117 protein-coding genes and 2 tRNA genes (2 of these 119 only partly in view) are annotated in these 111000 nt (G+C 64.2%); 61 read left to right on the top strand and 58 right to left on the bottom strand.

The window, feature by feature from the left end:
* The 20 genes from AB4099_RS07630 to AB4099_RS07725 all read left to right on the top strand — a co-directional run.
* A protein-coding gene (locus AB4099_RS07630; protein WP_441477572.1) for an ABC transporter ATP-binding protein crosses the window boundary here: on the top strand, positions 1-1554 show its 3' portion. It extends 327 nt beyond the left edge of the window; the window shows 1554 of its 1881 coding nt (coding positions 328-1881); the start codon falls outside the window, past its left edge; it ends in the stop codon at positions 1552-1554.
* Positions 1554-3512 (top strand): ABC transporter substrate-binding protein, encoded by a 1959-nt coding sequence (locus AB4099_RS07635; protein WP_441477573.1) that lies wholly within the window; start codon positions 1554-1556, stop codon positions 3510-3512. The genes AB4099_RS07630 and AB4099_RS07635 overlap by 1 nt, the downstream gene beginning before the upstream one ends.
* Positions 3513-3518: 6 nt before the next feature.
* Entirely contained in the window at positions 3519-4517 is a 999-nt protein-coding gene (locus tag AB4099_RS07640) for an ABC transporter permease (protein WP_441477692.1), read from the top strand.
* Complete coding sequence (locus AB4099_RS07645) at positions 4514-5689, top strand: ABC transporter permease (RefSeq protein WP_441477574.1); 1176 nt, start codon at positions 4514-4516, stop codon at positions 5687-5689. Before AB4099_RS07640 ends, AB4099_RS07645 begins: the two co-directional genes overlap by 4 nt.
* A gap of 103 nt (positions 5690-5792) precedes the next feature.
* Positions 5793-6866 (top strand): glycosyltransferase family 4 protein, encoded by a 1074-nt coding sequence (locus AB4099_RS07650; RefSeq protein WP_441477575.1) that lies wholly within the window; start codon positions 5793-5795, stop codon positions 6864-6866.
* Complete coding sequence (locus tag AB4099_RS07655) at positions 6863-7636, top strand: polysaccharide deacetylase family protein (RefSeq protein ID WP_113516034.1); 774 nt, start codon at positions 6863-6865, stop codon at positions 7634-7636. Before AB4099_RS07650 ends, AB4099_RS07655 begins: the two co-directional genes overlap by 4 nt.
* 53 nt (positions 7637-7689) lie before the next feature.
* A complete protein-coding gene (locus AB4099_RS07660) occupies positions 7690-9075 on the top strand; it encodes a glycosyltransferase family protein (RefSeq protein WP_441477576.1) in 1386 nt (461 codons plus the stop codon).
* 148 nt (positions 9076-9223) lie between these two features.
* Positions 9224-10459: a metal-dependent hydrolase family protein gene (locus tag AB4099_RS07665; RefSeq protein WP_113516032.1), complete on the top strand. Its 1236-nt coding sequence runs from the start codon at positions 9224-9226 to the stop codon at positions 10457-10459.
* A gap of 184 nt (positions 10460-10643) precedes the next feature.
* Entirely contained in the window at positions 10644-11462 is an 819-nt protein-coding gene (locus tag AB4099_RS07670; protein ID WP_441477577.1) for an ABC transporter permease, read from the top strand.
* 3 nt (positions 11463-11465) lie between these two features.
* Positions 11466-12524 (top strand): ABC transporter ATP-binding protein, encoded by a 1059-nt coding sequence (locus tag AB4099_RS07675; RefSeq protein WP_441477578.1) that lies wholly within the window; start codon positions 11466-11468, stop codon positions 12522-12524.
* A gap of 95 nt (positions 12525-12619) precedes the next feature.
* Positions 12620-13666 carry an ABC transporter substrate-binding protein gene (locus AB4099_RS07680; RefSeq protein ID WP_441477579.1) on the top strand — a complete coding sequence of 349 codons (1047 nt, stop codon included), beginning with the start codon at positions 12620-12622 and terminating at the stop codon, positions 13664-13666.
* Between the two features lie 7 nt (positions 13667-13673).
* Positions 13674-14546: an ABC transporter permease gene (locus AB4099_RS07685; protein ID WP_441477580.1), complete on the top strand. Its 873-nt coding sequence runs from the start codon at positions 13674-13676 to the stop codon at positions 14544-14546.
* 88 nt (positions 14547-14634) lie between these two features.
* Positions 14635-14823, top strand: coding sequence for a twin transmembrane helix small protein (locus AB4099_RS07690; protein WP_043233987.1), 189 nt, complete (start codon positions 14635-14637; stop codon positions 14821-14823).
* Between the two features lie 174 nt (positions 14824-14997).
* Positions 14998-15588 carry an acyloxyacyl hydrolase gene (locus AB4099_RS07695; RefSeq protein WP_441477581.1) on the top strand — a complete coding sequence of 197 codons (591 nt, stop codon included), beginning with the start codon at positions 14998-15000 and terminating at the stop codon, positions 15586-15588.
* Between the two features lie 139 nt (positions 15589-15727).
* The gene (locus tag AB4099_RS07700) at positions 15728-16309 is read left to right on the top strand and encodes a cob(I)yrinic acid a,c-diamide adenosyltransferase (protein ID WP_441477582.1); all 582 of its coding nucleotides are present in this window, start codon (positions 15728-15730) and stop codon (positions 16307-16309) included.
* 8 nt (positions 16310-16317) lie between these two features.
* Positions 16318-17013, top strand: coding sequence for a rhomboid family intramembrane serine protease (locus AB4099_RS07705; protein WP_441477583.1), 696 nt, complete (start codon positions 16318-16320; stop codon positions 17011-17013).
* Between the two features lie 144 nt (positions 17014-17157).
* A complete protein-coding gene (locus tag AB4099_RS07710) occupies positions 17158-17907 on the top strand; it encodes an electron transfer flavoprotein subunit beta/FixA family protein (RefSeq protein WP_441477584.1) in 750 nt (249 codons plus the stop codon).
* 4 nt (positions 17908-17911) lie between these two features.
* The gene (locus AB4099_RS07715) at positions 17912-18859 is read left to right on the top strand and encodes an electron transfer flavoprotein subunit alpha/FixB family protein (protein WP_441477585.1); all 948 of its coding nucleotides are present in this window, start codon (positions 17912-17914) and stop codon (positions 18857-18859) included.
* A gap of 112 nt (positions 18860-18971) precedes the next feature.
* Entirely contained in the window at positions 18972-19856 is an 885-nt protein-coding gene (locus tag AB4099_RS07720) for a 3-hydroxybutyryl-CoA dehydrogenase (RefSeq protein WP_113518146.1), read from the top strand.
* Between the two features lie 208 nt (positions 19857-20064).
* Positions 20065-20622: an HNH endonuclease gene (locus tag AB4099_RS07725; RefSeq protein ID WP_113518131.1), complete on the top strand. Its 558-nt coding sequence runs from the start codon at positions 20065-20067 to the stop codon at positions 20620-20622.
* Between the two features lie 15 nt (positions 20623-20637).
* On the opposite strand, the gene AB4099_RS07730 is transcribed toward AB4099_RS07725, so the two are convergent.
* Both AB4099_RS07730 and AB4099_RS07735 read right to left on the bottom strand, forming a co-directional pair.
* The gene (locus AB4099_RS07730; RefSeq protein ID WP_113518130.1) at positions 20638-21162 is read right to left on the bottom strand and encodes a disulfide bond formation protein B; all 525 of its coding nucleotides are present in this window, start codon (positions 21160-21162) and stop codon (positions 20638-20640) included.
* A 13-nt stretch (positions 21163-21175) separates the two neighbouring features.
* Positions 21176-21757, bottom strand: coding sequence for a YqaA family protein (locus AB4099_RS07735; RefSeq protein WP_113518129.1), 582 nt, complete (start codon positions 21755-21757; stop codon positions 21176-21178).
* Between the two features lie 304 nt (positions 21758-22061).
* Here AB4099_RS07735 and AB4099_RS07740 point away from each other — a divergent pair.
* The 3 genes from AB4099_RS07740 to AB4099_RS07750 all read left to right on the top strand — a co-directional run bounded on the left by AB4099_RS07740 (position 22062) and on the right by AB4099_RS07750 (position 25585).
* Positions 22062-22146, top strand: a tRNA-Leu gene (locus AB4099_RS07740).
* A 309-nt stretch (positions 22147-22455) separates the two neighbouring features.
* Positions 22456-23475 (top strand): acyltransferase family protein, encoded by a 1020-nt coding sequence (locus AB4099_RS07745; protein ID WP_113518128.1) that lies wholly within the window; start codon positions 22456-22458, stop codon positions 23473-23475.
* 1366 nt (positions 23476-24841) lie between these two features.
* Positions 24842-25585: an aspartate/glutamate racemase family protein gene (locus tag AB4099_RS07750; protein ID WP_441477586.1), complete on the top strand. Its 744-nt coding sequence runs from the start codon at positions 24842-24844 to the stop codon at positions 25583-25585.
* A 41-nt stretch (positions 25586-25626) separates the two neighbouring features.
* On the opposite strand, the gene AB4099_RS07755 is transcribed toward AB4099_RS07750, so the two are convergent.
* Positions 25627-26106, bottom strand: a complete 480-nt coding sequence (locus AB4099_RS07755; RefSeq protein WP_113518145.1) for a DUF2938 domain-containing protein — start codon at positions 26104-26106, stop codon at positions 25627-25629.
* 222 nt (positions 26107-26328) lie between these two features.
* Here AB4099_RS07755 and AB4099_RS07760 point away from each other — a divergent pair, with 222 nt between their 5' ends.
* Positions 26329-27438, top strand: coding sequence for an ROK family protein (locus AB4099_RS07760; protein WP_441477587.1), 1110 nt, complete (start codon positions 26329-26331; stop codon positions 27436-27438).
* 4 nt (positions 27439-27442) lie between these two features.
* Here the strand turns inward: AB4099_RS07760 and AB4099_RS07765 are convergent, their stop codons facing one another.
* The 7 genes from AB4099_RS07765 to AB4099_RS07795 form a co-directional block, all read right to left on the bottom strand.
* Complete coding sequence (locus AB4099_RS07765; RefSeq protein WP_441477588.1) at positions 27443-28372, bottom strand: alpha/beta hydrolase; 930 nt, start codon at positions 28370-28372, stop codon at positions 27443-27445.
* 62 nt (positions 28373-28434) lie between these two features.
* A complete protein-coding gene (gene soxA / locus AB4099_RS07770; RefSeq protein ID WP_441477589.1) occupies positions 28435-29193 on the bottom strand; it encodes a sulfur oxidation c-type cytochrome SoxA in 759 nt (252 codons plus the stop codon).
* A gap of 10 nt (positions 29194-29203) precedes the next feature.
* Positions 29204-29527 (bottom strand): thiosulfate oxidation carrier complex protein SoxZ, encoded by a 324-nt coding sequence (locus tag AB4099_RS07775; RefSeq protein ID WP_441477590.1) that lies wholly within the window; start codon positions 29525-29527, stop codon positions 29204-29206.
* An 11-nt stretch (positions 29528-29538) separates the two neighbouring features.
* Entirely contained in the window at positions 29539-30033 is a 495-nt protein-coding gene (locus AB4099_RS07780) for a thiosulfate oxidation carrier protein SoxY (RefSeq protein ID WP_441477591.1), read from the bottom strand.
* Positions 29996-30445: a sulfur oxidation c-type cytochrome SoxX gene (gene soxX, locus AB4099_RS07785; RefSeq protein ID WP_441477592.1), complete on the bottom strand. Its 450-nt coding sequence runs from the start codon at positions 30443-30445 to the stop codon at positions 29996-29998. The genes AB4099_RS07780 and soxX overlap by 38 nt, the downstream gene beginning before the upstream one ends.
* Before the next feature lie 10 nt (positions 30446-30455).
* Positions 30456-32648, bottom strand: a complete 2193-nt coding sequence (locus AB4099_RS07790) for a xanthine dehydrogenase family protein molybdopterin-binding subunit (RefSeq protein ID WP_441477593.1) — start codon at positions 32646-32648, stop codon at positions 30456-30458.
* Positions 32649-32773: 125 nt separating this feature from the next.
* Entirely contained in the window at positions 32774-33241 is a 468-nt protein-coding gene (locus tag AB4099_RS07795) for a (2Fe-2S)-binding protein (protein ID WP_441477594.1), read from the bottom strand.
* Positions 33242-33708: 467 nt separating this feature from the next.
* Here AB4099_RS07795 and AB4099_RS07800 point away from each other — a divergent pair, with 467 nt between their 5' ends.
* Both AB4099_RS07800 and AB4099_RS07805 read left to right on the top strand, forming a co-directional pair.
* A complete protein-coding gene (locus AB4099_RS07800) occupies positions 33709-36324 on the top strand; it encodes a DUF3772 domain-containing protein (RefSeq protein ID WP_113518120.1) in 2616 nt (871 codons plus the stop codon).
* A 4-nt stretch (positions 36325-36328) separates the two neighbouring features.
* Complete coding sequence (locus AB4099_RS07805) at positions 36329-36856, top strand: CAP domain-containing protein (RefSeq protein WP_441477595.1); 528 nt, start codon at positions 36329-36331, stop codon at positions 36854-36856.
* Between the two features lie 31 nt (positions 36857-36887).
* Here the strand turns inward: AB4099_RS07805 and AB4099_RS07810 are convergent, their stop codons facing one another.
* Both AB4099_RS07810 and AB4099_RS07815 read right to left on the bottom strand, forming a co-directional pair.
* Entirely contained in the window at positions 36888-37712 is an 825-nt protein-coding gene (locus AB4099_RS07810) for an OmpA/MotB family protein (RefSeq protein WP_043241739.1), read from the bottom strand.
* 14 nt (positions 37713-37726) lie between these two features.
* Complete coding sequence (locus AB4099_RS07815; RefSeq protein WP_043241741.1) at positions 37727-38497, bottom strand: motility protein A; 771 nt, start codon at positions 38495-38497, stop codon at positions 37727-37729.
* A 141-nt stretch (positions 38498-38638) separates the two neighbouring features.
* Here AB4099_RS07815 and AB4099_RS07820 point away from each other — a divergent pair, with 141 nt between their 5' ends.
* Entirely contained in the window at positions 38639-40456 is a 1818-nt protein-coding gene (locus AB4099_RS07820; protein WP_113518119.1) for a glucan ABC transporter ATP-binding protein/ permease, read from the top strand.
* Positions 40457-40572: 116 nt separating this feature from the next.
* Here the strand turns inward: AB4099_RS07820 and AB4099_RS07825 are convergent, their stop codons facing one another.
* Complete coding sequence (locus tag AB4099_RS07825) at positions 40573-40968, bottom strand: hypothetical protein (protein WP_441477596.1); 396 nt, start codon at positions 40966-40968, stop codon at positions 40573-40575.
* A gap of 141 nt (positions 40969-41109) precedes the next feature.
* On the opposite strand from AB4099_RS07825, the gene AB4099_RS07830 reads away from it, so the two are divergent.
* Together AB4099_RS07830 and AB4099_RS07835 are read left to right on the top strand one after the other, a co-directional pair.
* Complete coding sequence (locus tag AB4099_RS07830) at positions 41110-41436, top strand: DUF1330 domain-containing protein (RefSeq protein ID WP_441477597.1); 327 nt, start codon at positions 41110-41112, stop codon at positions 41434-41436.
* Between the two features lie 141 nt (positions 41437-41577).
* Complete coding sequence (locus tag AB4099_RS07835; protein ID WP_113518143.1) at positions 41578-42681, top strand: calcium:cation antiporter; 1104 nt, start codon at positions 41578-41580, stop codon at positions 42679-42681.
* Here the strand turns inward: AB4099_RS07835 and AB4099_RS07840 are convergent.
* Genes AB4099_RS07840 through AB4099_RS07850 form a run of 3 tightly spaced genes read right to left on the bottom strand, consistent with a single transcriptional unit; the run spans position 42671 to position 45728 of the window.
* Positions 42671-43963, bottom strand: coding sequence for an HlyC/CorC family transporter (locus AB4099_RS07840; protein ID WP_441477598.1), 1293 nt, complete (start codon positions 43961-43963; stop codon positions 42671-42673). The two genes, AB4099_RS07835 and AB4099_RS07840, sit on opposite strands and share 11 nt — an antisense overlap.
* 13 nt (positions 43964-43976) lie before the next feature.
* On the bottom strand, positions 43977-45119 hold the full coding sequence (aroB, locus tag AB4099_RS07845; RefSeq protein WP_441477599.1) for a 3-dehydroquinate synthase: 1143 nt from the start codon (positions 45117-45119) through the stop codon (positions 43977-43979).
* 18 nt (positions 45120-45137) lie between these two features.
* Positions 45138-45728, bottom strand: a complete 591-nt coding sequence (locus AB4099_RS07850; RefSeq protein ID WP_113518114.1) for a shikimate kinase — start codon at positions 45726-45728, stop codon at positions 45138-45140.
* 156 nt (positions 45729-45884) lie between these two features.
* Here AB4099_RS07850 and AB4099_RS07855 point away from each other — a divergent pair, with 156 nt between their 5' ends.
* Together AB4099_RS07855 and xerD are read left to right on the top strand one after the other, a co-directional pair.
* Entirely contained in the window at positions 45885-46031 is a 147-nt protein-coding gene (locus AB4099_RS07855) for a hypothetical protein (protein ID WP_043241958.1), read from the top strand.
* Positions 46028-46957 carry a site-specific tyrosine recombinase XerD gene (gene xerD / locus AB4099_RS07860; RefSeq protein WP_441477600.1) on the top strand — a complete coding sequence of 310 codons (930 nt, stop codon included), beginning with the start codon at positions 46028-46030 and terminating at the stop codon, positions 46955-46957. The genes AB4099_RS07855 and xerD overlap by 4 nt, the downstream gene beginning before the upstream one ends.
* Positions 46958-46999: 42 nt before the next feature.
* Here xerD and AB4099_RS07865 read toward each other — a convergent pair whose 3' ends face one another.
* Positions 47000-47920: a LysR family transcriptional regulator gene (locus AB4099_RS07865; protein ID WP_441477601.1), complete on the bottom strand. Its 921-nt coding sequence runs from the start codon at positions 47918-47920 to the stop codon at positions 47000-47002.
* Positions 47921-47968: 48 nt separating this feature from the next.
* On the opposite strand from AB4099_RS07865, the gene AB4099_RS07870 reads away from it, so the two are divergent.
* From AB4099_RS07870 to AB4099_RS07920, 11 genes are all read left to right on the top strand, one after another.
* Entirely contained in the window at positions 47969-48949 is a 981-nt protein-coding gene (locus AB4099_RS07870; protein WP_441477602.1) for an alpha/beta hydrolase, read from the top strand.
* A 34-nt stretch (positions 48950-48983) separates the two neighbouring features.
* The gene (locus tag AB4099_RS07875; protein ID WP_441477603.1) at positions 48984-50306 is read left to right on the top strand and encodes an MFS transporter; all 1323 of its coding nucleotides are present in this window, start codon (positions 48984-48986) and stop codon (positions 50304-50306) included.
* A 46-nt stretch (positions 50307-50352) separates the two neighbouring features.
* Positions 50353-51087, top strand: coding sequence for an SDR family NAD(P)-dependent oxidoreductase (locus AB4099_RS07880; protein WP_113518109.1), 735 nt, complete (start codon positions 50353-50355; stop codon positions 51085-51087).
* Positions 51084-51896, top strand: coding sequence for an SDR family NAD(P)-dependent oxidoreductase (locus AB4099_RS07885; protein ID WP_113518108.1), 813 nt, complete (start codon positions 51084-51086; stop codon positions 51894-51896). The genes AB4099_RS07880 and AB4099_RS07885 overlap by 4 nt, the downstream gene beginning before the upstream one ends.
* Before the next feature lie 121 nt (positions 51897-52017).
* Positions 52018-53115 (top strand): LacI family DNA-binding transcriptional regulator, encoded by a 1098-nt coding sequence (locus tag AB4099_RS07890; protein WP_441477604.1) that lies wholly within the window; start codon positions 52018-52020, stop codon positions 53113-53115.
* Positions 53116-53182: 67 nt separating this feature from the next.
* Positions 53183-54058, top strand: coding sequence for a carbohydrate ABC transporter permease (locus AB4099_RS07895; RefSeq protein ID WP_113518106.1), 876 nt, complete (start codon positions 53183-53185; stop codon positions 54056-54058).
* On the top strand, positions 54048-54881 hold the full coding sequence (locus tag AB4099_RS07900; protein WP_113518105.1) for a carbohydrate ABC transporter permease: 834 nt from the start codon (positions 54048-54050) through the stop codon (positions 54879-54881). The genes AB4099_RS07895 and AB4099_RS07900 overlap by 11 nt, the downstream gene beginning before the upstream one ends.
* Before the next feature lie 23 nt (positions 54882-54904).
* Positions 54905-56200: an ABC transporter substrate-binding protein gene (locus AB4099_RS07905; RefSeq protein ID WP_113518104.1), complete on the top strand. Its 1296-nt coding sequence runs from the start codon at positions 54905-54907 to the stop codon at positions 56198-56200.
* 76 nt (positions 56201-56276) lie between these two features.
* A complete protein-coding gene (locus AB4099_RS07910) occupies positions 56277-57716 on the top strand; it encodes an FAD-dependent oxidoreductase (protein WP_113518142.1) in 1440 nt (479 codons plus the stop codon).
* A 52-nt stretch (positions 57717-57768) separates the two neighbouring features.
* The gene (locus tag AB4099_RS07915; protein WP_113518103.1) at positions 57769-59424 is read left to right on the top strand and encodes an FGGY-family carbohydrate kinase; all 1656 of its coding nucleotides are present in this window, start codon (positions 57769-57771) and stop codon (positions 59422-59424) included.
* On the top strand, positions 59421-60149 hold the full coding sequence (locus tag AB4099_RS07920; protein WP_113518102.1) for an SDR family oxidoreductase: 729 nt from the start codon (positions 59421-59423) through the stop codon (positions 60147-60149). The genes AB4099_RS07915 and AB4099_RS07920 overlap by 4 nt, the downstream gene beginning before the upstream one ends.
* A gap of 85 nt (positions 60150-60234) precedes the next feature.
* On the opposite strand, the gene AB4099_RS07925 is transcribed toward AB4099_RS07920, so the two are convergent.
* From AB4099_RS07925 to AB4099_RS07950, 6 genes are all read right to left on the bottom strand, one after another.
* Positions 60235-61296: an NAD/NADP octopine/nopaline dehydrogenase family protein gene (locus tag AB4099_RS07925; protein WP_441477605.1), complete on the bottom strand. Its 1062-nt coding sequence runs from the start codon at positions 61294-61296 to the stop codon at positions 60235-60237.
* Between the two features lie 21 nt (positions 61297-61317).
* Positions 61318-62439 (bottom strand): NAD(P)/FAD-dependent oxidoreductase, encoded by a 1122-nt coding sequence (locus AB4099_RS07930; RefSeq protein WP_441477606.1) that lies wholly within the window; start codon positions 62437-62439, stop codon positions 61318-61320.
* 76 nt (positions 62440-62515) lie between these two features.
* On the bottom strand, positions 62516-63310 hold the full coding sequence (locus AB4099_RS07935) for an ABC transporter permease (protein ID WP_113518099.1): 795 nt from the start codon (positions 63308-63310) through the stop codon (positions 62516-62518).
* Positions 63307-64170: an ABC transporter permease gene (locus AB4099_RS07940; RefSeq protein ID WP_113518098.1), complete on the bottom strand. Its 864-nt coding sequence runs from the start codon at positions 64168-64170 to the stop codon at positions 63307-63309. The genes AB4099_RS07935 and AB4099_RS07940 overlap by 4 nt, the downstream gene beginning before the upstream one ends.
* Entirely contained in the window at positions 64163-65236 is a 1074-nt protein-coding gene (locus tag AB4099_RS07945) for an ABC transporter ATP-binding protein (protein ID WP_441477607.1), read from the bottom strand. Before AB4099_RS07945 ends, AB4099_RS07940 begins: the two co-directional genes overlap by 8 nt.
* Positions 65237-65302: 66 nt before the next feature.
* Positions 65303-66352 (bottom strand): ABC transporter substrate-binding protein, encoded by a 1050-nt coding sequence (locus AB4099_RS07950; protein WP_441477608.1) that lies wholly within the window; start codon positions 66350-66352, stop codon positions 65303-65305.
* 196 nt (positions 66353-66548) lie between these two features.
* Here AB4099_RS07950 and AB4099_RS07955 point away from each other — a divergent pair, with 196 nt between their 5' ends.
* Positions 66549-67466 carry a LysR substrate-binding domain-containing protein gene (locus tag AB4099_RS07955; protein ID WP_441477609.1) on the top strand — a complete coding sequence of 306 codons (918 nt, stop codon included), beginning with the start codon at positions 66549-66551 and terminating at the stop codon, positions 67464-67466.
* A 151-nt stretch (positions 67467-67617) separates the two neighbouring features.
* On the opposite strand, the gene AB4099_RS07960 is transcribed toward AB4099_RS07955, so the two are convergent.
* The 5 genes from AB4099_RS07960 to AB4099_RS07980 all read right to left on the bottom strand — a co-directional run bounded on the left by AB4099_RS07960 (position 67618) and on the right by AB4099_RS07980 (position 72417).
* Positions 67618-69048 carry an FAD-binding oxidoreductase gene (locus AB4099_RS07960; RefSeq protein ID WP_441477610.1) on the bottom strand — a complete coding sequence of 477 codons (1431 nt, stop codon included), beginning with the start codon at positions 69046-69048 and terminating at the stop codon, positions 67618-67620.
* A gap of 223 nt (positions 69049-69271) precedes the next feature.
* Entirely contained in the window at positions 69272-70126 is an 855-nt protein-coding gene (locus AB4099_RS07965; RefSeq protein ID WP_113518093.1) for a transporter substrate-binding domain-containing protein, read from the bottom strand.
* A gap of 10 nt (positions 70127-70136) precedes the next feature.
* The gene (locus AB4099_RS07970; RefSeq protein ID WP_441477611.1) at positions 70137-70913 is read right to left on the bottom strand and encodes an ABC transporter ATP-binding protein; all 777 of its coding nucleotides are present in this window, start codon (positions 70911-70913) and stop codon (positions 70137-70139) included.
* A complete protein-coding gene (locus tag AB4099_RS07975) occupies positions 70910-71650 on the bottom strand; it encodes an ABC transporter permease (protein ID WP_441477612.1) in 741 nt (246 codons plus the stop codon). The genes AB4099_RS07970 and AB4099_RS07975 overlap by 4 nt, the downstream gene beginning before the upstream one ends.
* A gap of 56 nt (positions 71651-71706) precedes the next feature.
* Positions 71707-72417 carry an ABC transporter permease gene (locus tag AB4099_RS07980; protein WP_441477613.1) on the bottom strand — a complete coding sequence of 237 codons (711 nt, stop codon included), beginning with the start codon at positions 72415-72417 and terminating at the stop codon, positions 71707-71709.
* 526 nt (positions 72418-72943) lie between these two features.
* Between AB4099_RS07980 and AB4099_RS07985 the strand changes: the two genes are divergently transcribed.
* Both AB4099_RS07985 and AB4099_RS07990 read left to right on the top strand, forming a co-directional pair.
* Positions 72944-73639 (top strand): FadR/GntR family transcriptional regulator, encoded by a 696-nt coding sequence (locus tag AB4099_RS07985; RefSeq protein ID WP_441477614.1) that lies wholly within the window; start codon positions 72944-72946, stop codon positions 73637-73639.
* Between the two features lie 77 nt (positions 73640-73716).
* Positions 73717-74274 carry a gamma carbonic anhydrase family protein gene (locus AB4099_RS07990; RefSeq protein WP_113518089.1) on the top strand — a complete coding sequence of 186 codons (558 nt, stop codon included), beginning with the start codon at positions 73717-73719 and terminating at the stop codon, positions 74272-74274.
* Here AB4099_RS07990 and AB4099_RS07995 read toward each other — a convergent pair.
* The 11 genes from AB4099_RS07995 to gabT form a co-directional block, all read right to left on the bottom strand.
* The gene (locus AB4099_RS07995; protein ID WP_113518088.1) at positions 74219-74887 is read right to left on the bottom strand and encodes a TetR/AcrR family transcriptional regulator; all 669 of its coding nucleotides are present in this window, start codon (positions 74885-74887) and stop codon (positions 74219-74221) included. The genes AB4099_RS07990 and AB4099_RS07995 overlap by 56 nt on opposite strands.
* Positions 74888-74946: 59 nt before the next feature.
* The gene (locus tag AB4099_RS08000; RefSeq protein ID WP_441477693.1) at positions 74947-76293 is read right to left on the bottom strand and encodes an amidase; all 1347 of its coding nucleotides are present in this window, start codon (positions 76291-76293) and stop codon (positions 74947-74949) included.
* A gap of 16 nt (positions 76294-76309) precedes the next feature.
* Complete coding sequence (locus tag AB4099_RS08005) at positions 76310-77053, bottom strand: ABC transporter ATP-binding protein (protein ID WP_113518086.1); 744 nt, start codon at positions 77051-77053, stop codon at positions 76310-76312.
* Positions 77050-77811, bottom strand: a complete 762-nt coding sequence (locus tag AB4099_RS08010; protein WP_441477615.1) for an ABC transporter ATP-binding protein — start codon at positions 77809-77811, stop codon at positions 77050-77052. The genes AB4099_RS08005 and AB4099_RS08010 overlap by 4 nt, the downstream gene beginning before the upstream one ends.
* Positions 77811-78704 (bottom strand): branched-chain amino acid ABC transporter permease, encoded by an 894-nt coding sequence (locus AB4099_RS08015; RefSeq protein WP_441477616.1) that lies wholly within the window; start codon positions 78702-78704, stop codon positions 77811-77813. Before AB4099_RS08015 ends, AB4099_RS08010 begins: the two co-directional genes overlap by 1 nt.
* A gap of 4 nt (positions 78705-78708) precedes the next feature.
* A complete protein-coding gene (locus tag AB4099_RS08020) occupies positions 78709-79584 on the bottom strand; it encodes a branched-chain amino acid ABC transporter permease (protein WP_441477617.1) in 876 nt (291 codons plus the stop codon).
* Between the two features lie 13 nt (positions 79585-79597).
* On the bottom strand, positions 79598-80836 hold the full coding sequence (locus tag AB4099_RS08025; RefSeq protein ID WP_441477618.1) for an ABC transporter substrate-binding protein: 1239 nt from the start codon (positions 80834-80836) through the stop codon (positions 79598-79600).
* A gap of 73 nt (positions 80837-80909) precedes the next feature.
* Positions 80910-82109, bottom strand: coding sequence for a CaiB/BaiF CoA transferase family protein (locus AB4099_RS08030; protein WP_441477619.1), 1200 nt, complete (start codon positions 82107-82109; stop codon positions 80910-80912).
* Positions 82110-82134: 25 nt separating this feature from the next.
* Positions 82135-82908 carry an enoyl-CoA hydratase/isomerase family protein gene (locus AB4099_RS08035; protein WP_441477620.1) on the bottom strand — a complete coding sequence of 258 codons (774 nt, stop codon included), beginning with the start codon at positions 82906-82908 and terminating at the stop codon, positions 82135-82137.
* On the bottom strand, positions 82908-83885 hold the full coding sequence (locus tag AB4099_RS08040; RefSeq protein ID WP_441477621.1) for an aminopeptidase: 978 nt from the start codon (positions 83883-83885) through the stop codon (positions 82908-82910). The genes AB4099_RS08035 and AB4099_RS08040 overlap by 1 nt, the downstream gene beginning before the upstream one ends.
* A 7-nt stretch (positions 83886-83892) precedes the next feature.
* Entirely contained in the window at positions 83893-85248 is a 1356-nt protein-coding gene (gene gabT, locus AB4099_RS08045; RefSeq protein ID WP_441477622.1) for a 4-aminobutyrate--2-oxoglutarate transaminase, read from the bottom strand.
* Positions 85249-85409: 161 nt separating this feature from the next.
* On the opposite strand from gabT, the gene AB4099_RS08050 reads away from it, so the two are divergent.
* Positions 85410-86072 carry a GntR family transcriptional regulator gene (locus AB4099_RS08050; RefSeq protein ID WP_441477623.1) on the top strand — a complete coding sequence of 221 codons (663 nt, stop codon included), beginning with the start codon at positions 85410-85412 and terminating at the stop codon, positions 86070-86072.
* 30 nt (positions 86073-86102) lie between these two features.
* On the opposite strand, the gene AB4099_RS08055 is transcribed toward AB4099_RS08050, so the two are convergent.
* Together AB4099_RS08055 and AB4099_RS08060 are read right to left on the bottom strand one after the other, a co-directional pair.
* A complete protein-coding gene (locus AB4099_RS08055; RefSeq protein ID WP_441477624.1) occupies positions 86103-87275 on the bottom strand; it encodes an MFS transporter in 1173 nt (390 codons plus the stop codon).
* Positions 87272-87871: a GNAT family N-acetyltransferase gene (locus AB4099_RS08060; protein WP_441477625.1), complete on the bottom strand. Its 600-nt coding sequence runs from the start codon at positions 87869-87871 to the stop codon at positions 87272-87274. Before AB4099_RS08060 ends, AB4099_RS08055 begins: the two co-directional genes overlap by 4 nt.
* Positions 87872-87971: 100 nt before the next feature.
* On the opposite strand from AB4099_RS08060, the gene AB4099_RS08065 reads away from it, so the two are divergent.
* From AB4099_RS08065 to AB4099_RS08080, 4 genes are all read left to right on the top strand, one after another.
* Positions 87972-88856: a LysR family transcriptional regulator gene (locus AB4099_RS08065; protein ID WP_441477626.1), complete on the top strand. Its 885-nt coding sequence runs from the start codon at positions 87972-87974 to the stop codon at positions 88854-88856.
* A gap of 155 nt (positions 88857-89011) precedes the next feature.
* Entirely contained in the window at positions 89012-89380 is a 369-nt protein-coding gene (locus AB4099_RS08070) for a YciI family protein (protein ID WP_441477627.1), read from the top strand.
* Between the two features lies 1 nt (position 89381).
* Positions 89382-90662, top strand: a complete 1281-nt coding sequence (locus tag AB4099_RS08075) for an RNA polymerase sigma factor (protein ID WP_113518075.1) — start codon at positions 89382-89384, stop codon at positions 90660-90662.
* A gap of 53 nt (positions 90663-90715) precedes the next feature.
* Complete coding sequence (locus AB4099_RS08080; RefSeq protein ID WP_113518074.1) at positions 90716-91144, top strand: VOC family protein; 429 nt, start codon at positions 90716-90718, stop codon at positions 91142-91144.
* Positions 91145-91242: 98 nt separating this feature from the next.
* On the opposite strand, the gene AB4099_RS08085 is transcribed toward AB4099_RS08080, so the two are convergent.
* The 4 genes from AB4099_RS08085 to AB4099_RS08100 form a co-directional block, all read right to left on the bottom strand.
* Positions 91243-92172 carry a lipid kinase gene (locus AB4099_RS08085; protein ID WP_441477628.1) on the bottom strand — a complete coding sequence of 310 codons (930 nt, stop codon included), beginning with the start codon at positions 92170-92172 and terminating at the stop codon, positions 91243-91245.
* A gap of 262 nt (positions 92173-92434) precedes the next feature.
* Positions 92435-94168: a YbaL family putative K(+) efflux transporter gene (gene ybaL / locus AB4099_RS08090; RefSeq protein WP_113518072.1), complete on the bottom strand. Its 1734-nt coding sequence runs from the start codon at positions 94166-94168 to the stop codon at positions 92435-92437.
* Between the two features lie 215 nt (positions 94169-94383).
* Positions 94384-94704, bottom strand: a complete 321-nt coding sequence (locus tag AB4099_RS08095; RefSeq protein WP_441477629.1) for a polyhydroxyalkanoic acid system family protein — start codon at positions 94702-94704, stop codon at positions 94384-94386.
* A gap of 115 nt (positions 94705-94819) precedes the next feature.
* Positions 94820-95089, bottom strand: a complete 270-nt coding sequence (locus tag AB4099_RS08100; protein WP_441477630.1) for a hypothetical protein — start codon at positions 95087-95089, stop codon at positions 94820-94822.
* 192 nt (positions 95090-95281) lie between these two features.
* On the opposite strand from AB4099_RS08100, the gene AB4099_RS08105 reads away from it, so the two are divergent.
* Positions 95282-95884 carry a hypothetical protein gene (locus AB4099_RS08105; protein WP_441477631.1) on the top strand — a complete coding sequence of 201 codons (603 nt, stop codon included), beginning with the start codon at positions 95282-95284 and terminating at the stop codon, positions 95882-95884.
* Between the two features lie 189 nt (positions 95885-96073).
* On the opposite strand, the gene AB4099_RS08110 is transcribed toward AB4099_RS08105, so the two are convergent.
* Together AB4099_RS08110 and AB4099_RS08115 are read right to left on the bottom strand one after the other, a co-directional pair.
* Positions 96074-96379 (bottom strand): hypothetical protein, encoded by a 306-nt coding sequence (locus AB4099_RS08110; RefSeq protein ID WP_043241788.1) that lies wholly within the window; start codon positions 96377-96379, stop codon positions 96074-96076.
* A 120-nt stretch (positions 96380-96499) separates the two neighbouring features.
* On the bottom strand, positions 96500-96763 hold the full coding sequence (locus tag AB4099_RS08115; RefSeq protein ID WP_113518068.1) for a hypothetical protein: 264 nt from the start codon (positions 96761-96763) through the stop codon (positions 96500-96502).
* 215 nt (positions 96764-96978) lie between these two features.
* On the opposite strand from AB4099_RS08115, the gene AB4099_RS08120 reads away from it, so the two are divergent.
* Positions 96979-97284, top strand: a complete 306-nt coding sequence (locus tag AB4099_RS08120) for a hypothetical protein (protein WP_113518067.1) — start codon at positions 96979-96981, stop codon at positions 97282-97284.
* Positions 97285-97401: 117 nt separating this feature from the next.
* Here the strand turns inward: AB4099_RS08120 and AB4099_RS08125 are convergent, their stop codons facing one another.
* Positions 97402-97680 carry a hypothetical protein gene (locus AB4099_RS08125; protein ID WP_162768416.1) on the bottom strand — a complete coding sequence of 93 codons (279 nt, stop codon included), beginning with the start codon at positions 97678-97680 and terminating at the stop codon, positions 97402-97404.
* A 205-nt stretch (positions 97681-97885) separates the two neighbouring features.
* Here AB4099_RS08125 and AB4099_RS08130 point away from each other — a divergent pair, with 205 nt between their 5' ends.
* The 3 genes from AB4099_RS08130 to AB4099_RS08140 all read left to right on the top strand — a co-directional run bounded on the left by AB4099_RS08130 (position 97886) and on the right by AB4099_RS08140 (position 100116).
* Positions 97886-98890: a SphA family protein gene (locus tag AB4099_RS08130; RefSeq protein WP_441477632.1), complete on the top strand. Its 1005-nt coding sequence runs from the start codon at positions 97886-97888 to the stop codon at positions 98888-98890.
* 320 nt (positions 98891-99210) lie between these two features.
* On the top strand, positions 99211-99735 hold the full coding sequence (locus tag AB4099_RS08135) for an L-2-amino-thiazoline-4-carboxylic acid hydrolase (RefSeq protein WP_441477633.1): 525 nt from the start codon (positions 99211-99213) through the stop codon (positions 99733-99735).
* Positions 99736-99900: 165 nt separating this feature from the next.
* The gene (locus AB4099_RS08140; RefSeq protein ID WP_441477634.1) at positions 99901-100116 is read left to right on the top strand and encodes a DUF2934 domain-containing protein; all 216 of its coding nucleotides are present in this window, start codon (positions 99901-99903) and stop codon (positions 100114-100116) included.
* Here AB4099_RS08140 and AB4099_RS08145 read toward each other — a convergent pair.
* Complete coding sequence (locus AB4099_RS08145; RefSeq protein ID WP_441477635.1) at positions 100083-100301, bottom strand: DUF4167 domain-containing protein; 219 nt, start codon at positions 100299-100301, stop codon at positions 100083-100085. The two genes, AB4099_RS08140 and AB4099_RS08145, sit on opposite strands and share 34 nt — an antisense overlap.
* A gap of 572 nt (positions 100302-100873) precedes the next feature.
* On the opposite strand from AB4099_RS08145, the gene AB4099_RS08150 reads away from it, so the two are divergent.
* The gene (locus AB4099_RS08150; protein WP_162768414.1) at positions 100874-101035 is read left to right on the top strand and encodes a hypothetical protein; all 162 of its coding nucleotides are present in this window, start codon (positions 100874-100876) and stop codon (positions 101033-101035) included.
* Positions 101036-101694: 659 nt separating this feature from the next.
* Here the strand turns inward: AB4099_RS08150 and AB4099_RS08155 are convergent.
* Positions 101695-102090: a PRC-barrel domain-containing protein gene (locus tag AB4099_RS08155; RefSeq protein WP_113518064.1), complete on the bottom strand. Its 396-nt coding sequence runs from the start codon at positions 102088-102090 to the stop codon at positions 101695-101697.
* Positions 102091-102357: 267 nt separating this feature from the next.
* Between AB4099_RS08155 and AB4099_RS08160 the strand changes: the two genes are divergently transcribed.
* Both AB4099_RS08160 and AB4099_RS08165 read left to right on the top strand, forming a co-directional pair.
* Positions 102358-102879, top strand: a complete 522-nt coding sequence (locus tag AB4099_RS08160; protein ID WP_441477636.1) for a hypothetical protein — start codon at positions 102358-102360, stop codon at positions 102877-102879.
* 55 nt (positions 102880-102934) lie between these two features.
* Positions 102935-103225, top strand: coding sequence for an I78 family peptidase inhibitor (locus tag AB4099_RS08165; RefSeq protein ID WP_441477637.1), 291 nt, complete (start codon positions 102935-102937; stop codon positions 103223-103225).
* A gap of 64 nt (positions 103226-103289) precedes the next feature.
* On the opposite strand, the gene AB4099_RS08170 is transcribed toward AB4099_RS08165, so the two are convergent.
* Positions 103290-103379 (bottom strand) — tRNA-Ser (locus tag AB4099_RS08170).
* Positions 103380-103682: 303 nt separating this feature from the next.
* On the opposite strand from AB4099_RS08170, the gene rplU reads away from it, so the two are divergent.
* From rplU to AB4099_RS08185, 3 genes are all read left to right on the top strand, one after another.
* Positions 103683-104357, top strand: a complete 675-nt coding sequence (gene rplU / locus AB4099_RS08175; RefSeq protein ID WP_069878798.1) for a 50S ribosomal protein L21 — start codon at positions 103683-103685, stop codon at positions 104355-104357.
* Between the two features lie 99 nt (positions 104358-104456).
* Positions 104457-104723, top strand: a complete 267-nt coding sequence (rpmA, locus tag AB4099_RS08180; protein ID WP_043241804.1) for a 50S ribosomal protein L27 — start codon at positions 104457-104459, stop codon at positions 104721-104723.
* Between the two features lie 152 nt (positions 104724-104875).
* Positions 104876-105511 carry a GNAT family N-acetyltransferase gene (locus AB4099_RS08185; protein ID WP_069878797.1) on the top strand — a complete coding sequence of 212 codons (636 nt, stop codon included), beginning with the start codon at positions 104876-104878 and terminating at the stop codon, positions 105509-105511.
* A gap of 60 nt (positions 105512-105571) precedes the next feature.
* Here AB4099_RS08185 and denD (AB4099_RS08190) read toward each other — a convergent pair whose 3' ends face one another.
* The 7 genes from denD (AB4099_RS08190) to AB4099_RS08220 all read right to left on the bottom strand — a co-directional run.
* Positions 105572-106555, bottom strand: a complete 984-nt coding sequence (denD, locus tag AB4099_RS08190) for a D-erythronate dehydrogenase (RefSeq protein WP_441477638.1) — start codon at positions 106553-106555, stop codon at positions 105572-105574.
* 27 nt (positions 106556-106582) lie between these two features.
* Positions 106583-107578 carry a D-erythronate dehydrogenase gene (gene denD, locus AB4099_RS08195; protein WP_441477639.1) on the bottom strand — a complete coding sequence of 332 codons (996 nt, stop codon included), beginning with the start codon at positions 107576-107578 and terminating at the stop codon, positions 106583-106585.
* A 19-nt stretch (positions 107579-107597) separates the two neighbouring features.
* Positions 107598-108344 carry an SDR family oxidoreductase gene (locus AB4099_RS08200; RefSeq protein ID WP_441477640.1) on the bottom strand — a complete coding sequence of 249 codons (747 nt, stop codon included), beginning with the start codon at positions 108342-108344 and terminating at the stop codon, positions 107598-107600.
* Between the two features lie 32 nt (positions 108345-108376).
* Positions 108377-109501, bottom strand: coding sequence for a GNAT family N-acetyltransferase (locus tag AB4099_RS08205; protein WP_441477641.1), 1125 nt, complete (start codon positions 109499-109501; stop codon positions 108377-108379).
* Positions 109498-109824: a hypothetical protein gene (locus AB4099_RS08210; protein WP_441477642.1), complete on the bottom strand. Its 327-nt coding sequence runs from the start codon at positions 109822-109824 to the stop codon at positions 109498-109500. The genes AB4099_RS08205 and AB4099_RS08210 overlap by 4 nt, the downstream gene beginning before the upstream one ends.
* Positions 109821-110660: an isocitrate lyase/PEP mutase family protein gene (locus AB4099_RS08215; protein ID WP_441477643.1), complete on the bottom strand. Its 840-nt coding sequence runs from the start codon at positions 110658-110660 to the stop codon at positions 109821-109823. The genes AB4099_RS08210 and AB4099_RS08215 overlap by 4 nt, the downstream gene beginning before the upstream one ends.
* 125 nt (positions 110661-110785) lie before the next feature.
* On the bottom strand, positions 110786-111000 hold the 3' end of the coding sequence (locus AB4099_RS08220) for a hypothetical protein (RefSeq protein ID WP_441477644.1). It continues 442 nt past the right edge of the window; 215 of the gene's 657 nt are visible here — the last part of the coding sequence; the start codon falls outside the window, past its right edge — the gene reads right to left on this strand; the stop codon is at positions 110786-110788.

Raw genomic sequence — 111000 nt, forward strand, 5'->3', positions numbered from 1 at the left:
TCGCTCTCACCGGTGCACACCATCGGCAACCAGATCGAGGAAGCCCTGCAATTGCATCGCCCGACCGATGATGCTTCGGCACGCCGGCAGATCGAGACGATGCTTCGGCGCGTCGGCTTCAAGGACCCGGTGCGCGCCTACGGCTATTACCCGTTCGAGCTTTCCGGCGGCCTGCGTCAGCGCGCCATGCTCGCTATGGCCCTGATCTGCCAGCCTGCCCTGCTGATCGCGGACGAGCCGACCACTGCTCTCGACGTCACCATCCAGGCCCAGGTGCTCGACCTGATGCGAGATCTCCAGGCCGAGATGGGCATGGCGATCCTGCTCATCACCCATGATCTCGGCGTCGTTGCCAACATGGCCGACGAAGTCGTGGTGATCTATCACGGCGAGATCATGGAAAGCGGTCCTGTCGAGGATATCTTCCGACGTCCGCGACACCCGTATCTCAAAGCGCTGCTGAAAGCCTCGCCGCATTTCGACATGCAGGAGGGCGAGCGGCTGGTCGCATTGCGCGAGGCACGTGCCCAGCCTGCGGCAACGCCGCATGCCGCCCCGCCCATCTCCCGGCCTGCCAATGCGCCGCCCTTGCTGAGCGTGCGCCAGTTGCGCAAGACCTACACCACTGGCTCGCGCGGGTTCTTCAGCAAGGGCACCCAGGCGACGGTGCTTGCGGTCGACGATGTCGGGTTCGACATCGCACGCGGCGAATGTCTTGGCCTCGTCGGCGAGAGCGGCTGCGGCAAGACGACCGTCAGCAAGATCATCATGCGCGCGATCACGCCCGATGCCGGGGCGGTCACCTTCAATGACGGGTTCGGCCCGACAGACGTCCTCTCCCTGCAGGGCGAGGAGCTGCGGCGGTTTCGTCAGCGAGTCCAGATGATCTTCCAGGACCCGGTCTCGTCTCTGTCGCCGCGCATGACCGTCATGAACATCCTGCGCGAGCCGCTGGTGATTCACGAGCGCGGTGACGGCGCCGAGCAGACGGCCCGCGTGCGCAGCCTGATGGAGAGCGTCGGGCTCGATCCGCGCTTCCTCAGCCGCTACCCGCATTCCTTCTCCGGCGGCCAGCGCCAGCGCATCGGCATCGCGCGCGCGCTCGCGCTCGATCCGGACCTGATCGTTTGCGACGAGCCGGTATCTGCCCTCGATGTCTCGGTGCAGGCGCAGATCCTCAACCTGCTCAAGGACCTGCAGGCCGAGCGCGGCCTCACCTTCCTGTTCATTTCGCACAATCTCGCCGTGGTGAATTATATGGCAGACCGCATCGCGGTCATGGCCAATGGCCACATCGTCGAACTCGCGCCGCGTCACGCGCTCTTTGCCTCACCCGCGCACCCCTATACGAAAGCCCTGCTGCGCTCGGTCCCCTTCGCCGATCTCGACCGCAAGCTCGATTTCAAACTTGTCGCGCCCGGGGGTGCCTCCGATTACAGCCATTGGGCGCCGGCCTTCAGACCGGAACCCGGCGTCAGCCTCGAGCCGCTATCCCTGGGCGAAGGCCACTATGTCCTGGCCCGTCCGGAAGCGAACCACAGGGAGTTGGTCTGATGACATCCCGCCGGCAGCATCCCACACGCCGTACCGCTCTCCTGCTCGGTGCCGGCGCCCTTGCCGCTCAGGGTCTGCCGCGCGGAGCGCTCGCCCGCGAACCCAACCCGATGGATTTCATCGACAGCCCATACTGGGCGGAGAAGGTGGCGGCTGGCACCATGCCGGTGATCGCGCTTCGCCTGCCGGAAGACCCTCGCGTGATCGATGTGTCCGGCCCCGACCGGTTTCCCGGGCGGCATGGCGGCACGATGCGCATGCTGATGGGCGACCAGCGCGACATCAGGATGATGACGCTCTACGGCTATACCCGGCTCCTCGTCTATGACGATAATCTCGAGCTCGCCCCGGATGTCCTGGAGGCTGTCGAGGTCAAGGATGGACGCATCTTCACCCTCAGGCTGCGGCGGGGGCATCGCTGGTCTGACGGCAGCCCCTTCACCACCGAGGATTTCCGCTACTGGTGGGAAGACTTCGCCAATAACCGGCGGCTCTCTCCGGGCGGACCACCCCAGGCGATGCTCGCGGGCGGCGAGAAGCCCATCTTCGAAGTGCTGAGCGAGACCGAGGTCCGCTACAGCTGGAACAAGCCGAACCCGATCTTCCTGCCGTCGCTCGCCGACGCTCAACCGACCTATATCTTCATGCCTTCGGGCTATCTGAAGCAGTTCCACGAGCGCTATGCCGACAAGATCACGCTCTATGCCCGCGTCAAGGCGGCGCGCGTCAAGGACTGGGGCTCGCTGCACGAGCGGTTCTCACGCATGTACAGGCCCGAGAATCCCGATCTGCCGACGCTCGACCCCTGGCGCAATCTGACATCGCTGCCCGCCGAGCAGTTCGCTTTCCAGCGCAACCCCTATTTCCACCGCGTCGACCAGGCCGGGCGGCAGTTGCCCTATGTCGACGAAGTGACGATCACGATTGGCACGAATTCGCTGATCCCCGCCAAGACCGCAGCCGGCGAGAGCGACCTCCAGGCGCGCTATCTCCGTTTCGACAACTACACCTTCCTGAAAGACGCCTCGAAGCGGATGAATTTCGACGTCAGGCTCTGGAAGCGGGCCGAAGGCTCCTGGTTTGCGCTGATGCCGAACCTGAATGCCATCGATCCGATCTGGCGCGATCTCAATCGCGATGTCCGTTACCGCCGCGCCCTCTCCGTCGCGATCAATCGCAAGGACATCAACCAGGTGATCTTCTTTGGCCTTGCCAAGGAAAGCGGCAATACGGCACTGCCCGAGAGCCCACTTTATGACGCAACCAACGCCAATTTGTGGATGCAAGCTGACCGGGCGCTTGCCAACCGCCTGCTCGACGAGATCGGCCTGACCAAACGTGCCCCGGACGGCATACGGCTCCTTCCCAATGGCCAGCGCCTTGAATTTACCGTGGAAACCGCCGGCGAGAGCACCGAAGAGACGGACATCCTCGACCTGATCAAACAGGATCTGCAGGAGGTCGGGATCAAGATCTACCCTCGCTCGACCCAGCGCGACGTCTTTCGCCGCCGCATCCTGGCCGGCCAGACCGTGATGTCGGCCTGGGCGGGCATGGACAACGCGCTGGTCGCGGCCGAAATGGAGCCCGATGCGCTCGCCCCGACGTCGTCGATGCAGTTCAACTGGCCACGTTGGGGCCAGTTCCTGGAAAGCGGGGGCCGCGAAGGCGAAGAGCCTGACCTGCCCGCGGCGCAGGAGCTGGTCAGGCTCTACCAGGCCTGGCGCAGCAGCGTGACCCATGATGAGCGCAGAACGATCTGGCGCGCGATGCTGAGGATCAATGCCGAGCAGCTCTTCACGATCGGCGTGGTCAACGGCACGCTCCAGCCGGTCGTCGTCTCGCGCAATCTGCGCAACGTGCCCGAAAAGGGCCTGTACAGCTTCGAGCCAGGTGCCTTTTTTGGTCGCTATATGCCCGATACTTTCTGGTTCGACGATGCTCAGGTGAAGAGCTGACCGATGCTGCTGAAATATATCCTCAAGCGCATCCTGCTGATGGTGCCGACGCTGCTGGTGACCAGCGCGTTGATCTTCACCGTCATCAACCTGCCCGAGGGCGACTATTTCGAGACGCTTGCTGCCGAGATGCAGGCCCAGGGCGAGAAGGCCGATCTCAGCCGCATCGAGTTCCTGAAGACGGAATACGGTTTCGACAAGCCGCCGATCGAGCGCTATTTCCACTGGGTCACCGGGCTTATGCGCGGCGACATGGGTTATTCCTTCGAATATCAGCGCCCGGTGAGCGAGATCGTCGGGGACCGATTGCTGCTGACGATGATCGTTTCCTTCTTCACCATCATCTTCACCTGGGTCGTCGCCTTCCCGATCGGCATCTATTCCGCCACCCATCAGTACAGCTGGGGTGATTACGGCCTTACATTCCTCGGGTTGATCGGGCTTGCCGTGCCGCATTTCCTGCTGGCGCTGGTCTTCATGTATTTCGCCAATGTCTGGTTCGGCACCTCGATCGGAGGGCTCGTCGATCCACAATATCTCAACCAGCCGATGAGTTGGGCAAAGCTCCGCTCGGTGCTGGAGCATCTCTGGATCCCCGTCATCATCATCGGCGCCGGCGGCACCGCCGGCATGATCCGCGCCGTACGCGCCAACTTGCTCGACGAACTCCAGAAGCAGTACTACGTCACCGCCCGCGCCAAGGGGCTGCCGCCCGGCAAGGCGTTGCGCAAATATCCGCTGCGCATGTCGCTGAATTTCTTCATCTCCGATATCGGCGACATTCTGCCCTCGATCGTCTCCGGCGCGGAGATCGTCGCGATCGTGCTCTCGCTTCAGACGACCGGTCCGCTGCTGATCCGCGCCCTGCAGGCGCAGGACATGTACCTCGCTGGCTCCTTCCTGATGTTCCTCTCATTTCTCACCGTGATCGGGGTGCTGATCTCAGACATCGCGCTCGCGATCCTCGATCCGCGCATCCGCCTCCAGGGAGCGGCCACCAAGTGAAGCCCGCTCTCCCGCCAGACGGCGCGCCGCTGCTGCATACCGCCTCGACCGCGCCGTTCGAACCCTATGCCGTCGAACGCATGACGCCTGAGCAGGAGCGCGTCTACCTCGCGTCACAATGGCAGTTGATGTGGTGGAAATTCCGCAAGCATCGGCTGGCGGTGATCTCGGGCGTCTTCATCATCCTCATGTATCTGACGGTGATATTCGCCGAATTCCTGGCGCCCTATCATTACACCACCCGCAATACCGACTTCATCCGCGCCCCGCGGCAGGAGGTGCATCTCTTCCACGAAGGTCGCTTCCTCGGCCCCTTCGTCTATCCCTATACGCAGCGTCTCAACATGGAGAACCTGAAGCGCGAATACGATATCGACCGCAGCCGACCGCAGCCGATCCGCTTCTTCTGCCGGGGCGACGACTATGACTTCTGGCGCCTGGTACCTGGCAACCTCCACCTCGTCTGTCCCCCCAAGGACGGCACGCTGTTTCTCCTCGGCACCGATCGGCTCGGGCGCGACATGCTCTCGCGCATCATCTATGGCGGCCGAATCTCGCTCAGCATCGGCTTGCTTGGGGTCGGCGTCAGTTTCATCCTCGGCGTCATCATCGGCGGAATCGCCGGCTATTACGGCGGCAAGATCGATCTCTTCATCCAGCGCGTGATCGAAATCGTGCAGTCCCTGCCGCATATCCCGCTCTGGCTCGCGCTGGCCTCGATCATGCCGCCATCCTGGAGCCCGGTGCTGGTCTATTTCGGCATCACGATGATTCTCGGCCTGATGGACTGGACCGGTCTTGCCCGTGCGGTCCGCTCGAAGCTGCTCTCGCTACGCGAGGAAGACTATGTCGTGGCCGCCCAACTGATGGGCGCCAAGCCTGCGCGTATCATCGGCCTGCATCTCGTGCCGGGCTTCATGAGCCATCTCATCGCCTCGGCCACCATCACAGTGCCGAAAACGATCCTGGGCGAGACGGCGCTCAGCTTCCTCGGACTTGGGCTCAGGCCGCCGATCACCAGCTGGGGGGTGATGCTGAACGAGGCGCAGAACGTCAATGTGGTGGCGCTCTATCCCTGGTTGCTCTATCCGGTCGTTCCGGTGATCCTGATCATCCTGGCCTTCAACTTCCTTGGCGACGGCTTGCGCGATGCGGCCGATCCCTACCGCTGAGCGCGCCGCCACCTCCTGCTCGCGGACCTGACATCCTGTGCGGATCGCATTTCACACGCCGCTCAATGCGTATGAGGACGGCAGGATTTCCGGTGACCGGCGCATGGCGCACCAGCTCGTCGAGGCGATGACGCGGCTCGGCCATGCCGTTGTCCCGATCGCGAACGCGCGCTCCTATATGCGCAGCTCGGAGCCCGCGCTCCTGGATCAGCGCCTCGCCGAGGCGGCCGGGCGGCGCGAGGCCTTGCTGACCGCCTGGGAGACCGACGGCAGCCGGCCGGAGCTCTGGTTCACCTATCACAGCTATTACAAGGCCCCCGACATGCTCGGGCCGGAGATCACGAAACGGCTCGACATTCCCTATGTCGTCGCTGAGGCCAGCGATTCCGGCCGGCGCTCCGAGGGGGAATGGGCCCGGCATGTCGCACTCGCCCGGCGCGGCTTCCGCGCCGCCGACCTGCACTTCTGCTTCACCGAGCGTGATCGTGGCGGCGTCGAGTCCCGCTCCACGGACCGCACGCATTTCCTCGGGCTGCCCCCGTTCATCGCCCTGGAGCCCTCCACCCCCCAGCGCCGATCCGATGCCGCAGCCGCGCGGCTGATCACCGTTGCGATGATGCGTCCAGGCGTTAAGCTCGAAAGCTATCAAGCACTTGCCGCCAGCCTCTCCCGCCTGATCGATCGTCCCTGGACCCTCACCATCATTGGCGACGGACCCGTGCGCGATATGGTCGAAGCGGCCTTCGCGACCCTGCCGCGCGAGCGCATCGAATGGCGCGGGGCGCTGGATCGCCCTGCTGTCGGCGCAGCGCTGACGGAACATGACATCTTCGTGTGGCCCGGCATCGGCGAAGCCTATGGCCTGGTCTATCTCGAAGCCCAGGCCGCGGGTCTCCCGGTCGTCGCCTTCGACAGCGGCGGCGTCGCAGCCACCGTCCGGAATGGAGAAACCGCGCTCCTGGTACAGGATGGCGACCTCGCGGCTTTGGCAACGGCGTTGGCGCAGCTCGTCGAGAACAAGGACCGGCGCGAAGATATGGGGCGCGCCGCGCGAAACTTCGTGCTTCGGGAACGGACGCTCGACCGGACGAGCGAGATCATCTCGCACGGTCTCGCATTGGCACAGGCGGCCCGCGCCGCACATCAGGTCGCGCGCGCAGAATCGACGGGGTCATGAGCAACCCGATCTGGGCTCCCCTTCTCGCCGAACTCGACCGCTGGGGCACCGAGGGCCGGCGCCTGCGGCTCTGGCTTCGCGATGACGACGCGATCGCGCCCAGTCCGCAGCTCGACAGGCTGGCAGCCCTTGCCGAGCATTTCGATGCGCCCGTGCTGCTCGCGGTCATCCCCTTCCTGGCGCAACCCGCTCTCTGCGAGCGCTTGCGGAGCGCTCCGCTGCTGCAGCCCTGTCAGCATGGCGCCTGGCACCGCAATCACGCGCCCCAGGGCGAGAAGAAGTCCGAGTTCGGAAGCCACAGGCCACGCGAAATCGTCATCGCGGAGATCGCGGCAGCGCGACGTCGGCTTCTTGATCTCTTCGGCCCAGCCCTGCTGCCTGTCTTCGTCCCCCCGTGGAACCGGATCGAGAGGGATATCGCGTCAGAATTGCCGGAGCTCGGCTTCAGCGGTCTCTCGTGCTTCCGCCATTTCAGCTTCGCGGCGCCCCGCGGGTTTTGCGTCCTCAACACCCAGATCGACATCATTGACTGGCATGGCGGCCGAATCGGTCGACCGGCCCCCGCCATTGCCGAGGAGATCGTCACGGAACTCACACGAAGACGTGAGGCGGAAATAGGGGAAAGCCCACTTGGCCTGTTGCTGCATCACCGCGACCATGACGCAGGGGCCTGGGCCGTTCTCGACGCCTTGCTCGGCTCAATGGTCCATCACCCCGCCGTGGAGTTGGTCGGCCTTCGACAGTTGTTTTCGGGCTTGAACACTGCCTAGAGTGAAGCTGCGACGCCGGGTGAGCGTCCGCCACCTGGCGAAGCCGGACTTGGATGGACGCGCGTGTGGCGCTATATCCGAATCCGAACAGTTCTAGGTGCGTTCGCCCTCGCTCGAGGTCGTTTGGCCGTTTCGCGGAGGGCGAGCCGTCTATGCCGTATAACGTCATCGACATCGGCGGCGGCGGCGACCGCGCCCCGCGTAGCCCTCAGGCCCCGAGGGTGCTGATCTACAGCCACGACACCTTCGGTCTCGGCCATATCCGCCGGTGCCGCGCGATCGCCAATTCCCTGGTCGCCAGCTATTCTCATATATCAGTAATCATCGTCTCGGGCTCGTCGATGATTTCGAGCTTTCAGTTCGGCGACGGCGTCGACTATGTCCGCGTTCCCGGCGTCGAGAAACAGGATGACGGGGGTTATGCCCCACATCATCTCAATCTCGATCTCGGCGACACGCTGCGCCTGCGCGCCGACCTGATCAGACAGACCGTGCTGTCCTTCGATCCGGACGTCGTGATCGTCGACAAGGAGCCTGTAGGCTTGCGCGGCGAGCTGCTGTCGTCACTCGAGATCCTGCGCCGGCGCGGTGCCCGCATCGTGCTCGGGCTGCGCGACGTGCTCGACGAACCCAGCAAGGTCCTTGAGGAATGGCGGCACAGCGGCGCGCTCGATGCGCTGGGTTCGGTCTATGACGACATCTTCGTCTATGGGCTGGAAAGCGTCTATCAGCCGCTCCAGGGACTGCCGGACCAGCATCTCTTCGCCGACAAGATCCGCTATACCGGCTATCTCAAGCGCGCGGTCCCCAGCCCGATGCCGCCGACCCGGCACCCGAAGATCACCAAGGGTCCTTTCATCCTGGTCACCCCCGGCGGCGGCGGGGACGGCATGGGTCTGACCGACTGGGTGATTTCGGCCTATGAATCCGACCCGACGATCGAGCTGCCGGCGCTGATCGTGTTCGGCCCGTTCATGTCGCGCGAGAAGCGCAAGGATTTCGCCGAACGGATCGCTCGCATCCCGAAGCTCGAAAGCCTCGGTTTCGAGCCGCGCCTCGAACTTCTGATGAACCGCGCTCACTGTGTCGTCGCCATGGGCGGCTACAACACGTTTTGCGAGATCCTCTCCTTCGACAAGCCGGCGCTGATCGTGCCGCGTGTCCGGCCACGGCGGGAGCAGAGCATCCGCGCCGAACGCGCCGACAGCCTCAAGCTTGCCACCATGCTGCACGACCCGCTTCAGGATGGTCAGAGCACGCGCGATCCGGCGATCATGGCCGCTGCCCTCCATGCCCTGCCCAAGCGCATGCCGCCGTCTCAGGCCTTCGTGCCGAGCCTGCTCGACGGCCTGCCCGCCATCAACCGCGCACTTGCCGACGATCTCTCGATGCCGATCCGCGGCCGGGCGCTGGCTCAGAACAGCGCGGCGGTCAGCTAAGCCTCGCGCGCGCCGTGCTCCACGGCCGCGAAGAGCCCCCGCAATCGGTTGAGAAAATGGGCTGACAAGGCTGCGGAAACTTCGCAATATATCAGCCACGAAGAAAGACGGTGCCGCACCGGCACCTCTTCATCGGAGATGCTTCTCAATGGCGCAGCTGCTCTTCAAGAATTTCGCCATGCTCGAACCCGACCATGGCGAATTGCGCCGCGGCTACGAATTGCTGGTCGAAGGCGACACGATCCGCGAGGTCTCCGACAAGCACATCAAGACGGCCAAGGCCGATGTGATCGATTGCGGTGGGCATACCCTGATGCCCGGCCTGATCGACAGCCATGTCCATGTCTTCCTCTCGGAAGTCTATATCCGCGCCATGGAAAGCATGCCGCTGACGCTGATGACGGCGCGCTCCGTCAGGTTGATGAAGGGGATGATCGATCGCGGCTTCACCTCGGTGCGCGACACCGGCGGCGCCGATTGGGGCATCAAGGAAGCCGTCGAAAAGGGCGATATCTCGGCTCCGCGCCTGTTCATCGCCGGCCAGGCAATCGGCCCGACGGGCGGCCACAGCGACCCGCGACGGCGCACGGATTTCGGCGCCCGCTGCCATTGCTGCAACGCCATGGCCTATACGATGAACGTCTCCGACGGCGTTTCCGCGGTGAAGAAATCCGTACGCGAGCAGATGCGGCTGGGTGCGGACCACATCAAGATCATGATGTCGGGCGGCGTCGCCTCACCCTATGACCCGCTGGATTCGATGCAGTTCAGCGTCGACGAGGTGAAGGCGGCCGTCGAAGAGGCCAAGGCTTTTGGCCGCTATGTCTGCGCCCATGCCTACACGCCCGAGGCCATCACCCGTGCCGCGCAATGTGGCGTGCGTGCCATCGAGCACGGCAATCTGATCGACGAGGCCTCCGCCAGGCTGATGGCCGAGAACAATATGGTGCTCACTGCCAATCTCGTCGCCTATTATGCGATGAAGGAGCGTGCGGCCGAGTTCGGCATGACCGGGGATATGCTGGCCAAGAACGATCTGGTCATCGACGGCGGCCTGCGTTCGCTCGAAATCTGCAAGCGCGCCGGGGTCCCCGTCGCCTATGGCAGTGATCTGCTCGGTCAACTCCAGGTCGATCAATCCCGCGAATTCCTGCTGCGCAGCGAGGTTCTCTCCCCGATCGAGATCATTCGATCCGCGACGACCGTCGGCGCCCATCTGCTGCGGATGGAAGGCAAGCTTGGCACGCTGCGTGCAGGTGCCTTTGCCGACATCATCCTGGTCGATGGTGACCCGTTGAAGGATCTCGGCCTGTTCCAGAACCAGGGCGCGGCCCTGTCGGCGATCATGAAGGGCGGGGTCTTCCACAAGAACCGCCTGCAGTGAGAATCAGGCGGGGACAATGGGTCGACAAAAACCGGCTTGATTGTTTGTAAGTTGAACCGCAGCCTGCAGTCGAAGCGGATCGAAGGGCGGAGGGCATGGCAGTGACGAGCCGGCAGCGATCGCAGAGCGACCACCACACAGCATGCCCGTCGCGGCTGGCCGATGGCCGGGCTGGATTCGCCGCTTGAGCACCGCGCAGCGCCCAAGCTTCGGCCGAATCGCGCTGAACGGCGCAGCCGGCCTGTCATTGGGTTTCATCCTGCTGCCGCTGGTCTTCGTGATCTGGCTCGCCTTCTTCCGACAGGAAATTCCGTCCTTCCCGCCCGAAGGCTACTCCCTGAAATGGTTTGCGGCCGTTCCCGGCCAGAAGGCCTTTGTCGACGGCTTCATTCTCAGCCTGCAGGTCGGCGTGCTAGCGACCTTGATCGGACTGGCGCTCGGGGTGCCGGCGAGCCTGGCACTGGTTCGCCACCGCATCCCTCTCGGCCCGCTGGTGAATACCCTGTTGCTGCTGCCGCTGGTGATGCCCGGCATCGTGCTCGGCACTGCGCTCTATGTCTTCCAGATCGAAACCGAGATCGCGACCGGCTGGCCGGTTCTAGGCTCGGCTGGCGGCCTCATCGCGGCCCATACGCTCGTGGTCGTGCCCTGGGTCGTGAGGCTGGTCACGGCAAGCCTTGCCGGCTTCGACCGCACCATCGAGGAAGCTGCTCAGAATCTGGGCGCCGGTCCCTGGAAGACCTTCTGGCGCGTTACCTTGCCAAGCATCCGGCCGGGTATCGTGGCAGCCGGCCTGTTTGGCTTCGTCACCTCTTTCGGCAATCTCGAAATGAGCCTGTTCCTCGTCGGACCGGGCCGCACCACCCTTCCGATCGCGATCCTGCAATATCTCGAATGGAAGATCGATCCGACGGTTGCTGCCGCCTCCGTCATCCAGATCGTTTTGATCGGCACCGCGATGATCATCACCGACCGTTACGTCAAGCTGAGCCGGGTGGTCTGACCCATGGCGCGGCTCTCGCTCACCCATCTCCAGAAGGTCTATGGCGACTTCAACGCCGTCGACGACGTCACCATCGACATCTCCGATGGCGAGTTCCTCGTCCTGCTCGGTCCGTCCGGCTGCGGCAAGACCACAACCCTGCGCATGGTCGCCGGTTTCGTACCGCCGAGCGCCGGCAAGATCACCATCGGTGAGCGCGATGTCACCGTGCTGCCGCCCTGGAAGCGCAATTGCGGCCTGGTCTTCCAGAGCTATGCATTGTTCCCACATCTGACCGTCGCCGAGAACGTCGCTTTCAGCCTCGAGATGCGCAAGGTGCCTCACGCCGAGCGCGCGCCGCGCGTGGCCGAGGCGCTCCGTCTCGTGCAGCTCTCAGGCTTCGACGAGCGTTACCCGCGCCAGCTCTCGGGTGGCCAGCAGCAGCGCGTGGCACTCGCCCGCGCGCTTGCCATGCAACCCGACGTGCTGCTGCTCGACGAGCCCCTCTCCAATCTCGACGCGAAACTCCGGCAGGAGGTCCGGGTCGAGATCCGCGACCTGCAGCGCAAGCTCGGCCTCACCACGATCATGGTCACTCACGACCAGGAGGAAGCGCTCACCATGGCTGACCGGCTGGTGGTGATGGAGAAGGGCAAGGTCCGGCAGATCGGCAATCAACGCGAACTCTACGAGAGGCCAGCGGACCGCTTCGTGGCGGGCTTCATTGGCCGTAGTGCCTTCCTCGACGGGGAAACCACCACGCCTGGCCGCTTCCGCAGCCGTGGCGGCCTGGACATCAACGTCGGCGCGGCGGCCGGCACGGGAGCGGCGACGCTCGCGCTTCGGCCAGAGCGCATCTCGGTGGCAGCCGAAGCCGGAACCTGCGTCAATCGCTTCGAGGCCCGTGTCGAGCATGTCTCCTATCTCGGCGCGCTGCTCGATATCGACGTCCGGCTCTCCGAGCACGACCGGATGCTGCTGCAGCTCCCGAACCGCCAGGGCGGCATCGAGCCGAAGCCGGGCGATACCATCACGATAGGCTGGGCCGAAGACGCCGGGCTCGTCTATCCGCGCGAGCCGTAAGGCCATGATCAGGAAAGGCGCATTGCGGCTCTCCGTCCGAACATGGCTCGATCACGGTCTCTAGTTCGACAGGCGTCCAACAGGGGAGAACTCACATGAACGCGATCAACAGACGCCATGTCCTGCAAGGTCTTGCTGTGGGAGCGAGCGCCGCGGCGCTGGGAGGCACGGCCTTGGCCCAGTCAGGCGGCAAGGTCGTGGTCGGCACCTGGGGCGGCGACTATGCCCGCCTCCTCACCAAGAATATCGAGGATCCGATCCTCAAGCCCAAGGGCATCGAGGTCCTGCAGGATCAGGCCGGCGACGCCCCGCGCCGCGCCAAGATGGTCGCCGAGCGTCGCCTGCCGCGCGGCACGGTCGACATCCACGGGCTTTCGGCTGCCAATATGTACGAGATGAACGAGGCAGGCGTCGTGGAGCAACTCGACTTCTCCAAGATCCCGAACGCCAAGAACCTGCTGCCGACGATGAAGTATCCCTATGGCATCGGGCACATCTATTCCGGCAACGTCGTCATCTACAATCCCAAGCTGATCAGCCCGGCGCCGGCCGGATTCAAGGATTGGCTCGACCCCAAATGGGGCAACAAGATCGGCTTCATCGACATCCAGTATCAGTCGATCATGGTCGCCGCCTCGATGGCCGCAACGAACGGCGCCAGCATGAACGACCTCGACAAGGCCAAAGAGGTGCTGCTCGCGGTCAAGAAGGCAGGCGCGCGCGTCTACCCGACCAACGAGGCCTTCGCCCAGGCGATGAAAAACGAGGAGATCGGCATCAGCGCGATCTGGAAGGCGCGCGTCGTCCAATGGCAGGATGCCGGCATCCCCTGCGAGGCGGTCTCCCCGGTTGAAGGCATCCCGGCCTATGTCTCCGGGTTCGTGATCCCGAAGAATGCTCCGAACAAGGAGAATGCCTACGCCTACATGAACGCCATGCTCGAGAAGGCGCCTCAGGAGGCCTTCGCGGTCGACATGGGCTATAACGGCACCGTCACCGGCCTCAACGTTGCGCCCGCTCTGCAGAAGCGTATCGGCTTCACGCCCGAGGAGGAAAAGCGTCTCAAAGATCTCGACTACGGCTTCCTCGCCAAGAACGATTCGGCGATGAAGGAGTGGTGGGACAAGGTCTTCAAGGCGTGATGCGGCCATGAGCACGACTGCCCCAGAAGCTGTTGCGGGCGGCCGCACCGGACTGGCCGGGGCGCTCGTCGTGCCCGCGACCATCTTCGTCGCGATCGGGCTGGTCGGCCCGGTCGCGATCCTGTTCCGCTATTCGCTGAACCAGTTCATTCCCGGCCAGTTCATGGTCGACGGACTGACCATCGAGAACTACGTCAAGTTCTTCACCGACACCTATTATCTCAACGTGCTCATGCGCACCGTGCGCGTCGCGGTGATCTGCACCATCGCCTGCCTGATCATGGGCTTCCCCCTGGCCTATGTTCTGGCTCGCACGGAAAGCCGCTTCAAGAACCTGCTGATCATGGCCGTGGTGCTGCCCCTTTTCGTCGGCAACGCCGTTCGTGCCGCCGGCTGGATGACCGCTTTCGGCAACAGGGGCGCGCTCAACGCTTCCTTGATGGGGCTCGGCCTGATCAATCAGCCGATCGAGATCATGTTCACCGAAACGGCCGTGATCATCGGCATCGTTGCGGTCAACCTGCCCTTCATGGTGCTGACGCTGCAGAGCGTGATCGAGGGTATCAACCGCAATGTCGAGGAGGCGGCGTTCAGCCTGGGCGCCGGTCCGGTCACGATGTTCCGCCGCGTCCTCTGGCCCTTGGCACTCCCCGGGATTCTCGCCGGCACGATCCTGACCTTCATCCTGGCGATGAATGCCTATGCGACCCCCGTCCTGCTCGGGGGCCCGAAATTCCAGACGATGGGGCCACTCGTCTATGGTCAGTTCGCGCAACAGAACAACTGGCCCTTCGGCGGCGCGATTTCCTTCATTCTGATGACGGCGACACTCCTGTTGACTGTCGCAGCCCATCTCATCGTACAGCGGCGTTATCGCTGACGCCGCCGCCGGCCGAGGCGGCATGTTGTCGCCGGTCTCAGTGGCGCTTTCACTGGCCAAGCGCGCGGCGGCCCTCTAAATCTCGCGCATGACCATTTCCGGATCGCTCGTCCCCATCGCAGTCGGCGCCGTCGCCCTGGTGCTGTTGCTGGGCCTCGCCAACATGCTGCGCGGCGGTAGCGCGAACACGTCGCAGAACCTCATGCGACTGCGCGTGGTGCTGCAATTCGTCGCGATCCTCGTGATCATCGGCGTGCTCTGGTGGCGCGGGGGCTAGGCCCTCCTCACTTTTCAGCGGGTGCGCCAGCTCTGACTGACGGTGCGTAAGCTGTTGATAAATCAGATATTCTGAATAGCTCGCCAGGCGGCTTAGCCGCGCTTGCCGCATTCTGGACACGAGTCTATGCGTTTCACTAACGTCCGTTCAAACGATAAAAAGAACCTGTAGCCCATGCCGCGCGTCGCGTTGCTGATCCTTGCCGGCTTCCTGGCTGCCTCGCCTGCCCTGTCGCAGTCGCAGGCTTTGCCTTCCGGAGTTTCCAGCTACGCCCCCGCAACCGAAACGCCCATTCCGTCCTGGGAAGCGCGCCTCGGCATTGCTCCCGCGAATCCGGGCGGACGCGAAAGCGGATTGCTGAACTTCAACGGCGAGGTAGTGACCCCGCGCGTCATCCCGCTGAACGACCGCATCGCCTCGGCCTTCGTGCCGCGCTTCCATCTTGGCTCCAGCATCAATTTCAACGGCACGCGCTATGCTTATGCCGGCGCGACCTGGACCGTCGATCTCTCGAAGAATGTCTTCGTCGAAGCCAGCTTCGGCGCCGCCGTCAATGACGGCAAGACCGGCGCTGTCGTCCCGGAGAACCGGCTCGTCGTCGGCTGCGACACCGGCACGCGCGGCGCTGCGGCACTCGGCGTTCGCCTCAGCGATCGCTGGAGCCTGATTGCGACACTCGAGCAATTCGGCACGACCGGCTGCTCCGACAAGGACAAGCCCCGCGGCCCCGCCAATTTCGGCGCCAAGCTCGGCTACACCTTCTGATCTTTCGCCAGAGCATCGGCCCGAAAAGTGGTTTGCGGCTTTCGGGAAAGCCGATGCAAACACAGAAGAGTATATCGGCAAGGCGCAGGCTGCGGCCCTCCAAGCCTTCCGTTGCCGACGCGACGCGCTATAACGCGTCATGGTCAAGCTGAATCGCATCTATACGCGCACCGGGGATAATGGCACGACCGGGCTCGCGACCGGCCCGCGCCGGCCGAAATATGACCTGCGCGTCGCAGCCTATGGCACCGTCGACGAGACCAATGCCTGCATCGGTCTGGCACGGCTGCATGCCGCAACCGAGGAGGGCGAGGTCGATGCCATGCTCGGCCGGATCGCCAACGACCTCTTCGATCTGGGAGCCGATCTCTCGACGCCCGACACCGGAGAGCCGCTCGCGTATGAACCGCTGCGCATCGTCCAGGCTCAGGTCGACCGCCTCGAAGCGGAAATCGATCAGCTGAACGCAGCACTTGCACCGCTACGCTCCTTCGTCCTGCCCGGTGGAACACCGGCAGCCGCCCATCTTCACCTCGCCCGCACGGTCAGCCGGAGGGCCGAACGCCTGATGGTAGAACTGGCTCAGACCGGGGGCGAGCGTGTCTCCGCGCCGGCGCTGAAATACATCAACCGGCTTTCGGACTTCCTCTTCGTTGCCTCCCGTTTCCTCAATGCCAGGGCCGGGGGCGATGTGCTCTGGGTTCCCGGGCAAAACCGCTAGAGCCGGACATGTTCGTACCGCTGCATGATGGCGTTCCGCTGCGCTTCATGCGCGCGCCCTATGTGACCTACGCCCTGATCTCTGCCTGCATCGGTATCCATCTCGCGATCTGGATCCTGCATGAACCACCGGGCGAGATCGCCGTCATGGCCGGCTTCGGCCTGATCCCCTCCGTGTTCTTCGGCACCGCGCAACTGCCCATCGAGATCTTGCAGGCTCCGGCCTGGCTCACCCTGTTCAGCAATGTGCTGCTGCATGCGAGCTTCGCCCATCTCGTCGGCAACATGCTGTTCCTCTGGGTCTTCGGCGATAATGTCGAGGACGCGATGGGCCATTTCCGCTTTTTGGCCTTCTTCTTTCTTTGCGGCCTGGCCGGATCGCTGGCGCATGCCGTCATGAATCCTGAGTCGGAGCAGCCGCTGATCGGCGCATCCGGAGCGATCTCGGGCGTCATCGCCTCCTATCTGATGCTCTATCCGCAGGTGCGGATCTGGGGACTCGCCTTCAAATGGATTCCCCTGCACATCCCGGCGATGTATGCGCTCGGTGCCTGGATCCTGTTCCAGTTCATGTCAGCCTTCGTCGACCCGCAGGGCAATGTCGGCTGGTGGGCGCATCTGGGCGGGCTTGCCACCGGCGCGGCGCTGACCCCGATCTTCATCCATCGCGGCGTTGGGCTGTTCGGGCGCGCCGCAAGAGGGTGACGCCCGCGACTTTCGCGGCGTTGACAAGCCTAAACAGCCATCGCTACGGTCCCCCGGCATTCCAGCCGAGAGCCACGATGCCGTCATCCTGCCGCGTCGCGCGGCGCGGCCTCGATCGTATCTCTCCCGAACGGTGAAGCGACGATGAAGATCCTTGTGCCCGTAAAGCGGGTTGTCGACTACAATGTGAAGATCCGCGTGAAGGCGGACGGCTCGGGCGTCGAGCTCGCCAACGTCAAGATGTCGATGAATCCGTTCGACGAGATCGCCGTCGAGGAAGCGTTGCGCCTGAAGGAGGCCGGCAAGGCGACCGAGGTTATCGTCGTCTCGATCGGCCCGGCGCAGGCCGCGGAAACCATTCGCACGGGTCTAGCCATGGGCGCCGATCGCGGCATTCTGGTGAAGGCCGAGGGCACGGTCGAGCCGCTCGCCGTCGCCAAGCTCCTGAAGAAGATCGTCGAGCAGGAGAGCCCTCAGCTCGTCATTCTCGGCAAGCAGGCGATCGACGACGACTGCAACCAGACCGGCCAGATGCTGGCCGCCCTGCTCGGCTGGCCGCAGGGCACCTTCGCGTCCAAGGTGGTGGTCGGCGATGGCTCAGTCGATGTCACCCGCGAGGTTGACGGCGGCCTGCAGACCGTCGGCCTGAAGCTGCCGGCGATCGTCACCACCGATCTGCGCCTGAACGAGCCGCGCTACGCCTCGCTGCCCAACATCATGAAGGCCAAGAAAAAGCCGCTTGATGAGACCACCGCCGAAGCGCTCGGCGTCGACATCGCCCCGCGCCTCAAGGTCCTGAAGACCGCCGAACCGCCGAGCCGTTCGGCCGGCGTCAAGGTCGGCTCGGTCGCCGAGCTGGTTTCCAAGCTGAAGAACGAAGCAGGAGTTCTCTAAAATCATGACGACGCTGCTTCTCGCCAAGCACGACAACAAGAGCCTCAACGAGGCCACCCGCAAGGCCCTGACCGCCGCCAAGGCGCTCGGCGCGCCGGTGCATGTCCTGGTCGCCGGCACGGGCTGCAAGGCGGTTGCCGAGGCCGCCGCCAAACTCGACGGCGTCGAGAAGGTGCTGCTGGCCGACGATGCTGCTTACGAGCATCGGCTTGCCGAACCGCTCTCCGCCCTCATCGTCTCGTTGGCCGGCCCCTATGACGCGATCGTCGCGCCCGGCACCACCACCGGCAAGAACGTGATGCCGCGCGTCGCTGCCCTGCTCGACGTGATGCAGATCTCGGAAATCATCAAGGTCGTCTCGCCCGACACCTTCGAGCGTCCGATCTATGCCGGCAACGCGATCCAGACCGTGCAGAGCGGCGAGGCCAAGAAGGTCCTTACCGTGCGCGGCGCGTCCTTCGCGGCGACCGGCGACGGCAGCGCGACTGCGCCGATCGAAGCGGTTGCCGCCGCCGAGAATGCCGGCACTTCGAGCTTCAAGGGCGAGGAAGTCGCCAAGTCCGATCGTCCGGAGCTCGCTTCGGCCAAGATCATCATCTCGGGTGGCCGCGCGCTCGCCTCGGCCGAGAATTTCGGCAAGGTGATCGAACCCGTCGCCGACAAGCTCGGAGCCGCCATGGGCGCCTCGCGCGCCGCGGTGGATGCCGGCTATGCCCCGAACGACTGGCAGGTCGGCCAGACCGGCAAGGTCGTGGCGCCGGACCTCTATATCGCCGTCGGCATCTCGGGCGCGATCCAGCATCTCGCCGGCATGAAGGATTCGAAGGTCATCGTCGCCATCAATAAGGACGAGGAAGCGCCGATCTTCCAGATCGCCGATTATGGCCTCGTCGGCGACCTCTTCACCATCATGCCCGAGCTTGAGGCCGAGCTCGCCAAGATCGGGCGCTGACCGGATCGGCCGCTGACGCGAGCGGCACGAATGTGATATCCGGGCCGCTTGCTCTGCGGCGGCCCGCGTCGCTTTCACGATGAAGGCGATCAGACGAAAGATGGATCAGGACATGTCGGACCAGGCGATCAAGACGATCGGCATCATTGGCGCGGGGCAGATGGGCAACGGCATCGCACATGTCGCGGCCGTCGCTGGCTTCGACATCCGGCTGCACGACCTCGCCGAAGACCGTATCAAGGCCGCACTGGCGACGATAGACGGCAATATGGCGCGTCAGGTCGCCAAGGGCGCGATGGATGACTCGCTGCGGCGCGACGCCATGGCCAAGATCGTCGCGACGCCGACCCTGGAAGGGCTTGGCGACTGCGATCTGATCATCGAGGCCGCGACCGAAAGCGAGGAGGTCAAGCGCAAGATCTTCACCGCCGTCTGCCCGCATATCAAGCCGGAGACGATGCTCGCCTCCAACACCTCGTCGATCTCGATCACCCGGCTTGCCGCGGCGACCGACCGGCCGGAGCGCTTCATCGGCATCCATTTTATGAATCCCGTGCCGCTGATGCAGCTCGTCGAGCTGATTCGCGGCATCGCCACCGACGACCATACCTTCGAGGCGGCCCGCAGCTTCATCAGCAAGCTGCACAAGACAGTGACAGTCTCGGAGGATTTCCCGGCCTTCATCGTCAACCGCATCCTGCTGCCGATGATCAACGAGGCGGTCTATACGCTCTATGAGGGCGTCGGCTCGGTCGAGGCGATCGACACCGCGATGAAGCTCGGCGCCAATCATCCGATGGGCCCGCTTCAGCTTGCCGACTTTATCGGCCTCGATACCTGCCTTTCCGTGATGCAGGTGCTCCATGATGGCCTGGCGGATTCGAAATATCGCCCCTGCCCGCTGCTGGTAAAATATGTCGAGGCCGGCTGGCTGGGCCGCAAGACCAAGCGCGGTTTCTACGATTATCGTGGGGAAAAGCCGGTCCCGACCCGCTGACCGGTATTCCAACCCGGTATTAGGCCGGGTATCGCCCCAGAATTCGGAATGGATGGTGTCGGCCGGCTCGAGGCCGGCCACCATGACGCATATCAACTTCGCACTGCGGCATCTTCACATTCCTGTCGTCTCGCGCGTACATTGAGCTGCAAGCAGGATTCGTCCTGCTTCGATCAGCGGAGGTGCGACGGGTTTGACGGCGCATGTGATGCATCCGATGGCCTCTCCGGATGGCTGTCCGGCTCTGGTGCTCAATGCCGATTTTCGGCCGCTGAGCTATTACCCTCTCTCGCTCTGGAGCTGGCAGGACGCCATCAAGGCAGTCTTCATGGACCGGGTGAACATCGTCTCGGAATACGACACGATCGTGCACAGTCCGAGCTTCAACATGAAGCTCCCCTCGGTGGTCTCGCTGAAGACCTATATCAAGCCCTCCCGCACGCCCGCCTTCACCCGCTTCAACGTCTTCCTCCGCGACCGCTTCTCCTGCCAGTACTGCGGTACGCGCGACGAACTGACCTTCGACCATGTCGTGCCGCGCTCGAGAGGCGGACTGACGACCTGGGACAATGTCGTCGCGGCCTGCTCGCCCTGTAATCTGCGCAAGGGCGACAAGATGCCAACCGTCGTCGGCATGTTGCCGCTGCAGAAGCCCTTCGCACCGTCGGTCAACGACCTGCACCGCAACGGCAAGCTCTTCCCGCCGAACTATCTGCACGAGAGCTGGCTCGACTATCTCTACTGGGACTCCGAACTCGAACCCTGAGAGGGTTGGCGTGGATTATCCGGCTTGCTTCGAGGCCTTGATCAGGCCGAGCAGGGCCAGGGCGGCAAGCCCCAGCGAAGCCAGCGCATTCCAGCCTGCCAGCGACAATCCGAGGAAGCGCCACGCTGCTTCGCCGCAGGACACCACACGCGTGGTCTGAAGCTGCTTCATGAAATCCTGGACGCCTGCGGCAGCCGCGGGGGCACCGCCGCCGCAATCATTCGGGCCGAGGAACCAGCCCCATTCCACGCCGGAATGATAGGCGCCGAGCCCGGTGCTCCAGAGCATCAGCACGGCGAAGCCCGCAAGCACTGTCAATTGCAGGGCACGCGAGCGAGCGACCACCAGCGCCACCGCGGCAAGCGCCATGGCGGCGTAATGTGGAATGCGCTGCTCGAGGCAGAGCTTGCAGGGCACGAGATGCCAGACGAGTTGCGACCACCATGCTCCGGCGATCAGGGCCGTCGAGCCGAGACCGAGGAGCAGGATCAACCGCATCGGGCGCATCAGGGTATCGAGCCGGGAATCGCTGCCAGGCATTGGATCGTACCACTCAGAACAGGTGCTTGAAGGCGAAGAAGCCGCCCACGATTCCGACGACCAGGACGATCATCGCCGTGGTGAAATGCTCGTCGAGAATCCGCCGGATCGGCCCCCCGAATCGATTGAGCAACCCGGCCAGAAGATAGAACCGTGCGCCGCGCGTGATGATCGAGAGTACGACAAACCAGAGCAGATCGTATCCGGCAAAGCCCGAGGTGATCGTCACCAGCTTGTAGGGGATCGGCGTCAGTCCCTTCAGCAGGATGATCCAGGCACCATACTGCGCATAGGCTGCCCGAAAAGCCTCGACCCCATCGCCATGGCCGTAGAGCCTGATGATCCACTGACCGAGCGAATCATAGAGCAGCGCGCCGATAGCGTAGCCGAGCAGACCTCCGAGCACCGAGGTCACCGTACAGATCCCGGCATAGAACCAGGCCTTCTGGGGCCTGGCGAGCGCCATCGGCACCAGCATCACGTCGGGCGGAATCGGGAAGAAGGAACTTTCCGCGAAAGAGACCACACCCAGCGCATAGGGTGCGCGCGGGCTGGCCGCGAGCGCCATGGTCCATTCATAGAGGCGTCGAAACATGCTCATGCACCGGTGCGCGCCGCCCGATGAGGGCCGACATGCGGCTGTTCAGTCCTCAGGAGCGGGCAATAGCCGTTCCGCGCGCCTGAGCGCGCAAGGGCCATCTTCCGGCGAGCGCCGCCGGCCCACCGGGCTGGCCTCGCTATCGAGGCTGTCTAGCCTCGATAGCGTCAGGCTGTCCATCATTCACAGCTCTGCACAATGCCTGCTCACGATCCGTTGACCGCGCGCGCGCCATCGCTATAGTCCGCCGGCCCATTGAGGGCATGTACCGCGGTCGAAAGACCGGCGGCTTCATGCTTGGGCCCCTGTGGCGGAATTGGTAGACGCGCTCGACTCAAAATCGAGTTCCGCAAGGAGTGCTGGTTCGATCCCGGCCAGGGGCACCATTCCTAATTTGCGAATCGTTTTGGCCTGGGCCGCCCGTTCACGGCGGCCTCACGGTTGTCGTTCGATCCAATGATGCGGATTCGATCTCCATGACGTTACCCCCGTTTATATCCGGCGCTGGGTTCGTTTCCGGCGATTTTGGAGCCCATGTGAACTGGTGAAGCGTCGTGCTCGCGCGGCCCTGCGGAAGGATGCCGTCATCAAGCTCTCCCGGGGACAGATGATCCCGGTCGGCCGCGATGTCGCGATCCACATTCAGCCATGCATCTTGAAGGAAGATGCGATCCTGATAGACGGTCGAGGCTAAGATGCGGAACAATTTCGACGCGTCATTCGGTACACAGGGGGCCGCGCCGGGGATGATCTACAACCTGCAATTGCTCAGAGGGTTGGCGGCGCTTGGAGTGAGTTTCTACCACACCGATTTCCAGATCGTCCGCGGCATCTCAACTGAATTCTATGGCGTGTCCATCTTCTTCGCGATCAGCGGCTTCATCATCACCCATGTGACACGCCAGGATAGCACTGGATTCCTGCTCAAGCGCCTTGTCCGAGTGGTGCCTCTCTACTGGATCGCAACTGCGGTTTTCTTCGTTTTCACACCCGATACATGGTCGCACCTGCTCGGGAGCCTTCTGTTCGTTCCGGCCGACAAGCCGCCGGTGCTGCGCGTCGGTTGGACCCTCAACTATGAAATGTTTTTCTACGTCGTGTTTGGCGTCGGGCTCGCGATGAGCAAGAGGTGGGCGCCACTGATCGCATCGGTAGTCCTGCTGCTCCTGCAGGCGGTTCAGCATTTTGCCCCATGCGGGCCGGTCTGCTCGACCTATGGAGGGAGGGTGACCGGCTTCTTCGTGATCGGCATTGCTCTCTACTATGTTTGGCTTGCCGCCCGGCTCTGGATGCCTCCGTTGCGCAGGACAATGAAGGTCGTGTCCGCGATCGTTGCCGGCGGCGTCGTTACGATCTGCGTGGCGTGGCACGAGCCGCCAGCGGCTGTGGCGTTCATCATCGTCACCGCCGTTCTCTTGACCGCACTCTTGGCGGAAGCGTCCGGACTGGCCTGTCGGAATCGGGCCCTGCTTGCCCTCGGCGGCATGTCCTATTCGCTCTACCTGACCCATCTGATGGTGATCGAACCCATGCGGATCGTAGCCACCAGGCTGCCCTGGCTCGATCAGGCGCAGAGCGTTCCGGTCATGCTCGCGTCTGTCGGCATGAGCGTATTGCTCGCCTATCTCGTTTATCGCTTCATCGAAACGCCGATGCTCGCGGGCTTTCGCGCGATAATCCAGATGCGGCGTCGACCAGCCCCCATGGCGCCCTAACGGCTCCAGTTCGGCGGTCTTTCATCGAGAGCCCACCGCTTCACCGGCCCGAACGGGCTCTACAACCGCCCGAAACGAACTCACCGCTGAACAGAAACGAGGGCCAACGTCAGTTCGGCCCACCCAGGACAAAGGCTGCAAGCTCCAGTACGAGCCCTCCGAAGACCCGCGCGAAGCGCGGATGCCGCGACCGTCCACAAGCCCACCGGGATCGAAACGCACCGGACCCGCAAATTTGAGAGGATGTTGCGAAAGCCAGCGCGCCGCATCTTCTGGCGTATCACACTGCAAATCGATCGATCGCAAAATGCTCCGAACTGATTGGCAGACCATTCCAAGGCGGAGATCCCGGACACGCCTGATTCGGGCTTTTCGTCCCCCAAGGGCAGCGATGCTATCAACGCCTCGTGGACTTTGATAGCTCGCGATTTGCTCGAGCTCGCGCTACCTGTTCACCGCCTTCTATCAATCGACAGGACTACACTCCATGTGTACGCGCTGGCCGGGTTCGCTATGCGTGCGGCAAGAGACGAGGGCCGGCGTAGTCTTACTGGGTTCCTCCGGCATCGAAGCGGGCACAATTGGTTGAACGGGCCGAGCGACCGGCTTCGGGGCCCGTACAGCGGCCGCGGTCAGCTTGGACGCTGGCCTGGTCACCGTTACCGGCTCACGCACGATCGAATCTGGCTTATTCGCCTCCGGCACGGGATCAGAGAGATCGAGAGGTGCAGTCTGCGGCTTCTCCGCTTGAGCAGACTGCCAGGGTCGCCAACTCCCCAGCCGAGCAAAAGTCTCGACCGTCGGCTTTGTGATCGCTTCGACCGTTGGCATCGCTTGTGGCGAGCAACCGGCAACCAGGAAGCCGGCAAGGCCCAAGCGACAAACGAGGTTCACCATGCTGGCCCCTTGTCATACATGTGGCAAAGTTGCGGCATCATGAGCGCGGAATGTAGCCGTTTTGTGCCGCGCTAGGAGAAAGAACCGCCCATCACCCTCGCCTTCAGTCTACGCGCCTCTGAGCGCCACAAACCGGAAGCCGAACTTGATCCTTGCGGTATGGGACGTTCTCCCGCGATCAACCCACAAACGCCTCTCATCGCCCATTGGTAAGTGCTATTCGGGCTTAGATCGCACGCCCCACTTTGAGCACCTTGTCCAAGCGTCTCCTCCGCCCTCAGGCCCATCGAACGGCGCTCTCGGCCACGGCGGTCGCCCACCAAAGGCATCGGGGCTATCGCAGCGCCCGCACCGCGCCTCTGCGAAGCGCCCCGTATACATTCATGACTTGGACCTTGTCCGCGCTGGTCGCTTGGCCTGAGGCCTCGGGCTCGCTAAGCCTGAAACCTGCATCCTGCCCGAGGCTCTCTTGCGTATCCTGCTGATCAATCCCAACACGACCCAGGCGATGACGGATCTCGTCATGCAGGTGGTCGCGCCCCATGCTCCGCCCGATGTCGCACTGCATCCGGTGACTGGCCGCTTCGGCGCGCAGTATATCTCGAGTCGCAGCGCGGGGGTGATTGCGGCCCACGCCGCCCTCGAGGCCTATGCTGAGCATGGTGCCGACTGCGATGCGGTCTATCTCGCCTGCTTTGGCGACCCAGGGCTTCACGCCCTGAAGGAGGTCTCCCCCGTTCCGGTCGTCGGCATGGCAGAGGCGAGTTGCCTGGCGGCCGCGGCGATGGCGCAGCAGTTCTCGATCGTCACCGGTGGCGAGCGCTGGGGACCGATCCTGCATGAATTCGTCGCGATGATCGGCCTGGATGGCCGGCTTGCCTCGGTTGAAACAGTCACTCCGACGGGGGCCGATATCGCCCGTGATCCGGAGGGCTCGATCGCATTGCTCGCAGCAGCCTGCCGTAAGACGGCGGAGCGCGACGGCGCCGGAGCCGTCATTCTCGGCGGTGCCGGACTTGCCGGCCTCGCCGCGCGCGTCCAGCCACATCTCGATATTCCGGTGATCTGTTCGGTCCAGACCGGAATGAAGGCGGTCCTGGCTGCTCTCAACGGCGGTACGGCGAAACCGGCGAGCGGTGATCTCGCCTTTCCGGCTGCCGTCGGGAGCGTCGGCCTGTCGCCCGCGCTTGCGGCCCTTCTCGCTAGGTCCTGAACGGAGGAAGGGCCTGAACCGGGGAGCTGCCGCCGGCACGCTCAGCTCAGCAGGAGCGCCGAGCAATAGAGCCCAACGCCAAAGACGATATGTCCCGCGATATTCATGGCGCGGATTTGGCCGGCATTCGGCTTCTTCGACGCCGCGATGCCCGCGCCCATTCCCGGCTGCAGGATGAACCAGCCGCAGCCGACCGTGACGAGACCGACGATCAGAGCAGGTGCGAGGCTCGGATTGCGGGCCCAGTCGAGCCCCCAGATCGCCAGCAGGATCGCCGCGAACAGGATGCCGATCAGGTAATGCGCGACCCAGCCGAGCGCGCGTTCGTTCGCCACCGGCTCGGAGCGTCCAATATCCTCATGCGCCAGTCGACCTTGCGCCAGATGGCCGAACCAGCGCCCGGTCATGGCCCAGTTGGGAGCCGGCAGGCCGAAAGCGCGGTTCAAGAACTGGGCCCAGAGATCAAACAGGATTGTCGCGCCAACGCCGATCAGCACCGCGCGCACAAGAACCTCAAGCATCGCATATCCCCGGAAACCAGCCATGGCGCGTCGGCCGTCGCGCCTCGGCGGCAATGGAAGGGAAGAGGCCCCGCGAGGTCAATCGCAGGGCGCGTTTTTCCCGCGCCCGCTGTGCAAGGGAGCCATGCGCGGTGCAATCAATGAGCGATACCCCACCCTTGGCGGAACACAGGGAGCACCGAGGCCGTTCCCTTCAAGAGACCAAACGGGGGACAGCGGAACATGGCAGTAGAAACGACGGTGAAAGCACGCGCAGGCGGTCCTCATGGAGCCGACGAACTGCCCTCGGTTGTCGTCACCAGTTATAATCTGGAGGTTCGCGACGAGGACGGCTTCGTTGGCGACAAGGCCAAACGTGGCGCATTTCTCGACCATCTCGACGCCCTTCGCGAGCACCTGCGCCGGACCGGCGACGATCCCATCACGGTCGACTCCGACAAGATCGGCAAGAAGGAGCTCGATGCGCTGCTCGGCGAAGGCGAGCCGCGCGAGGCAGCTCTCATCCTCGGTGCCATCGAACGCTACGCCCAGTCGCTGGCCTTCGTCATTCGCCGCTTCGTCAGGCTGAAGCCCTGGAGCGCCGTCGAGCGTATCGTGGTCGGCGGCGGTTTCCGCCAGAGCCGCGTCGGTGAGCTCGCCATCGCACGTGCCGGCATCATCCTGCAGACGGACGGACACAGCATCGACCTTGTGCCGATCCGTCATCATCCCGACGAGGCGGGGCTGGTCGGCAGCGCCCATCTTGCACCGAAATGGATATTCGAGGCCTATGACAGCCTCGTCGCCGTCGATATCGGCGGCTCGAATATTCGCGCTGGCATCGTCGAGTTGCGCCAGGACAAGGCACCAGATCTTGCCAAGGCCAAGGTCTGGCAATCCGAACTCTGGCGCCACGCCGACGAGGAGACCAATAGGGACGACGCAATCAAGCGGCTCGGCAAGATGCTCGATGCCCAGATCAAGCAGGCCGGCAAGGCGGGCCTCCGCGTTGCTCCCTTCATCGGCGTCGGCTGCCCCGGACTGATCGAGCGGGACGGCTCGATCGACCGCGGAGCACAGAATCTGCCTGGCAACTGGCAGAGCAGCCGGTTCAACCTGGTCGAGAGCATACGCGACATGATTCCCGAAATCGGCGGGCACGAGACGACGGTCGTGATGCATAACGACGCGGTCATCCAGGGGCTGAGCGAGATGCCCTCGATGCAGGATGTCGAGCATTGGGCAGTGCTGACCATCGGCACCGGCCTTGGCAATGCAAGCTACCAGAACCGGACGAAGCCGAAGGGCCGCGACAAGACCAAGAATGGAAAGACCGGCGACAGGAAAGGCTGAGCGTTCAGCTTCGCTTTGCCGGCAGCGCCCACATCAGCCCACGAGTGATGATGGCGGGGAAGACAGTGAGATGATCCTCGTCCTGGATGATCTCCGTGGTCAGCTTCAGGCCGGGATAATTGTGCGAGCGCAGCGCCTTCTCGAATTCCTGCAGGTCGGCGATCATGTCGAGCTTGCTGCTATAGCGCGACGAGGCCTTGCTGATCGTCTCGAAGGAAGCGATCGCCATCAGCACATCGGCCTTCAGGTCCTTGTTCGTCTCGGCATAGGCGCGCTCGCGCGCAAACATCACCTTCTGGTCGTACCAGAGCGAAGGGCTGCCGATGATATAATGCGAGAACATCTTCGGCTCGGTCAGCAGAATGTGGACACCGAGCAGCCCGCCATAGGAATGGCCGGCAAAGATGCTGCGATGGGTGTCGGTGCGATAGGTCGAAGCGACGAAGGGCATCACCTCGTCGGCGAGAAAGCGGCGATAGGGCTCGGCCTCGCCGAAGACGGGCGTACGGCCGGATTCGTCCTTGGTCCTTTCGCCATTGGGCGTCGGCGTGTAGTCGCGGCGCCGGCTGAACTGCGGCGTGTCGCCGACCGCGTAGGAGAGACCGACCAGGATGAATTCTTCCAGCCCCTGGCCGCGATTGCCGACTCGGCGGGCAATGCTGCGCACCAGCGGGAAGGCATAATCGGCATCCGTGAGGAACAGCACCGGAAAGCGCCGGCGTGGCGAGGAGTGATAGGAGGCCGGCAGGCTGACATAGATCTCGTAGTCGCGCTGCAGCGTCTTGGCGTGGATCGTCCGGACCTCGGTGTCCTTCAGAACGAAGGGCGCGGGATTCGAGGAGACCGCCGCAGCGGCCGGAGGTTCGGGAACCGGCTGGGCAACGGCAGCGCTGGCGAATCCGAAGGCGGCAAGCAGAACAGGCAGGCGAAGCATTCGCCGCATCTCCGACATGAATGTGCCGGGATCGTGACCGTTCTCCGTCCATCCGCCAAGAGCTAACGCCGCATGGCCGGCGTCTCGATCGGCAGGCCGCGGGCACGCGCGGCAAGATAGAGTTCGAGCGCCAGATATTCCGGCGCGCCATAGTCGAACTGCGTCGCCCGGACGCCGAGCGAGCAGGCGCGCAGGCGCCGATGCAGCGAACCGACGCCGTTCCATTCCAGCCGATAGGCCGGATATCCGGTCCCGGCGCCATGGCTGATCGTGTCGCCGCGCAACTTCTGGCCAACCAGCCCGTCATGGCATTGCTTGCAGGAGAGGTTGAGCTGGCCCTGGCGGCGCTCGAAGAAGGCTCTGCCCGCGTCATAGAAGGGTTGTGCCGGACCGCGGGTCTCGACGTCCATCGCCAAACCCCGGGACAACGAAGCGACATAGGCCGTCAGCGCCAGAAGTTCGCCGCTCTCATAGCCGAAGGCCGGCTGCTTCTGCCGCTCCACGCGGCACTGTTCGATGCGTCCCTCAAGATTCAGGAGCTGCCCGGTGCCGGCATCCACCTGCGGATAATGCGTCGCCGCGCCCCGCAGGCTCTTCTCCGGCTCGGCATGGCACTGGCTGCAGGCCTGGCTGGCCCCTGGCTTGCGGCTGAACAGTTCCTGACCCTGCTCGACCCAGAACCAGCCCGGGTTGCGCGTCGGATCATCCTGCTGCCGGCGCAGATCGGGCGACAGGAAAGCGCTCCCCGAGGTGATCTCTTCGCCACCCGCGGCTGTGCCGAGCAGCGCGAACAGGAGCCCCAAAGCCAGCTTCAGCCGCATCGCCCGGCGCTCACGTCACAGTCAGTCTGGCCGTCCGGGTGAAGACCGCTCCGCCATCCTCGCGCCATTCGAAGACGATGTCGCCGGTCTCGACCGCGCGCGTCGTGAAGGAGACGAAGGGATTGGCCGAGACCCCCGTATACATGTCGAGCCGGAAGATCGGTTCCCCGGAATAGGTCGCCGTCAGCCGGTTCAGGATTTTTCGCGGGACGGTGCCACCCTTACCATCGGACTGGCCGCCGCGGTCCATCGGATGCCGCGTCAGAACGCGGATCTCGATGATCTCGCCGGCACGGGCTTCCGCCGGCATGCTGATACGGGCGTTGAATGCCATCGGATCTCCCTTCAACCGCCGTCGATGCAGGCGCTCAACGTCACCACGACATCGGCATCGCTCATGAGATAGCCCCCCGTGCTGAGCGCAGCGACGACCGTGACCTTCTGCGAGGTCGCCAGCCGCAAGGTTGTTGCGACCTCGGCGCGGCCGGAGCGGGGGCCAAGATGAAACCGCGCCATGTCCGGGAACGGGTTCTTCTCGGCGATGAGATGAATCCAGCGGACATGATCCGCCTCCGTCATCGGGCTCTCGACCACGATCCTCGTATCGACCGAATTGCCGTTCTCGACGAGCGCCGGAATCTCCAGCGTGATCCTGCCGCGCTCCGGCACCGCGCCATCGGTCAGCCGCGCGATCAGCTCCGACAGCGCCGGCTGCGTCGCAGCCATCACCGCATTCGGCAGGGCGGCAAGGCCGATCCCGGCCGCAGCGCCGACAACGATGTCACGCCGGCTCGGGGCGGACTCAGAATGTCTTGAGAGAGGCGAGATAGGCAACGACATCCTCGATCTCCTGCTCCGACAGAGCCGGCTTGCCACGATAGGCCGGGGCGACATCCTGCAGGCCCTCGGTCCGGTAATAGGGCGGCATTACCGTCTCCGGATTGAGCCGCGATGCATCGACCAGCCTCAGCCTGATCTGCCCGGCGTCAAGCCGCGCCCCGATGCCGGCCAGTGGCGGCCCGATCGCGCCCTGGAACGGCTCTGCCGGATCCGCCCCCTGATGGCAGATCAGGCAATTGCCGCGCTCCCGGTCGCGCAGGATGGCCTGTCCTCGCGCCACATCACCGGCACGCGCGCCGAGGGCCTTTGGAATTGCGTCCCCGACGACGGCGTAGGGCTCCAGCGCCGCGCACGGCCGGGAGCAAGCCAGTCCTCCGAGCAGGAGGGCTGTGGCGAAGCCGAGGCGCGTCATGCGCCGGGCCCTAGGCCTTCCGCAGATCCATGTTCTTCAGCGGGACCGAACGCACACGCTTGCCGGTCGCCGCGAAGATCGCGTTGAACACCGCCGGGGCGGCAACCGCGATCGTCGGTTCGCCGACGCCACCCCAGAAACCGCCGGATGGAACGATCACCGTCTCGACCACCGGCATCTCATCCAGGCGCAGCACGGTGTAGGTGTCGAAATTCTCCTCGACCATGTGCCCGTCCTTGACCGTGCACTCGCCATGGAGCGCCGCCGAAAGGCCATAGACGAAGGAGCCCTCGACCTGGCGCTCGATCTGGGCCGGGTTGACGGCATGGCCCGGGTCTGTCGCCGCGACGATGCGGTGAATCTTCAACTTGCCCTCTGCGCTGACCGAAACCTCTGCGACCGCCGCGACATAGGAGCCAAAGCCCATGGTCTGGCAGATGCCGCGATAGACCCCGGCCGGCAGGGCCTTGCCCCATTCCGCCTTCTCGGCGACCGCATTGAGAACAGCCAGATGCTTGGGATGGTTCTTCATCAGCGCCCGACGGAATTCGAGCGGGTCCTTGCCCGCCGCATGGGCGAGCTCGTCCATGAAGCACTCGAGATAGATCGTGTTCTGGTTCAGGTTCACGCCGCGCCAGAAGCCCGGGGGCACATGCGGATTGCGCATCGCGTGGTCGATCAGCAGATTCGGGATGCCATATCCGATCGAAGCCTCCGGCCCAGGCGGGTTGAGGCCCTGGAAGACGGCAGGGTCGCGCCCGTTCTGGATGTTCTGCGGGAAGATGCCGGCAACGATCGACTGGCCGGAAATGCGCATGTGCAGCCCGGTCAGATTGCCATCCTTGTCGAGCCCGCCCGTCAGCTTGCACTGCGTCACCGGGTGGTAGCGGCCATGCAGCATGTCCTCCTCGCGCGACCAGACCAGCTTGATCGGCGTGCCGGGGATCTGCTTGGCGATCGCAACCACCTGCCTGACCCAGTCATGCACTGCGCCGCGCCGGCCAAATCCGCCACCGAGATCGATCTTGTAGGCCTCGCATTTGGCGATCGGCAGTCCCGAGGCCTCGGACGCTGCGGCCAGCGCCGCCTCGCCGTTCTGGGTCGGAGTCCAGACCTCGCAACGTTCCGGCGTGTAGCGCGCCGTTGCGTTCATCGGCTCCATCGTGGCGTGATTCTGGAACGGATAGGAATAGACCGACTCGACGACGCGTGCCGCCTTGGCAATCGCCCCCTTCGCATCCCCGACCTGGTTGCCGATGACGGCTTCGGGCGCATCGAGACCTTCCTTGAGCCAGGCCGCAATGCTCTCGCTCGAGACCTTGGCATTCTCGCCATTGTCCCACTCGATCGGCAGCGCATCGAGCGCCGTTTTCGCCTGCCACCAGGTCTCGGCGACGACGGCAACCGCCGTCTCGCCCACCGGCACGACATGCGTCACACCCGGCATGGTCTTGACCTTGGCGGCGTCAAAACTCTTCACCTTGCCGCCGAAGACCGGGCAGTCCTTGATTGCAGCATTGAGCATGCCGGGCATCTTCAGATCGATGCCGTAGATCTTGGCGCCATTGGTCTTGTCGACCGTGTCGAGCCGTTTCAGCGGCTTGCCGGCAATCGTCCAGTCCTTAGGCTCCTTGAGCGGGATATCCTTGGGAGCCTCGAGCTTCGAGGCCGCCTCGGCGACCTGCCCGTAGCGCAGCGAGCGGCCTGACGCCTTGTGCGTGATCACGCTCTTCTCGGCAGAGCATTCCGCTGCCGGCACGCTCCACTGGTTCGCGGCAGCCTGGATCAGCATCATTCGTGCCGCCGCGCCGCCCTTGCGGACATACTCATGCGATTCCCGGATGCCACGGCTGCCACCCGTCGAAAAATTGCCCCAGACGCGGTTGCGCGCGACGTTCTGGCCCGGCGTCGGATATTCTGTCGTCACCCTGGCCCAGTCGCAGTTCAGTTCCTCGGCGACGAGTTGGGCGAGCCCCGTTAGCGTCCCCTGCCCCATTTCGGAGCGGGCGATGCGGATCACCACCTTCTCGTCGGGATGGACCACCACCCAGGCATTGATTTCCTTGACCGCCCCCTGGGCCATCGCCTCGCCAGCGAACGGTATGGCAAAGCCGAAGGTGAAGGCCCCGGCCGCCGCAGCGGAGCCGGCGAGCATGGTGCGGCGGGACAGGGTCGGAGATGTGTCAGCCGAGGCAAAGATCATGTCTTCCTCCAGATTCCGGTAGGGAAAGCAGGGGAGCAAGGGCACCTGGCCCGTCGCGCTCGACCCCACCCAGGCAAAACGTGAAACATGCGGACCGACGCTCAGTCGGGCCGACGCGATGAGGCTCAACCGCGGCCGAGCGTACCGCTGGCCGCCACATCCAGAATCGCCGCCTTGACCCGCGTATAGGTGCCGCAACGACAGATATTGGTCATTTCATTGGCGATATCCGCTTCGCTCGGCTTGGGATTGGCCTGGAGGAGCGCAACGGCGGCCATGATCATGCCGCTCTGGCAGTAGCCGCATTGCGGAACATCATGGGCGATCCAGGCCTTCTGGACCGGATGCGATCCATCCGGCGAAAGCCCTTCGATGGTCACGATCTTCTGTTCCGCCGAAACGGCGCTCACGGGGAGCGCGCAGGAGCGCGTCGCGACCCCATCGATATGCACGGTACAGGCACCGCATTGCGCGACGCCACAGCCATATTTCGTTCCGGTCAGGCCGATCTGTTCCCGTATCACCCAAAGCAGCGGCGTGTCGCCATCGACCGCCACATCCAGCACTTTGCCGTTTATGCTCAGCTTCGCCACCGCAACCTCCCGGTTCGATTTCAGAAGAATGGCGAGAGAGCCAGCGCGCCTCGCCAGAAGTCCACCATGCCAACGGGCACGCGGACAGATTGTATTTAGATGAGATTGAAATCCAGAAAGCGACCTTGGGCCAATGCCAAAAGTGCGAGCGCCGCGCCCGTTTCCCAGGCGCCACGCTCCGGGTTGACCTCTGCGACCTAAGCGGGATCGACCCAAAAATGCGCAATCAGCCCCCTGATTGCCATGATCACGTCCTGATTATCGACGATCAGGGCCATCATCGCATTTCGCTGACTGCACCATTTCTCACATCAATGTGATGAATCAGGCGTCAGTTCAGCCTCCCCAGCAACAAGGTGCCGTCCTTGCCCCATCCGACGCATTTTCCGATCTCGCCTTGCCTTACGCAGCTGGAGAGGGCGAGGTGCGGCATCGCGTCGAATCAGCCTGAACGAGCCAGGATCGCCATGACGGCCCGCGCCCTCCGAGAGGTTTCCATCGCCACAGCGTGGCGCGCCGCACTGGCAGCGCTGGGGCTTCTGGCCATGGCCCTGATCTTCGCCGCACAGAGCTGGGCCCAGGCGCCCGATCCAACCCCGGCCAGGACCCGTCTCGACGCAGCGCGTGCCGAGCTCGCCCAGATCGAGACCCTCTTCGCCAATCCGAATGCGACCGATGCCGAGCTGCAGCGGCACCGGCTCAGGCTGCAGCCTCTGCTCGAACAGCTCCGCCACATCACCGAGGAACAGGCTCCGAAGACCGAGCAGGCCAAGCTGCGCATCGAGCAGCTCGGCCCCAAGCCCGACGCAAAGGCGCCTGCCGAATCCGCCGAAGTCGTCCGTGAGCGCGAAACGCGAGAGAAGGCGTTTGCGGACGCTGACGAGACTTTGAAGATCTCACGCTCGGCCCTTCTCCAGGCCGAACAGCTTCTGGCCAGCATCGGCGACCGACGCCGCGACCTCTTCGCAAAGGCCTTGTTCGCGCCGGGCCCCGCCATCGTCAGCCCGGAACTCTGGGGCGCTGCGCTGTCGACCTCGCCCGAAGATATGCGCGCATCCGGGCTCATCTTCGGTGACTGGCTCTCCGTCGTCGCCGAAGCATCCAGCACCGCCCGCGGCGCGCTGGTCGCCTTTGCCTTCCTCGGCGCGATCCTGCTCTACGTTGCCCGCGCCCGCTACCTGCCGCGCTTTGCGGAACGGCTCGACCCGACCAGCGATACCAACAGCCTGCGCTGCCTTCACGTCGCGCTCGCCCATATCGTGGCCGGCGCGGCCCCACCGGCGCTCGCAAGCTGGCTGATCTATGCCGCGCTCAAGACTGCGGGCCTCCTGCCGCCACGCATCCAGCCGGTCATCTGGGCGATCGTCGTCGGGCTCGCGATCTTCGCTTTCGTCCAGGCATTGGCCGACGCGCTGTTTGCTCCCCACAAGCCACAGCGACGCCTTGTCAGCGTCATGGACTCGACGGCCCGGACAGTGGTCTGGATCGCCGCATCGCTCGCACTCGTCGTATCAACCGGCAAAGTGCTCGAGGCTTGGCTCCAGGCCATCGCCGCCAGCCTGGCATCATCGATTGTCGTCCGCGGCGTGGTCGTGCTCGTTTTCGCGGCGGTCCTGATCGCCGGGCTTTACCAGCTTCGCGATGACAAGGAAGTCGAAGAGGAGGCCTGTCTTGGCCCCTATGTGGCGGTCGATGGCGCCTCGCTCGGACCGATCCGCATCTTCGGCTGGATCGTCGGCCTCGTCATCGCATTGGCTGCACTGACGGGCTATGTCGTCTTCGCCTCCTTCCTGACCGAGCAGGTGCTCTGGCTCGGCATCCTCGCCTGTCTGTTCGTCCTTGCCTACCAGTTGCTCGATCTCGGCATCACCGAGCTCCTGACCGGCAACGGACATTTCGCGCTGACCCTGAAGGCCGGCGTCGGCATCCGCGGCTCGGCGCTGCAGAAGATCGCCGTCATCGTCACCGGGCTGCTCAAGCTCGTGCTGATCGTGGTGACGCTGATGCTCGCGCTGGCCCCCTGGGGCCTGGAATCCGTCGATTTCCTGACGTCGCTGCGCGCCGCCTTCTTCGGCTTCCAGGTCGGCGGCGTCACGATCTCGCTGTCCTCGATCATCGTCTCCGGGTTGCTCTTCGCGCTCGCCCTGACGGCGACACGCGGCGCCCAGGGCTGGCTCGAAGGCAAGTTCCTGCCGACGACGCAGCTCGATACCGGCCTGCGCAACTCGATCATCACCGCCGCCGGCTATCTCGGCTATGCCGCAGCCGTCGCGCTCTCCGTCTCTGCGCTGGGTCTCAGTCTCGAACGCCTGACCCTCGTCGCCAGCGCCCTCTCCGTCGGTATCGGTTTTGGCCTGCAGTCCGTGGTCTCGAATTTCGTCTCGGGGCTGATCCTGCTCTGGGAGCGCCCGATCCGGGTCGGCGATCAGGTCGTGGTCGGGGACGCGGAAGGCATCGTCAAGCGCATCAATGTCCGCTCGACCGAGATCGCGACCTTCGATCGCTCGACCGTGATCGTGCCAAACTCCAACCTCGTCTCGGGTGTGGTCAGGAACCGGGTGCGCGCCGATCGCACCGGCCGCTCCCTGATCTCGATCACCGTGCCGAGGTCAATGGACGCGTCCGCCGTGCGCACGATGCTGGCCGAAGCCGCCCACTCCCATGGCGACGTGCTGCAGAAGCCACCGCCAACCGTGCAGTTCAAGAAGATCGGCACCTCGACGATGGATTTCGACCTGATCTGCGTCGTGGCCGACGTCGATATCGTCGGCCGCGTCACCAGCGATCTCAACTTCGCGATCCACAAACGCCTCACCGAAATGGAGGCTCCCGCGGCTGGTGCGGAGCTGCTCGTCAAAGGCCTCGACGGCATCGAGCAATCGCTTGGGGACATCGCCGCCGCCGTCGGGCGCGAAACAAAGCCTTCGCATCGCAAGAAAGCCGTAACCACCGCGCGCGCATCAAGGCCCCGCCTTCTCAACGGTGAGACGGGGGAGGAGGAGCCGGAGGAGCAGGTGCGGCGCGAAACCACGCCCGCGCCCGAACCGGCCAAGGATGCGTCCAAGGACGACAGCAAGGAATGATGCGATGCCCAAGCCTTTCCGTGCAGCCGCCGCGGCGCACCGGACCATGACCTGCCCCGCCCTTGTCGCCGGTGCGCTCGCCGTCTTCGGCATTGCCGGCTGCACCGAGCCTGCCCGGACCAGCCAGCCCGCCTTCTACCGCGATCTCGGCTCGCCCTCGGCCCGGGTCGATGCAAACGAGGCGCGCGCCATGATCTCGGCCTACCGGATGAACCACGGGCTCGGCACGCTGAAGCTTGATCCGGCCCTGGTCGAGGCTGCCGAGCAGGAGGCCGCCGCCATGGCCTCGGCCGACAAGCCCGTTCAGGCCGAAGCCGTCAAGGCGCGGCTGGCGCGGGCCGGCCAGCCGGGAGCGGAAGCCAATCTGTCGGCCGGCTATCGGCGGCTGGCCGAGGCTTTCTCGGGCTGGCGCGACTCGCCTCAGCACGACCGTGTCATGAAGACGCCGGGCGCCACCCGTATGGGCATTGCCACCGCCTATGCGCCAGGCTCGAAATATCAGGTCTACTGGGCACTGATCCTTGCGCCTTGAGGCAAGGTTGGCGCCCTGAGGCGATGCTGCCTCAGGGTTTCGCGCCGAAGGGCAGCGGCGGTGCATCCGCCTTGAGGACGATCCCGACACGCCGGTTATAGGCGAGATAGGGATTGTCCTTGATCAGCGGCTCGGTGTCGGCCTTGCCGGTGACGGAGGCGAAGCGGTCATCCGGGACGCCCGCATTGCTGAGGATCTCGCGGACGGCCGCGGCACGCGCCACGGAGAGCTCCCAGGGATTGCCTTCCGGTGCCGCGCCGGGACGTGGCGCGGCCGTATGGCCCGTAATCGCAATCTTGTTGGACATCCGTCGCAGCGTCGGGGCGACAGCCGCGAGCAGCTTGCGCATGCGCTCGTTCGGCTGCGCCGAGCCCTCGGCAAACATCGCCCGCCCGTCCTGATCGACGAGCTGGATATCGATGCCCGCCTCGGAAACCTCCACCAGAATATTGCGCGAGAGCTCGGCGATCTCCGGCATCTCGCGCAGGGCCTGCCTGAGCGAGGCGGCCGCGAGCGCAAAGCCGCGGTCATGCGTCGCCGAGACCAGGCCGTCTTCCTTCTGCTGGTTGTGATTGGGCGCAGTCGTGTCGGACGCATCGCTGAGCGGCCGGATATAGGCGTTCTTGATGTGGGTCTTGGTCGGGATGCCGTCGACCTCGACGATGCCGGCGAGCCGCATATCGGTCTGCGTGCCGAAGGCCTCGCGCATGGAGCCGGCGACGATCTGAAGCTTGTTCTTGTCCTGGCTCGAATAGGCCGCGACCATGACGAAGAACGCCATCAGCAGCGCCATCAGGTCCGCGAAAGTCACGAACCAGCCGTGACCGCCATGGCCTCCTCGATTTTTCTTCGCCATCGCTCAGGCTTCCGTCAGGCGGCTTCCGCCATCTCGGCCCGATGATGGTCGGGCAGATAGGCGAGCAGCATTTCGCGGACCAGCGTCGCGCTCTTGGCGTCGCGCATCTGCAGGACGCCGTCGATGATCAGCGTGCGCGAGATCTCCTCTTCCTCGAGCTTGATGTGCAGCTTGTCGGCGATGGGGAGCGTGAACATGTTCGCGACCATCGCCCCGTAGAGCGTCGCGAGCAGCGCCGTCGCCATGGCGGGGCCGAGCTTGGACGGGTCGCTCATATTGGCGAACATCGTCACCATGCCGAGAATCGTGCCGATCATGCCCCAGGCCGGAGCGCAGTCGCCGATCGCGCGATAGACCTTCGAACCCTCGTCGAGCCGCTGCAGGAAGTTGTCGCGGTCACGCTCCATCGTGTCGCGGATGAACTCCTTGTCGTAGCCGTCGGCGATGTAGCGCAGGCCCTGGGCCAGGAACGGATCCGAGACCTCAACGCTTTCCAGCGCGACGGGGCCGCTCTTGCGAGCGATCTCGGCAACGCGCGTGATCTCGTCGATCAGTTCGCGCGGATGGATCGAGCGCATCGTGAAGGCGAAGCGGAAGCCCATCGGAATGCCATGGGCAATCACGGAGAACGGGAAGCGCAGCATGGTCGCGGCCGAGGCGCCACCGAAGATGATGATGGCGGCGTGCTTGTCCCAATAGGCGGCGAAATTGCCGCCATCGATCATGATCAGCGAAATGATTGTCGCGATACCGCCCAGAATGCCGACGCCGGTTGCGATATCCATTTAAGCCACCCTGATCCACGCAGATCCAGCATCCGCGCAGCGCCCTGTCTTGGCAGTCTGGTAACCATAGCGGGACCGGTTTGAACGAAGCGTTAAGCTTGAGCACTTGCTCAGGCCCGCGCGTCGGATAATGCTCCCCGGATGTCACTGTTTGCGCTCTACGCCCGCGTCCTCGGCGAACTCGGCCCCGAAAAACGGCTGGGACTGATCCTTGCGCTCGCCAATATCCTGCTGGCGGCAGCAGCCTTCGCGGAGCCGATGCTGTTCGGCACCCTGATCGACAGGTTGACCAGTATCCAAAGCTCCGGCCAGCGACCAAACTGGAGCGACATCAATGTCCTGATCGCGGCTTGGGTCGGCTTCGGGCTCTTCAATATCGGAGCCAGCGTCTTCGTCGCCCTTCATGCCGACAGGTTGGCCCATCGCCGCCGCCTCGCCGTGATGGCTGATTATTTCGAGCACGCCCTGACGCTGCCTCTGGCGTACCACACCCAGACCCATTCGGGCCGGGTGCTCAAGGTGATGCTGGAAGGCACCAGCGGCATGTGGGCGCTGTGGCTCTCATTCTTCCGCGAACACTGCGCCAGCTTCGTCGCGCTCTTCATCCTGCTGCCCTTCACCCTCTGGAAGAACTGGCAGCTCGGACTGCTCCTGATCAGCCTCGTCGTGCTCTTCGGCACTCTCACGGCCTTCGTGCTGCGCAAGACCGAGAAGCTCCAGAGCAATGTCGAAGGCTACCACTCCAACCTTGCCGAACGCGCTTCGGACGCGCTCGGCAACGTCCCGGTGATCCAGAGCTTCACCCGCATCGAAGCCGAGGTACGCGGCCTGCGCTCGACCATCGCCAGCCTGCTGGAAGCGCAACTTCCGGTGCTATCCTGGTGGGCGATCGCGACCGTGGCGACCCGCGCCTCGGCGACGCTCACCGTACTGGCGATCTTTGTCGTCGGCACCTGGCTCCTGATGATGGGGCAGACCACCGTCGGTGAAATCGTCACCTTCATGGGCTTCGCCACCATGCTGGTCGGCCGGCTTGAGCAGATCGTCTCCTTCGTAAACTTCATCTTCATGCAGGCGCCGAAGATGCGCGAGTTCTTCGGGGTGCTCGACACCATGCCGGCCGTACGCGATCTCCCGGGCGCGCCCGATGCCGGCCGCCTCGAGGGCCGCATCACCTTCGATGACGTTTCGTTCTCCTATGACGGCAAGCGCGCGGCCGTCGCCGATGTATCCTTCACCGTCGAGCCCGGCGAGACCATCGCCATTGTCGGTTCGACCGGCTCCGGCAAGTCGACCACGCTCGGCCTGCTGCACCGCGCCTTCGATCCGCAATCCGGCCGTATCCTCGCCGACGGCAGGGACATTCGAGAGATCTCGCTGCTCAGCCTGCGCCGCAATATCGGCGTCGTCTTTCAGGAGCCGATGCTCTTTGCCCGCTCGATCCGCGAGAATCTCACCGTCGGCAAGCCTGACGCGACCGATGCCGAAATGATAGAGGCGCTCGACCGGGCCCAGGCGACCGAAGTCATGGCTCGCCAGACCGATGGGCTCGACACCCTGGTTGGCGAACGCGGCCGCACCTTGTCGGGTGGCGAGCGCCAACGCCTTTCGATCGCCCGCGCACTCCTCAAGAACCCACCGATCCTGATTCTCGACGAAGCGACCTCCGCGCTCGATGCTGCAACGGAGGTGAAGCTCCAGAAGGCGCTCGACGAGGTGATGAAGGGCCGCACGACTTTCGTCATTGCGCACCGCCTGGCCACCATCCGCAACGCCAACCGGATCCTCGTTTTCGAGCAGGGCCGCGTCATCGAGATGGGCTCCTTCGACGAACTCGTCGCCAAGGGCGGACGCTTCGCCGCGCTGGCGCGGGCGCAGTATCTCGTCGCCGACAAGCCGGCCGCCATGCTGGCAGAGGATGCGGTCAGCCCGCTCGCCCAGAAGCTCGCGGCCGATTGACCGCGCTGCCCCGGACGGCCTTAGATCATCGGACCGGATCTCCGACCCGGCCGGTGATCTAACCTTGTGTGCATCGGCTGTGCCGAAAACCGCAATCCACTGTTCGGACCGATGCCTTAGCGCGGCCTCTCCTTGTCCGGTTCGTGATGCAGGCAGGGATCGAGCTTCACATGGTTGGGGCCGACCCGTTCGTAGCTGCCGCTGGCCACGACTCGATCGCCGAGCTTGCTGCCATTCTCGGCATAGGTGACGCACAGAACCTGCGGATCCGGCGCACGACAGAGCGCGAGATAGACCAGCGCCCCGTCGGAGCGAACCATGGTCAGCTCTCCCTCGACCTGGATGGTTGTGAGTTCGCCCTCCTTGTCTTCGAGCCCGCGCAGCGCCTGCCGCAATTCGGAACAGGCCGCCCGTAGGCTCGGCTCGGGCTGAGCCCTGCCGTGATCCGCCGGAATCAGGGCCACAAGGAGGGTGGTGCCGCAGAGCAGCGAACGAAGAAGGCGCTTGGTCATGCCCCAGCTGTCGCGCCGGTTTGCGGCGGCATTGCGAACGGGCTGCAGCGATAACCCCTGAGGTAATCGACTTCATTCCGCCTGCAGGCGAAGGTCGCGACATCGGCAGGCCAGCTTGGCTGCGAAGAAGGGGATCCCACGATGAAAACCTACGCCATGGCCCACCTCACCCACGTCGCCCTGGGACCTGAGATCATTGGCTATCTCGAAGGCATCGATGCGACGCTGGCACCGTTCCAGGGGCGCTTCATCATTCATGGCGATCCACCGGAACTGCTGGAGGGCAGCTGGTCGGGCGACCTGATCGTGATCGAGTTCCCGAACCGTGCCGCCGCGAAGGCCTGGTACGAATCAGAGGCCTATCGGGCGATCCTGCCCTTGCGTATGCGCAACTCGACCGGCGCGGTCTTCTTCATCGATGGTGTTTCGTCCGACCATCAGGCGACGGATGTGCTACGCCGACAGTGAATACTTGCGAATGAGGCGCGCTGGCGCCAACGATCCTCCAACGCCGCGCGTATATCGCTTGGTCCATCACCCGGTCCTCGCCGGGCCATGTCTCGTTTATCGTCCGCCTGCCACAAGATTGGGTCTTTGTATTTGACCAGCATGATCATCCGCCTCACCTGCGCCTGGGCCTCGGTCCTTGCCTATCTGTTCTTCGGCAAGACGATTCTCGGGCAGCTCGGCTCCCCCTTGCTGTCCATGCTGATCTTTGCCTGGTTGCTCGGCATCATCGCGTGGTCGGCCATCGGCGTCGTGCACGAGGCGGAGGAACTGGCGCACAGGCTGGGCGAACCCTATGGCACGCTGATCCTGACGCTCTCGATCGTCATCATCGAGGTGGCGCTGATCGGGGCCGTGATGCTGGGAGCGACCGGGGCGCCGACACTCGGCCGCGACACGATGTTCGCCGTGCTCATGATCGTGCTGAACGGCGTCGTCGGCATAGGGCTCATCTTCGGGGGCCTGCGCCATTTCCAACAGAGCTACAATCTGCAGGGCGCCACCGCCTATCTGGTCGTAATCATCCCGCTGACGGTCATCGCGCTGGTCCTGCCGAATTTCACCACCTCGACCAGCGACGGAACGCTGACCAACTTGCAAGCCATCTGCTTCTCGCTGTTCACACTGGCGCTCTACGCGTCCTTCCTGATCCTGCAGACCGGCCGCCACAGCGGTTTCTTCGTCGAGCCTGACATGCCGGCACGCAGCGGCGAAGTGCTGCATCAGGTCGAAGAGGCCGGGCACGCCGCGTCCGGAAGCATCCTGCCCAATATCGGCCTGCTCCTGGCCAATATCCTGCCGATCGTCATCCTGGCGAAGAGCCTGGCGGCCGTGCTCGATTTCGGCATCGCCAAGCTCGACGCCCCCCCGGCGCTCGGTGGCATCCTGATCGCGATGGTCGTCTTCACCCCGGAATGCATCACGGCCCTGCGTGCGATCAATGCCAACCAACTCCAGCGTGCGATCAATCTGTGCTTGGGCGCGGCAGCCTCGACGCTTGGCCTGACGGTGCCTGCCGTGCTTGGCATCGGCCTTCTCACCGGTCAGCCGGTCACGCTCGGCCTGTCGGCCACCAATATGGTCATTCTGGCGATGACGCTGATGCTGAGCACGCTGACCTTCACCGGCTCACGCACAACGATGCTGGAAGGCGCCGTGCATCTCTGCGTCTTCTTCGTTTTCCTGGTGCTGGTGTTCAGCCCGTAGCGGCCAGCGCCAGCGCCAAGGGGGTGATCCGGAGCGAGGTCACGCGGTTACGGCTCTTGCGCACCACCTCGAACTTGAAGCCGTGGAAGGTGAAGGCCTGCCCGGCCTCGGGGATGGTGCGGGCCTCGTGAATGACGAGGCCCGCGATTGTCGTCGCCTCCTCGTCGGGCAGGTCCCAGTCCATCGCGCGGTTCAGGTCGCGGATCGGCACTCCGCCGTCGACGACCACCGACCCGTCCACCTGCTGGCGCAGGCCCGGCACCGCGATGTCATGTTCGTCGCGGATATCGCCGACGATCTCCTCGAGGATATCCTCGAGCGTCACCAGCCCCATCACCTCGCCATACTCGTCGACGACAAGCGCGAAATGGGTCTTGCGCGCCAGGAAGGCCTTGAGCTGATCGGGCAGCGAGGTCGTGACCGGGGTGAACCAGGGCGCGAGGGCGATCTGCGCCACGTCGAGCTTGCCGGCATCCCCGCCGGCAGCATCAAGCGCCCGCAGCAGGTCCTTGGCGTGCAGGATGCCGACAATGTTCTCGGGCTTGTCGCGCCATAGCGGCATCCGGGTATAGGGCGAGGCCAGGACCTCGCGCACGATCGCTTCCGGTCCTATGTCGAGATTGATCGTTCGCATCTTGGTGCGGTGGATCATCACGTCCTCGACACCGAGCTCCCTCAGATCGAGCAGGCCGCCGAGCATGTCACGATCGGCCTTCTTGACCGCGCCCTCCTGGTGCATCAGGTCGACCTGACCACGCAGCTCCTCATTCGGTGAAAGGATCGATTGGTTCTCGTCGATGCGGATGCCGAAGAGGCGCAGGAAGCGCCGAACAAACCATTCGATCGCCAGTGTCAGCGGGCCCAGCACAGCAACGACCCAGGCCACCGGCCGCGCCAACCACAGCGCCGCCTGGTCGGGCTTCGCGATCGCCGCCGTCTTCGGCATGATCTCCGCGAAGATGATCACGAGGACTGACATCACCGCCGTCGCATAGATCACCCCGGCGTCACCGAATATTGCCACCAGCACGCTGGTGGCAAAGGCCGAGGCGCCGATATTGACGACGTTGTTACCGATCAGCATGGCGCCGATCAGTCGCTCCCGCATTGCCAGCAATCGCATCACGATGCCGGCACGCCGGCTTCCCGCCTTTTCCAGTGCAGCGATGCGGGCCTTCGAGGCAGCCGTCAGCGCGGTCTCGCTGCCGGAGAAGAAGGCCGACAGCAACAGGCAGATCAGGACGATCAGCACCGCCAGCCAGGGGTTGATGTTCTCGAGCATGGGCCCAGCGTGCTCAGGCGGCCGCGAGTTCGGCCTCGATGAAATCCCTGACCTCGTCCGCCGCGACGCCCGGTGCGATGAAGCTTTTGCCGATGCCGCGCGCCAGGATAAAGGTCAGCACGCCGCGCTTGACTTTCTTGTCCTGGGTCATCGCAGCAACGATTTCCTCGGTGCTGCCCGCCCCGCCTGGCACCTGCTGCAATCGGCTCGGCAGGCCGACGGCATCGAGATGCGCCGCAACCCGCCCTGCATCCTGCCCCGAACAAAGCCCGAGCCGCTGCGAGAAGCGGAAGGCGAGCGCAAGGCCGATCGCCACGGCCTCGCCATGCACCAGCCGGCTCGCGTCATATGCGGTCAGGCGCTCCAGCGCGTGAGCGAAGGTGTGGCCGAGATTGAGCAAGGCGCGGTCCCCCTCCTCGCGTTCGTCCCGCGCCACGATTGCCGCCTTGGCGCGGCAGGATACGGCGACAGCATGATCGCGCTCGGGGCCACCTGCAATGATGCGGCTCCAGTTGACTTCGCACCAATCGAAGAAATTCGGGTCGCCGATCAGCCCATATTTCACGACCTCGGCATAGCCCGCCTTGAACTCCCGCTCGCTCAGCGTATCGAGCAGCGCCGTGTCGGCAATGACGAGGGCGGGCTGGTGGAAGGCGCCGATCAGGTTCTTGCCATGCGAGGAGTTGATCCCGGTCTTGCCACCAACGGAGGAATCGACCTGCGACAGCAAGGTCGTCGGGATCTGCACGAAGCGCACGCCGCGCCTGAGCACGGCTGCTGCGAAGCCAGTCAGGTCGCCGACCACCCCGCCACCGAAGGCGATGACGAGGTCGTTGCGCTCGATCTTCGCAGCGAGCAGCGCATCGCAGAGCGCCGCGAACCGGGCATAGGATTTCGACGCCTCGCCGGGCGGGATCTCGATCCGCGTGGTCGCGACCCCGGCCTGTTGGAGGCATGTTTCAAAGGCGGGCGCGTGCAGCCCGGCAACATGCTCGTCGGTGACCAGCGCCGCCTTGGCGCCAGGCGCGAAGCTGGCGATCAGGCTCGCCGCCTCGCAAAGCTGGTGGCGGCCGATATGGATGTCGTAGCTGCGCCCTTCGAGCGCAACGGGAACCACGATCCGCGCGCCGGACTTCTCGTTCGCAGGTTTGGTCATGTCTTCGCTCTCAGCAGCTCAAAGGTTCTCAAGGGAACGCAAATGGCGATCGAGCGCGACTATCGCCTCCTCGACGACGACCTCATGGGGATCGTCGCGCGAGGTCACCGTCACATCAGCCAGAGCATAGACCGGTTCGCGCTCCGCCAGCATCCGCCGCATCGTCGCTTCAGGGTCGGCAGTCTGCAGCAATGGCCGGTTGGAACGCTTGCGCACCCGGCGCATCAGCACGTCGGCATCCGCCTTGAGCCAGATCGAGATGCCAAGCTCGATGATGCGCTCACGCGTTTCCGCGTTCATGAAGGCGCCGCCCCCGGTCGCGAGCACGAGCGGCGCGCGCGTCGCCAGAACCCGGCTGATGACGCGCCTCTCGCCATCACGGAACTCGGTTTCGCCGCGCTGCGCGAAAATCTCTGGAATCGTCATGCCGGCCGCGGTCTCGATTTCGACGTCGGCATCGACGAAAGGCAGGCCGAGCCGCGTTGCCAGCCGCCGCCCGACCGAACTCTTGCCCGAGCCCATCATGCCGACGAGCACGACCGCGCGCTTCCCGAGCAGACTGCGCAGCTCGGAATTGTCCAGGTTCTCGATGGGGTCGGCTATTGTCATCGCGGCATGTCCTCGCAGCCGGTCTAGCATGAGCTGTCAGCCGACGTCATGCCCTCACGACGCTGATGAACCGGTCTGCACTTGCGCGAACCGCCAGGCATCGGGAATAACCGGATAGTCCTGAATCGGGGCAAGGTTCCAGGAGACATCCGGCCCGTGCCGACCCTCTTCAGATTCATCGCCTTTCTCGCCATCGTCGGCGGGCTGATCTTCGCCGGGATGGTCGCGCTGGTCACCTTCGTCCAGCCCGAGCAGCGCGAGATGGTCGAGATCGTGCCACCGTCCAAGCTGCAGCAGCGATGAGCCGGCTGGCTCGCAGCCGGATCACGGCCTTTCTCGACATGCTCGCGGCAGAGCGCGGCGCGGCGAAGAACACGCTCGAGGCTTATGAGCGCGACCTCGACGACTATACCGGCTTCATCGCCGGACGCGGTGACCTCGGCTCCATCGTCGCCCAGGACATCCGGGACTGGCTCGCCGATCTTGCCGCCCGTGGATTGAAGGCGTCATCGACCGCGCGCCGGCTTTCCGCGGTGCGCCAGTTCCATCGCTTCCTCTATACGGAAGGGCTGACGGGCGCCGACCCCTCCGCCGCGATCGACGGACCAAGGCAGGGCCGGCCGCTGCCCAAGGTCGTTTCCGTCGCCGATGTCGATCGCCTGATCGAGACGGCGCGGCTCCTCAGCGAACGCGATGGTCTTTCCCCGGCGGCACGGCTGAAGGCCCTGCGCATGCGCTGCCTGATCGAAATGCTCTACGCCACGGGCCTGCGCGTGTCCGAACTGATGGCGTTGCCGCTCTCAGCGGCAACGACGCGCGAGCGCTTCCTTGTCGTGCGCGGCAAGGGCAACAAGGACCGTCTGGTGCCGCTGAACGACGCCGCCCGCGAGGCCGCACGCAGCTATCTGGAGGCCCTGCGCCAGGCTGGAAGCGCGGACGGCCGCTGGCTCTTCCCGTCCGACGGCGAGAGTGGGCATCTGACGCGCCAGGCCTTTGGCCGCGACCTCAAAATGCTGGCCGGGGCAGCCGGCTTATCCGCGGCGCTGAGCCCGCACGTGCTGCGCCACGCCTTCGCCAGCCATCTGCTGCAGAACGGTGCGGATCTTCGCGTCGTGCAGGAACTGCTCGGCCATGCCGATATCGCCACGACCCAGATCTACACCCATGTCCTCGACGAGCGCCTGAAGAGCATGGTGCGCGACCTGCACCCGCTGGCCGACGAGAGCTGATCGCCAGGCCCCGGGAAGACCGGAATTGCGAGGCCGCCCCGATCAGCGCGGGCCTTCTGCAAGGGCAAGCGTGCCGAGGCGGGCGGCGACGGCCCTTGCCGCCATTTCGAGATCTCGGGGCCCTGAGCGGTGATCGAAAGTGCGCCAGGTCAGGGCGCTCTGGATCGGCGGCAGATCAATCTCGATGAACTCGACGCCAGGATGGGCGAAGTAGTTCCGGGCTCGCGAGGTCAAGGTCATGACGCATTGGCCGGCTGCGACCGCGACCAGCCCTTCTCGCACCGTCGCGATCTCGGGACCGTTGGCGATGGCCTGCCCCGACGGGGTCACACGCGGAAAATGATAGTTGCACCACTCGTCGGACGCTGCGCCGGCGGGCAATCGGACCATTCGCTCGTATTGCAGCTCTTCTGGATCCACCAGCTTGTTGGCCGCCAGGCGGTGTCCGCTCGGCACAACGAGCGTGCGTGCATCCTGGAAGAGAATGGCGCCTCGCGTCAGGCTGTGTGTCGCAAGCGGCAGCCGCGCCAGCGCCACGTCGACCTTCCCGTCCAGGACCGCCGATCCCTGGTTCAGATAGTTGAGCTCGACGAAGCGGAGCGAGATGTCGGGACGAGAGCGCGCGAATTCCGCAACCACCGCCGATGTGAGCTCGTAGAATCCACCGCCGAGATAGCCGACGAGCAATTCCGTCTGCTGGCCCTGAGCGCGTTTGCGCGCATCGCCAAGCGCCGCCCTGAGAGCATTGACCGGCGGTTCGAGATCCTTCAGCAGAGCTTGCCCGAGAGCTGTGAGCGATACGCGCCGGCTCGTCCGCTCAAACAGCCGACCTCCGAGATGGCTCTCGAGAGATTTGATCGACTCCGATACGACGGATTGCTTCACGCCCAGTGCTTCGGCGGCCTGGCCGAAGTGCAGCCGGTGAGCCACGGCCAGGAAGCACTCGAGTTTGCGGAGATCCATGGCACCTGATCAATCGGAAATGCCGATTGATAAAGATGTTCTGCGGCGTTGATCAAGAGGCACCATTCGCCAAAACCTCTTGAAAATGCACCCGCTCCCGCAGCCAGCGCGAAGGCGGATCAGGAGGTCACGCGAATGGACGTTTCAACCACCCCCGTGGAATTTCGCGTAGGCGAGGACGTCGTTCGCGGCTCCATCTATCTGCCGTCGACGAGCCAGCCGCTTTCCGCCGTTGCGCTCGGACACGGCTGGGGAATGGTCGCAGGCGGCGATCTTGAGGACTATGCCCGCGTGATTGCGGCAAAGGGCATCGCCTGCCTGACCTTCGATTATCGGCGGCTCGGCAAGAGCTCCGGGCTGCCCCGGCAGGAGATCGATCCCGCCTGGCAGCAGGAGGACTACAGGACCGCGATCACCTATCTGTGCGCACGCCCAGAGATCGATGCGCAACGCATCGGCATCTGGGGGACCAGTTATAGCGGCGGCCATGTCCTCGCAGTCGGGGCTACCGATCGGCGCGTAAAATGCGTGGTGAGCCAGGTTCCGACGATCAGCGGCTACCTGTCCGGCCTGCGGAAGGTGCATCCGCGCCACGCCGAGACGCTCCAGCGCTTCTTCGCGGATGACCGGTTGGCGCGCCTGAACGGGCAACCCCCAGGCACGATGCGCGAGGTCGGGCAGGACGAGGGGCCGGACGTCGCCTATCCCGGCGCGGAATCATACGACTACATGATCGGCCAGGCCGCGCGCTGCCCCGAATGGCGCAACGAAGTGACCATCCGCTCTCTCGAACTCGCGCGCAGCTACGAGCCCGGTCAATGGGTGTCGCGGATCGGGCCCGCAGCGCTCCTGATGATCGTTGCCGACAACGACCTTCAGACGCCGACCGATCTTCAGCTCGACGCCTTCACGCAGGCGCGCGAGCCCAAGGAATTGCTGCTGCTCCAGGGCGGCCATTACTCCGCTTACCAGCAGCATTTCGGGACCACGAGCAGCGCGGCAGCGCGCTGGTTCTCGACCCATCTCTAAACAGAACGGCCGAAGAGCCATCAGGGAGGAATTCATGTCAGCCGATATTCTGGCGGGCGGCGAGGCCGCGCGTCCGCATGATCGCGTCGCCAGGAGCAAATCGCTCCAGTCGCTCCGAGCAGCCGCCGTCGGGAATCTGCTCGAGTGGTTCGACTGGACGCTCTATGGCACCTTCGCCGTCTATCTCGCAGCCAACTTCTTCGAGAAGACGGACTCCGCATCCGCGCTGCTCTCGACGCTCGCCGTCTTTGCGGTTGGTTTCGTTGCGAGACCGATCGGAGGCATCATCTTCGGGCGTTTCGGCGATCGGATCGGCCGCAAGAACACCCTGATCGTGACGATGTCGACGATGGCTGCGGCCAGCCTGATGATCGCCCTCATCCCCTCCTACGCGAGCATCGGGATCTGGGCGTCGGCACTGTTGCTGATCGCACGCCTGCTGCAGGGCCTGGCGCATGGCGGAGAGTCCGGCGTCTCCTATGCCTATGTTGCAGAGATCGCTCCCGCCGAACGGCGCGGCCTTTGGGCAAGCAGCGTCTTCATCAGCGTGACGCTCGGCGTCATGGCGGCGACCCTCCTCGGTATCGTGCTGACGTCGCTATTCTCGCCGGCGGACATGATGGCCTATGGCTGGCGTCTCGGCTTCGCCTTCGGTGGTATCCTCGGTCTGTTCGCGCTCTACATGCGCCGCGCCGCGCATGAGTCCCCGGTCTATGACGCGGACGAAGCCACACCTGCGGTTGTCGCGCCGATGAATGGCCGCGACAAACTCCAGATCCTGCTGAAGGTGGTCTTCTTCTCGGCCGGCTCCAATGTCGCCTACTACACCTGGGTGACCTTCGCTCCGAGCTTTGCGATCTCCGCGCGCGGAATGGATGCCCGCGGAGCCTTCATCGCGAGCCTGCTCGCTCAACTCGTCGTTCTCTGTCTGCTGCCCTTGTTCGGGCACCTCGCAGACAAGGTCGGCCGCAAGCCGATGGTGTTCATCTATGGGCTCGGACTGATCCTGGCTCCGATCCCGGTCGCAGCGATCCTGACAAACGAGCCCTGGACCCTCTTCCTCTCTCAAGGCATCGGCCTGGCCGTCTGGGCGATCATCGCCTCGATCTACCCGACCCTGATCGCAGAGCAGATCCCGACCCAGCAGCGGGCGCTCGGAGTCGGCTTCCTGTCGTCGCTTTCGGTCGCGATTTTCGGAGGCACGGCCCCTTATCTCAACGCCTGGCTGAGCTCGATCGGACTGTCCTGGGTGTTCTCGCTCTACATCATGGTCCTCGGCGCCCTCGCCGTCATCGCCGCCATCATGATCCGCGAAACCAGCGGCGTGCCCCTCAGCCAGATCCGCAGCGGTCGCTGACCAGCCGGGCCGCCCAGCGTGCGGCCCATTTTCCAGGAACGGGATTATGCAAGATTGCCAAAAGGCCCATCGGGGCAAGATCGCCGTCGTGACCGGCGCGAGCGGCGGTATTGGAGCAGCTATCTGCGCAAAGCTGAATGCAGAGGGCGCCAAGGTCGTTGCGCTCGACCGCCAGGATGGAACAGGGTCCGCCGGCATCGATCGCCGGATTGTCGACATCGCGAATACCGCCGCCTTGCAGGACACCGTCGCTCAGATCGCGTCCGATCACGGCCGCATCGACATCTGGGTGAACAACGCGGGCTTCCTGGAGCGCCAGGCTGCGCTCGACATTACGGTCGAAGACTGGAGCAAGTCGATCGGCGTCAATCTGACGGCAGCGTTCTTCGGGGCGCAAGCTGCTGCGCGGGTCATGAAGGACAGCGGCGGAGGTTCGATCATCAACCTGTCGAGCTATGCCGGCCTCAAGGCCCGGCCCAACTGCGCTCACTATGCAGCTGCCAAGGCCGCAATCGCTCATCTGACATCATGTCTCGCCATCGAGTGGGGGCCCCTGAACATTCGCGTGAACGCCATCGCCCCCGGCTATATCGAGACCCCGATGAGCGCATGGATGCATGCCGACCCCGAGCAGAAGGCGATCTATCTCGGTCGCACGCCACTCGGACGCATGGGGCAGCCGACAGAGATCGCGGATTCCGTGAGCTTCCTCGCTTCCGATGCCGCCGGCTACATCACCGGCCACGTTCTGGGTGTCGACGGAGGCATCGGCAGGTCATGAGTTCGTCCTTCTGGCAGGATCGGGTCTTCGTCGTCACCGGTGGGGCAAGAGGGCAAGGCGCAGCCGAGGTATCCCGCCTTCTCGCAGTTGGCGCGAAGGTCGTGGTTGCCGACGTGCTCGGCCCCGACGACCCGCATTGGTCAGTGCTCGGTGGCACGACGGACAGGCTGTGTGTCGTCACGGCCGACATATCGCAGGAAGAATCCTGGGCGGAGATCCTTGCTGCTGCCGGCACGCTTGGAGGCTCGCTCTCGGGGCTCGTCAACAACGCCGGCATCACGCTGCGCAAGACCGTCACGGAGACCACGCATGACGAGTGGCTGGCTGTGCTGAACGTCAACCTCAATGCCGCCTTCCTCGGCATCCGGCACCTTGCGCCGCACATGGCCGACGGCGGGTCGATCGTGAACGTGTCTTCCACAGCGGGACTCACCGGCTATTTCAGCGCCGCCTATACCGCCAGCAAATGGGGGCTGCGCGGTCTGGCGAAGGCTGCTGCCATCGAACTGGCGGCACGCGGAATTCGGGTGAACACGATCTGCCCGGGGCTGGTCGATACCCCGATGATCAATCAGCCCAATGGAGGCTACGACGCTCAGCGTGCAACCGCCTTCTTCGAAGGGAACCGGATGATGACGCCGCTCGCGCGTGGTGCCGATCCGGACGAGATCGCCGGCGCGGTGATGTTCCTGCTCGGACCCGATAGCCGCTTCATCACCGGCACGGATCTCGCCGTCGATGGTGGCATGATCGGCGCCGGCATCTACACGAAGATCGGGCGCGACGTCGGGACTGTGCAGCCCGCCTAATCGCAACACGCCTCCGTCCTTCATCGGCGATGCAACCTCGATCGCTCAGGTGAAAGGCCGTTGCATGAGACGACATCGTCTGTTAAACGTTTTACAGTTAAACGTTTAACAGGCTAATGCGGTGAGCGCAAAGCGGATCACGATCAAGGAGGTGGCGGCACTCGCCGGCGTGTCGATCGCCACGGTGTCGAACGTCTTCAGCGGCAACAAGCCGGTCAATGCCGATCTTCAGCAGCGGGTCCAGAAGGCGGCGCGCGAGCTGTCCTACCAGGTCGACCGCGCTGCCTCGCAGCTTCGTTCGGGGCAGGCAAAGGTCGTGGGCGTGCTCGTACCAGACCTGGACGACGTGTTCTTCACCTCACTGGTCTCCCAGCTCGAAGTAATGGCGCAGGCAGACGGTTATGACATCATCGTCGCCAGCTCGCGTGACGATACCGCTTTGGAACAATCGCGGCTGCGTGCCCTTCTCGCCTGGCGGCCTTCCGGCCTGATCGCGATACCCTGCAGCGACAATGTGCCCGCAGGACTCGAGCGCGAGATCGGTCGGCTGCCGCTCGTTTTCGCCGATCGCGTGCCGCCCGAAGGCTGCATCGTCGACACGGTCGCGATCGATAATCACGAAGCGGGCGAGATCGCGGCAAGACATCTGCTGGGCAGGGGCCATCGCGACATCGTCGTCGCGGCCTCGAGCCTCGCCATTTCGCCGATCCGCGAACGCACGCGCGGCGCCTGCGACCTGATCCGGGCGACGATCGGCCGCGAGCCAACTGTCGTCGAACTCGGTTCCAATGGCGAACGCGGGGCTGGCGCCTTCCTGCATTGGCTCGAGCGGCACAAGCGGCCGAGCGCAGTCATCGCGCTGACCAACGTCACAACGCTGAGCGCGCTGTCGGCGTTGGCTCGCCTGCGGCTCGATATCCCTGATCCGGTCTCCGTGGTGGGGTTCGACGACTATCCCTGGATGAGCGCGCGCAAGACTGGCCTCACCGCAATCCGGCAGCCTATCGCGGAGATCGCCGCAGCCGCCTGGCAGCGCCTGCGCGCGCGCATGGCGGGGGACGGATCGGCGCCGCAACGCATCGTCCTGCAGACAAGCCTGCAGGTCCGCGAGTCCGTTCGCGATCTCGGGCCCGGCGCTGCCGATGCTCGCGACAGCGATACCCCCGAACCGCTTCTGAACCCGGAGACGACGATCTCTACGCCCAAAGCCATGCATTGACGGACAAACTCATGTCCGCGCCACCGGGCCAAAAGAGCCCGGGTCGAAAGAATTCCTGGAGGAAAGAGTGCAGTCTGAAAGAACGGCACGGATTCTGCCGCTGCTCGCGCCGGTCCATCTGCTCATCCTGAGCGTGATCGTGCTGCCGTCGCTCTACGTGATATGGCTCAGCCTGAACACCTCGAGCTTCGGCCAGGCACCGAGCTTCGTCGGGGTTCAGAACTATATGCGCGTCCTCGCGGACCCGGCCTTTCACAGCGCGCTGCTGAACACGGTCGTGCTCGTCGTCGTGGCCGTCCATCTCGAACTGGCCGTCGGGCTCGGCATGGCGCTGCTCTTCGCCAGTGGCCTGCCGTTTCGCCGCTTCCTTCTCGTCGCCGTGCTCGCGCCCTATGCCGTCAGCGAGGTCACCGCCGTGGTGATGTGGCGCTTCCTGTTTGACCCTGATGCCGGGCCGGTCACGCTGGCCTTGCGGGCATTGAGCCTGCCGACGCTGGATTGGTCATTCGAGCCGTCGCACGCGATGGTGCTGATCGGGCTTCTGACGGTCTGGCTGCACCTGCCCTTCACCTTTGTGATCGTCTATGCGGCACGTCTCGCCATCCCCGCCGAGCTCTACGAGGCGGCGCGGATCGACGGCGCCACGCGCTGGCAGGCCTTCCGGCGCGTGACGCTGCCGCTGCTCGGCCCGGCGATGCTGATCGCGCTGCTCTTCCGGTACATCTTCGCCTTCCGCCTGTTCTCGGAGGCGTGGCTGCTGACCAAGGGCGGCCCGGCGCGTTCGACCGAAGTCGTGGCGATCTATCTCTATCAGGAGGCATTCAGCTTCAACGCCTTCGGGTCGGCGGCAGCGACAGCCTGGATCATGGTCGTGGTCTCGCTGCTGCTCGCGGGCGGCTATGTTCTTCTGCTGCGACGGGGAGGCATCTCCCATGCGCATTGAGCGTCTCCTCGTCGGGGCCGGCAAGGCTCTCGCTGTCGCCGCGATCCTGTTCTGGTCGCTGTTCCCCATCCTCTTCATCGCCATTTCCTCCCTGAAACCAGGTCAGGACATCTTCGCGGTCCCGCCGAAATGGCTCTTCACGCCGACGCTGAAGCACTATGCCGAGCTTTGGCGGTCCTGGGGTGTCTTCTTCGAGGCTCTGCTGAACAGCCTGCTGATCACGGTCGGCGCAACGCTGCTTGCCATCGTCGCCAGCGCCTGCGCGGGCTATGTCTATTCCCGCCATTCCAGCCGATGGCTGAGCGCCAGCATCGTCGGACTGATCGTCGTACGCCTCATCCCGCCGATCGTGGTGACGCTGCCGCTGTTCCCGATCGTCAACGCACTCGGCCTCAGCGACACGCATCTCGTGCTGATCCTGCTCTATGCGACCTTCTTCGTGTCGCTGGGGACGGTGCTGATGCGCACCTTCATGGACCAGATCCCGCGCGAGCTCGACGAGGCCGCCTCGATCGACGGCGCCAGCCGCATGACGATCCTGTTCAAGGTGATCGCGCCGCTGGCGATGCCGGGCGTTCTCGCCGTCGCGGTCTTCGTGATCGTCTTCTCCTGGAACGAGTTCCTGTTCGCCTTCATTTTCACGGCGACGCGCGCCAAGACCGCGCCGCTCGTCATCTCGGAGATGATCGGCTCCATCGACGGTGTCGACTGGGGGATCCTCTTTGCCGCCTCGACGGTGCAACTCGTGCCCGTCCTGCTCTTCGTCGTCTTCATGAACCGCTATCTCGTGGCCGGCCTCACCGCCGGTTCGACGAAGGGGTAGCCAATCAAAAAAGGGAGGAAGCCATGTCGAACAAGCCTGCAACAGACGTAACACGCCGCGGTTTCATGGCCGGGGCAGCCGGTGCCGCAGTCGCGCTCGCAACAGGGCCGGCTCTGTCCGCCGGCAAGACGCTGAACGTGCTCAGCCACAAGGTCCATCAGACCGTGCTTGGCAGCGGCGACGGCGATCTGCTGAAGGACTGGCGCAAGGCCAATGAGGCCGAGATCACCTTCACGACCTTCGACTCCAACCCGCTGCAGGACCGGCTCTTCCGGGAAGCGAGCCTGAAGGAGACCGAGTACGGCGTCGGATATCTCATCGACAACCGGCCAACCTCGCAGATCGCCGCGCTGTTCGAGCCGCTGGACGCCTATCAGAAGCAGGACCCGATCGAGGATTTCGGGGATATCGCGCCTGGTCTCGTGCAGGGAATGACGGTGGACGGCAAGCTGATCGGCATTCCGGTGCGCCATGCGACACAGGGCCTGTTCTACAACGAGGCGCTGCTGGAGGAAGCGGGGATCTCGGCGCCGCCGACGACCCTTGAGGAACTGATCGAGCAGGCGAGGAAGACGACCTTCACCTCCAAGGCCGGCACGCCGGTGACCGGCATGGTGCTGGCGAGCGATCTCGCCGTCTTTCCCGTGATGTTCGCCCGGGCCTATGGCGGGGACTTCATCAGCCCCGACCTCAAGCTGGTTCCCGACCGTGCCGCTCTCGAAGGCGGGCTCTCCGCCTTGCGCGGCATGTTCGAATCCGGCAGCCTGCCGCGCAGCTATGCGACGACCAAGAACGACGATCAGGTGACCTGGCTGCAACAGGGCCGCGCCGCCTTCACCGTCCTGCCTTTCGCCCGCGGCGCGCAGCTCAACAATCCCGAGCAGAGTAAATTTGCGGGCAAGATCAGGGCGGTCGAGTTCCCGATCACCGCCGGTCTCAAGGGCAAGATGCCGATGGCCGCCGTGGTCGAAGCCTGGGCCATGTCGATCCCGAAAAACGCCAAGGACAAGGCGCTAGCCTGGAGCTTCATCAAGGAGGTGTCGAGCAAGCGCGTGACGCTTGGCATGGCCGTCAATGGCAATGGCCCGGTGCGCGTCTCGACCTATGCCGACGAGGGCCTGAAGGCCAAGAACGCTCTCGCCGCCATCGAGGCCAAGGTGCTGGCGACGGCACGCGGCGCCTTCCCGCCATTTCCCGATGCGGCCCGGGCGCAAGCGACATTCCTCGAAGAGGTCCAACTCGCCGTGCTCGGGCGCAAGCCCGTCAAGGACGCGGTCAGCGCCATCATCGAACGCGTCAAGCCGATGATGCCGGCCTGATTGAACGATAACGGCCGGCGCCCCGGCGCCGGCCCCGCAACTGGATCAAGCAATGCCAATGGAAGGAAATCGCCACATGTCCACCACCGGGGTTCGCTTCATCGAGGAGCCGGCGCGCTCCATCCCCGTTTCAGCCGATTATGACGTGCTCGTCGTCGGCGGCGGGCCGTCCGGAATCACCGCCGCGCTGGCCGCAGCCGAGGACGGCCTGCGCGTCGGGCTCATCGAAAGCCGCAGTTTCGTCGGCGGCAACATGACGATCGGCCTGCCGGTGCTCGGCTTCCTCGGCCAGAAGGGCAACCAGATCATCGACGGGCTGCCGCAGAAATTCATCGAACGCCTGCGCAAGGAGCGTGATGGCGCAAGCGAGCACCGGCCCTGCCCGCTGCATATGGGCATCACGCTGGTGGAACCCGAAGCGGTCAAGACCGTGGCGCTCGAGATGCTGACCGAGGCTGGCGTCGATGTGCTGTTCTACACCTTCTTCGCCGGAGCGCTTGTCGAGAACGACATCATTCGCGGCATCATCACCGAGAGCAAGACCGGCCGCACCGCGATCCTCGCCAAGGTCGTCATCGACTGCAGCGGCGATGCCGATGTCGCCTATAGCGCCGGAGTGCCCACGGAAAAGGGCAATGCCGATGGCGGCATGCAGCCACCGACGCTGATGTTCTGCCTGGCCGGCGTCGACACCGATGCGCTTCGAATGAGCATCGCAAATGCTCCGCCGGAAGCACGCACCTACCTCACCGACTTCATTCCCGCCGAGTATTTCGGCCAGAATCGGCAGTTCATCGTCGTCGGCATGCGTGAGCTCATGGCCAAGGCCAAGGCCGAGCGCGGCCTGCAGATCCCAAATGAGCGGACCATCATCATCACCGGTCTGAAGAAGGGCGAGGTCTGGATCAACATGACCCGCGTCAAGGGCACGGATGGAACGAACGCCCGCAGCCTGACCAAGGGCGAGATCGAAGGCCGCGCCCAGATCGATGATATCGTCACCTATCTCGTCAATTACGTGCCGGGCTTCGACAAGGCCTATTTCACCAAGACCGCACCCTTCCTCGGCATCCGCGAGACACGCCGCATCATCGGCCAATACGTGATGACCCAGGAGGACGTGCTGTCCTGTCGCCATTTCGACGATGCGATCGCGGTGGCGAGCTATCCGATCGACATTCACCGCCCGTCCGACGACGGCTGTACCCTGATCTGGTGCGGCGACTGCTACGATATTCCGTACCGCTCGCTGGTCCCGCAGAAGATCGGCAATCTGCTGGTCGCCGGACGCAGCATCTCCGCGACGCATGAGGCCATGGGTGCGATCCGCGTCATGGCAACCTGCATGGCAATGGGCGAGGCGGCCGGGCGCGCGGCCAAGATCTCGGTCCGCGGCAACCGCCCGCCGGCCGATATCGACATCGAGGACCTGCGCCGCCAGCAACTCGAGCGCGGCGTCTACCTGCGTAATCCCGATGGGTCGCGTGCCGGGTCGCCAAATCGCGCCGCAGCCTGACCGCTCTGCACGGGGCGGCCGATGCCGCCCCTTCCGACAGGATCGCGAGGATATGACCGAGCATTTCATTGGCATCGATGTCGGCACTGCGAGCGCCCGCGCGGGAATCTTCGACCGGAACGGGCGCATGCTCGCGACGGCGAAGCGCGGCATCGCGCTCTATCGGGATGGGCCGGACATCGCCGAGCAATCGAGCGATGACATCTGGAATACGGTCTGCGCCTGCGTGCGCGAGGCCATGGCGATGGCGCGGCTCGCACCGGAGGCCATCGCCGGCATCGGCTTCGATGCGACATGCTCGCTGGTCGTGCTGGGGCAGAGTGGTGTTCCCCTGCCCGTCGGCCCCCATGGCGACCCAGACCGCAACATCATCGTCTGGATGGACCACCGTGCGCTCGACCAGGCCGAACGCATCAACCGCACGAACCATCCGGTCCTCGCCTATGTCGGCGGCACGATTTCGCCCGAGATGGAGACACCGAAACTGCTCTGGCTCAGGGAGAATCTGCCCGCCACCTATGATGCGGCCTGGCAGTTCCTTGACCTCGCCGACTTCCTGTCCTGGCGGGCAAGCGGCTCGCTGGCGCGCTCGACCTGCACGGTGACCTGCAAATGGACCTATCTCGCGCATGAAGCGCGCTGGGACGCAGGCTATTTCCACCAGATCGGGCTCGGCGATCTCGCCGACGAGGGCTTCGCCCGCATCGGCACGGAGATCGTTCCCGGAGGCACTGCGCTTGCGCGGGGACTGACCGAAGAGGCCGCGGCCGAACTCGGGCTGACGCCGGGTACTGCCGTCGCGGCGGGATTGATCGACGCTCATGCCGGCGGTGTCGGCTCGGTTGGTGTGTGCTCGTCGCACGGCACGGCCCTGACGCGCATGGCCTATGTCTTTGGAACCTCGGCCTGCACCATGGCAAGCAGCCAGGAGCCGATCTTCATCCCCGGCATTTGGGGGCCTTACTTCTCGGCGATGGCGCCTGATCTCTGGCTCAGCGAGGGCGGTCAATCCGGTGCCGGCGCCGCGATCGAACAATTGATCGGATTTCATCCCGCCGTGCCGGAAGCGCAGCACCGGGCCGCAGCGGAAGGCTGCACATTGCCGGACTGGCTCGCCGCGCAAGCTGGGAGGCGGGTGGGTGCCCCTTCGGAGGCCGCGCATCTTGCCAGGGGGCTCGTCGTCGTGCCGGATTTTCTCGGCAACCGGTCACCGCATGCCGATCCACAGGCACGGGCCCTGATCGCCGGCCTTGGCATGGAGCACGATCTCGACCATCTCGTCGCGCTCTATGTCGCCGGGCTGACGGGCATCGGCTACGGCCTCCGGCAGATCATCGACGCCAGCAGCGCCAAGGGAGCGACGATCGAAGCGATCGTGCTCAGCGGCGGCGCCGGCCGTACGCCGCTGATCCGGCAATTGCTCGCCGACTGTGCCGGGCTGCCCGTGCTCGTTCCGGAGGAGGTCGATCCCGTCCTTCTCGGCTCCGCGATGCTCGGCGCGACGGCAGCCGGGACTTTTCAGTGCCTCGCGCAAGCGATGGTCGAGATGGCGCCCGGTGCCCGCGTCTTCGCCCCGGTTGGCGGCGACATCTCGCGGCTGCACGACAGACGCTTTGCTGCCTTTGAAGCGCTGCAGGCAGCCGCGCGCGCAGCGCGCGATCTGCTGCAGGAGACGAAAGATCATGCCGTGTCGGAGGCGATGACGTGACGCAGGAACTGGCCGGAAAAGTCGCCGCGATTACCGGCGCCGCATCGGGAATCGGATTGGCCTGCGCGAAACGTCTGCTTGCGGCCGGCGCGCGCGTCGTTCTCGTCGATCGCGACCGCGAAGCACTGGCCCGCGTCACCGAACCTCTTGGCGCCGAGGCGATACCGCTTGTCGTGGACTTGGCCGATGCGGTCTCCGTTACCGGCATGATGCCGCAGATCCTCAGCCTGGCAGGCCAACTCGACATCTTCCACGCCAATGCCGGGGCCTATGTCGGCGGCCCCGTCAGCGACGGAGATCCCGACGCCTGGGATCGCATGCTGCATCTCAATATCAATGCCGTCTTCCGGAGCATCCACGCGGTGCTCCCGCACATGATCGCGCGCAAGACGGGCGATATCCTCGTCACCAGCTCGATCGCCGGCATCGTGCCGGTGGTGTGGGAGCCGATCTACACCGCCTCCAAACACGCGGTGCAAGCCTTCGTTCATACCCTGCGCCGCCAGGTCATTCCGCATGGGCTCCGTGTCGGGGCGGTCCTGCCGGGTCCGGTCGTGACGGCCCTCATCGCCGACTGGCCGCAGGAGAAGCTCGAGGCGGAACGAGCCAGGGGCGGCCTGATCGAGGCAGAGGAGGTCGCCGAAGCCGTGCATTTCATGTTGACCCGGCCACGGAACGTCACCATCCGGGATCTCGTGATCCTGCCCCAGAGCACCGACCTCTAGCCGGCGTTCCGGACACATCAACCGGCTGCCTTGCAGCCAGGAGGAAGGCGAGAGCAGAAAGCGCTCGCCCGGTCCTGGTTTCTGGTCACCGCGTCATGGCAATCAGCGTTTCTCGCGTGAGCTGGCGGGCCATCAGCGCCGGCAGGATGTCGTTTTCCGCGGCAAGATCGCGCCCATAAAGCGCCGAGAAGATCTGGAGGCCGGCCTCGTGCAAGGGTGTCGCGACGCCGCATAGGCGCCCGAGCGTGACCAGGGGCGAGAGCCCGAAGGGCACGTCCTCGAGCGTATAACGCGTATCGATCGTGGCCGGCCCGAGCGTCGGCTCCTGGCTGGCTGCCAGCAATTTCGCGGTCTCGCCGAGGGCTGCATCGGGAAGGCCATAGGTCAGCGAATAGTGCTCGCGCATGGTGCGGACCTCGACACCGAACGCCCCCGCGATGGCGAGGCGTTCGGCGTCGATCGCCTCCAGGAGCCGCCCCACAGCCATCGTCATGTGCTCGCTCTGGCCCCAGGCCTCGGCCTTCTCCATGCGGGTGAAATTGCAGAGGGCCAGCGCCATATGGCTTTGCGGATTGACGTTGCTCAGCGCCACGGCCAGCACATTCGAGATCGCACGGAAACGGTCACCGAACAGCGCCTTGCAGACATCGAGTCCGCGCTCGGCCGCTTCCGTCGGCAGGGTCGACATATCGACCTTGCCGCGCAGCGTTGCGATCTTCACGGAAGTGTCGCTGGTCTGGCGCGCGCGCAGCACCGTCGTGCTCAACGCCACGACCGGGACATCGAGCCCGCGATCCGCGATCAACCGTGCCAGATAGATCGCGCCCAGCGAGGCGTGCGAGCTGATCACGACCGTCTGGCCCGAGACGAAATGCGGCGCCATAGCGTCCATCACCGCCTTGTGTCCGTTCGCAGGAAGCGCGATCAGGATCGCATCCGCCCCTGCCAGCGCGGCAGCGCAATCCATGGCGATGGTCGGCTTGAATTCGCCGGCGACAACACCCTCGCTCCGCAGCGGCTGCCCCTGGGCGAGCGCGGCGGTGCGGCGGCCGGATGGCGACCACAGCCGGGCTTCATGACCGTTCTGGATCAGCAGCGCTGCACTCGCATAGGCGATCGCGCCTGCGCCCATGATGGCGATTTTCATGTCCTGTCCTCGTCGGGAATGTCAGTTGAAGAAGCGGGCGGGCCGGAATTCAGCCAGTTCGGAGCGGGTGCGGCCGCGCACGACTTCGTCGGCGATGGCTTCGCCGAGGAAGGCGCCGAGCGTCACACCGCTATGCGTGACGGCGACATAATAATGGTCGAGCCCCGGGACCGGCCCGACGGCCGAGAGCGTGTCGCGTGGAATCGGTCGGATCGCGATGCGAACGGCCTCGACCTCGACGGAGCGCAGGGCCGGGATTGTCGTCTTGGCGCGGGACAGCAGCTCCTGCGCCTGGGGATGCGAAGGCAGAGAGGCAGCGTCGGCGGCAACCAGCCGGTCGAGTTCGTTTGAGCGCAGCAGGAAGCGTCCGCCGCCATCGGGTCGCATGTTGAGCAACGGGGTACGCAAAGCGCTGCGAAGGGTCACGCCCGCCGGCGGGGTGTAGGCGACAAGGCCGACCGTTGGCGCGAGCGGAACCTGATGTTCGCTTCGGTTGGCGACCTCGTTGGACCAGCGCCCCGAGCAGTTCACCACGATATCGGCATGAATCGGGTCTCCGCCCGCGATCTCGACGCCATCGCAGCGCCCGCCGCTGACGATCAGCCCCGTCACCTTGGCGTTGACGAACCTTGCGCCATGACGCTCCTGCGCAGCAGAAACAAGCGCGCCGGCATAGGGCACGGCGTCGAGCCAGCCATCCCGAGGATAGTAGATCACCGGCGCATTGCCGATCACGTCGGGATCGATTTCCGGCTCGAGCTCACGAACCTCCTTCAGGCTGAGCAGCTCGGCCGGGTAGCCCCAGTCGATCAATTGCCTGAGCTTCACCAGCGGGTCGGTGCCGTCACGTGCGCCGGCTTCGGCTTCCGCATTCTGCCATTGCAGCACGCCGGGGCGGTGGTACCAGTTCGCCCTGGGAAACTCGGCTAGGATGTCCTCATGGGCCTGCCGGCCGGCGAAATTCAGCTTGTAATAGGCGTGGGAGGTCAGCTTCTCGCAGGCATTGACCCAGGCATAGGTCACGCTGGAGGTGCCGCCACCGATCCGCCTTTCCTCGACGATGGTGACCGCCGCACCGGCCTGGGCAAGGCGATAGGCGACCGACGAGCCGATGACACCGGCGCCGACGACGATGGCTTTCATCTTGAATGTCCTTGACGAGTGAGAAGAGGAGGCGCGGCGGCCGGGCCTGTCCGCGCTTGCCGGTCAGCCCGGCTAGTCAGCCTTTGCCGACGAGCATGCGGTCGAGCCCGTAGATGCGGTCGACGAGGACCATCAGCAGGAAGGTCAGCAGGATGACGACGGTCGAGACCGAGGCGACGAGCGGATCGATCGATTCCTCGATGTAGTGGTACATCTTGACAGGCAGCGTCATCGAGGACGGCGTCGCCACGAACACCGTCATCGTCACCTCGTCGAAGCTCTGGATGAACGAGATCACCCAGCCGCCGGCGACGCCGGGGATCATCAGCGGAAACACCACCCGCCGGAACACGGTCCAACTGGAGGCGCCGAGCGAGATCGCGGCGCGTTCGATCGCCGGGTCGGCCGCGGTCAGGGCCGCGAGCACCAGCCTCAGCCCATAGGGGAAAATGATCAGCACATGGCTGGCGAGCAAGCCCGCGGTCGAGCCAGTAATATTGACCTGCGTGAAGAAGCGCAGGAACGCGACGCCGAGCACGACATGCGGGATGATCAGCGGCGACAGGAACAGCCCGACCAGGGCCTCGCGTCCTGGAAAGCTGTGCCGTGCCAGGGCTAGAGCGGCCGGGACGGCGAGCGCCATCGCGCAGGTCGCGGCGACGACGCCGAGCACGATGCTCATCCAGAAGGCGGAAACGAACTGCGGATTGGCCAGGATGGCCCTGAACCAGCGCAGCGAGAACGAGCTCGTGGGCAGCGAGAGCAGGTTGCTCGGCGTCAGCGACATCCACATCACCACGATCAGCGGTGCCAGCATGAAGATGACGAACAGGCTGTGGCAGAGGAGCGCGACGGGGCCGTTGCGGTTCATTGGGCAAACCTCGCATAGCGCCGCTCGAGCAAGCGGTTATAGGTCAGCATGATCGTGGCGTTGACGATGAGCAGCACGATCGCGATCGCCGCACCGAGCGGCCAGTTCAACGTGCCCAGGAACTCGTCATAGGTGGCGGTGGCGACGACCTTGAGCTGGCGCCCGCCGATGATCGCCGGCGTCGCAAAGGCGCTGGCGGCGAGCGCAAAGACGATCAGCGATCCCGACAGGATGCCGGGCACGATTTGGGGCAGGATGATCCTGATGAATATCGTCGTCTCGCCGGCTCCGAGCGACTGCGCCGCACGAACGACCTTGGGGTCGAGCCGTTGCAGGGCGGCCCAGACCGAGATGATCATGAACGGCACTGCAACATGAACGAGCGCGATGACGACGCCCTGGATGGTGTAGAGCATCGGAATCGGCGCGCTCGTCAGGCCGAGCCCGGACGCGACATTGTTGATCACACCGTTGCGGCCGAACAGGAGCGCCCATCCGAGCGTGCGCACCACGACCGAGATCAGCAGCGGGCTCAGCGTCACGATCAGGAAGATGGAGCGCCAGGGCGCCCGCATTCGCGACAGGAAATAGGCTTCGGGCGCACCGATCAGCACGCAGAGCACCGTGGTCGCCAGCGCGATCCCGACCGTCCGCAGGAAGATGGTGTGGTAATAGGGATCGCCCAGTGTATCCGCGAAGTTCGACAGCGTCGCCCCGCCGGTCGCCCCCGTCGCTAGGTCGAAGGACTGGAAGCTCAGCACTGCAATCATCACCAGCGGCGTCACCAGCAGCGCTGCGAAGAAGAGCAGCGCCGGCAGACTGAGCAGCAGCGGCACGCGGCTCCTGGATGCCTCAGCCATGGTGCGCGTCCGCGATGAGGGCAGCGTCCTCGGGCCGCCAATTGAGCCCGACATGGTCGCCTTCGTTGAAGGCTGGTGCGCCGCGATGCGGTTCGGACGACAGGACCGCGCCAATGGCTGTCTCGACGGAGAACAGCCACGAGCTGCCCTGGAAGACCCGCGATGCCAGCCGGCCGTGGAGAAAGCCGTCCTTGGGCGGCACGAGCCTGACCTTTTCCGGGCGTAGTGCGATCACCACCGCGCTGCCTGCCGGAAGCGAGGGCTGCGCCGCGCCGGGCACTGTCGCCTCGATGCCGTCGATCAGAATCGAACAGCGCCCCCCCTCCACCGAGGCGATCCTTGCCTTGAGCTGGGAGGAGCGGCCGACGAAGCACGCGGCGAAATGGCTCGTGGGCGCGTCATAGAGCGTCAGCGGGTCGGCGAGCTGGACGATCCGCCCGGCATCCATCACGGCGATCCGGTCGCAGGTCGCCAGCGCCTCGGCCTGATCGTGGGTGACCATGATCGTCGTCGTGCCGACACGGCGCTGAATCGCCCGGATCTCGACCTGCATCTCCTCGCGCAGCTTGGCATCGAGATTGGAGAGCGGCTCGTCAAGCAGCAGAAGCGCAGGCTCTATGGCAAGCGCACGCGCCAGTGCGACACGCTGCTGTTGCCCACCGGACAATTGTCGGGGGTAGCGATCGGCAAGATGGCCGAGACGCACCAGGTCGAGCGCCTCCTTGACCTTCTGCTGGCGGGCGGGCTTGGCGATCTTCCGCATTTCGAGACCGAATACGACATTCTCGGCGACCGTCAGGTGCGGGAACAGCGCATAGCTCTGGAAGACGATGCCCATGCCGCGCTGGCTGGCCGGGACACCCCGGAGGCTGCGCCCGTCGAGCAGCACCTCGCCGCTGGTCGGCTCCTCGAAGCCGGCGACGATGTTCAGCGTCGTGGTCTTGCCACAGCCGGACGGGCCGAGCAGCCCCACGAACTCGCCGGGCTCGATCGCCAGGTCGATTCCGTTGAGCGCCGTGAAGGCGGCAAAGCGCTTGGTAAGCCCGCGAAGGGCGATCTTGGCCATAGTCGATGGTGATCCATGAAAACGGCCCGCGCCGCGGGCGCGGGCCCTGGTGTCCGGGGACGAGGGCTAGCGCTCGATCTCTCGGTTCCAGCGCTGCGTCCAGGCGGCCCGGTTCTGGTTGACGGTCGGCCAGTCGATCTTGGCGAGCTTGGAAACGGCCTCGTCGCCGACCGCCAGGCCCGCGGCTTCATCCGCCGTCAGCTCCGTCTTGCGGTTCACCGGGCCGTAGCCCGCGCCGGCAAAGACCTTCTGGATGGCGGGCGAAAGCATGTGCTGAATGAACTTTTGCGATTGCGGCGCCACGTCGCTGTCAACGACGGGACACATCGTCACCATCAGTGCGCCGGCCCCTTCCTTCGGCTCGGCCACTTCAAGCGGCAGGCCCTCCTTCTTCAGCGCGACGGCGCGCGAGCGCGAAATCACGGTCAGCGCGATCTCGCCGCTTTGCAGCAACTCCTCGAGCTTCGGAGCGGAGGGCGCGAAGGTCAGGATATTGGGCCGGATCTTGTCCTTGAACGCTGCGAAGCCGGGCTCGATCTTGTTCTCGCCGCCGCCCTCGGCGCGCGCCACCATGATCAGCCCATGCAGGCCGGTCGTGCTGGCGGCGCCAAGCAGGGCAAGCTGGCCCTTATAGGCGCTGTTGCCGAGGTCGCCCCAGGAGGTCGGCACCGGCCAGCCCTTCTCCTTGAAGATCTTGGCATTATAGACCGGGGTGGTGACGCCGATACCGAAGGCGATGGCCTTCTCGTCCAGTTTCGCGATCGGGTAGACATCGTCCAGCACCGGGGCCTTTTCGATCGGCGCGCAGAAGCCGAACTGCACCGCCTGATACATCGGGCCGTCATCGACCATGGCGACATCGATCTCCTGCTTGCCGCGCTGGGCCTGCAGCTTGGCGAGCGTCGCCGTCGACTGTCCCGCGACATACTCGACCTTGACGTTGTTCGCCTTCTCGAAGGGCGGAATGATCGCGGTGCGCATCAGGCGCTCGAACGAGCCGCCATAGCCCGCGACATACATCGTCTGCTGGGCGCTCGCTCCCGAGCTGACAAGGCCGCCCGTGGCGAGCGCGATGGCGAAGACGGATCCAAGCGAAGTCGAACGCAAAGTGGCCATGCCGAAAAATCCCCTGTTTGGCCGGGGAACACGGCCCCCGTTGCAGCCAAGGGTTGGGGAGCGGCACCCATCTGTCAATTGACTGATTATGGATCACGCCATTCAGATTTGATATGATCTCGCCGTGATTGCGTTGCCGGCGCACTGACCGGGTCGCAACGCTCGGTTAGGCCAACCGTGGCGGAACGAGAATGGAGTGCCCGATTTGGCTCAGATCACCCACAGGCATGCCGAAGCCTTCAACGCGGTCCTGCATGTCGGGAGCTTCACCAAGGCCGCGCGCCTGCTCCGCAGCTCGCAGCCCTCGATCAGCCGGCTGATGAAGGAGTTGCAGGAGGCGGTCGGATTCGTGCTGTTCACGCGCAGCGATGGCCGCACGGTCGCAACGCCCGAGGCGATAGCCTTGCATCAGGAGGTCGAGCGCAGTTTCGTCGGACTCGAACGGATCAGCGAGCGCGCTGCCCAGATCAAGGAGCGCCGGGTCGAGCAGTTGCGGATCGTCAGCATGCCGGCTTTGGCGCACACGTTCCTGCCTGTCGCCCTTGCCGGATTTCTCAAGGACCGGCCGAGCGTCGCCGCCGCGATCCAGGCGCAGCGCTCGGAATCGATTGCCTCATGGGTGTCGACACAGCAATTCGATGTCGGCTTCGCGATGCTGCCGATGGACAAGCCGGGGGTCGAGATCGAGCTGTTCGACCCTGCCATCGGTGTCTGCGTGATGCCGGCCGATCATCCGCTTGCGATGCGGACGGAGATCATCCCGCAGGATCTGGACGGCATGCCGTTCATCGGCAAGGGCGCGGGCAGCTTCATGTCGCGCTCGCTGCAGCAGGTGCTCGACGATGCCAAGGTGCGTTGCGACGTTCGCGTCGAAACCCCGATCGCTGCCATCGCCTGCCAGATGGTGATGCAGGGACTGGGCCTGACCATTGCGGATCCGTTCACGGCAAAAGCGTTCGAACCGCTCGGATTGGTTTCGCGCCCTTTCCGGCCGGCCATCGCCTATAATTTCGGGGTTCTCTACCCCTCGCACCGCCTGCGCTCGCAGTTGGTGTCAGACTTCGTCGCGTATCTGCATCTCGAGCGCCAGAAGGTGCATGGAAAGAGGCTGTAAGCTCGGGGCGCGCCTGAGCCAAACCTGGAATCCCCGGCCGTAGGCAGGCGTCTGCAAGCGCCTGCTCCAGCCAGGGCCCGGTTGGCGCAGTTGCGTCTCAGGTCATTTCAGCACCGGCAGGGTGAACGCAGTCGAGGCCAGGGGAGCCGTGCTAACGAAGCGCTCGGTTCGCCGGCGCGAAACGCACGTTTCCCATCGTAGCCTCGGTCAACGCGCCCCGGAGAGATGCCGAAAGCTGCTTCACGAGTTCCGGTGTATATCGATCGTAGAGAGACTGGTTTGATCGACCCAGCGCATGCTCGCCGGTAAAACTGCCCCCATAGCCCCGGATGACGACGTCCAGCACCTTGTCCCGGACGCGCTCGATATAAGCGGCATCTGGCCGGCCGGGATGCACAAGATTGAAGTGCATGCCGCCGTCGGCAATATGCCCGAAATCGCAGAGCTCGAGCTCGGGGAACTCGGCATTGAGCAGCGGAACGATCTCGGTTCGGAAGGGAACAAGATCTGAGCGCTTCAGGGAAAGATCGAAGGCGATCACATGCCCCGCCGCCTTCAGCCCCTCCGGCAAGGAATGCCGCAACGCCCAAAGTTCCTCCGACCGACCAATCAGCGCATCGGCGAGCAGCGGATCATCCTGCTCGAACAGCTCGGCGAGAACGGTCTCGAGAACGGCTGGGAGCGCGGCTTCATGCCCGCGCTCGGGCCAATTCCGGGTCAGTTCGACGAGGATCGCGTAAGGCGGAATCTCGCCGCGAGCGAACGGATTTCTCAGGCGCTCGACATGGGCAAATGTTCGCTTCATCGCGTTCCGCGAGATCCCCTCGACGGCGCTCAGATACTCGCCGCACGCTTCCTCGAGCGCCGTGAGCAGGAGGGGAATGGCCTCATCGTCACGCGGCACGAGCAACGCCGTCGCGACCTGTCGCGGGACGCGCTGCACTTCGAGAACCGCCCTTGTAATGACGCCGAAGGCCCCGCTCGTCCCGACGAAGAGATGTTTCAGGTCGATATGGGCGTTGTCTTTCCGGAGGCCGGTCGTGAGGTCAAGGATGGTGCCATTACGATCTGGAAGCACGACCTCCAGACCCAGAACCTGTCGCCGCATAGCGCCATAACGGAGGAAGCGAGCGCCACCGGTGTTCGTGGCAACCATGCCGCCAACCATCGGATCTGCGCCGAGATCGATCGGCAGAAAGAGCCCATGCGTCGCGAGGGTCTCATTCAGCGTCGACAAGCGAACGCCGGCCCCTACCATCACTGTGCGATTGGTCAGATCGATTTCGAGCGGAGCGCTCAGGCGGTCGACGCTGAGAACGACCTGCGTTCCCGACTGATCGGGAGTGGATCCCCCGACCACACCCGTGTTCCCGCCTTGAGGCACGAGTCGAACGCCATGCGAGACCGCATAGGCGACGACGCGGGACACCTCTTCGGTTGTCCCGGGCCGGACGACGAATAGCGCCCTCCCTTCGTCATACCGTGCTCCGACCTCGTATCGGCGCATGTCGGCAGCGTCGGTGACCAATCCCTTGGTCCCGACGATTGCGCTGATGGCGTCAAGATGTCTGGTGTCGCTCATGTCTGTGCTCGATCGCTGGCAAATCCGGGCGTGTTGATCGGAACCGTTTGGGAACTCTCGTCCCGTCAGACGGATTCGCTTTGCGTGCACCGGCCACTGATTGTGCCTGGCCTTGCCGACCTAAGGTCAACAGGCGGAGTTCGGTCCGGGCGGGCTCGGCCGGCAGCCCTGCCCGCCCGGGGGCTCTCAAGATCCAGTCCGTCAATCTCCTCCATCGACGGGATTATTGCGGAGGCGACATGTCGGACTTGAACCATTTCATCGACAGAGTCTTGATCGTGCCATCCGCGAGTGCCTGCTCGATCGCCTGGTCAAAGCGTTGCTTGAGCTCGCCATCGTCCTTGCGCAGGCCGATCGCGACGCCACGACCAAGGAGCCCGCCGCGAAATGACGGCCCCGCAATGGTCATGCCGTTCAGTTCCTTCTTTTCACGCGACGACATCGCAGACGCGTAGTCAACGAACACCGCATCAATGCGACCTGCGGAGAGATCAAGATCATGCTGCTCGGCCGTCTTGTATTCCCTGATCTCGATGTCTCCCTTGAAGTAGGTCTCCAGGAATGCAAGCGCGTTGGTCGATGTCTGCACGCCGATCGTTTTCCCCTTGATCAGCTTTTTCATCTGCTCAATCGTGTTTTTGCCGTCGTCGCTGAGAGACGTGATGTCGATCAGCTGTCCGCTCTTGGGAAGATTGAGCGTTTCGCGATCGGTCATCGTCGCGAAGACGTGGCGGCTCGTGGCGTACGGCCTCGAAAAGCCGATCACCGCCAGCCTTTTGTCGGTAATATTCATCCCCGTCATCACTGCGTCGTGCTTTCCGGCTTGGAGAGCCGGGATGATGCCGGCCCAGTCCTGGCCGACGACCTTGCACTTGGCATTCATCCGGCGGCAGAGATCGTTCACCAGCTCGACGTCGAAACCGCCGAGCTTCCCGCTCGGCTCGGTGTAGTTCCAGGGCATGAAGGCCCCTTCGGTTGCGATGGTGATCTCCCTTCCCTGCTGTGCTTCCGCGGCAGTAGCCAGGAATGCGCAAGCGCTCAGCGCCAGCCAGCCCAGTCGAAATCTCGGGTTGTTCATCGTGTCCCTCCTAACGATGCTCAGAGATGAATTGTCGAAACCGTGGCGATGTGGGTGCGCTGAATACTTCGCCAGGCGGCCCGTCCTCCTCCACCATCCCCTTGTGGAGGAACACCACACGGGACGAGACGTCCCGAGCAAAACCCATCTCGTGCGTGACCACGAGCATGGTCCGGCCCTCTTCCGCCAGCGATCGCATGACGCGCAGAACCTCGCCGACGAGCTCAGGATCGAGCGCCGAGGTCGGCTCGTCGAACAGCATCAGCTGCGGCTTCATGGCGAGGGCGCGAGCGATGGCAGCACGCTGCTGCTGACCGCCCGACAGATGAGCTGGATAATGGTTACGCTTGTCGACGATGCCGACCTTCGCAAGCAGGGCCTCGGCCTCGGCGATGCACTCGGCCCTCGGTCGCTTCTGCACATGGATTGGCGCCTCGATGACGTTCTCGAGTACCGTCAGATGCGACCAGAGATTGAAGCTTTGGAAGACCATCGCAACGCGGGAGCGGATACGGTCGACCTGGGAGCGATTAGCCGGCTCCGTGCGTCCGTTTCTGCCCTTGCGCAACGCAATGACTTCACCGCCGATCGCGATCTCGCCGGCGTCGGGCGTCTCCAGCATGTTGATGCACCGAAGCATCGTTGACTTGCCGGAACCCGACGAGCCCAGGATTGAGATCACCTGCCCCTCGGCTGCATCAAGCGAAATGCCGCGCAAGACTTCCAATGAGCCGAAACTCTTGCGCAGATCGCGCACCGACACGGCAGGCGTAGACAGTAAGGTCACCGATCGACTCCGCTGCTGATGGCCGGATCGAGGCGCTGGACAGGCACGGGCGCGTCCCGCAAATGCGGGGAAAGCCGGTGTTCAAGGGCCTGTATTGCCCGCGTCACGACGAAATTGAGGATGAGGTAGATGGCGCCGGCGCAAATGAAGATCTCGATGGCACGGAAGGTCTGCGAAATCAGCTTGTGCGCAATGCCGGTGACTTCCATCATCGTGATAATCGAGGCCAGCGATGTTGCCTTCACCATCAGGATAATTTCATTGCCATAGCCCGGAAGCGCCTGACGGATAGCAATCGGAATGATGATCCGGCGATAGAGGAGAAACGGCGACATCCCGCAGGCGCGCGCCGCTTCGATCTGACCTCGCGGGACCGACTGCAGCCCTCCGCGGATGATCTCGCTCACATAGGCCGCGGTATTCAAGGTAAGGGCGAGCAGTGCGCACCAATACGGCTCGCGGAAGAAACCCCATAGGTTCAGGGCTTGCAAGGCCGGCCGAAATTGCCCGAGCCCGTAGTAGATGAGGAAGATCTGAACAAGAAGGGGCGTTCCGCGGAACACGAACACATAGGCGCGCGCGAACCAGTCCAGAACTGGCATCCCAGACATGCGCATCGTCGCGAGGGCCATCGCTACGACCAGGCCCAGTGTGACAGATGAAAACGTGAGCTTAAGTGTGAGGGGAAGTCCTTCCAGCAGTTTGAGGAAGGTTTCGCCCATGAATGCGGCGTCCATCACGCGATTCGATCCTCAGAATGCTTGAGGTTGGCCGGCATGTGAGCGTGCTGCATTCACGCTCTCCGGACGCCGCGCATCGCGTAGCTCTCGGCACGCCGAAATCCCCAAGAGGAGACCGTGGTGATTGCCAGATAGAGCACGGCCGCGGCGAGATAGAAGCTGAACGGCTCACGCGTGGACCCGGCACCAATGGCCGACTGGCGAAGCAGTTCGACAAGCCCCGTGACCGAGACGAGAGCAGACTCCTTCAAGGCCAGTTGCCAGACATTGCCCAGGCCCGGAATGGCATATCGCAGCACCTGCGGTGCGATGATGCGACGGAACATCAGGGCGCGATGCATGCCCACGGATTTCGCCGCCTCGATCTCACCCCGGTTCAGCGCCGTGTACGCTCCTCGAAAGACCTCCGACTGATAAGCCCCGGAGATAATACCGATCGCAGTCGCACCCGCGGCAAAACCTGACACTCCGACGAAGCCCCCGGGGCCGAAGAGCCCCGCGATACTGCTGAGCAGAGCGCTTCCCCCGAAATAGAAGAGGTAGATGATGAGGAGATCCGGAATGCCGCGAAGAATCGTGGTGTAGGCATCGGCCGCAGCGCGAGCGACCGCACCGCCTGACAGCTTCACCCAAGCAACAAGACCTCCGATCACAGAACCGAGGAGGAAGCCGCATGAGGCGACCGATAGGGTCACACCGGCAGCAACCAGCATCGCCAAGCCCCAACCGTCGGAGCCCAGGCTCATCAGCGACAATGTCGACATAGGCAGCGTCTCGCGGGGTCAGGCGGACAAGACGCTCATGCCAAGCCCGGAGCCGACGCCCGCGGCTCCAGGGGACCTCCATCAGAGTCCCCTTTGCATCCGCCATTCGAGTCGTATGGCAATTTGATCGCGCTCACGTCAGCCTCCCCGGATACTGCATTTTTTGTTCTTGTCTTGGACTTAACAAGCGTTTGGTTGTCGGACAAAAAACATACTGGGAGATGGGCGTCAAGCGCGGTTGCGTTCCGCCCGGCTTTCCGGATCGCGAAACCTAAGCGGCGCGAAGAAAGTGCCCTGGATCGAGTTACACAGCTAGCAGTGTGGGCCTTTCATAGGATTCATGTGAAATTGACACGCTCCGTTTGGAATGGAGCAGAGACCTGCCTCGATGAGGTGTCGCCGCGGCATGAACAATGGCCGCATTCCAGCGTCGATCAAAGTTGCCCGACAAATATTCCTTTGATAGTGATTGGGTGAAATGAAAACCAAGAGCGCCGGATCCACGCCTGCCGAAGAGCCTCGTCCCTTGCGACGGCCGAACCTTGCCGAGCAGATTGCCGGCGATCTCGCGGCACGCATCAGTGGGGGCGAACTCGAGATCGGCCAGAAATTGCCGACCGAGTTCGTACTCTCACGGAGCATGGGTGTCAGCCGAGCCGTCATCAGGGAAGCCATCTCGAGACTCAAGCAGGAGGGGCTGGTCGACGCGCGCCAGGGCAGCGGCGCCTTCGTGACGAGCATGCGCGCCGCGGGATCGTTCCGGCTCGATCCACGAGAGATCGAGAATAATCGCGAGCAGCTGTCGCAGGTCTTCGAATTGCGCCTGACTCTCGAGGGTGATGCGGCGGGCTATGCGGCGCTAAGGCGTTCGGACAGGGACTTGCTCGCGCTCTCACAGTGTCTCCACGCCATCGATGCGAATATCCGCGATGGGGATGATGGTATTGACGCTGACTTCGCCTTCCACAGCACGATCGCCAAGGCGACCGGAAATGCGTTCATTCTCGAGCTGGTCGATCTTCTTGGAGCGCAGCTCAAGAATTCTGTCCGCATCGCCCGTCTGAATTCTTCCTCCTATGTCGGCCGACCGGAGGCAGTGCTCATGGAACATAAGGAAATCTATGACAATATTGTCGAGCAACGCGTGGAGGCGGCGCGCAGCGCCGCCCGGCGGCACGTCATGAACGCGGCGAAGCGGCTGGGCCTCTCGGTCGGCTTCTAGACTCGCGCAAGGGAGGCGGATGCCCGCGCCCTGCCCCATGAGAAGCCTCAAAATCCCTCGGTCTCCACAGAAGATCCATGCCAATCATGAACCTGGGCGCTCGGCGCCCGACCCTTCCGCGCTCGGGCCGCTATTGGTTCGCCCCCGATGCCTCGATCATCGGCGACGTCATTTTCGATGACGACACCAGCGTTTGGTTCGCCGCCGTCATCCGGGGCGACAATGACCGCATATCGATCGGTGCCGGATCAAACATTCAGGACGGCGCCGTACTCCACGTGGACACAGGATATCCTTTGGCGATCGGCGCCTCGTGCACGGTCGGGCACCGCGCCGTTCTGCACGGCTGCACGCTTGCCGACCGGGTTCTCGTCGGCATGGGTTCGACCATTCTGAACGGCGCCGTCATCGGAGAAAACTGCATCGTCGGCGCAAACGCTCTCATCACCCAGGGCAAGCGCTTCGAGCCGAACTCGCTGATCGTGGGAGCCCCTGCCAAGGCGGTGCGGTCGTTGACGGATCAGGAGATCCACGACATCGCGGAGACCGCGGCGGAATATGTCTCCAACCATCGACGCTTCATCGCGGAGATGGCAATTGACCATCCAGCGCGGAGCTCCCTGCATCTGGTCTGACGCCGACGAGGTCAAGCGCCATGGTGGCATAGAGCCCGGCCGCTTCTTTCACGGAAAGCCTGCCGTCGCTGCGATACCAGGTGATGACGCCGTCACACATCGAGATGATTGCGAAGGCGGCGAGTGATACGTCCTCGACCGTAAACACACCCGCCGTGACTCCGCCCTGGATGACACGGCGCAGATTCTCGGTGTGCCGGCGCTGCAAGACACGCATGACGCCGCGCTGCTCATCGGAGAGAAACTCGACCAGCGGACCCATTCCCAGGAACGTCCGGTCATAGACCCGGGCATATTCGATCTTCTCGATCTGATAGCGAACATGCGAGGCCACCAGCGCCGCGAGTTGGCGCTTTGGGTCGGGAGCAGCTTTCGCGACGGCTTCCTCGGTCGTTGCGAGGAAATCCCGTTGATTGTCCTCGAGGACGGCGAAAAGCAGCGCCTCCTTTGAGGAGAAATGGTGATAGAGGCTGGGCGCGGTGATGCCGAGTTGCTCCGCCAGGAGGCGCATGCTCACCCCCTGATAACCGCGCTCACCGAACAGCAGGGTTGCGGTGCGTACGATCGCATCCCTGCCGCTCTCCCGTTGCTCCGGTCTAAAGCTCGTCGTCATCCATCGCTTGTGCACTGGATCCCATGAGAGTTCCAGCCAGGCGTCGCGGCTCGGGCCAATCAGGCGATATGGGCCGTGCTTCCCAGGATGGTTTCGATGCAGCGTGACCAGTAGAGCAGGCGCGCATCTTCCTTCACGCGGCCGACCACCTGGAAGCCGAGCGGCAGGCCTGCTGGTCCGCGAGTCACCGGCAAGGTGATCGAAGGGTTGTGCAGCAGGGACCAGATGCGGATGAAGGCGGAGCTGCCGGTGCTCGTCGCTTCCGGTGCCTCGCCCAAGGTCGACGGCATGACGAGCACGTCGACATCGCGCGCGAGATCGTGGAAGGCCCTGCGGCAGGCGTCCGCGGCGTCGAGCGCACGCGCATAATCGTCGGCGGAGTAGCTCTCGCCGAGTTCGAGGTATTCGATCAGTTCGCGGTCGCACTTGTCCGCATGATGGCGCTTGATGTCGGCATATTCGCGCGCCAGATCATAGGCCATGATCACATCCTGCGCCTCGCCGATCGTCTCGAAGATCGCAGGCATGACCAGCGACTGGACGGTCGCACCTGCCGCTTCCAGTTTGCGCAGATTGTCTTCGAAGATGGCCAGCGCAGCGGGATCGGCCTTATCGAAATCCTTCGTCCTCCAAACGCCGACGCGCATGTCGGTACGCACGGATGTCGTTGCATCGAAGCGCGGATCGCCGGTGAAGCCGCGCATGAAGAGCGTCGCGTCCTCCACCGAGCGACAAATCGGCCCGATGACGTCGAGCGGGCGCGAATAGGTCCTGATGCCGACATAAGGGATGGCGTCGAGCGTCGGCTTGAAGCCTACTGCTCCGCAAAAGGCGGATGGCCTTAGGATGGAGCCGGCCGTCTGCGTACCGATGGAGATCGGCGTCATGAAATCGGCAACGGCGGCGCCGGAGCCGGCCGAGGAGGCCGCCGGCGTGCGCGTCAGATCGTGTGGATTGCGTGCGGGTCCCGGCAGCATGATGGCATGCCGCGAGACTGTGTTCTTCCCAAGGATGGTGAAGCCGAAATTGCGCGCCATCGAAACCACCGGCGCGTCGGACTGCGGCTGGCGGCGAGGAAATATCTCGGGATCGCCCAGCTCAGTCGGCATGTCGGCGGTGTCGATCGTATCCTTGAGCCCGAGCGGGACGCCGTCGAACAGGCGGCTGCGGCCGTTCCGGTCGAGAGCCCGCGCGTGAGCAAGGGCGGCGTCGGCATTCACATGGACCCACGCCTTGACGCCGCCATTGCGCTCCTCGATGCGCTCCAGGCAGGCGCGTGCCCAGGCTTCGCAGGTCAGTGTCCCCTGATCGAGTGCTCGCAAGCCCTCGGTCGCGGTGAGCATGGCCGTGCGCGAGGCAGCCGGCCGCTTGGCCGTCACCGGCCGGTCGACGGAAGAAATATCCATTGTGCCTGTCCCGTTTCTAGACGTGCGTGGAGGGTGCGTGGGGCATTGCCGCCTGGGATTGGCCGCGTCCGATATAGACGTCGCCCATTTCCTCGTTGGCGAGCAGGCTTGCTCCTGTGTCGGACAAGACGATGCGCCCCGCATCGAGGATGTATCCGCGGTCGCTGAAGGCGAGCGCCTGGCGCGCCCGTTGCTCGACCATCAGCACCGCGACATCGGCCTGCGGCAGCCGCTTGACCTCCTCGAAGACCTGGTCGGTCAGCGCCGGCGACAGCGCCGCGGACGGTTCGTCGAGCAGGATCAGGCGCGGCGAGGACATCAGGGCCCGCGCAAAGGCGAGTTGCTGACGCTCGCCGCCGGAGAGGTTTTCCGCATAGGTGCCGCGCCGCCCCGCCAGAGCGGGGAAGAGATCGAACATGTCGCGGATCCGCGCGCTCTTGCCAGGCGCGTGTTCCACGACCTGCAGGTTCTCCAGCACGGTCAGGGTGCCAAAGACGTTCCGGACCTGCGGCACGTAGGAAATGCCGATGCGGACGCGGTCTTCGATCTGCAGCTTCATCAGATCGATGCCGTCGAACACCATCGTGCCGGCGATGCGCGGCAGGATGCCCATCGCCGCCTTGATGAGGGTCGACTTGCCGGCGCCGTTGGTGCCAGCGATCGTGACGATTTCCTTGGCGCCGACATGCATGTCGATACCGGTGATGATATCGACGTCGCCATAACCGCCTGACAGTTTGGCGATTTGCAGAAGGCTCATATCACCCCTCCCATATAGGCTTCACGCACGCCCGGATCGGCGAGAACCGCGTCAGGCGTGCCACTGGCAATGACCCGGCCACGATCCATCGCGTAGAGTCGGGGTACGATGCGCGCGAGCTCGGCGAGATTGTGCTCGATGATCAGGACAGCGATACCGCGCCGGTTCAACTCGACGATCCGGTCGCAGAGCTGCTCGATCAGAACCGGGTTCACTCCGGCGAAGGGCTCGTCGAGGAGGATGCATTTGGGTTCGAGCATCAGCAGCCGGCCGATCTCAAGCAGCTTCTTCTGGCCGCCCGAGAGCTTGCCCGCGAGTTCGTCCGAGACGCGCGCGAGGTTGAGGAAGGCCATCACCTCCCGCACGCGCTCGGCCAGTCGCTCTTCCTCCTGCCGGATCGCGCCGCGCGCGAAGACCAGGGCGCCGAGCTTCTCGCCACGCTGATCCCGCGCCGCCACCATCAGGTTGTCGAACACCGTCATGTGGCTGAATTCGCGCGGAACCTGGAATGTGCGGGCGAGACCGCGCCGGACCCGCTGATGGACCGGAACCTCGGTGATGTTCTCGCCCTGGAAAACCACGCTGCCAGACCCCGCCGGGATATAGCCGGTGGCGACGGAGAACAGGGTGCTCTTTCCCGCACCATTCGTTCCGATCAACCCGACCAGTTCGCCTTCGCCGACCTCGAGCGAAACATAGTCGAGGGCACGAAAGCCGCCGAAGCGAGCCGTGATATCGGTGATGGAAAGGAGCGCCATCAGTTGCTCCTCCGCGACGATTTTCCGAACAGGCCTTGCGGGCGGTAGAGCACGACGCAGATCAGGGCCATGCCGATGATCCAGATCCGGACGCTCGCCAGTTGGACCTCCGAGACACCGGTGAAGACATCGCGCAGGAAACGCGACCCTTCGAGGAAGCCGACAAGCAGGACGGTTCCAATGACCACGCCACGCAACGATCCGACTCCGCCCAGGACCAGGGCGATCCAGATGTAGAAGGTGATGAGCGGGACGTATTGCTCGGGGCTGATGAAGGTCAGGTAATGGGCCTGGAGTCCGCCCGCGAGCCCCGCGATTCCGGCCCCGATCATCAGGGACCGCGTCTTGAACTGGGCCGGGTTCTTGCCCAGCGCCCTGACCGCAACTTCGTTGTCACGGATGGCTTCGATCACGCGACCGAACGGGCTCCGGATGATGTGATGGATCAGAAGGAAGACCACCGCACAGACTGCAAGCAGAAGCAGGAAGATGCAGAAATCGATCATTCTTGGATCGACCCAGCCGGCAAAGAGCCTGGGGATGCCAGGCAGCCCGTGCATGCCGCGCGTCAGCCACTCCTCTGTCTGCAAGGTCATGCGGACGGCTTCCGAGAAACCCAGTGTGACAATCGCGAGGTAGTCACCGCCCAGCCGCAGCGAGATCATCCCCAACGGGTAGGCGGCAAGGGCGGCGAGCGCCGTAGCTGCCGCCAGAGAGACCGGGATCGGCACCCCCTTCAGGGCAAGCAGGGCCGAGGTGTAAGAGCCGATCGCAAAGAATCCGACATGGCCGAAATTCACCAGTCCGGTGAAGCCGTATTGAAGCGCCAGCCCGCTCGCCATCAGGAGATAGATCAGCACACTGATCGAGATCGCGATGAAATAGCCTTCCATGGCATCACCTCGCTGCAATCGGACGGCCGAACATTCCCTGCGGTCGCAGGAGCAGCACGCAAAGAAGGATCAGGAAGGCGAGAACGACCTTGTAGGCGGGGCCGACGAACAGACTCGCGACTTCCTGCGCGATGCTGAACGTCACGATGCCCAGAACCGCGCCCACAGGGCTGCCGATCCCGCCGAGGATCACGCCGGCAAACATCGGCATCAGGAGTTCCCAGCCGAGCTCGGGCAGCACCACGGCCTTGATGCCCAGCAGTGCACCGCCAAGACCACAGAATGCTCCGGCCACGGCCCAGAGGAAGATCATTACCCTGCGCGCACGGATGCCACTCGCGGCCGCCAGCTCCGGACTATCCGCGATCGCTCTCATGCGACGCCCCGTTGGGGTCAGATACATGACGCAAAAGACCAGCAGGAGCGCGATCAGTGCAGCGCCGACGATGTAGAGATCCGTCGGCAGGATGCGGATTCCGTTGAAATTCCAGGCCCGCACCAGTGGCAGGTCCACGACATACTGGTCCTGCCCGGCGAAGAAGGTGATCGTGCTGCGAACGGCAAAGGCCACGCCGATGGAAGCAATCAGCCGGGCGACATGCGAGCGTTCCGCCAGCGCCCGGAAGACCCAGAAATACATCAACAGCGAAACGGCGGCGGTCATCGTCATCGCGCCGAGCACGGCGATTACGATCGAGCCTCCCAGAAACATCTGGGAGGCGATGGTCGTGTAGGCGCCCAACGTCATGTAGTCGCCGGTGGCCGCATTGGGAAAGCGAGCAATGCCGAACACGAGCGTGATCGCGAGCGCAGGCAAGGCCAGGAGCATCCCGATCACGACGCCGTTGATGACCGCGTTAGCGATCGAGATCCAATCCATCGGTGCGACCTTCCTATGCCGGCAGCTGGCCGGGAATGGTCTCTTTCAGGACGAGCTTGCCGTCCTGAATGTCGAACACACCGAAATCGGGCACCGTCTCGCCATGCTTGCCGAACTCGAGACGCGAGGACGCGCCGTCGTAATCGACCTTCTGCCCCTTGCGCAGGAGATCGCGACCTTCGGCGAAGGAGTTAACCTTGGTGCCTCCGGCCCCGGTGACCGTGCGGATCTGCCCGTTGATGGCGGCGACATCCGCCTGGGTTCCCGCTGCTTCGAGGGCGAGAGCCAGCGTGATCACCATGTCGTAGCACTGCGCGGCAAAGATATCGGGCTCGCGCTTGGTGATCGTCTTGAACTCGGTGGCGAAACGCTTGAACGCGGTATGCTGCTCGGCCGCGACATTCGAGATCGAGATCAGCCCCTCGGTCGCTTCCTTGCCGAGCGCCTTGACGAGGTCTTCGTTGGCGGTCCAGCCGGGCATGATGAACTTGCAGTCCTGGCCGCTCTGGTACCATTCCTTGAGGATGATGGTGGCGTCGGGACGATAGGCGCTGAGCGAGATGACGTCCGGCTTCGACGCAAGGACACGGGCAAGCTCGGTGCGATAGCTGCTCTGATTGGGCTCGTAGATGACGAAGGCGCTGACCTTGCCGCCATTGGCCTCCCAGGCGCTCTTGAAGTAGTTCGCTTGCCCGACAAAGGTCGAGTTGTTGAATGCCATGACCGCGGGGCGCTTGAAGCCACGGCGCCGCGCAACCTCGGCGAAGGCATTCCCGAAGATCGCGTTGGAAGCCTGGAACATCCAGGCGAGGCCCTTCTTGTTCTCCGTGAGCATCTCCGGCGCACCGCAGGTGTTCATCGTGATCAGATCGGCGTCGTTGGTGATCGGCATTGTCGCCAGGCCCACCGAGGACGCCCAGATGCCTACCACCGCTTCGACCTTGTTGATCTCGACGAGCTTCTTGACCGCAAGGACGGCCGCCTCGGGCTTCGTCTGATCATCCTCGGCGAAGAGCTGGAACTTGCGGCCCGCGGCACCGCCTGCGGCGTTGACCTCGGCCACCGCCAGCTTGATCGCTTCCAACATGTAGGGGCCGTAGGGGCCACCGATGCCGGTGATCGAGTTGAGCGCGCCGAGCCGAAAGACTCGTTCCCCCTGCGCGAAGCTCTGGCCTGGAAGTGCCCCTAGGCCCGCGGCGGCGGTCCCTGAGACCAGAAAGGCGCGGCGTGACAGATTGTAAGGCTGTTTCATCATCGTTCCCCTATGTTGGCTTTTGCCGTTATTCTTGGATGGTGGAGGCGGCTTTCCGCCCCGGAGTGACGGTCTACTGAACGGCGCCGCGGCCTCGCAGGCTCGCGATCTGCTCATCCGAAATGCCGAACCGGCGCAGGACCTTGTCGGTATCCTCCCCGAGCAGGGGCGCCGGCTTCCTGATCGCACCTGGCGTCTTCGAGAATTTCGTCGGAATGCCGATCATCCGCATGGCACCGAGCTTTGGATGCTCGATCTCCTCGATCATGCCGCGAGCGATGTAGTGCGGGTCATTCATCGCCTGTCCGAAGTCGTTGATCGGACCACATGGGACACTGGCCTCCTCGCAGCGCGCGATCCAGGTCGCAGCATCGGCGGAGGCGAAAGCCTCTTCGAGCAAGGGCTCGAGCACCTTGATGTTCTCAAGCCGGTCCATATTGGTCACAAATCGCGGGTCAGTGATCAGTTCCGGACGGTTGATCACATCGCGGCAGAGTTTCTCCCAGGTCCGCTGGTTCGCCGCACCGATGATGAGGAAACCGTCGCCGGTGCGCAGCGCCTGATAGGGCGCTGAAACTCGGTGGCGACTGCCCGTCGCCTTCGCCACCGTCCCCTCCGCGAAATAGGCGGCTGCCTCCCAGATGAACCAGGGCAGACCGCACTCGGCGAGCGAGATGTCGATATGCTGACCCTCGCCGGTCTTGAGCTGATGGACATGGGCCGCGATGATCGAATAGGCGGCTGTAAGACCCGCGCCGACATCATAGATTGCGATGCCGGATTTGAGGGGGCGGCCGTCGGGTTCGCCCGTCATGCTCATGATGCCGGTCAGGCCCTGGGCGACCAGGTCGAAGCCGCCCTTCCCGGAATACGGCCCTGTCTGGCCGTAGCCGGACACCGAGCAATAGATCAGGCGCGGGTTGATCTTGCTCAGCGTCTCGTAGTCGACCCCGAGGGACTTCGTCACGCCGACCCGGTAGTTCTCTACCACCACATCGGCCCAGCGAACCATGTCGTAAAGGATGTCGCGCGCCTGCGGATCCTTCAGGTTGAGGGAGATGCCCTCCTTGTTCCGGTTGATCTGCGCGAAACAAGTCGACTCACCGTTCACATAGGGGCCCATCTCGCGGGAATCGTCGCCGGTGACAGGCTTCTCGACCTTGATCACCTCGGCGCCGAGATCAGCCAGGACCATGGTGCAGTAAGGCCCCGCCATGATCTGCGAGAGATCGAGGACCTTCATGCCGGAGATTGGCGACGGACGGCTGCTCATCGGAATTTGACCTGTCATCGTTTTGTCAGCGGCCGACAAAAATCGGCTTGATCTTCTGTCCGAACGCCGCTCGGCCCAGCCGGTAGTCCTCGGTGTCGAAGCACGCATAGGCTTCGTCACTTTCCTCCGGCGTCAGCGTCCCGCCCCGCCGCAGGCGCTGGATGAATTTCTTGTGCCAGCGATTGACCAGAGGCGCTGTGCCAGCGATCCGCTCTGCAGCGCCATAGGCCTCGGCGGAGACGGCATCATCATCGGCTAGGCGGGTCACAAGCCCTTTCGACAGAGCCTCCTCGGCTCCGAAGATGCGCCCCTCGAGCAGGATTTCGAGCGCCGCGGAATGGCCGATGACGGCGACGATGTCCTCAAGCTCCCGGTAGTCCAGCGTGATGCCGATGCGGTTGATCGGCACTCCGAACCGGGCCGAGCGCGCCGCGATCCGGATGTCGCACATCGAGGCGATCTCCAGGCCGCCCCCGACACACGCGCCTTCGATGCAGGCGACGGTCGGGTGACGCAGGTTCTTGAGGCGGTCCGTCATCGCGAGCGTGAAGTCGGCATAGTCGCGGGCTTGCTGACGCCCGTCGCGATCATCGCCGAAGCCGCCAATGTCACTCCCGGCGCAAAAATGGCCGCCGGCGCCCCTGACGACGACGCAGCGGACCGCGTCATCATTCTCAAGCTCGGAGAAGGCCGCGCCGAACGCCTGGTACATCTCCATGGTGAAGGCGTTGCGCTTTTCGGGACGGTTGAGCAGGACCGTCACCACGCCTGTCCCGTCGCGCGAAACCTCGATACCCATCACACGTACTCCAGCAACAGGTCGCTGCCGCGAAGGACAGCACGCCCGTCCAGTTCGAGCGTGGCGTCAGTGAGGATGGTGTCGTAGTGGGCGGCGGCCTTCACTGTGCCGCCGATATAGGCGCTGGTGCCGAGGGCAAGCTGGATCGAGCCGTAAACGCTCTCATCGGACAGCATGGTGCCGTCGAGAACGCAGTTCGGATTCATGCCGACGCCGAGTTCACCAAGGTTATAGACCAACGGATCGTTGAAGCTCTTCAGGAGGTCGCTGAACATGCGGGCCTCGGCTCCGCCTTCGATCGCGACCGCCATGCCCTTCTCCATGTGGATCCGGACCGGCTCGTCATGGATGAGGCTCACGCCTGGAATGCTGGCATTGACGACAATGACGCCCTCCGCTGTCCCCTCCACTGGCGCGAGGCTGGCCTCGAGACAGTAGCCCGCGGAGATGTCGATCGTGTTGGCGAAACCGTGGAGCGCCCGCCCACGTCGCCCGGCGATGCTCATGGTCACGTCCGTTCCGTCGGGACTGGTGACGCGGGCGGTGCTGGCCTGGGTGAAGGCATCGGCCAGGCATTCGATCTGCGGCCGCAAGCCCACGAAATCCGCCTCCCAGCCTTCTGCCAGGAAGAATTCGCCTTGATGCGACTCGGGCAGAACGATGACGCCGACACCGGCGCGCGTCGCCTCCTGACGCGCCTGTGTATGAGCGATGTTGGCGCGGGTCAGTCCGATGACGAGATCCGAAGCCTTCATGGCTTGCGCGGTGATCTCGGACAGCTGCCGCCCGTGTCGTGACGAGCCCTCGATCTGCATGAGATGCACGCCGGCTCCCACCTCGGAGAGGGCGATCGCCAGCGCTTCGACATTATGGTCGGTGAAGAGGTCGTAGAGGACCAGAACCTGGCTGTCTGGCCCGGCATTGCCGAGCAGCTTCACGACCTTGCGCGCATTCTTGAGCTTGAGAAGCGTGTTCATGTCGATCTCAGGCGCTCATTGCCGTTGGGCTGGCACGCCGGTCCGCAGCGGCGACCGCATCGCCGAGAATGTCGAGGCCGCGCTCCAGCTCCTCCGCCTCCAGCGAGAGCGGCCCAAGGAAACGAATGACGTTGCCGTGGAAGCCGGCCTTCACCAGGATCAGGCCGTTGCGATAGCACTCTTCGACGATCTGAGCCGCCAGATCGCCGGCCGGCGCGTGAGATTTGCGATCCCGTACGATCTCGATGGCGCGCATCGCCCCAAGGCCACGCGCATCGCCGACGATCGCGTATTGCTGCGCCCAGCCGGAGAATCGATCCTCGACAACCGCACCGATGCGCCGGGCCTTCTCCTGGTAATCATCCCGTTCCATCACCGCGATCGTGGCCAGGGCGGCGGCGCAGGAGAGCGGATTGCCGCCATAGGTCCCACCCAGACCGCCGACACGCGGCGCATCCATCAGTTCGGCGCGCCCGACCAGTGCAGCGATCGGCAGCCCTCCGCCCATCGATTTGGCGAGCGTGTAAAGATCGGCCTCGATGCCGGCATGCTGTGTCGCGAACCACTCGCCCGTCCGGCAGAAGCCGGACTGGATCTCGTCGGCAATGAGCACGATGCCGTGCTGCGTACAGTAATCGCGAAGCTGCCTCAGGAAGGGCGCAGGCGCGGCGTGAAAGCCGCCCTCGCCCTGAAGCGGCTCGATGATCACCGCTGCGACGGCGTCGGGAGAGACCTCCATTTCAACCAGCCGAGCAAACTCGGCGAAGGCAGCCGCGCTGCAGGCCTCTTCGCTTTCATGGCCGGAGCGATAGAGAACCGGGAACGGCGCGCGGTAGATCTCCGACGCCATGGGCCCGAACCCGCTCTTATAGGCCGGCGCCTTCGCGGTGAGCGACAGAGCCATGAAGGTACGGCCATGGAAGGCACCTTCGAACGCAATGACAGCCTGGCGCCCAGTCGCGCTGCGCGCCACCTTGATGGCGTTCTCGACCGCCTCCGCGCCGGTCGTCTGCAGCATGACCTTCTTCGGCCATGAACCGGGAACGAGCTCGATGAGCTTCTCGGCCAGATCGACATAGCCGGGATACATCACGATATTGAAGCAGGTGTGCAGAAACTGGTCGGCCTGCGCCTTCACGGCCTGCACCACGTCCGGATGCGCGTGCCCGACGTTCAGCGTGCCAATTCCGCCCGCGAAATCCAGGAACGCATTGCCGTCGACATCCGTCAGCTTCGCGCCGGAGGCGTGTGAAGCGAAGACCGGCGGGCCATTCGCGACACCGCGCGCCACAGCGGCGTTCCGTCTGTCGAGCAACGATACGCACTGAGGGCCGGGAACGGCCACTTCTTGCTTCAGCCCCATACGGCTTCCTCCCCGGCGCCCAATCGCCATGGGTGGACTTAAGCGCGTACATTATTTTGTGTCAACTAGATTGCAATTGATTGTACAATCTTTTGTCGAAGAGATTGATCTATCCGCCGTCCCGCTCTATTCGGAGAGCACACACAGCATGGGGTTGAATAATGCCAAGGCCGAAGAGAAAGGCGGCGACTGTCGAAGGCGCCATCGCCGACATGCGCAAGAAGATTTCCTCGCGGGCCATCAGCCCGGGCACGCGGATTCCCGAGGAGGATCTGGCCCAGGCCTACGATCTGCCCCGGGCAAAGGCGCGGGAGATCCTTGCGACACTGGAAGATCGCAGCCTGATCACCCGCGAACCCAACAAGGGCGCGATCGTCGCCGCGGTGGATATGGAAACCACCTATCGCCTCTATGAAGTCCGCGAGGCGCTGGACGGCCTGGCAGTCAGACTGGCGACGTTGAACTCCAAACCCAGCGACTGGGATGATATCAGCGAATTGTTCGGCCCATCCTTCGAGGAGAGTCTGAAGGCAGGCGACATTGACCGTCATGTCGAGGCGATCGAAACGTTTCGCGCCCGGATCACCCAGGCCGCCCGCAACCCCGTGCTCACCGATCTGATCGAGCGCATCTACGACCGCACCCGTGTCACGATCCGTCGAGTGGCGCTCCTTCCCGGCCGCGCCCAGGCCGGCATACTTCAGTATCGGGCCGTGCTGGCGGCGATCATCCGAGGCGACGCCGACGACGCCGAGATGCGCATCAGAGAGCTCAATAGAAGCGCGCGCGAGTACATCGAGCGCTACAAGGATTACGTCCTTTAGCGAAACGTCAGCGGCAAGGCTCCGTCTCGGTCAGGGTGCTCGCACCTGGCTGAGAACAAACAGGGCGAGCGCCGCGAAAGCCCCGACGGTCGCGACCGCGGCCGACAGCAGGAGCGCACCCGCCTCGCCATAGCGCGTGATCGTGGCCGCGTAGGCGATCGGCGCCGTGGCCGATAGCAGGAAGCTCGGGGCCACGAGTGTCCCGACGAAGCGTCCATAGCTCGCCGGATCGAACAGGATGAGCGGCACCGTTCCCCGCGTGATCGTCAGCAAGCCGTTGCCGGCGCCGTACATGAAAGCGAAGACGAGCGCAGCCTGCCATGTCGACATCGCCAGGAAGCCAGCGACGAAACTGACGAGCAGGACAACCGTGGCAAAGAGGTTGAGAGCAATGGGATCGACACGGGCTCCGAACAGGACCTCGCAGAGGCGCGCCGCCGACTGGCCGACCCCACGGAAGCTCGCGGCCATGATTGCAGTCGACGCGCTCAACCCGAGGCCGACCATCATCGCAATCATATGCGCCGACATCCCCGAATTCAGGAAGTTCGCCAGCGTCACGACCAAGGCAAACAGGCCTGCTGCCCAGACCTTCCGACGCGGGGTTTCGATGCGGCCGGTGCTGGACCGGGAGGACGGCATGATCGGCCGCGAGGCGACTGGCAATGTCGTCAGCAGCGGGATCGCCAGCAGAGAAATCGCAGCATAGGCGAACACGGCTCCCCGCCAGCCCAGGGTTTCCGCAAGAGCACTGCCGATCGGCCAGAAGACCGTCGAGGCCAAGCCTCCCAGAAGCGTGATCTGGGATATCGGGCGGCGCGCGTCACTGCCCAGCAATCGCGCCAGGGTGGCGAAGGCAGCGTCATAGAGCGACATGCGCATGCCCAGACCGAGCATGAACCAAGCCGTGAAGTAGAGCGCGAGATTGCCTCCCAGCGCGAGCAGGAGGCAGCCGAGCGCATTGAGCCACGCTCCGCCGATCATGACGGAGCGCCCGCCCCTTCGATCGATCAGTGCGCCGATCGGCGCAGAGCTCAGCCCCATGACCAGGAGGGCAAGCGAATACCCTCCGTAGACCGCCTCCCGCGACCAGCCGGTGTCCGCGACGATCAGGTTCCCGAATGCCCCGATCAGGTAATACGTCACCCCCCACGAGATGAGCTGCGTGAGACCGAGATTGAAGACCGCCCAACGGCGCATCATGTCCGGGCCGATGGATACGAACCGTCATCTGGCGGCGTGTGGGCTCCCTGGCCCAACGCCCTTTGCATCAGCACCGTGTCCAGCCACCCTCCCAGTTTGAAGCCGATCGCCCGAAACGTGCCGACCGGTTCGAAGCCGAGCCTGCCGTGCAAGGCGATCGAGCCGCGATTATCGCTATTTCCAACGACGGCCACCATTTGGCGCCAGGGACCCCTCTCACAGTGGTCGATGAGGGCGGACAGGAGCCGGCTCCCGATGCCGCGCCCTGCCATTCCCGGCGCGACATAGACGGAATCCTCCACCGTATATCGATAGGCGGGCCGGGGCCGGTAGCACGTCGCATAGCAGTAGCCGACGACCGCTGCGTCGATTTCCGCCACTAGGAAGGGCAGGCCGAGATCGAGGACGGCAGCGCGCCTGGCCGCCAACTCCTCAAGCGAAGGCGCGACGGTCTCGAAGCTGGCGAGCCCATGCAGAACATGGTGCGCATAAATCTCCTGGATGGTCTCGAGGTCGCGCTCTTGCGCCGCGCGGATCGCGACCCTGGACGATGAGATGGCCGATGGCCGCGATGGGCATTCCGCCAGACTGGGCATTGTTTCGCTCTTCGAAGATGGGTCCTGGCACCTTCGCTACGCCTCCCCCCGGCATTAAGGAAGATTTGCCTGATTATGCCGAGCATGAGATATTCTTTGGGTGTCCAATCTCAGTCTTGACCAGCTGCAGGCCTTCGTCGACGTCGTGGAGCTGGGCAGCTTCACGGCCGCAGCCGAACGCCGAGGGCTCTCGCAGCCCGCAGTCAGCTTGCAGTTGCGCCAGCTGGAGCGACGTCTGGGAGTGACGCTGATCGAACGGATCGGCCGCAAATGCCAGACGACCCCGGCAGGCGACGAACTCCTGGGCTATGCGCACCAGATCGGCCGCCTCGTCGGCAGCGCGACGGAAGCCATGGCACGGCATGGCAAGGGCGCGATGGGACGTGTCAGGCTCGGGACAGGCGCAACGGCCTGTATCTATCTGCTGCCACCGGTGCTGAAGGAGCTCCGTCGGAAATTCCCGACGCTCGAGATCACGGTCACCACCGGCAACACGACCGATTTTCTCAAGGCCATCGAGGAGAACGAGATCGATGTCGCATTGGTGACGTTGCCTGCGGCAGGCCGCATGCTGGACGTGACCCCGGTGCTCGACGACGAGTTCGTGCTCATCGCCCCGCAGGACATGCCGCTCCCCGCCAAGGTCGACCCCGCGTGGCTCGCCGGACGGCCCGTGATTCTGTTCGAGCCGGGCGGGAGGACGCGCAGCATTGCCGATGCGTGGCTCTCTCAGGCGGGGGTGACGCTCCGGCCCATCATGTCGCTGGGGAGTGTCGAGGCGATCAAGGAACTCGTCGGGGCAGGGTTGGGCTGTGCCGTCCTGCCGGGCATGGCCGTCGCTGGCCACCGGGCTCCAACAGGGGTCGCAGTCCGAAGCCTGACCCCGCCCCTCAAGCGCACCCTCGCAATCGTCGTCCGCCGCGACAAGAAGCTGCACAGGGGGCTCATGGAAACGATCCGCGCGCTGGGCAAGCTGTCCGTCTGAACGGACTCGACAGGGTCTCGCCAGCACCTTTCGGGACATTGCGGGATCGTCGCAGGCGCGACCTTTTCAGGTGGCAGGCCACCCGGCAAAATTCCGGCGGCGAATGTCGGTACAGGGGCTCGAGCTTCGTCCTTGAACCGAAGGGAGGTCTGCAGATGCTCTACACCGTGCTGTGCTACCACGACGAGGATATCACGGCCGCTTGGTCGCGCGAGGAGGAAGCCGCCGTCGTCGATCAGCTGATTGCCGTACACGACAAATGGGGAGGGACGTTCAGGCCGGTGGTTCGGCTGATGCCCACCAATACCGCGACGAGCGTTCGCAAGAGCGGGACACTCGTCACCGACGGTCCCTTTGCCGAGACTAAGGAACAGCTGCTCGGCATCTATGTGATCGAGGTTGCCGATCTTGAGGAGGCGCTCGCCGTGGCTCGCGATCTCGGTCGTGCGAACCCCACCGCCAACTACGAGGTCCGACCGGTGATGACCCTCGTTCCCGACGCGGGCTTGGCCGGGGCCAGCTAGAATGCCCGACCTGGGTCCGATGGACGCGACGCTCGCGGCCGCCCGCCCCCAGGCGGTTGCCGCATTGCTTCGGCACTTTCGCGATCTCGACCTGGCCGAGGAGGCGTTTCAGGAGGCTTGTCTTCGCGCCTTGAGGAACTGGCCGAAGAACGGGCCGCCGCGCGACGCCACGGCCTGGCTGATCATGGTCGGCCGCAACGCTGCGATCGATGCTGTTCGCCGCCGGAGCAAGCTGACCGAATTACCGCCAGAGGATACGATTTCCGACCGCGAGGATGCCGAGCCGGGCCTGGTCGACCGCCTCGACCAGGCGGACTATCGCGACGACATGTTGCGACTCCTCTTCGTGTGCTGCCATCCCGACCTACCGGTGGCCCAGCAGATCGCCATGGCGCTGCGGATCGTCTCCGGCCTGTCGGTGAAGCAGATCGCGCGCGCCTTTCTCGTGAGCGAGACGGCAATGGAGCAGCGTATCGGACGGGCGAAGGCGCGAATCGCCAGGGCGGGCGTCTCCTTTGAGACGCCCGGGCCTCCAGAACGCGCCGCGCGCTTGGCGGCGGTCGCGGCGATGATCTACCTCCTCTTCAACGAAGGCTATACCGATCCCGATCCCCGCAGCGAGCGGTCGAGCCTGTGCGGCGAGGCGATCCGCCTGGCACGGTTGATGCTACGGATGTTCCCCACAGACCCGGAAATGATGGGTCTGCTGGCACTGATGCTGCTCCAGCATTCGCGCCTGCTGGCGCGGTTCGACGCGTTGGGCATGCCAATCCTGCTCGAGGAACAGGACCGCCTGCACTGGAATGGCGCGTTGATCGCCGAGGCGCTTGCGATGATCGACAAGGCGATCCGCCACAGAAGGCCCGGCCCGTACCAGATCCAGGCCGCGATCGCGGCGCTTCACGCGCGTGCGCAACGGCCGGAGGACACCGACTGGGCCCAGATCGAGCAGCTCTATTCGGCACTGGAACGCCGCACTCCCTCCCCTGTGGTGACGCTCAACCGCGCCGTCGCAGTCGCGAAGCTGCATGGACCGGAAGCCGCGCTCGTCCTGATCGCCCCCCTCACCGAACCACTGGCAAGCTACTTCTATTTTCACGGCGTGCGAGGTGCCTTGCTCGAGCAGGTCGGCCGGTTCGGCGAGGCGCGCGACGCCTTCGGCCGCGCCATCGCACTCGCCAACACACCTGCGGAGGCCGCACATATCCGGCAGAATCTCGATCGGCTGGAGAGAGAGGTCGCCGCGCAAAAAAATTCTGCGGGAGATGTCGGCCCGCGGTGAGTGGGATCGTCCTTGAGATGGAGGCAAGCAGGCCTCGGCCAAGGAGACCAGGAATGACCAAGATGATCTTCGTGAACCTGCCGGTGTCAGATCTTGCCGCGTCGACCCGCTTCTACGAAGCGATCGGCTGCCGGAAGAACGATCAGTTCAGCAATGAGAGCGCGTCGTCGATGGTCTGGTCGGACCTGATCACCTTTCAGCTTCTGACGCACGGCTATTTCGCGACCTTCATATCGAAGCCGATTCCCGATGCGCATGCGACCTGCCAGGTGATGCTCTGCCTGTCCTGCGACAGTCGCGAGGAGGTTGATCGCGTAGCCGCGACCGCCGGAAGCGCCGGTGGGAAGGACACTATTCGCGCCCCGATCGACCTGGGCTTTTTGTACAACCGCGCCTTCGAGGATCCAGACGGCCATGTCTTCGAGCTGGCATGGATGGATATGAAGGCCGCGATGCCCGCGGCAGACACCGTGTCGGCCTGACGGCGGCGAGCGAGAAGCAGGTCGCGAAGCTCGGCCCTATCGCCCAGCCGGCATCGCGGCCATGTTGCCAGCCAGCCCTGCCACGCCAGGGCGCCTCGTCAACGGTGATACAAGGAAGGGCGGGCCATTCCCAAATGCGTGACGGGGGCCGGCGCAAAGATCGAGATGGCCTTGGGGTGAACCTTGAAATGGGCCGGCGTTGCAGTGACGATCTCGCCGTCGGTATTGATCGGCATGGGCTTCCTCGTCTCGATGTCGAACTCGACGCATTTCGCTGTGCGAACCTCGCGCCATGCACCATGAGTTCCCGAGCGGAACGAACGCAGCATCAATGCCAGCTTCCCGAGGTTCTTCATCTCGAGGCTGTAGAGGTCGAGATGCCCGTCATCGATCTCGGCGTTCTCCTGCACCACATTGCCACCGCCATAGTGCCGCCCGTTGCCGACCGCGATCTGATAGGTCTCGACATCGATCGCCCGCCCCTTCTCGGTGATGGTCGCGCTGAACCGCGACGCCCGGGTCATGACCTTCATAGCGGCCAGCGCATAGCCCAGCCTTCCGAAACGCCTCTTCAGCACCGGGTCGAGACTTTGCGCGAGCTCGCTGCTCAAGCCGATGCTCGCGACATTGAAGAAGGCATGCCCATTGACCGTGCCGACGTCGACCGGGCGCGTTTCGCCACGCGCGATCACGTCGGCGGCTCCCATAAGGTCCATCGGTATGTCGAGCGTTCGGGCGAGGTCATTGGCCGTGCCCATCGGAATGATTCCCAACGGTAAGCCGCTTTCCATCGCCGCAAGCGCCGCCGAGGACACCGAGCCATCGCCGCCGCAAACGATGACAAGGTCCGCCCTATGGCGCAGGCGTACAATGTCGCGGGCAATCTCGGGCAATGCCTCGAAGGTCTCAACGCTGACACTGAGCCCGCCGCCTTCCAGCCGTTCGAGGAGAGGCGTGATCGACTCCTGGCCACGCCGCGCCTTGGGATTGCGCAGCAGCAGCGCGCGCTTCTGAATCAATTGGCTCATCGGCTCTTGGGTTGGCAGAACATCGGGCAAGGCAGGTGGGGAAGCTGCCCACTGATTTCAACCGCAAGGCTCCATCTCTGGCGGTCCGACCAGATCTTGTCCTGATCGCACGGACCGGCTTCCCGTTGCGCCGAAATCGGACCCCGAGCCCCGCCCGCACGGAAGACGGGCGTGAGGCCATTGGGCCGCCGGGACTCAACCCAAGATTGCGCAAAAGCGCAGGTTGCGGCAATCGCAGATATCGTAAGGTCCGACGGAAACCTCAGGCTGCTTCTGCCGACGGCGGCGGCTCGGTTGGTGTCGAATCCGGTCTCGCGCACAGCGCCAGCATGGCACGCGCGATCTCGGCCTCGCCCATGATCGTCAACGTCGCCCCGCATTTGGTCAGGTGCTCGACCTCCGCATCCGAATGCGCGCGGGCGACGATCGGCAGCGTCGGGTTGTCGCGCCGGGCCTGCTCGCAAACCTGGCCCGCCTCGAAGCTCTGCGGAATCGCCACGAAGAGCCGTTTCGCCCGCGCCACACCCGCAGCCGAAAGGACTTCGGGATCGGCGGCATTCCCGACGATGATCTCGGCCCCATCACGCCTGGCGGCCTCGATCGCATCGGACTGGTCCTCGATCACCAGCAGCTTCTCGCCATGCGCGAGCAGCCCGGCACCGAGCAACGAGCCGACACGCCCGTAACCGACAACGATCATATGCGCGGAGAGCGAGGTCGGCACGATATCCCGCTCCGGCTCAGGCGTCGGGGCGGGAATCGCCGCGCTCTGCTTCGGCTTTGCCGGCTGCGCCTCCGTGCTGATCTTCTCGACGATCGCGAACAGGACGGGGTTGAGCAGGATCGACAGGATCGCACCTGCCAGGATCAGATCGCGCCCCTGCTCGGGCAGGATCGCGAGCGAAACGCCAAGCCCGGCCAGGATGAAGGAGAATTCGCCGATCTGCGCCAGACTGGCTGAGATCGTCAGCGCCACGGCATTCGAACGGCCGAAGGCTCGCACGATTAGCCAGGCCGCGACTGATTTGCCGATCAGGATGATCGCAAGCGTCGCGAGCAGTGGTCCCGGCGCGCGCAGCAGAATCCCCGGATCGAACAACATCCCGACCGAGACGAAGAACAGCACCGCGAAGGCATCGCGCAGCGGCAGGGATTCCTCGGCGGCGCGCTGGCTGAGCGGTGACTCGCTCAAGATCATGCCCGCAAAGAAGGCACCAAGCGCGAACGAGACACCGAACAGGCTGGCTGCCAGGAAGGCGACACCGAGAGCGACAGCCAGCACCGCCAGCCGGAACAGCTCCCGCGAGCCGGTATGGGCGACCCAGTGCAGGCACCAGGGAATGACGCGGCGACCTACAATGAGCATGAAGGCGACGAAGGCGATGACCTTGGCGAGGGTCAGCCCGAGCACACCCCACAGCCCCAGATCGAATTGGGCCGCAAGCGGGCTCGGAGCTCCGGGACGCGCGCCGTTCAGCGCGTCGGCGACCGCCGGAATCAGGACCAGCGCAAGGACCATGGCGAGATCTTCGACGATCAGCCAGCCGACCGCGATCTTGCCCTTCTCGGTCTGGACGAGGCGCCGCTCCTGGAGCGCCCGCAGCAGCACGACCGTACTCGCCACCGAAAGAGCGAGGCCGAAAACCACACCCGCGACCCATGTCCAGCCCAGCAGCAGACCGAGGCCAAGGCCCAGCAAGGTCGCGACGCCGATCTGTACGATGGCGCCGGGAACCGCCACCGCTTTGACCGAAAGCAGATCCTTCAGCGAAAAATGCAGGCCAACGCCGAACATCAGCAGGATGACGCCGATTTCGGCCAGCTGGTTGGCAAGCCCCTGATCCGCGACGAAACCCGGGGTGAACGGCCCGACCGCGACGCCTGCGAGCAGATAGCCGACAAGAGGGGGGAAGCGGAATTTCTGGGCGAGCGCCCCGAAGACGAAAGCAAGGCCGAGGCCCGCGACAAGGATGGCGATCAGCGGGCCGTGATGCATTGGTCTCCCGGAGCGGTGAGTGATGAAAAGGGGGTTGCCAGACCATGGCGGGCGGAAGGCAGAATTTCAACCGCCGCGGGCCAACCTCCTGACTTCAGGGAGCAATATTGGTGCCGTTCGTGCCCGGCGAATTGTCGCAAGGGGCGCTTGCAGCAGCCTGATGGTAAACGGAAACTTTACGAACGCGAACCGCTACGGCGGCGCAACACCTGTGATCAGGGGCGTGGCTTCTCGAGCAGGACCTGCCCTTGTTTTTCGACCCCGAGCTTGAGCTTCTCGGCGAAGACCGCGAGCACCCAGGGCAGCATCACCTCGATGCGGACGAGCGTGTCCTCGACCTCGAGCTTGCCCCTGACGGTATAGCCAAGTGCGGCGACGCCGAACTGGACGGTGTTCCCGTCCCAGGTCTCCTCGACCAGTTGCATCTTCACCATGCCGAGCTTGTCGCGGATCCGGTCGATACCGCTGCGCAACCGCTCGAGGGCGGCTTCACGTCCAAGATCATGTGAAACGGTGATGCTGACAGGCTTGGCCATGGCGCTCTTCAATCAGGACGACTGACTGTCATGTGATGTATCGCCGCCCGATATCCAGAGGCACGCCCGGCCAATGATCTCATAAGACCGGGCTTCGACCGAAAGCGCCTTCCGCTCACCGCGAGAGGGCGCTGGAGCACAGCGAGCGCGCGGCCTGAGTGTGCGCGAGCCACCAATAATTGCGCTCGCTCAGCGCCCGGTGACCGCGCGCAGTGACACGCCACAGGCCATCCGCCGGCTCCACAAGTCCCCGCTGCCTCAGCGACAGCAACACGGCATCGTCGAAGATGAAGTGCTTGGTCTCCTCGTCAAGGCTTTCAAGGGCAATCCATTCCGGGTCGGTCATGATGGGGTTGCACTGCATCTGAAGGTGCTGTGTTTCCATGATCATCTCCTTAGTCGGTCCCGATCGGATGGTGACGACCTCGCATCCAATCTGGGCACCCTCGTGACCGGAAGTCGGCCTCAACAAGCCTTAGCCGGCAGGCTCGGCACATTTCCGTGAACGCGGACGGAACTCTGTCGCTGCAGCATCGTTCAGTTTGCACACCCGAAACGAGAGACTGGAGTGTCCGCGATGGCGACCAACAATGCGTTTCCGCCCGACATGCCGAAGGATTGGGACGAGGCAGAGGACGAGGCCAAGCGTGCCGGCAATACGATCCGCGCCAAGGCAGCCGATCTCGCCGGGACTGTGAAGGACGGCTATGACCGCGCCAAGGACGCGATCAGCGATGTGGATCCTGGCGAGGCAGGACGCTACGCCCAGGAAAAGGGCGAGGTCGCCCTGCGCACCATCCAGCGCCATCCGGTCGTCGCCTTCGGCCTCGGCGCCCTCAGCGTCGGCTTGATCGCCTGGGCGAGCATGCGACCGGCACGGCCGCAATGGGAGCCCGACTACGGGCGCCTGCGCCGGCTCTTCTCCGACTATGGCGGAGACGACATGATCAAAGCAGGACAGGATTCAATGAAAGCCGGCGGAAGCTGGCTGCAATCGTCAGGCAACATCGCCCAGGATTATGCCCGTGATGGCAGCCGCCTGCTGGCGAAACGGACGGAGAAGGAACCGCTTGCCGCGCTGCTTGGGATTGGCATCGCGGTCTATGTGCTCGGCTCGCTGCTGACTTCGTCGAGCGAACTTGCGCCGGCACCGGCGCGACGCCGCAACGCGAAACGCTAAAGCATCGGTCCGAAAAGTGGATTGCGGTTTTCGGGGCAGCCGCTGCAATCGCAGAAGATGACATCATCGGACGGGATACGAGATCCGGTCTGAGATCTAAAAAGGCGACCGGCCGCGATCTGCAGCCGGTCAACCAGTGTGCGCTTCAAATAAAAATCCGGGAGGCCGAAGCCTCCCGGAAATGGACTGTCACCACCAGTAGCCGGGACGGCCATAGTAATAGCCGCGACCGTAATAGGGGCGCGACGCCGCGGCACCGACAATCGCGCCGCCGACGACGCCTGCGGCAACGCCGGCTGTCACCGCACTGGCGGTCTCATTCGATGCACGGCGGTTCTCGACATAATTGGCGGAACGGCACTGCTGATAAGCCCGCGTGCCGGGGCGGAAGCCCTGAGCTTCGCAGGTGACTTCTGCGTCAGCCATCGATTCCTGTGCGGTCTGGCACCCGGCCAGCCCCGCGGCCAGAAGCCCCACGACAATAAGAGAACGCATCAATATATCCTTTTTCAGCCACCCAAGACCGCCAATTCGCATGAAAACTATCGCTGCGGCAACCGTCAAGGCAAACGAGATATTAAGGTTTCCGCATGTGTGGCGTTCCGGATACGCCCGCTATCGGCGGGTCTTCTGCGCCGGCTTTTCCGGGGCGGCCTTTCCTGAACGGGTCAGCGAGGTGATCGCGAGCGCCGGCTTGCCGGACTTCTCCGCGATGAGCTGGTCCTGTTCCATAATGGCCTCGCGCGCCGGCTCGTCACCATCGAGTCCGCCGAGCAGGTCGGAGGGAACCCGACGGTTCGAAGAGCGCGAGCCATCGGAATAGACGATGTCGAACATGACGAACTCGGCATCGAGCGGTTTGGATTTCTTGCGGGCCATGGTCGATCCTTATGCAGAAGGCCGCCGGCGGGGAGCGCGGCGCGATGGGCCTGCGGCCCTTGAGGCGACCTGAGTGAAAGCGGCCCCGGGATAGAACACCTGTGCCCGCGGTTCAATGCGATCATCCGCGGCGGCCTGATTCTCGAAATTGCAGCCAGGCGGCCGATCGTGCGAAATGTGATATGGCCACACACAGGCCTTCAGGAAAGACCCCGATGCTACTGCGCCCGATACTGCTCCTGTCGACGCTCACACTCACCGCTTGCGCCGTTCCGAACTCGCGCTCCAATGCAGTGGTCGTCACGGAGAACAAGGAGATCGTCGCATCCTGCAAGCAGATCGCAGAGATCAATGGCGATTCAACCATAAATCAGACGCTGCTGATCGACAGCGCCCGCGACAGTGCGCTTGCCCGGCTGAAGATCCGCGCCGCCGAAGCCGGCGGGACACATGTGGTCTCACCGGTCGCAGCCCACACCTGGAAGGGACCCAGCACCGCCGGCACGGTCTATAAGTGCTGAGACCATCGCCTGGCTGATCGGCCCCAGGCTCGGATTGCGTCGGGTTTCGTTCCCTGCTTCGCGGCAGCACTACAATAGGACGCCCCGCGGCAAACGCGCGCTCGGTTCAGGATGGACCTAGCCGAGGCGCCGGATGACCTTCTCGCCATTCGGCCAGGGGCCACGTGCGCGCCCGGAGCGCTTCTCATAAGGCAGGTAGCGGTACCCGGACAGCACCGGCGCCGGAAACTCCGGCACAGGATCGAAGATCCAACATTGCCGCCTGATCCGTTCCGCTTCGGTTTGAGCTTCGGCACAGGCCATGATCTGAGAGCGCTCCCAGAAAGCCTCGGCGCGCGACGGCAGCGCGGCGAGGACTGTCGCTGCCGCAAGGCCGGTCAACAAAACTCTGCTCATGAGACAGTCATGGATTGGAGCCTCTTCGGTCTGCGCATCCGTCTCGCATCGTCCAGCATAACATCGTCTGCGTCTTACCGGGTCGTAAACACCACACTCGAAAACCTTCGACTGTCGACCACCACTGCCAAGGGACTCTTCGCTTGACGATGAAACCGAGCCCGGCCCAGCTTCCCTCCATAACGCCATGGGGGATATCGAATCGATGCGGCAGCACGTCTCGAAAGTCGGTGCCGCAATTTGCGTCTTCGCCAGCCTGTCAGCGGGACCGGCGCTTGCGACGGAAGGCGGCGCCAGTCTCTATATCCCGGGCTTGCGCGGACCTCTGTCGGGCCTGGTGCCGCCGCCGGGCTTCTATTTCCAGAATGATTTCTACAGCTATTCCGGTAGCTTGCCGGGTTCCCGCCGGCTCCAGCTCGGCGGCGCCGTCCTCAGCGATGTCAAGGTCGAGGCGCGGGTCAATTTTCTGACACCGACCTGGGTGACTCCGCTCGAGGTGTTAGGCGGCAATCTCGGCTTCGCCGTGACCCTGCCCTTCGGGGTTCCGAGAATCAGCGCTGGCGCCGTGGTTGCCGCGCCGCGTCTGGGACGCGCCTTCGCCTTCAAGCAGCGCGATGCCACCTTCAATATCGGTGATCCCGTCGTCACCAGCTTCATCGGCTGGCATTCCGGCAATTTCCACTGGACGACCGGCGTTGCCGTCAACATTCCGGCCGGGGCCTATCAGGAAGGACAGTTGTCCAATGTCGCGCTTAACCGCTGGATCGGCGACCTCTACGGTGCCGTGACCTATCTCAACACGTCCACGGGACTTGAAATCTCAGCCGCAGGCGGATTTGAGATCAACGGCACGAACAACGCCACCGACTACAACAGCGGCAACGCCATTCACGCCGATTTTTCGATCAGCCAGTACCTGAGCAAGGACTTCTCCATCGGCGTGCAGGTCGGCCATTACCAGCAAGTGAGCGGGGACAGCGGCAGCGGCGCCTCGCTGGGTCCGTTCAAGGGTCGTACCACCGCGATCGGGGGCACCATCGGCTACAATTTCGAAGTTGGTGGCGTCCCGATTTCCACGCGACTGAAGGTCCTTCGCGAGGTCGGGGTCGAGAACCGCCCGCGCGGTACGATCGGGCTCTTTACAGTCGCCTTCCCGCTCGGAGGACAGTCGGCTCCGGCGGCGCCCAAACCGACGATCGTCAAGCACTGACCCACGCCTGGTCAAGAGCCCTGGTCCGTCTGGCGACAAGGAGCTTTGCCGCCGGGGTCGCGCACGCAGCGTCCGCATCATGGCTCTCCTCTCGCTCCGCCAAGGCTGAGCCAAGCGGCGCGCGCTGGTCGCTGTCGCCGACATGCCAGGCTGTGATGCCGGCTGCCCACGGAGAACCTTGTCATTTCCGTCCGCGGAGCCAAGATGTGACGCTGTCATTTGCTGCGGCCGAGCTGGCCTCGCATGACATCATCGCGCCAGCAGCAGGCCCGTCGTGCGAGCGCGGTGTCGACGCCCCGGCAATCCAAGGGAACACCATGATGGACAAGGACTCTGATGCCAGTTCGCGCAGTGCGATCGATGGCGAGATCGGAATTCTCGCACGTCGCAAGATCGAGGCCGGCATCATCGCCCCGATCTACGAGGTCATGCGTGAAAAGCTGGGCGAAGAGTTGGCGCAATCTATTCTCGACACGGCGATCAGGCGGGCCGCCATTGAAACCGGCAAGGCTTTTGCGGCCAAGACCCCCGGAGGTACGACGCTGCGCACGTTCCAGGAGCTCCAGGATCTCTGGACGCAGGACGATGCGCTGACGATCGAGGTCGTCAAGGCCACCGACGCGGAGTTTCACTATAACGTCAAACGGTGCCGCTATGCCGAGACCTATCGGGAGATGGGCCTCGGCCATATCGGCCATTTGCTCTCCTGCAATCGCGACGGCGTCTTTTGCACGGGTTACGACCCGCGGATCTCGCTCGAACGCAGCCAGACTGTGATGGAGGGCGCTTCGCACTGCGATTTCAAGTATCGCTTCTCGGACAAGGCCGAGACCGCCCCGGAGTGAACGGCACTGCGTCGTGCCACCTCGCCTCACCGGCACGGGCATCCGCAAGAAGGGATGCAACCGCAAGCCAAAGTCCGGGAGGGGCCGAGCCAGATTGTCGCAACGAAGGAACGCTGGAGCGGCCTCACGGTTTCCCCCAGTTGTGACTGGCGAAGGGAGCGGCAGATGGCCAGCAAGGACAATGCCCAGCGGGAAATCCGCAAGATCGCCTATGCGCTTTGGATGGAACAGGGCCAGCCGGACGGTCGCGATCGCGAACATTGGGAAGCGGCCAAAGTCATTTGGGCTTTCCGCAACCCCGACGCCGGTGGGAAACAGGACGGCGATACGGCGCTAGAGCCCCGCTCTCACGCGGCTCGACCGTTGCCGGATCGCAGATAGTGCTCGGCTAGCTGATAGTAGCGCTCGGCCTCGATGCGATGACCGGCCAAGGCTTCGGCATCACCAAGTCTCAGGGCACGCTCATAGTGCTGTCGCGTGCCCTGGAGCGGCGCTTGCTCGGTACGCGCGGGCTGCGCCATCCGATGTAGAAGCGGACGCGACGGGGTGGAGTAGGTGCGAGGCATGGTTGCTTCTCCCTATCCTAGGATCTCAGCCACGATCTTGCGGAGTTCCTCACGGCTGAGGCCACAGGGTTCGGGCTTCCAGTTCGGATCTGCCCTGAGCGGGACAGTGGCATTCTTTCTCAAGATTCCGGGGCGCGCACGCGCCTCGGTGGGCTTCATTTCAATGTTCTTGTGCATGTAAGTCCATTCGCCAGGCGGCGAGGCCGCACGGCATTCGTGTTGGAGAATCGTCGAGCGAAATGCATGCGACGGGCGCGCTGCATCGTGGCAGCGATCAAACGTCGAAGGGATACGGATTAAGGCCTCGCGCTCTTTAGAGCCATGGGCCAAGCCGAGCATTTCTAAGTCGACGCCGTACTGTTAGCCGAACAATGTGGCGAATTCAGGTTGCCCGAACACCGATCGAGCGAGTGGTGCAGCTTTTGCGGTAGCCCGGGCCTTCAGCCGGACCACGATCAGGCAAATACGCCCATTGCGCGCCACGCCCACGCAAAAGGCAGGACCTTCGTCGCTTGCCCGAGAACAGGCGCACGCTCAGCATCATGGCCTCCTTTCCCGTGGGGAGAACCAACATGATCGGATGGCTCGTCCTCGTTTTCATGAGCGGGCTTCTGCTCGGCGACATCATCGGAGCGCGTCGATGGCAGCGGCGGGCGGACGAAGCCCTGCAACTTGCAGCGCAGTCTCTCGTGCTCGTCCGGAGCCGCTCCGGACCGACAGGCAACCTGAAATGATGCGCCAAGCTTCGACCCGCAACTGGTCAGATTGCGCAGATCGCATTGGCGCGGTCATCAATGTCAGCGCCGCTGGCAGACAATGCCGCCTGGCTCTCGCCCTTGACGTCGCACGCCATTCAAGCCCTCCCGGCCGCTCCCGATCATGCAGATTCGGTGAATAATCGGTCAGGAGTTGCTGCGGCTGGGGCCAAAGGGGAAAAACGATGTCCGTTCTGTGGAAAGAGGCTGCTGCCCTCCCGAACAGCAGCCTCCTCCCGCAGAACGGCGTTCCCCCGAGATTATTACTAGCCCTGTGCTCTCTCCCGGCTGGCCGCAGGATTCCACACGCTTCGGCAGGCCGACAACTAGACTTTATGCTGCATACCATTGATCTGCGGTGTCGAGCTTCGCAACTTCCACGCGCGTCGCGCCGAGCCTGATACCTCTCCCGTCAGCTGCGCTCGACCACGAAGGTGATGCCCGGGAGACGAGGTTTGCCTGAAGCGCATCGCGGCGCGACGCATCCGGCGCATGCGGTCGCGTGCCTGAAACCGAACGGCGCGGCGATCGATCTGGCGCGCGGGTTTCTGCGATGTTGCTGACTAGCCACCCCAAGCGACACGGCCCGGCCCCTTATTCGAAGGGCCGAGCCTCATTCAAGGCTATGGCGATTCAGCTTACTTCGCGAAGCGGCCTTCATATTTGAACTGCGGCGCCGCCTTCAGCTGGTCCTTGGTGGCGTTGATCCTGGCATTCCACTTCTTGTCCGTCGCATTCCAGGTAATGGCGAGCGCGTTCGGGCTGACCGCAACATAATGGGTGCCCATACCCAGGAAGCCGCCAACCGACAGTATGTAGGAGGCAAGGGAGTTACCGGCGATGACGACATCCTCGATCTCACCCACATTCTCGTCACCGGCATTCCTGACGTTGAGCCCCTTGAGACTGCTGGTGAGGGCGGATGCTTCGTTCACCGAGACGAAGACCGGAGCCTGAGCCGGAGTGGGGGCGGTCTGCGCGAAAGCGGCGCTGGAAAGCACGGTGGCGGCGAGAGCAAGAGCGATGGGGCGCATTTTGGGGATAACCTTCTTGTTGGGCCGCAGGCGGAGACCGCTACGGCGTGACAGAGAGGTAATTCCCGGGGCCCCGATCGGTTCCGCGACTATGTGCAGTGCGACCAGAGGGCTCGCGGCCCGATCGGACCTTTGACGTCTGCGCCGCCCGCCGGGGCATCCGCAGGAGCGCGCGGTTGGCGGGAGCGTCGCGCAGGAGGATCACGATTTTCGGAAAGTGATGATCCATTCGCCGCCTGGGGCGTTTAGCCGGCAGGAGGAACGGCCATGAAACATGATCTCATGCCCAAGGCATTCACCGTGATGCTCGCGACGACCGCGGTAACATCCGCTTCAGCCCAGCAGGCCACGATCGACGAAGCATCCTTTCTGCAGGCCTTCGAAGGACGCTTCACGGGCACCGGAAAGCTCGAGAATGCGGGCGGATCGAGCCATAACCTGAGCTGCAAATTCGACGGCGACCAGCAGGGTTCGCGGGTCACCCTGACCGGCCAATGCTCGACCGCGCTCGTCCTCTCCACCACGGTCAGGATCGATCTGCGCTACGATCCCAGAACGCAGCGCTATGATGGTGAATTCCGGGAGAGCAAGGGCACTGTCGCGAACCTCGCCGGCACGCGTCGCGGCGACAATCTCGCCTTGTCCTTCCGCGAGACGGCGGAGAGCGTTCGTCCCAATCCTCCGGCCACCCTGACGATCAGTCGGCACGCGGAAGGGTTGGCCGTGGCTCTGCGTGCGAGCCAGCCGGGTCGAGGGCAGAACCTGGACCTACACCTCAGCGAAAAATAGGCGCGGCGCTGAGGCACGAGGCTTGTGAAGGACAGTTCGCGTATAGTCTTGCCCTATGACCAGATCTCTTCATCTCCTCGGCGCGATCGCAGCATTGGCGCTCGCTGCTTGCACGGCGGCCGGTCAGCCATCCAGTGCCGTTCCGCCAAGCCCCTGCTCGCCTGAAGGAGTAAAGCGCCTTGCAGCACAGATCGGCAAGAGCGACGCCGAGGTCCTGCGCGCAACCGGCGCAAGTATCGTGCGACGTCTGTCACCTGGCTCGCCCATGACGATGGATTATCGCCGGGAGCGGGTGACGATCGAAGTGGATGGCAGCGGAAAGATCCTGCGGGCGTTCTGCGGCTGACGCTCAACGGCGCTCCCAAGCGGGGCTGCCATGGCTCGGAGCGATGAAACCCCTGGCGGGATAATGGCGGACAGGGAGGGATTTGAACCCCCGATACCCTTGCGGGTATGCCGCATTTCGAGTGCGGTGCATTCAACCACTCTGCCACCTGTCCGCGGTCGCCTTCGGTCGAAGCGGGCTGGTTACTACACGCCGCATCGGACGGTTACAAGTCTCCTCGCTGTCATAAATCCGACGAATCTGACGCCGCGCGACTTGACCTGAGGAGCCGCCAAGACTATCGAGCCTCGTCCGGCGTGGGGAAACCCGCGCCTGATCTCTTTTGCGTGTCCGGCTCCGCGCTGCGGTGTCCGGCATGATCGAAGAGTGAACCCGACCACGTAACGACTGCCAAAAAGCCGTCCCGCATGCGCCTTGCGAGGCCATGACAGGGCGGGGCTGAACATGGAGAACAACGATGTTCGCAGTCATCAAGACCGGCGGTAAGCAGTTCCGCGTCGCCGCGAACGATGAAATCACCATTGCCAAGCTCGAAGGCGAGCCTGGCGATACCGTTGCCTTCGGCAACGTCCTGATGCTGACCGACGGCGAGAAGTCGACGCTCGGCGCGAAGGAACTGGCCGAGATCACCGTTGCCGGTGAGATCGTGCGCCAGGCCCGCGGCGAGAAGGTCATCGCCTTCAAGAAGCGCCGCCGCCAGAACTCGAAGCGCAAGCGTGGCTTCCGCGCCGAGCTGACGATCGTGCGCATCACCGACATTCTCACGGGCGGCAAGAAGCCCGAGATGAAGAAGGGTGACGCTTCGACCGTTGCCGTGAAGGCCGCCGCCAGCGCCGTCAAGGGCAAGGCGAAGGCTGAAGCCAAGGCCGAGGCGCTCGACGCCTCGAACCTCTCGCTGATCTCGGGCGTCGGCCCGACCATCGAGAAGAAGCTGCGCGCTGCCGGCATCACCTCCTGGAACGACATCGCCGCCTGGTCCGAGGCGGACGTCGCCAAGTGGGACGAAGAGCTCAAGCTGCGTGGCCGCGCCACCCGCGAGGAGTGGGTTGTTCAGGCCAAGGAACTCCTGGCCGGCAAGCCCCCGCGCGCCAAGGTCGACCAGGCCGAACAGGCTTCCGGCGAGGACTACTGACAGCTCCTGTCAGGCAGTCTTCGGCTTTCATCTCCGAACCGGTGGCTTTTGCCGCCGATTCGGGTTAGAGAGACAACAGTAGTTTCGAGGTAGGGCGTTATGGCTCACAAAAAAGCAGGCGGCTCGTCGCGCAATGGTCGCGACTCCGAAAGCAAGCGTCTCGGCGTGAAGCGCTTCGGCGACCAGGCGGTCGTGGCCGGCAACATCATTATTCGTCAGCGCGGCACCAAGTGGCATGCCGGCGTGAACGTTGGCATGGGCAAAGACCATACGCTCTTTGCGACGACCAATGGACGAGTCCGATTCACGACGAAACTCGGCCGAGCTTTCGTGAACGTAGTCCCGGCCCAAGAGGCCGCAGAGTAAAAGGCGGATAGGGAAGTTCCTTGATCCGCCGGTTCCATCGAACCGATCGGATCAAGGGCAAGGCCCGACAAGGGTCTCCCGAAGGTCAAGCGAAAGGGGAGATGGGACCAAAGTCCCAGCTCCCTTTTTTCGTTTGCGCGACGGAGAGACCGATGTTCCCCGAATTGACCCGCGACGATGTCTTCCGGCTCGAGACCCGCCGTCTCTGGCTGCGTTGGCCGCGTATGGCGGACGCTTCCGCCATCCTGCGCCAGGCTGGGGAGAAAGCCGTGGCCGAGATGACGGCCTCGATCCCACATCCCTATCCGGCGGATGCGGTCGAGCCCTTCATTTTCGCCATGCGCAAGGGCAATGCGCTCGGCGAGCACCTGGCGCTGGCGATCACGCCGCGCTCCCGGCCGAACGAGCTCATCGGCATGATCGGCGCCCATAAGCAGGCGACCGGCATCCCCTTCATCGGCTATTGGCTCGGCACTCCGCACTGGGGCAAGGGCTACACGACCGAAGCCGCGCAGGCGCTGATCGACACGCTCTTCACCTTGCTCGATATCCCGGCGATCGAGGCGGACACACGCGTCATCAACCCGGCCTCGCGCCGGGTGCTGGAGAAGTCCGGCTTCCGGCAGGAGGGCTCCTTCCTGAAGTCGCTGCCGGCGCGCGGCGGGCTGTTCCCCTGTGAGCAGTACCGGCTCGACCGCTCGACCTGGGCCGCGCTGAAGAGCTGGGGCGCAACGGGCTGGACCCACGCGCCCGAGATCGAGACCCCTGGCGAGTTCTGCGTCGCCTGAAACGAAACAGCCCCGGCGGATGATGCCGGGGCTGATTGCTGTTGGCCGTGAGCCTCAGGCTTACTTGACGAAGTTGCCGCCAAGCTCGTCATCGATATGGACGCGGATGATCTCCTCGAAGCTCGATTCCGCCTTGAAACCGAGCGCGGTCGAACGCTGCGGGTTGAAATTGCGCGGCCAGCCGGCAACGATGCCGTCGATGACCGGATCCGGAACTCGCTTGATCCGCTTCACCACATTCTCGCCGGCGACCTTGCGCAGCGCCTCGATCTGCTCCGCCACCGTGCAGGAATAGCCCGGCATGGTCAGGGTACGGCGAGGACCGATGGCGGCGGTATCCATCGTCGCGGCATGGACGAGGAAGCCGACGGCCGAACGCGGCGAGGCATGCCAGTGCCGGACCTGATCGGAGACCGGCAGCACCGCCTCTTCGCCGTTCAGCGGCTCGCGGATGATGTTGGAGAAGAAGCCGGATGCCGCCTTGTTCGGCTTGCCCGGTCGCACGCAGATCGTCGGCAGGCGAATTCCGACCCCCTCGAAGAAGCCGCGGCGCGAGTAATCCGACAGCAGCAGTTCGCCGATCGCCTTCTGCGTCCCATATGAGGTCAGTGGCGTGGTGAAGAACTCGTCCTCGATCTTCTCATGGAAGGGAGCGCCGAAGACCGCGATCGAGGAGGTGAAGACAACACGCGGCTTGTAGCCGCCGCCGACCTTGCGGATCGCTTCGAAGAGGTGGCGCGTGCCGTCGAGGTTGATCCGATAGCCCTTGTCGAAATCGGCCTCGGCTTCGCCCGAGACGATCGCCGCGAGATGGACGATCAGGTCGGGACGGGACGCGATCAGCGACTCGGCCTCCCCCTCGTTCGACACGTCGGAGACGACGACGTCGAAAATGAAGGGTGCTGCGGCTGGCGCGCTTGCAGCGACCACATCCTGGGCCGTGATCTTTGTGACCGGCTTGCCGCCGAGCTGGCCGTCATGGGCCAACCTTTCGATGAACTTGCGGCCGACCATGCCGGCGCCACCGAGAACGAGAATATGCATGGGGGGTTTCCTGGTGCTTGTTGTTGATCAATGTGGCAGGCGCCCGCCGAGATCATCCTCGATATGGACGCGGATGATCTCGTCGAAATCCTTCTCGGCTCGGAAGCCGAGTCGAAGCGCGCGCCTGGCCTCGAAACCAGTCGGCCAGCCGGCGACGATCTCGGTGACCGCCTTGTCCGGAGCGCGGCGGATCAGATTGACCGCCTTGTCGCCGGCGATGCGCCGCAGCGCCGCGATCTGCTCGCCGACCGAGCAGAAGACGCCCGGCATGGTGAGATTGATCCGCGGGCCGAGGGTTTCGCGGTCCAGCCCCGCAGCATGGAGCAGGAAACCGACGGCCGAACGCGGGCTCGCATGCGTGAAGACGAGGTCGTCGCCGACCGGCAATGACGCCTCCAGCCCGACCAGCGGCTCGCGGATGATGCTGGAGAAGAAGCCGCCGGCTGAGGCGTTCGGCTTGCCCGGGCGCACGGCAATCGACGGGAAGCGGATTCCGATGCCGTCGACGAAACCCCGCCGCGCGTAATCCGCAAGCAGCAGCTCGCCGATTGCCTTCTGCGTCCCGTATGAGGTCAGCGGCGTGGCATGGAACTCGTCCGGGATCACCTGTGGATAGGGCGCGCCGAACACGCCGCTCGATGAGGTGAAGACGAGGCGGGGCAGATAGGCGCCGCCATCCTTCTGTCCTTCCCGGCGGATCGCCTCGAGCAGGGTCCGCGTCCCGTCGAGATTGACTCGATAGCCCTTGTCGAAATCACGTTCGGCCTCGCCGGAAATGATCGCGGCAAGATGGAAGATCACGAGCGGGCGGGCCCCGATCAGCTCCGCAGCGATGGCGCGGTCGGCGAAATCCTCGGTGCGGATCTCGACTTCGCCGTCGAAGCCCCGCGGTGTCTCCGGCGTAACGACATCGCTCAGCGTCAGCTTGCTGATCGCCCTGCCCGCGCGAGCACCGTCCGCCACCAGCTGCGCTGCGAGCTTGCGGCCGACCATGCCGGCCGCACCTGTCACCAGGACGTGCATCGACGCGTCCTTCCCTGCGTCAGAGCGCGAAGCCACCATCGGCAAGATGAATCTGCCCGGTGGTGTAGCTCGACTCGTCGGACCCCAGATAGACGGCAAGCCAGGCGATTTCCTCGGCTGTGCCGAGCCGGCCCATCGGCTGGCGGTCGACGAAGGCCTGACGCGCAGCCGCCTCGGTCGTCTTGGTCACTTTGGCGAGATCGGCGATGCGCTGGTCGAGCGAGGGCGACTGGATCGTCCCGGGGCAGATCGCGTTCGCGCGAACGCCCTTCTTGATGTAGTCGGCCGCAACCGCCTTGGTCAGGCCGATCACGGCCGCCTTGGTCGCGCCATAGGCATAGCGGTTCGGAATGCCGCGCACCGAGCCGGCGCCCGAAGCGATATTGACGATGGAGCCGGCGCCCTTCGACAGCATCCCCGGCAGGAAGGCCTTGGTCGTGCGGTGCATCGACTTGACGTTGAGGTCGAAGGAAAAATCCCAGGCCTTGTCGTCGCAGTCCAGCACGGTGCCGTGGTGAACGAAGCCGGCGGCATTGACCAGGATGTCGATCGGTCCGACCTTCTCGGCGAAAGCGTCGACGGCCTTGCTCGAGAGAACGTCGAGCTTGCGCTTCTTCGCCTTGGGGATTCCCTCCAGCAGCGCGACATCCTTGTCCGTTGCCCAGACCGTCGCGCCTTCCCTGACGAAGGCTTCCGCGATCGCCCGGCCGATGCCCTGCCCCGCGGCCGTAACGACGGCGACCTTGCCCTTCAAACGTCCTGCCATGTCCTTGGTCCTCTTGTTAAGCCGGCTTATTATCAGAGCTGCTTGCGCATATGCGTCAGGCGCCGGTCGGCCAGATCAGTGTGATGAGTGATCGCGAAGCCCAGGCGCTCATACCAGGCGATGCGCTCGGTCAACTTTGCGTGGGTGTAGAGATGCACCGAACCAAAGCCGAGTGCGGCGGCGCGCTCATCGGCAAAGCGCATCAGCAGCAGGCCGAGCTTGCGCCCTTGTGCCCCCGGGGAGACCGCCACGCTCCAGATCGTGAAATCGTCTGGTGAGATCTCGAGAACAAGCGCAGCATCCAGCCCGTTGTCGCCGTCGACAAGCCAGACCTCATGCTCGGCCACGACCTGCGCATAGTCAGCGATCCGCGGCAGGGAAGGCACGCCGATAATGGACTCGTTCGGGGTGTAGGCCGCGTTCTTCACCGCGAGGATGGCGGGGATGTCAGCGAGCGTCGCCCTGCGCAAGGATAGCTCGCCGATCTGGCCCTGAGTTTGGTTGAAGGTGGCGAGCGCCCGCTTCTGACGGCCTTCGGCGTCGAAATTCGCGGGCGCCAGCCAGCGCTGGAAGCCTTGCGCCCGTACCGGCCATTCGCTGTCGAGGATCGAATACCAGGCGGTGTCGCGATTCCTGCCCTTCACCACCATGTGCTGGCGGAACAAGCCTTCGTACTGGAAGCCGAAGCGAAGGGCGGCGCTCTTCGATGGTTCGTTCAGAGCATTGCATTTCCACTCGAGGCGGCGGTAGCCGAGCGAAAAACCATAGGCGCCGCACAGATAGATCGCCTCTGTCGCGACCCGGGTTTTCTGCAGGCTCGGCGAATAGGTGATGTAGCCGACTTCGAAGACGCCGTGCTCGGGCCTGATCTCCATCAGCCAGAGATGGCCCTTGGCCTTGCCGTCGGCCTTGTCGATCACCGCGAAGGGCACGATGCCGGCCTTCGCCGCCATCATCGTCAGCAGCTCGCGATAGCTTTCGCGATCCTGTGGCGGATGGGCCGGCATCCAGGCCCAGATGTGATCGTGCCCGGCATTGGCCTGCCAGATATCGTCGAGATGCCGGTCCGGATCGATCGGCTCGAGCCGGCAATAGCGCCCCTCCAGGACCTTGGCCGGCGGAAAGGGCGGCGCCTTCCAATCGGGGGAAAGGGTCATGGCTCGCCCCGGGCCTGCCAGGCGGAGAGATCGAGAGAAACCTTCCAGCCAGAACCGAGCTCGGCGGCAGCCGCATGCAGGAGAGCTGTCCCCTCCGCCTCCCAGGCAAGCCGCTCGACCTCGTTTCCGAATGCGGACGCCGCCTCGTCCTCCTCGTCGTAGATGGCGTCGAACGCATCCATCCAGGCTTCAAGCCGATCGCCGAACGCTTCCGAGAGACCGGCATCCTCGGCGTCGATCGCCTTGCGCCTGCCCTTGGCGTCGAGCATCCAGAGACCGCTTCGCCCGAGCCATTCGGGCGCGATGACGAGTTCAGTGCTCACGAGCGCGCCTTGAGGTCATCCTCGAAGAACGTGTTGAGCGGGGCCGACGGCCCGTTGCCGGCAAAGCCGGCAAAACTGCCCTGCTCGGTGATCAGGCGGGTCGCCTCGATGAAGGCAGCCCAGGCGGCGCGCGCCAGTGCCGCGCCGATCGAGATGCGCCGGACACCGAGTGCGGCGACATCAGATACCGTCAGGCCGAAATCGCCATAGATCAGCGCGTTGACCGGCTTACCCCCGGCGGCCGCGACTATCGCTGCGATCTGCTCGCGTGTCTTTGGTCCGGGGGCATAAAGCACATCGGCACCCGCCTCGGCATAGGCAGCAATGCGCCTGACCGATTCATTCAGCGGGTCGCCGTGGCCAGTGAGAAAGCACTCGGCACGAGCCGTCAGCAGAACGCCGGAGCCGGTTTCGTCAATTGCCCGACGCGCAGCGCGGATCCGCTCGACCGCGAGCTCGAAGGGATAGAGCGGGACGTCATCACGGCCGGTCGCATCCTCGATCGAGAGCCCGGCGACACCGGTCGCCACACAGGCTTTCACATTGAGCGCGACATCGGCCGGTTCGTTGGCATAGCCATTCTCGAAATCGGCGTTGATCGGCAGGTCCGGTACGGCCTGCACCATATCCGCGATATGAGCGAGCATCATGTCGCGCGGCACGTCCTGATCAGCCCGCCCCTGCGTGAAGGCGAAACCGGCGCTTGTCGTGGCCAGCGCCCTGAAACCCTGCCCGCGCAACCAGCGCGCCGAACCGACATCCCATGGGTTCGGCATGACGAAGCAGCCAGATTCGTGAAGTGCACGAAAGGCAGCGATCTGCGGACTGTCGGTCATTTTAAATCGTTTCAGATGCGAGTTGGCCGAGCGATACCCCATACTGTCCGGGCGCGCGCCGTTTGTCAGCCCTTCACGTCATGCGTCAAGGCTCGGCGCCGATGCGCAACCGGCATGGAGGCCGCTCAATAGGCTGCAATCAGCTCGTAGATGAAAGTCGTGAGACCGGCCGGGCCCGGAATCCTGGAGGCAAGGGTATCGCGCAGGAGCGCAAGCAGTGCGTCCCGGTCTGTGCCGCTGAGCAGGACAATGGCGTGCGCAACGTTCGCATCCTGCGTTGCGGGGAAGGCGGGATGGGGCCTGGCCGTCAGCGTAACGCCTGTTCGGACGGAAAGGACGC

Origin of the sequence: Allobosea sp. 2KB_26, assembly GCF_052115715.1 — a bacterium.
GTDB lineage: Bacteria > Pseudomonadota > Alphaproteobacteria > Rhizobiales > Beijerinckiaceae > Allobosea.

Excerpts from the sequence above, each read along its gene's own strand:
- AB4099_RS07635 (WP_441477573.1), top strand. The coding sequence starts at position 1,554 with ATGACATCCCGCCGGCAGCATCCCACACGCCGTACCGCTCTCCTGCTC.
- AB4099_RS07650 (WP_441477575.1), top strand. The coding sequence starts at position 5,793 with ATGGCGCACCAGCTCGTCGAGGCGATGACGCGGCTCGGCCATGCCGTT.
- AB4099_RS07655 (WP_113516034.1), top strand. The coding sequence starts at position 6,863 with ATGAGCAACCCGATCTGGGCTCCCCTTCTCGCCGAACTCGACCGCTGG.
- AB4099_RS07660 (WP_441477576.1), top strand. The coding sequence starts at position 7,690 with ATGGACGCGCGTGTGGCGCTATATCCGAATCCGAACAGTTCTAGGTGC.
- AB4099_RS07665 (WP_113516032.1), top strand. The coding sequence starts at position 9,224 with ATGGCGCAGCTGCTCTTCAAGAATTTCGCCATGCTCGAACCCGACCAT.
- AB4099_RS07675 (WP_441477578.1), top strand. The coding sequence starts at position 11,466 with ATGGCGCGGCTCTCGCTCACCCATCTCCAGAAGGTCTATGGCGACTTC.
- AB4099_RS07680 (WP_441477579.1), top strand. The coding sequence starts at position 12,620 with ATGAACGCGATCAACAGACGCCATGTCCTGCAAGGTCTTGCTGTGGGA.
- AB4099_RS07685 (WP_441477580.1), top strand. The coding sequence starts at position 13,674 with ATGAGCACGACTGCCCCAGAAGCTGTTGCGGGCGGCCGCACCGGACTG.
- AB4099_RS07690 (WP_043233987.1), top strand. The coding sequence starts at position 14,635 with ATGACCATTTCCGGATCGCTCGTCCCCATCGCAGTCGGCGCCGTCGCC.
- AB4099_RS07695 (WP_441477581.1), top strand. The coding sequence starts at position 14,998 with ATGCCGCGCGTCGCGTTGCTGATCCTTGCCGGCTTCCTGGCTGCCTCG.
- AB4099_RS07700 (WP_441477582.1), top strand. The coding sequence starts at position 15,728 with ATGGTCAAGCTGAATCGCATCTATACGCGCACCGGGGATAATGGCACG.
- AB4099_RS07705 (WP_441477583.1), top strand. The coding sequence starts at position 16,318 with ATGTTCGTACCGCTGCATGATGGCGTTCCGCTGCGCTTCATGCGCGCG.
- AB4099_RS07710 (WP_441477584.1), top strand. The coding sequence starts at position 17,158 with ATGAAGATCCTTGTGCCCGTAAAGCGGGTTGTCGACTACAATGTGAAG.
- AB4099_RS07715 (WP_441477585.1), top strand. The coding sequence starts at position 17,912 with ATGACGACGCTGCTTCTCGCCAAGCACGACAACAAGAGCCTCAACGAG.
- AB4099_RS07720 (WP_113518146.1), top strand. The coding sequence starts at position 18,972 with ATGTCGGACCAGGCGATCAAGACGATCGGCATCATTGGCGCGGGGCAG.
- AB4099_RS07725 (WP_113518131.1), top strand. The coding sequence starts at position 20,065 with ATGCATCCGATGGCCTCTCCGGATGGCTGTCCGGCTCTGGTGCTCAAT.
- AB4099_RS07730 (WP_113518130.1), bottom strand. The coding sequence starts at position 21,162 with ATGCCTGGCAGCGATTCCCGGCTCGATACCCTGATGCGCCCGATGCGG.
- AB4099_RS07735 (WP_113518129.1), bottom strand. The coding sequence starts at position 21,757 with ATGTTTCGACGCCTCTATGAATGGACCATGGCGCTCGCGGCCAGCCCG.
- AB4099_RS07745 (WP_113518128.1), top strand. The coding sequence starts at position 22,456 with ATGCGGAACAATTTCGACGCGTCATTCGGTACACAGGGGGCCGCGCCG.
- AB4099_RS07755 (WP_113518145.1), bottom strand. The coding sequence starts at position 26,106 with ATGCTTGAGGTTCTTGTGCGCGCGGTGCTGATCGGCGTTGGCGCGACA.
- AB4099_RS07760 (WP_441477587.1), top strand. The coding sequence starts at position 26,329 with ATGGCAGTAGAAACGACGGTGAAAGCACGCGCAGGCGGTCCTCATGGA.
- AB4099_RS07765 (WP_441477588.1), bottom strand. The coding sequence starts at position 28,372 with ATGCTTCGCCTGCCTGTTCTGCTTGCCGCCTTCGGATTCGCCAGCGCT.
- soxA (WP_441477589.1), bottom strand. The coding sequence starts at position 29,193 with ATGCGGCTGAAGCTGGCTTTGGGGCTCCTGTTCGCGCTGCTCGGCACA.
- AB4099_RS07775 (WP_441477590.1), bottom strand. The coding sequence starts at position 29,527 with ATGGCATTCAACGCCCGTATCAGCATGCCGGCGGAAGCCCGTGCCGGC.
- AB4099_RS07780 (WP_441477591.1), bottom strand. The coding sequence starts at position 30,033 with ATGTCGTTGCCTATCTCGCCTCTCTCAAGACATTCTGAGTCCGCCCCG.
- soxX (WP_441477592.1), bottom strand. The coding sequence starts at position 30,445 with ATGACGCGCCTCGGCTTCGCCACAGCCCTCCTGCTCGGAGGACTGGCT.
- AB4099_RS07790 (WP_441477593.1), bottom strand. The coding sequence starts at position 32,648 with ATGATCTTTGCCTCGGCTGACACATCTCCGACCCTGTCCCGCCGCACC.
- AB4099_RS07800 (WP_113518120.1), top strand. The coding sequence starts at position 33,709 with ATGACGGCCCGCGCCCTCCGAGAGGTTTCCATCGCCACAGCGTGGCGC.
- AB4099_RS07805 (WP_441477595.1), top strand. The coding sequence starts at position 36,329 with ATGCCCAAGCCTTTCCGTGCAGCCGCCGCGGCGCACCGGACCATGACC.
- AB4099_RS07810 (WP_043241739.1), bottom strand. The coding sequence starts at position 37,712 with ATGGCGAAGAAAAATCGAGGAGGCCATGGCGGTCACGGCTGGTTCGTG.
- AB4099_RS07815 (WP_043241741.1), bottom strand. The coding sequence starts at position 38,497 with ATGGATATCGCAACCGGCGTCGGCATTCTGGGCGGTATCGCGACAATC.
- AB4099_RS07820 (WP_113518119.1), top strand. The coding sequence starts at position 38,639 with ATGTCACTGTTTGCGCTCTACGCCCGCGTCCTCGGCGAACTCGGCCCC.
- AB4099_RS07825 (WP_441477596.1), bottom strand. The coding sequence starts at position 40,968 with ATGACCAAGCGCCTTCTTCGTTCGCTGCTCTGCGGCACCACCCTCCTT.
- AB4099_RS07830 (WP_441477597.1), top strand. The coding sequence starts at position 41,110 with ATGAAAACCTACGCCATGGCCCACCTCACCCACGTCGCCCTGGGACCT.
- AB4099_RS07835 (WP_113518143.1), top strand. The coding sequence starts at position 41,578 with ATGATCATCCGCCTCACCTGCGCCTGGGCCTCGGTCCTTGCCTATCTG.
- AB4099_RS07840 (WP_441477598.1), bottom strand. The coding sequence starts at position 43,963 with ATGCTCGAGAACATCAACCCCTGGCTGGCGGTGCTGATCGTCCTGATC.
- aroB (WP_441477599.1), bottom strand. The coding sequence starts at position 45,119 with ATGACCAAACCTGCGAACGAGAAGTCCGGCGCGCGGATCGTGGTTCCC.
- AB4099_RS07850 (WP_113518114.1), bottom strand. The coding sequence starts at position 45,728 with ATGACAATAGCCGACCCCATCGAGAACCTGGACAATTCCGAGCTGCGC.
- xerD (WP_441477600.1), top strand. The coding sequence starts at position 46,028 with ATGAGCCGGCTGGCTCGCAGCCGGATCACGGCCTTTCTCGACATGCTC.
- AB4099_RS07865 (WP_441477601.1), bottom strand. The coding sequence starts at position 47,920 with ATGGATCTCCGCAAACTCGAGTGCTTCCTGGCCGTGGCTCACCGGCTG.
- AB4099_RS07875 (WP_441477603.1), top strand. The coding sequence starts at position 48,984 with ATGTCAGCCGATATTCTGGCGGGCGGCGAGGCCGCGCGTCCGCATGAT.
- AB4099_RS07880 (WP_113518109.1), top strand. The coding sequence starts at position 50,353 with ATGCAAGATTGCCAAAAGGCCCATCGGGGCAAGATCGCCGTCGTGACC.
- AB4099_RS07885 (WP_113518108.1), top strand. The coding sequence starts at position 51,084 with ATGAGTTCGTCCTTCTGGCAGGATCGGGTCTTCGTCGTCACCGGTGGG.
- AB4099_RS07900 (WP_113518105.1), top strand. The coding sequence starts at position 54,048 with ATGCGCATTGAGCGTCTCCTCGTCGGGGCCGGCAAGGCTCTCGCTGTC.
- AB4099_RS07905 (WP_113518104.1), top strand. The coding sequence starts at position 54,905 with ATGTCGAACAAGCCTGCAACAGACGTAACACGCCGCGGTTTCATGGCC.
- AB4099_RS07910 (WP_113518142.1), top strand. The coding sequence starts at position 56,277 with ATGTCCACCACCGGGGTTCGCTTCATCGAGGAGCCGGCGCGCTCCATC.
- AB4099_RS07915 (WP_113518103.1), top strand. The coding sequence starts at position 57,769 with ATGACCGAGCATTTCATTGGCATCGATGTCGGCACTGCGAGCGCCCGC.
- AB4099_RS07925 (WP_441477605.1), bottom strand. The coding sequence starts at position 61,296 with ATGAAAATCGCCATCATGGGCGCAGGCGCGATCGCCTATGCGAGTGCA.
- AB4099_RS07930 (WP_441477606.1), bottom strand. The coding sequence starts at position 62,439 with ATGAAAGCCATCGTCGTCGGCGCCGGTGTCATCGGCTCGTCGGTCGCC.
- AB4099_RS07935 (WP_113518099.1), bottom strand. The coding sequence starts at position 63,310 with ATGAACCGCAACGGCCCCGTCGCGCTCCTCTGCCACAGCCTGTTCGTC.
- AB4099_RS07940 (WP_113518098.1), bottom strand. The coding sequence starts at position 64,170 with ATGGCTGAGGCATCCAGGAGCCGCGTGCCGCTGCTGCTCAGTCTGCCG.
- AB4099_RS07945 (WP_441477607.1), bottom strand. The coding sequence starts at position 65,236 with ATGGCCAAGATCGCCCTTCGCGGGCTTACCAAGCGCTTTGCCGCCTTC.
- AB4099_RS07950 (WP_441477608.1), bottom strand. The coding sequence starts at position 66,352 with ATGGCCACTTTGCGTTCGACTTCGCTTGGATCCGTCTTCGCCATCGCG.
- AB4099_RS07960 (WP_441477610.1), bottom strand. The coding sequence starts at position 69,048 with ATGAGCGACACCAGACATCTTGACGCCATCAGCGCAATCGTCGGGACC.
- AB4099_RS07965 (WP_113518093.1), bottom strand. The coding sequence starts at position 70,126 with ATGAACAACCCGAGATTTCGACTGGGCTGGCTGGCGCTGAGCGCTTGC.
- AB4099_RS07975 (WP_441477612.1), bottom strand. The coding sequence starts at position 71,650 with ATGGACGCCGCATTCATGGGCGAAACCTTCCTCAAACTGCTGGAAGGA.
- AB4099_RS07980 (WP_441477613.1), bottom strand. The coding sequence starts at position 72,417 with ATGTCGACATTGTCGCTGATGAGCCTGGGCTCCGACGGTTGGGGCTTG.
- AB4099_RS07990 (WP_113518089.1), top strand. The coding sequence starts at position 73,717 with ATGCCAATCATGAACCTGGGCGCTCGGCGCCCGACCCTTCCGCGCTCG.
- AB4099_RS07995 (WP_113518088.1), bottom strand. The coding sequence starts at position 74,887 with ATGACGACGAGCTTTAGACCGGAGCAACGGGAGAGCGGCAGGGATGCG.
- AB4099_RS08000 (WP_441477693.1), bottom strand. The coding sequence starts at position 76,293 with ATGGATATTTCTTCCGTCGACCGGCCGGTGACGGCCAAGCGGCCGGCT.
- AB4099_RS08005 (WP_113518086.1), bottom strand. The coding sequence starts at position 77,053 with ATGAGCCTTCTGCAAATCGCCAAACTGTCAGGCGGTTATGGCGACGTC.
- AB4099_RS08010 (WP_441477615.1), bottom strand. The coding sequence starts at position 77,811 with ATGGCGCTCCTTTCCATCACCGATATCACGGCTCGCTTCGGCGGCTTT.
- AB4099_RS08015 (WP_441477616.1), bottom strand. The coding sequence starts at position 78,704 with ATGGAAGGCTATTTCATCGCGATCTCGATCAGTGTGCTGATCTATCTC.
- AB4099_RS08020 (WP_441477617.1), bottom strand. The coding sequence starts at position 79,584 with ATGGATTGGATCTCGATCGCTAACGCGGTCATCAACGGCGTCGTGATC.
- AB4099_RS08025 (WP_441477618.1), bottom strand. The coding sequence starts at position 80,836 with ATGAAACAGCCTTACAATCTGTCACGCCGCGCCTTTCTGGTCTCAGGG.
- AB4099_RS08030 (WP_441477619.1), bottom strand. The coding sequence starts at position 82,109 with ATGAGCAGCCGTCCGTCGCCAATCTCCGGCATGAAGGTCCTCGATCTC.
- AB4099_RS08035 (WP_441477620.1), bottom strand. The coding sequence starts at position 82,908 with ATGGGTATCGAGGTTTCGCGCGACGGGACAGGCGTGGTGACGGTCCTG.
- AB4099_RS08040 (WP_441477621.1), bottom strand. The coding sequence starts at position 83,885 with ATGAACACGCTTCTCAAGCTCAAGAATGCGCGCAAGGTCGTGAAGCTG.
- gabT (WP_441477622.1), bottom strand. The coding sequence starts at position 85,248 with ATGGGGCTGAAGCAAGAAGTGGCCGTTCCCGGCCCTCAGTGCGTATCG.
- AB4099_RS08050 (WP_441477623.1), top strand. The coding sequence starts at position 85,410 with ATGCCAAGGCCGAAGAGAAAGGCGGCGACTGTCGAAGGCGCCATCGCC.
- AB4099_RS08055 (WP_441477624.1), bottom strand. The coding sequence starts at position 87,275 with ATGATGCGCCGTTGGGCGGTCTTCAATCTCGGTCTCACGCAGCTCATC.
- AB4099_RS08060 (WP_441477625.1), bottom strand. The coding sequence starts at position 87,871 with ATGCCCAGTCTGGCGGAATGCCCATCGCGGCCATCGGCCATCTCATCG.
- AB4099_RS08070 (WP_441477627.1), top strand. The coding sequence starts at position 89,012 with ATGCTCTACACCGTGCTGTGCTACCACGACGAGGATATCACGGCCGCT.
- AB4099_RS08075 (WP_113518075.1), top strand. The coding sequence starts at position 89,382 with ATGCCCGACCTGGGTCCGATGGACGCGACGCTCGCGGCCGCCCGCCCC.
- AB4099_RS08080 (WP_113518074.1), top strand. The coding sequence starts at position 90,716 with ATGACCAAGATGATCTTCGTGAACCTGCCGGTGTCAGATCTTGCCGCG.
- AB4099_RS08085 (WP_441477628.1), bottom strand. The coding sequence starts at position 92,172 with ATGAGCCAATTGATTCAGAAGCGCGCGCTGCTGCTGCGCAATCCCAAG.
- ybaL (WP_113518072.1), bottom strand. The coding sequence starts at position 94,168 with ATGCATCACGGCCCGCTGATCGCCATCCTTGTCGCGGGCCTCGGCCTT.
- AB4099_RS08095 (WP_441477629.1), bottom strand. The coding sequence starts at position 94,704 with ATGGCCAAGCCTGTCAGCATCACCGTTTCACATGATCTTGGACGTGAA.
- AB4099_RS08100 (WP_441477630.1), bottom strand. The coding sequence starts at position 95,089 with ATGGAAACACAGCACCTTCAGATGCAGTGCAACCCCATCATGACCGAC.
- AB4099_RS08105 (WP_441477631.1), top strand. The coding sequence starts at position 95,282 with ATGGCGACCAACAATGCGTTTCCGCCCGACATGCCGAAGGATTGGGAC.
- AB4099_RS08110 (WP_043241788.1), bottom strand. The coding sequence starts at position 96,379 with ATGCGTTCTCTTATTGTCGTGGGGCTTCTGGCCGCGGGGCTGGCCGGG.
- AB4099_RS08115 (WP_113518068.1), bottom strand. The coding sequence starts at position 96,763 with ATGGCCCGCAAGAAATCCAAACCGCTCGATGCCGAGTTCGTCATGTTC.
- AB4099_RS08120 (WP_113518067.1), top strand. The coding sequence starts at position 96,979 with ATGCTACTGCGCCCGATACTGCTCCTGTCGACGCTCACACTCACCGCT.
- AB4099_RS08125 (WP_162768416.1), bottom strand. The coding sequence starts at position 97,680 with ATGAGCAGAGTTTTGTTGACCGGCCTTGCGGCAGCGACAGTCCTCGCC.
- AB4099_RS08130 (WP_441477632.1), top strand. The coding sequence starts at position 97,886 with ATGCGGCAGCACGTCTCGAAAGTCGGTGCCGCAATTTGCGTCTTCGCC.
- AB4099_RS08135 (WP_441477633.1), top strand. The coding sequence starts at position 99,211 with ATGGACAAGGACTCTGATGCCAGTTCGCGCAGTGCGATCGATGGCGAG.
- AB4099_RS08140 (WP_441477634.1), top strand. The coding sequence starts at position 99,901 with ATGGCCAGCAAGGACAATGCCCAGCGGGAAATCCGCAAGATCGCCTAT.
- AB4099_RS08145 (WP_441477635.1), bottom strand. The coding sequence starts at position 100,301 with ATGCCTCGCACCTACTCCACCCCGTCGCGTCCGCTTCTACATCGGATG.
- AB4099_RS08150 (WP_162768414.1), top strand. The coding sequence starts at position 100,874 with ATGATCGGATGGCTCGTCCTCGTTTTCATGAGCGGGCTTCTGCTCGGC.
- AB4099_RS08155 (WP_113518064.1), bottom strand. The coding sequence starts at position 102,090 with ATGCGCCCCATCGCTCTTGCTCTCGCCGCCACCGTGCTTTCCAGCGCC.
- AB4099_RS08160 (WP_441477636.1), top strand. The coding sequence starts at position 102,358 with ATGAAACATGATCTCATGCCCAAGGCATTCACCGTGATGCTCGCGACG.
- AB4099_RS08165 (WP_441477637.1), top strand. The coding sequence starts at position 102,935 with ATGACCAGATCTCTTCATCTCCTCGGCGCGATCGCAGCATTGGCGCTC.
- rplU (WP_069878798.1), top strand. The coding sequence starts at position 103,683 with ATGTTCGCAGTCATCAAGACCGGCGGTAAGCAGTTCCGCGTCGCCGCG.
- rpmA (WP_043241804.1), top strand. The coding sequence starts at position 104,457 with ATGGCTCACAAAAAAGCAGGCGGCTCGTCGCGCAATGGTCGCGACTCC.
- AB4099_RS08185 (WP_069878797.1), top strand. The coding sequence starts at position 104,876 with ATGTTCCCCGAATTGACCCGCGACGATGTCTTCCGGCTCGAGACCCGC.
- denD (WP_441477638.1), bottom strand. The coding sequence starts at position 106,555 with ATGCATATTCTCGTTCTCGGTGGCGCCGGCATGGTCGGCCGCAAGTTC.
- denD (WP_441477639.1), bottom strand. The coding sequence starts at position 107,578 with ATGCACGTCCTGGTGACAGGTGCGGCCGGCATGGTCGGCCGCAAGCTC.
- AB4099_RS08200 (WP_441477640.1), bottom strand. The coding sequence starts at position 108,344 with ATGGCAGGACGTTTGAAGGGCAAGGTCGCCGTCGTTACGGCCGCGGGG.
- AB4099_RS08205 (WP_441477641.1), bottom strand. The coding sequence starts at position 109,501 with ATGACCCTTTCCCCCGATTGGAAGGCGCCGCCCTTTCCGCCGGCCAAG.
- AB4099_RS08215 (WP_441477643.1), bottom strand. The coding sequence starts at position 110,660 with ATGACCGACAGTCCGCAGATCGCTGCCTTTCGTGCACTTCACGAATCT.